Source organism: Salipiger sp. ABN3_019, assembly GCF_056158605.1.
The window spans coordinates 1,127,751-1,239,766 of record NZ_JBSWTP010000010.1; the positions used below are offsets into that span (position 1 = coordinate 1,127,751).

Consider the following 112,016-nt stretch of genomic DNA (forward strand, 5'->3'; position numbering starts at 1 on the left):
CGCGCTGCTGCAGATAGGTGATGGCCTGATCGCGGGTCTCTTCGGCCTCGTGCAGTTCCTTGCTCATCTTCTCGAGCTGATCCACATCGGCCTGCGCCACCCGCTTGAAGCGATGCACCAGCCAGTTGGCGAACCAGCCCATGCAGAATGCCACGAAGAGAATGATTGCCGTGGCAATCACGAATTCCGTCCGGTTCATTCCTCTGCCCCTTCCTGCGGTTCCTGACCGTCTTGCCCTGCCTCGTCCGGCGCCGCCTCTTGCTGAGCGGCGTCCTGATCCTGCGTTTCGTCGTCCTGCGCCTGCTCTGCGCCTTCGGCCGCTGCCTCCGTCTCCGCCTCGGTGCCCTCCTGCTCGATCTGCTCGAGCGCGGTGGCCTCTTCTTCGGTCGGTTCGGGGGGGATCAGCTTGAATTCGATCCGGCGGTTCGCCTCGCGGCCTTCTTCTGTACTGTTATCCGCAATTGGCATGGTTTCACCATAGCCTTTGACGCGATAGCTCGAGGTAAGCACGCGGCGGTTGCGCAGCGCGTCGAGCACCGATTGCGCGCGGTCGCGGCTCAGCGCCTCGTTCATCAACTCGCGGCCCTGGCTGTCGGTGTGCCCCTGAATCTCGAGCGGGATGTCGCCGCAGATCTTCAGCAGTTCGGCCAGTTCATCCATGATGTCCTTGGCCGAAGCGTCGAGGTTCGCCGAGCCCGGCTCGAAGCTGATCTTGCGGTCGCCGATGATCTCGACGATCTGCGCCTCGCATTCTTCGGGCGTGGGGATCGCCAGTTGCGGGTCGAGCTTTTCGAGATAGGTCACGTCGATCTCAAACTCGCCGCCATCGCCCAGCTTTTCGGCCAGCAGGCCCGAGATCTCGGCGTTGGCGTCGGGGTTGCCGGTGTTGCCGGAGATGCGCACGAGGTCGGGCGTGATGCGCAGCGAGCCATTGCTCAGCTCGCCCATCGCCTCGAGCCCGGCCAGAACGCGGGTCGCCCAGCCGTTCGGCAGCCCCTCGGCCACACGCGCGGCGGTATAAACTTTGTCCGAGCCAAAGAGCGCCTTCGCCAGACTGTCCGCCGTCTCGCGCGAGAGATCCGAGTTGATCCGGCCACGCAGCTGAACGGCCCCCTGCGGAGAGAGCGTGGCGGTGAACTCCGGCGGCCCCTGATCGCCCGCTTCGGGCGTTTCGGGCAGCGTCGCATGCAGCGCGAAGACCTGCGGCAGATCGGTGTCTAGCTCGCCGACGACCTTGTCGAAAAGCTGCTGCTCGGTGCCCTCGGGGGCGACCAGCGCGACGTCGGCGTTGGAGAAGGTGACCGAGCCGCCGCCCAGTTCGGCAAGCGCGCGAATGCCCATGGCGGTCGCGTCACCCCAGCGGCGCGAGGGCACACCAAGCCCCGTGCGGCAATGCGCGTCGCCCTCAAAGCCCGCGATCTTGGCGGCCTCGAGAATCTTCGTGCGCGCCTCTTCGGTGTCGACCGAGCAGGCGTCGAAGCGGATGCCGTCGCTGTCCATCACGAAGCGCAGCGTGAACGGGGTGATCACCGGGCGCGGCGCCGAAAGATCGAGGCTGAGATCGACGCCATCGGGCACGCGGCGGCGCAGGTCGCGCTCGATCTCGCGCTTCGCGGCCTCGCTGTCGGCCATCGCCTTGATGTGGACCCGGCCCGCCGACACGGAAATCTTCGAGCGCGGCAGTTCTTCCAGCACGCGGCCGGCGAAATCCACGGCGCGGCGCCAGCCCTCGGGCGGCGGGAAATCGGCATCCTCGAGCAGGTCCGAGACCTGCTGCGGCCCGCTCACCATGCCCGACATCACTTCCAGAAGACGCTCGCGGTCGGTCTCTGTCGGGACCAGCCCGATCACCGAGATACCGGCGTCGTTGCGCAGAATCTCCATCGAAAAGCGCGGCGCCTCGATCGCCTCGGCATCAGCGACCAGCATCTGGTCGATCACCCGCGCCGAATCCACAACCGAGCCAGCCACGGTCATCGCGCGGAATCGTGCCGCCTCGTCGGGCGCGGTGCCGATGAGAAAGACCTGCAAGCCGTTCACATCCACCTCGGCCCAGTCCTGCCCATCACGGCTGAGCGCATTGGCGACATCCTGCCGCGAGGCGGTCTCGATCATTTGCATCGAGAAGAAGGCGGTCCCGACGCAGAGCGCCGCAGCGGCAACAAATGCGGTCGTCGGAATGAGATAGCCGGAAAGGCGCATCAAAGCGTCCCTTTCTTGATCATTTTTTCAACTCTGATACGCCCCGCTCCCGGTCGGCGCAATCACGCCAAGAGAGCGACGGCGAAAAACAGCACGGGCAGCAGTCCGGCGTCGCGATTGGCCCGGAACAGCCTGAGCAGCACATCGTTGTCGTTCACGTCGAGTTTGCGCATCTGCCAGAGCATGTGCCAGCCCAAGGTCCAGGGCCCGGCGATCAGCAGCACCAGTTGCCCGATCTCGCCATGCGGGGCGGCCAGCACCACGGCGACCCCCATCAGCGCGACCGAGATCACCATGAACCACGCCAGCATCCTCGGCGTGCGCTCGTCCCCAAAGAGGCGCGCGGTGGATTTGACCCCGATCAGCGCGTCGTCTTCCTTGTCCTGATGGGCATAGATCGTGTCGTAGAACAGCGTCCACGCCATGCCCGAGAAATAAAGCGCCACCGCGGGCCAGCCGAGGCTGCCGCTATGCGCGGTCCATGCCAGCAGCGCGCCCCAGTTGAAGGCGATGCCAAGAAACACCTGCGGCCACCACGTAAAGCGCTTGGCAAACGGATAGATCGCCACCGGCCCGAGCGAGAGCACCCCCAGCAGGATCGCCATCGGCGGGAAGGTCAGCAGAATGGCAAAGGAGATCAGGCATTGGATCACCGCCCATGCCAGCGCCTGTTTGGCGGTGACCTGCCCCGAGGGGATGGGGCGCGAGGCCGTGCGCGCCACGCTGCCATCGAAATCGCGGTCGGTGATGTCGTTCCATGTGCAGCCCGCGCCGCGCATCAACACCGCGCCAATGCCGCAGCCCGCAAAGATCCACAGATCGAACCACGAGGCGTTGCCATCGGCGACCATCGACAGCAGCAACCCCCACCAGCACGGCAGCAGCAGCAACCATGTGCCGATGGGCCGGTCAGCGCGCGACAGGCGCAGATAGGGCCGGGTCCACGCCGGGGCGCGGTGGTCCACCCAATTGCCGCGTACCGCGTCGGAGACCTGTCCTGAGGGATCTGGCGCTGCGCCGGGATGGGTCATATGGTCCGCCTCATGAATGCAAAGGTTCGTCTGTATGTAGATCACCCGCTGGGCGCGGGACAACCGGTCGCTCTCGAGCGGGAGCAGGCCCATTATCTCTTTTCCGTGATGCGGCTGCCACAGGGCGCTTCCGTGGCGCTGTTCAACGGGCGCGATGGCGCGTGGCTGGCCGAGGTCTCCGAGACCGGAAAACGCGGCGGCACGCTGGTTTGCGCCGAGCAGATCCAGCCGCAGGGCACGCCGCCCGACCTCTGGCTGCTGTTCGCGCCGATCAAGAAAGCGCGCACCGATTTTATTGTCGAAAAGGCGGTGGAACTGGGCGTGCGGCGTATCGTGCCGGTGCAGACCGCCTTCACCAACTCCGAACGGATTCGCCAGGACCGGCTGCAGGCCCATGCGGTGGAGGCCGCCGAGCAATGCGGCGCCACCTTCGTGCCAGAGGTTGCCGAGTTGCAGAAGCTCGGGCCGCTGCTGGCCGAATGGGACGACCGGCGGCTGCTGTTCTGCGACGAGGCCGCGGTGGGCGCGGGCACCGATTACGCCGCCGCGCTGTCCGGCGCTTCGGGGCCTTGGGCGGTGCTGATCGGCCCCGAGGGCGGCTTTTCCGAGCCCGAGCGCAAAAAGCTGCACGGTATGGAACAGGCGACTTCGATCGCGCTTGGCCCGCGCATCCTGCGCGCCGATACGGCGGCGGTGGCGGCGCTGACGCTCTGGCAGGCGCATTGCGGGGACTGGCGATGATCCGTCCCGCCCGACTGCCGAGGAGTCCCGCCGCATGAGCTTCCTGCGTCCCGAAGCCAAGGCCGGACTGATGCGCTGGCGCGAGGTTCTGGCGGGTCTGGGCGTGCTGGCGCTCGGTGCCTATTGGGCGCTGTTTCCCGGCGGGCTGCTGATGTGGATCGGCTGGGTGGTCATCGTGATCGCCATCGCATTGATCTTTGCCGGGGTGCAGCGCGCGCGCTTTCGCACCGGCACCGGCGGGCCAGGCATGGTGCAGGTGATCGAGGGGCGGATCAGCTATTTCGGCCCGCTGACCGGCGGCTTTGCCGATCTCGACAGTCTGACCGCACTGACCCTCGATCCCCGCGCCCGCCCGCCGCACTGGCTGCTGCGCAGTGAAGACGGCGTGACGCTGGCAATTCCGCTGACAGCCGAGGGGGCAGATCAACTTTTTGATGTCTTCGCGCGGCTGCCGGGTCTGCAGACAGAGCGGATGCTGCAGAAAATGCAGGAGCGCGGGTCTGCGCCGGTGACCATCTGGCGGCGCGCCAGCGCACAAAAACCCGCCCTCCGTCTGCATTGACAAGGGCTTCGCTTGCCCCCATCCCTGAGCCTCGAGACCAAAGGCCAAGCAAGATCGGAGCCCAGACATGTCCATTCCCCAGTCCGGCGGCGGGCCGATCGAACACCACGCTCAGCTTGGCGAGTACCTCGAGGCGGGCATCAAGCCCAAAGAGGACTGGCGCATCGGCACCGAGCACGAGAAGTTCGGCTATCTGACCGACACACACGCCCCGCTGCCCTATGAGGGCGAGCGCTCGATCCGTGCGGTGCTGGAAGGGCTGCGCGACCGGCACGGCTGGGCCGAGGTGAACGAGGGCGGCAATCTTATCGGCCTGACCAAGGACGGCGCCAACGTCTCGCTTGAACCGGGCGGCGCGCTGGAACTGTCGGGTGCCCCGCTCGAGACCATCCACCAGACCTGCGACGAGGTGAATGAACACCTGCGCGAGGTGAAGGGCATCGCTGACGAGATCGGCGTGGGCTTCATCGGCCTTGGCGCCGCGCCCGAATGGAAGCACGAGGAAATGCCCCTCATGCCCAAGGGCCGCTACAAGCTGATGGATGCCTATATGGGCAAGGTCGGCACCACCGGCACCACCATGATGCGGCGCACCTGCACGGTGCAGGTGAACCTCGATTTCGGCTCCGAACTGGACATGATCAAGAAGATGCGCGTCGCGCTGGCTTTGCAGCCCGTCGCCACAGCGCTCTTTGCCAACTCGCCCTTCCTCGAAGGCAAGCCCAACGGCATGAAGAGCTATCGCTCTTATGTCTGGCAGAACCTCGACGACGCACGCACCGGCATGCTGCCCTTCGTCTTCGACGAGGGCTTCGGCTTTGAAAGCTACGTGGAATACGCTCTCGATGTGCCGATGTATTTCGTCTACCGCGATGGCAAATACATCGACGCGCTTGGCCAGTCCTTCCGCGACTTCATGGCGGGCCGCCTGCCCGCGTTGCCGGGCGAAAAGCCGACGCTGTCGGATTGGGCCGACCATCTGACCACGCTCTTCCCCGAGGCCCGGATGAAGAAATTCATCGAGATGCGCGGCGCCGATGGTGGCCCGTGGCGCCGCCTCTGCGCCCTGCCCGCCTTCTGGGTCGGGCTGACCTACGATCAGGGCGCACTGGATGCCGCTTGGGATCTGGTGAAGGGCTGGGACGCCGAAACGCGCCAAGCTCTGCGCGTCGCCGCTGGTGAGGACGCCCTGCAAGCCGAGGTGAATGGCATCCGCATGCATGATCTCGCCCGCGAAGTGCTGAAGATCGCCGAGGCTGGCCTTGTCGCGCGCGCGCGTCCCGGCGCGGGTGGCCTGCTGCCGGACGAGACGCATTTCCTCAACGCGCTGAAGGAAAGCGTCGAAAGCGGCACGGTTCAGGCGGATGAGATGCTTGATCTCTACCACGGCGAATGGGGCGGTGATCTGTCGAAGATCTACGGCGCCTACAGCTACTGAGGATCGTATGGCGGGCTGCCGAGCGGCCCGCCTGCCGCCGCCGGGCCCGATGGCTCCTGTTGCCAAGAAGCTCTCGCAAATGTGGAAAAGTGCCGCTGGTAGTTCCTCGGCGCCACGCACTGGGTGGGGGCTGAAACGGCGTGACGCCGAGGGAAGCCATATGCAGCTACATCTTCGGTATCGGCCTGAAATCGGGCGAGACTAAGGTGAGCTTGCGGCCATCCTGCAGCAGACCGGCGCAATCCGCAGCTTTCGGCGGAAGTTCGCCCGAGAAGCTGACGCAGCGGCACAAACCCGCCACCGCCGCGAAACGGGCGACGAGAAGGGTTTGGTGGATCAAGACAATTTTTCTGGAGAAGGTCCCCGGCCCCACGCACTGAGCGGGGGCTGATGAGCGCAGGTCCGGGGGAAGCTATATGCAGCTACCAGATCACTCTGCGTCGGCAATTTGTCGCAAATGCGCGCGATAAAAGGCCATATGGCGGCCGATCCGCCGATCTGCGCTGAGGTGGCGACGCCCCATGCGGCGTTGCTGACCCCAAGCGAGGGGCGTGCGAGGAATGCTCTGTCTGGTCTGAAAGAAGGCCTCGGCGTCGCACACTGGGTGGGGGCTGAAAACGGTGCGACGCCGAGCTATGCCGATATCGGCTTGAGTGTCTTCCTAGCCTGAGAGTTTGTCGCAAACCGGGCGCAACTAAGGCGATTTAAAGAACGGCAGTACAACTAAAAGTGAGCGACCTTGGGGGCGCGACCCTCACCCTTCATCGCAACGATACGACGATATCGAGGACATTCTCGTCCCCAAAGCGCCGGTACCGGACCTCCGAGGCAAGCTTACGGATCAGATACCAGCCAAATCCCCCTTCCGGCAAATCTCGGTCATGCCCAAGCGGCTTGAGCCTGCCCTCGGGCAAGACCAGCCCCGGCATTGCCCTGCCCCTGTCGCGCACCTGCAGCCGGGCCTGATCCTTCTCCAAACTCACGCGCAGCCCGATATCCCCCGCCATCGCTGGCGCATAGGCATGCTCGACGATGTTGTTCAGCGCTTCGGCCAGCACCAGTTCGATCGCCCCGCGTGCCTCTGGCGAGGCCTGATGTGCGGACAGCATCGCGGCCACCTCTGCCAGCGCTGCCCGCACTTCTGCGGCGCAGGCACCCAAGGTGAGGCTCTGCGACAGTTTCCTTGTGCTTTCGGGCAGGCTGGTCATGTCGCGCCGCCAAATCAGCCTCTAGCTCTCTGGTCCCGCCACCTGCGAAGACGCGGCCTCCGCCTCTGCCAGCGTGGGATAGAGAACGAAGATGGTGTCCATCCGCGTCAGGCGGAAGACCTTGTCGACCATCGGCGATAGCCCGGCCAGATCGAGCCTTTGCCCGGGGGCAAGCTCCTTCATTGCCGCGACGATGGCGCCCAATCCGCTTGAGTTGATGAACTCCACCGCGCCGAGATCAAGGATCACGCGCTTGGCGGCGGGGTTCACGCCGAGGCGCATCGCATCCTTGAACTGGATCGCCACCGCAGCGTCGATGCGCGTTTCCTCGACCCGAACCACCTGCGGATCCGTTCCATGGCTGCTGAGCTTCATGGCATCCTCCGATTATCCGGCTCCGATCATCCGGGCGCGGCCTGAGGGCTCATCCAAGCCCTGCCCAGGCACTTAACCAAGCGCCGCCCGAGGGTGATTGCCGTTGCGACCACAAGTGCCCATATCTTCAGCAAGCTAGACGGCATTCCTTACCATTCGGTATTCAGGATCCGTGTCTTTGGGAGGAGAGAGCATGAAGGACGTAGTGATCACCGGTGCGGCGCGGACCGCCATGGGCGGGTTTCAGGGGGCGCTGTCGGATGTCTCGGCTGCGGAACTCGGCGGCGCTGCGCTGCGGGCGGCGCTGGCCGAAGCGGGCCGGCCCGCGGTGGACGAGCTGCTGATGGGCTGCGTGCTGCCGGCAGGACAGGGTCAGGCACCGGCGCGGCAGGCGGGCTTCAAGGCCGGGCTGGGCGAAGAGGTGCCCGCGACCACGCTCAACAAGATGTGCGGCTCTGGCATGAAGGCGGCGATGATGGGCTGGGACCGGCTGGCGCTCGGCGATGCGCAGGTCATGGCCGTGGGCGGCATGGAGAGCATGAGCAACGCGCCCTACCTGCTGCCGCAGATGCGCGGCGGCGCGCGGCTCGGGCATGGCACTTCGGTGGATCACATGTTCCTTGATGGGCTCGAAGACGCCTATGACAAAGGCCGTCTCATGGGCACCTTCGCCGAGGATTGCGCCGAGGCTTTCCAGTTCACCCGCGAGGCGCAGGACCAATACGCGCTGGCCTCGCTGTCGAACGCACTGGATGCCGAGCGCAGCGGTGCCTTCGACAATGAGATCACCCCGGTGACGATCCACGCCCGCACCGGCGAGGAGGTGATCACCCGCGACGAGCAGCCAGCGCGTGCCCGCCCCGAGAAGATCCCGCACCTGAAACCCGCGTTCCGGCCCGGCGGCACGGTGACCGCGGCCAACTCCAGCTCGATCTCGGATGGTGCCGCCGCCCTTGTACTGAGCACGCTCGATGCGGCGGCGCAGACCGGCGTCACGCCGCGGGCGCGCATCCTCGGCCATGCCAGCCACGCGCAGGCCCCGAACCTCTTTCCCACCGCGCCGATTCCCGCCGCCCGCAAACTTCTTGAGCGCGTCGGCTGGAAGCTGTCGGACGTCGATCTTTGGGAGGTCAACGAGGCCTTTGCGGTCGTGCCCATGGCCTTCATGCACGAGATGGGTCTGCCGCGCGACGTGGTGAACGTCAACGGCGGCGCCTGCGCACTAGGACATCCGATCGGTGCCTCTGGCGCGCGGATCATGGTGACGCTGCTCAACGCGCTGGAAACCCGCGGCCTGAAGCGCGGCGTGGCGGCGATCTGCATCGGTGGCGGCGAGGGCACGGCGATTGCCATAGAGCGGCTCTGAGGCGCCCTATTGCGGCGCTGCGACGGCATGGCGCCCCGCAGGAGCCTTGCAGCGCCGCTCGGCTTTTGCCATGAGCGCTGCATGAGCTCCGATTACAATCCGCCGCAGGGAGAGATCCCGGTCCTTCACGTCGATCACGAGATCCTCGTCGTCGACAAGCCCGCAGGGCTGCTCTCCGTGCCCGGCAAGGGCCCGGAGCTTGCCGACTGCCTGATCGAGCGGCTGAAGGTCGCCTTCCCGCAGGTGCTCCTGGTGCACCGGCTCGACCGCGACACCTCGGGGGTGATGGTCTTTGCCCTCACCCCGCACGCGCAGCGCCACATCGGCCAGCAGTTCGAACACCGCCGCACCAAGAAGACCTATCTGGCGCGGGTCGCCGGGCGACTCGAGCCCAAGCACGGGCATATCGACCTGCCGCTGATCGTCGATTGGCCCAACCGGCCCAAGCAAATGGTCTGCCACGAGACCGGCAAACCGGCGCAGACCGACTGGCGGGTGATCAAGGCCACCGACGAGGAAACCCGCGTGCACCTGCTGCCCCGCACCGGGCGCAGCCACCAGTTGCGGGTGCACATGCTGTCTCAGGGGCATCCGATTCTGGGCGATCCGTTCTACGCTCCGGACACCGCCGATCAGTATCCGCGCATGATGCTGCACGCCGAAGAGCTGCGCCTGCGTCATCCCGACGGCGGCATGGGTCACACGTTTCGCGCGCCCGCGCCGTTCTGAGGAATCCTACCCTTCCTCTTGGCGGAAATATCCCCGCCGGAGGCGCAGGGAGCCAGACGTCCGAGCCGGGTTACTCCGCCGCCAGACGTTGCTCGCGATGACCGATGGCGGCCACTTCGGCAATCACACCGCGCAACAACCGCCGGAAGGCGTGGAAATCGCCGCTCGGGCGCACCTGCGCCTCGTCCATATAGAGCGCGCGGTCGATCTCGATCTGGATTGCGTGCTGGCGGCGTGAGGGCCGACCGTAATTCATCGTGGTGAACGCCCCGGCGAAGGGTGCATTGCGCGCCACTTCGAGCCCTGCGCGGCGGAAGGCCTGTTCGACCAGATCGACCACCTCGGGCGCAGCCGATGCGCCGAATTGATCCCCAAGCACGATCTCCGGCCTGCGTGCCCCCCGGCGCAGCACGCTTTCCACCGCCTCATGCGGCATCGAATGGCAATCGATCAGGATCGCCTCGCCAAACGCGCTCTTGGCCGAATTGAGCAGCGCCTGCAGGCGCGTGTGGTAGGGCTTCCAGTAGAGCCCGATGCGCCGCTCCGCCTCGGCCAGAGGCAGCTTGCCGCAGTAGATCGCCCGCCCGTTCGCCACCACGCGCGGCACGACGCCCAGCCCAGAGGCGACTCGCGGGTTATGCCCGGCGCGGCGAACCCCCTCGATCAGCGCAGGATCAAGCTCGTCAGAGGCGCGGTTGAGATCGATGAAGGCCCGCGGCGCCCCGGCGCGCAGCAAAGGCGCCCCAAACTGCGGCGCACAATCGAACAGCCGGTCGACGAAGGCATCTTCGGACGAGCGAATCTGCTTCTCGTCCAGAACCGTGCCCCGCAGAAAGCTCCACGGGTAGTCACGCCCAGAGTGCGGCGAGGCGAAAACCACCGCAGAACTATGGGTTTCAGGCAGATCGAGATGATAAGCGACTTTGGGCATCGGGGCTCCTTGCAGGAATAAGATAGCCTGAATCTTATTTCTCCCAAAAGCCCTTGATCCCCCCTCCGACTCCTTTTATAGAGCGCTCCACCGGCGCAGTTCACTGCGGCACTCGAAAGAGGGACGCGGCCAGAACAACAAGAAAAGCGCAGGCCATACGGGCGGTTAGCTCAGCGGTAGAGCACTACGTTGACATCGTAGGGGCCACTGGTTCGATCCCAGTACCGCCCACCATGGAATTCATCGTCTCGAACCATGGTTCGAGGCAAAACGCAACGCCAGGCGCTCGCGCGCCGCGAAAGAGGAGAGACTTGATATGAAAGTCGCTAACTCGCTCCGCTCGCTCAAACAGCGCCATCGCGACTGCCGCGTTGTGCGTCGCAAGGGCCGTGTTTACGTGATCAACAAGACCCAGCGTCGTTTCAAAGCTCGTCAGGGCTGATCGAAACCGCAGGATCTTGATCCGGCTAAGGGCCGCCCATCTCGGGTGGCCTTTTTGCTGTCCAGCGCAAGGGTTTGGTGCAGCACGGGTTTTACCGCAGGCCGCAGCCACGCCATACAAAAAGGCCCCATGCGTTTGCACGGGGCCTTTTGCTGTCTGTCGCTGCGCCGCGATACGTCAGAGCTGCGGCACCTCGAGCTCGGCCTCCGCTTTTCGCACGGCCTGCATGAAGTCCCGAATCAACTCCGGCGATTTTTCGCCCGGCGCGCTTTCGACACCGCTCGAAAGGTCGATCTGCCGCGCTCCGGTCATCCGCACCGCCTGCGCCACATTCTGCGCGGTCAGCCCACCTGCCAGAATCCAAGGCACCGGCCAGCGCCGACCGGCGATAAGCCGCCAATCGAAGGCCAGCCCATTGCCGCCGGGCAGCGCCGCGCCCTTCGGCGCCTTGGCATCGACGAGCAGCATGTCGGCAACCCGCCCATAGGCCTCAAGCGCAGGCAGGTCTGCCTCAGACGCCACGCCCACGGCCTTCATCACCGGCAGGCCGAAGCGCGCGCGAATCTCCGCCACGCGCTCGACGCTCTCCTTGCCATGCAACTGAAGGATATCGAGCGGCACATTGTCGGTGATCTCGTGCAGCAGAGCATCGTCTGCGTCGACCACCAGCGCCACTTTGGCCAGCCCCACAGGGGCCGCCAGCGCCAGCTCGCGCGCCTGCGCCACGGTCACCGCACGCGGGCTCTTGGGGAAGAACACAAAGCCTGCGTAGCGCGCCCCGGCCTCGGCGACGGCGGCCACGTCGGCGGGCGTGCGCAGCCCGCAGATTTTCACCTGAATATCCATCCGTTCCTTGCCTTCTGCAGCGTCCAGTTCCGTAGATACTCCCGCAGACGCCCGCCGCCAAGCAATGAGGGGAGCCAAAGCCCCCCTCTCCCTGCCCTCCGGCAGTGCTTTCAAATCGCGGCGCCCAACTCACGCTGGCCCGCCCGCTGAGGGTTCCTCAGGCGCTCTGGTCGAGGATCGCCAGAACCTCATCCTTATCCTTGTCGCGCTCGTCCTGAGTTTTTTTCAGCTGCCGCTCAAGCCGCTTCACCTCGGTCTTGCGCTGCGCCGCCACCGCACGATGCTTGTGCTCGCGCAGCCACTCCCAGACGAAGCCGATCAGCAGACCGGCGACAATCCCGCCAAAGATCACGATGAACACCGGCACAGTGACCGTGTACTGGAAGTTCAGCAGTTCGGCCATTTCGGTCGGCAGAAGGTTCAGCGTGGCCGGTCCACGGTTGGCCAGAGCCACGCAGATCAGCACAATGGCCAGAATGGCCCAGAAGGCGTAGCGAATGTATTTCATCGAGGTCACTTCCCGTTCAGTCGGTCCCGCAAGAGCTTGCCGGTCTTGAAGAACGGCACGCATTTCTCCTCGACGTCAACGGCTTCGCCCGTGCGGGGGTTCCGCCCCTGTCTAGCGTCCCGCTGCTTGACCGAAAAGGCGCCAAAGCCGCGCAGTTCCACGCGATTGCCATGCGCCATCGCGGCGGTGATTTCCTCGAAGATCGTGTTCACGATCCGCTCGACGTCTCGTTGGTAGAGATGCGGGTTCTCCTCCGCGATCTTCTGGATCAATTCCGATCTGATCATCCTCGCCCATCCCTATATCGCATTTTCCGCGCTCCCACTGTTGTACGACCTTTGCCGGGGGCTCGCCAAATGGAAACCGCGAGAATCAGAGAAAAATCCATGAAAAGCAGCGTATTGCGCGGCTTCATGCCGGTCAGACCCCGCTCCAGCCCGCGCCGGACGCAATTGCTGCACTGCGGCTATCCCAAAGAATAGTCCGCGATTCGGCCCCTACGTCAGGCCGAAGCGACGCAATCTCGGTTCAAAAAAGCGCGTCGATTTCTTCCGCGACCAGCCGTTCCAGCCGCCACAGTTGCGCGTCGTGCAGCCCTTGCGCGGCCAGAGACGTCACCGTGCGATGCAGATATTCGACGTTCGAGCCCGCGTGGCCGCAGGCGCGCGCGATGATCTGTGCGGTCTCCTCCAGCGTCAGATCGGTCCGCAGACGATTTCCACGCGGCGGCGCATAGAAGGTCAGCGCGCTCACCATGCCGCCCGCTGTTTCGACGGGCACCCAGCTGTAACTGTCCGAAAGCTCCACATAGGGCATCTCGCGGCGCACGAGCGCCTCGGTGGCGGCCAGCACCTCCGCCTCGGCCACCTCGTGCAGCAGCGCGGTGCATTCGCCGCCCGGCATCAGCGCCATCATCAGCCCCGGCGCCTCGGGCGTGCCGCGCCACGAGGTCAGCTCGATACAGAAGGCACGGTGCCAGCCCAATGCCCGCCCCTGCCGTTCGGCGACCGGGGAGAACTCCGGCTTCCACAGAAGCGAGCCATACGCAAAGACCTGCAGCGGCCCTTCCGGGCGCTGCGCGAGAATCTCCCGCGCCTTCGCAGCGATGCCCGCGTCATCAAGACGGCTCCAGCCCCAAAGCTCGGCGTCGTCGGTTTCAGGCACTTCGCGAAAGACCCGGTTCACATGGTCTTCGGTCAGGAAAAGGGCAGCGGTGGAGGGCATATCGTTTGGCATATGCGGTTATCGTCACGCCAGCGGCCCAAGCGCAAGACGGCACGGCGCTCTGCACATCCCCCTGTGCAGCCATGCGCCAAGCAACGGCCTCAGCTTTGATGCGCTGCCAAAGAAAAAGGCCCCGGTCTCCCGGGGCCTTCTTTGTCTCATTGCAAGCGCGAGGCTTACTCGTCGCGCTTCAGAGCTGCGCCGAGGATGTCGCCCAGCGATGCGCCGGAGTCGGACGAGCCGTACTGTTCCACGGCTTCTTTCTCTTCGGCGATCTCGCGTGCCTTGATCGACAGGCCCAGACGACGGGTCTTGCTGTCGATATTGGTGACGCGGACGTCGAGCTTGTCGCCAACCGAGAAGCGCTCGGGGCGCTGCTCTGCGCGGTCACGCGACAGGTCCGAACGGCGGATGAAGGACTTCATGCCTTCGTATTCCACCTCGATGCCGCCATCTTCGATCGCGGTCACTTCGACGGTCACGATCGAGCCGCGCTTCACGCCGCCAACCGCGTCAGCGAATTTGTCGCCGCCGAGTGCTTTGATCGAGAGCGAGATTCGCTCTTTGTCGGTGTCCACTTCGGTGACAACGGCCTTGACCACGTCGCCTTTGCGGTACTCCTGGATGGCTTCCTCGCCGCGCTGATCCCACGACAGGTCCGAAAGGTGAACCATGCCGTCGATCTCGCCGGGCAGGCCGATGAACAGACCGAATTCGGTGATGTTCTTGACCTCGCCCTCGACCTCGGTCCCTTCCGGGTGGGTCTCGGAGAACACTTCCCAGGGGTTGCGCATGGTCTGCTTGAGGCCGAGCGAAACGCGACGCTTCGCGGGATCGATCTCGAGCACCATGACTTCGACTTCTTGCGAGGTCGACACGATCTTGCCCGGGTGGACGTTCTTCTTGGTCCAGGACATTTCCGACACGTGAACCAGACCTTCGACGCCCGGCTCCAGCTCCACGAAGGCGCCGTAATCGGTGATGTTGGTCACGCGGCCGGTGTGCACCGTGCTCAGCGGGTACTTCACAGCCACCAGATCCCACGGATCTTCCTGCAGCTGCTTCATGCCGAGGCTGATACGGTGGGTCTCTTTGTTGATCTTGATGACCTGGACCTTGACGGTCTCGCCGATCGACAGGATCTCCGACGGGTGGTTCACACGGCGCCATGCCATGTCGGTGACGTGCAGCAGGCCGTCCACGCCGCCCAGATCAACGAACGCACCGTATTCGGTGATGTTCTTGACCACGCCGTCGACCGTCTGGCCTTCGGTGAGGTTGGCGATGACTTCCGCACGCTGCTCGGCGCGCGATTCCTCGAGGATTGCACGACGCGAGACAACGATGTTGCCGCGGCGACGGTCCATCTTGAGGATCTGGAACGGCTGCTTGAGACCCATGAGCGGGCCTGCGTCGCGCACGGGGCGGACGTCAACCTGGCTGCCGGGCAGGAAGGCAACAGCGCCGCCGAGGTCGACGGTGAAGCCACCTTTGACGCGGCCGAAGATCGCACCTTCGACGCGGGCGTCGTCGGCGTAGGCCTTCTCGAGACGGTCCCATGCCTCTTCGCGGCGGGCCATCTCGCGGCTGATCACGGCTTCGCCGCGGGCGTTTTCAGCTGCGCGCAGGTAAACCTCGACTTCGTCGCCGACCGAGATCTCGGGGGCTTCGCCGGGGTTTGCGAATTCTTTCAGCTCAACGCGGCCTTCCATCTTGTAGCCGACGTCGATGATGGCCTGGCCCGCTTCAATTGCGATGACCTTGCCTTTAACAACGGACCCCTCTTCGGGGGTGTCCATTTCGAAGCTTTCGGTAAGGAGGGCTTCGAATTCCTCCATGGTTGCGTTTGCCATGTGGCGTATATGTCCTTTACATCGGTTTTGCTGGCCGGGTGGTTGTCTCCACCGGTCTTCGGATTGGTCTTTCGGGCGATCCGCATATGACAAAGAGGGCCGGTTACCCGACCCTGCCCGTCTTTGGTCCGCGGCGTGTGGTGCCTTGCTTGACGCGCGCGATATAGCCCCTGCACCGCCGCAGATCAAGCCAAAAGCCCTTCTGGCACCGCCGCGCGCGCCCTCTCGCCGCCGCCCGCCGCTTCTTCTCTTTGCAAATACGCCGGGGGAGACCGCGCTCCGCGCGGTCGGGGGCAGCGCCCCCAAGACCCGCGCTGCGAGCAAAAGCTGCGCGACATCAAACCACTGCAAACCACTGCACGGGGCCCGCAGCCCCTCCCCCTCCGCCGCCCAGCCGTGCTACACGGCCTGCGACCAGCCGGAGAGAGCCATGCGCGCGCCCAATCTTCCCCTCACCCGCGATCTCGTCCTCATTGGCGGCGGCCATTCCCATGCGCTGCTGCTGCGGATGTGGGGCATGGATCCGCTGCCCGGCGCGCGGGTGACGCTGATCAACCCCGGCCCCACCGCGCCCTATTCGGGCATGCTGCCCGGGTTTGTCGCCGGACATTACGGGCGCGACGAGCTCGACATCGATCTGGTGAAACTGGCGCGCTTTGCTGGCGCGCGCGTGGTGTTGGGCGCCGTGACCGGCCTCGACCGTGCCGCCCGGCAGGTGCATGTGGCGGGCCGCGCGCCCATCGGGTTCGACGTGGCCTCGGTGAACATCGGCATCACCTCCGCCATGCCCGATCTACCCGGCTTCGCCGAACACGCCTTCCCGGCAAAACCGCTCGGACCTTTCGCAACCGCGTGGGAGGCCTATCGCGACGAGGAAGGCCCGGGGTCCGTCGCGGTGATCGGTGGCGGCGTGGCGGGGGCCGAACTGGCCTGCGCCATGGCCTTCGCGCTCGGGCAGCGCGGGCGCGCGGCACAGGTGCATCTGATTGAGCGCGGCACGGCGCTGACCGCGCTGCGCCCTGCCGCCGCCAGCAAGGCCCGCGCCGCGCTCGCCGCGCAGGGCGTCACGCTGCACGAGGGGGCCGAGATCACCAAGGTCACCGCCACCGGCCTGCGCCTCGCGGATGGCACCGAGATCATCGCCGATTTCATCACCGGCGCGGCTGGCGCGCGGGCGCAGGGATGGCTGCAGCAAACTGGCCTCGATCTACACCAGGGCTTCATCGAGGTCGCGCCCAGCCTGCAAAGCTCCGATCCGGCCATCTTCGCCGCCGGGGACTGCGCGCATCTTACCCAAACCCCGCGCCCCAAAGCCGGGGTGTTTGCCGTGCGCGAGGCCCCGGTGCTGCTGCACAACCTGCGCGCCTCGCTTGAAGGCCGCGGCGAGCTGCGCCCCTACCGGCCGCAGCGCGACTATCTCAAGCTGATCTCCCTTGGGCGCAAATCGGCGCTGGCCGACAAGGGCGGGCTGGCACTCTCCGGCCCGCTGATGTGGCGCTGGAAAGACCACATCGACCGCAAGTTCATGCGCAAATTCGACGAGTTGCCGAAGATGACCGTGCCCGCCATGCCCCGCCATCACGCGGACGGCATGGAAGAGGCGCTCGGCACCAAGCCCATGTGCGGCGGCTGCGGCGCAAAGGTGGGGCGCGACGCGCTGGCCTCGGCGCTGTCGACCCTGCCCGCACCAACCCGCCCCGATGTCACCGCCCTGCCCGGCGACGACGCGGCCCTACTGCTCACCGGCGGGCAGCGGCAGGTGATGACAGTCGATCACCTGCGCGCCTTCATTGAGGACCCCGAGGTCATGGCCCGCATCACCTGCGTGCACGCGCTCGGAGACATCTGGGCGATGGGCGCTGCGCCGCAGGCCGCCGTGGCAAGCCTCACGCTGCCCCGCATGTCCGAGCCGCTGGCCGAGCGCACGCTCACCGAATGCCTGCGTGCGATCACCGGGATTCTGCGCGCCGAGGGGGCCGAACTCGTCGGCGGTCACTCCGCCATGGGCGACGAGCTCAGCATCGGGCTGACGATCACCGGTCTGTGCGATGCCGCGCCGATCACCCTCGCCGGTGCCCGCCCCGGCGACACACTTATCCTGACCAAGCCGATCGGCACCGGCGTCATCATGGCCGCGGAAATGGCGGGCGCGGCAAAGGGCGCTTGGATCGCCGCCGCGCTCGCGCATATGACCAAGCCGCAAGGCAAAGCCGCCGAGATCCTGCGCGGCGCCAGCGCGATGACCGATGTCACCGGCTTCGGCCTCGCCGGGCATCTGCAGAACATCTGCAGCGCTTCCGGCGTCGGTGCGCGGCTGCACATGGACAAGGTGCCGCTGTTGCCGGGAGCCGAGGAGCTGTCGGCGGCGGGCCATGCCTCGACGCTTTATCCCAAGAACCGCGCCGCCCTGCCGTTCCAGCCGATGGGACCGAGGCCGGACCTGATGTTCGATCCGCAAACCGCCGGCGGGCTGCTCGCCGCGGTGAGCGGCGACGTCACGCAGTGCCTGCAGCAGCTTCGCGCCGCGGGCTTTCCAGCGGTGAAGATCGGCGAGATCACCGACCGCACGGATCAGATCGAGATGGTCTGAAGCCGCTCTGCCATCCGGTCCGCCAGCGCCTCAAGCGCCGCATCGTCAAGCGCCGGCGTCTCAAACCGCTCCAGCACCCTCGGCGTCATGGCTCGCATCGACTTCTCGTAGGCCGGGTCATAATGATCCGCCGCCAGCGACGCGGCGAGCGCGCGCCGATCCCCGCTGTCGATCATCGCCTCCCAGCGATCGATAAGCTCGTGCCCCCGGTGATAGCGCAGCGGCGAGAGCTTGTCCTTGAGCGCCGCCCCGTCGGACCAGATGTCGTCATAGGCGGCCCCCAGATAGGCCGCCCGCGCCTCGAGCGGCGCGGCCACCTCGATCCACGGCGCGAGCTTCATCGCCTCCCAGATCGCGGGCGGAATGAGCAGCTGTCCGATCTTGCTGCTCTCGGCCTCGACCAGCACCGGCTTTGCCGGATCGAGCCCGTCGAGCGCTTGCACCAGTTGGGTCTCGAACCATTTCTGGCTCGGTTGCCCGCCCGGCATATTCCCAAGCAGCGAGCCCCGGTGCCGCGCAAGACCCTCAAGATCGATCACCTGAACACCGCGCGCCGCAAGCTTCGGCAAGAGCGCGGTCTTTGCGGTGCCCGTATAGCCGCCAAGCTGAATCAACTTCATTGGCAGCGCCGAGTTGTAAAGCGCCTCGGTCACCAGACGCCGAAATGTGCGATAGCCGCCCTCGACATAATCGGCGCGCCAGCCGATCTGTTGCAGTAGATAGGTGAACGACCCGGACCGCTGCCCGCCGCGCCAGCAATAGACCAGCGGCTTCCACCCGCCTTCGTGATGCGCCAAGGGCCCCTCGATATGCGCGGCGGCATTGCGGAAGACCAGCGCCGCGCCAAGCTTGCGCGCCAGAAACGGCGACTGCTGCTTGTAAATCGTTCCCACGCGCGCGCGCTCTTCATTGTCGAGCACAGGAAGGTTGATCGCTCCGGGGACATGATCCTCGGCAAATTCAGCCGGGCTGCGCACGTCGATGACGGTGTCGCAGCCGTGGCGGAGAAACTCGGAGAGCTGGGTGATCTTGCGAGGCATGGCGCAGTTGGTAGCGCGCTGCGGGCAGTGAAGAAAGCGCGATTTGCGCTGCCGCAAGGGGAAGTGAATTTTTTCGACAAAACCCTCTGGACACTCCCCAACGGCTCGACTAAACCCCGGCTCACCCGAGGGGCAGCGCCCTTCACCCAGTGCCCGGGTAGCTCAGGGGTAGAGCAGTGGATTGAAAATCCTCGTGTCGGTGGTTCGATTCCGCCCCCGGGCACCATTTCTTTGGATAATACACTGGTTTCGCTTCAGCTTCTAACAGTTGCTTGGAGCATTAGACCATGTCGGACACCAATTCGCCCGCGCTCGCCTTCGTGAAGTGTGGGATTTATTACTTCAGCCGCTGTATCCAAAATAAGCCGAAGGTGCCCTCCCCTCTCTAGGCGTCGCCTTTTGCTTCTCCATGAGAGCCCCCGATTTTCTGAAGCTCGCGTGACGCGCGGCCCACCAACTGGACGATCGTTCGTTTAATTTACCGTCATAGTCGGAAAAGCCTCTCGGAAAGCCCGGGCCTGCCGTTTCAGCGCGCCGTTGGCGTGCAACCGCAACGCTCGTGATCTCGGTCGCGTAGCCTTGCCGGCGAAGGATGTTGGCGGAAATCCGCGTCGTCATTCAAATGTCACTCAGTGGTATCAGAGCCGTCACAGAGCGCGCCTACCCCGGCACGGAACAAGAACGGGGGACACCACATGTTCAAGACAACCGGACTCGCGATCGGCTCCATGCTGCTGGCCTCAACCGCTTTCGCCGCCACCGACATCACGTGGTGGCACGGCATGGGCGGCCGCAACGGCGAAGTGATCAATGAAATTTCGCAGCAGTTCAACGCGGCGCAGGACGCATGTAACCTGACGCCGATCTCACGCGGCACCTATGAAGAGGCGCTGTCGTCGGGCATCGCGGCGTTCCGTTCGGGGGAGCAGCCGAACATCCTGCAGGTGTTCGACGCGGGCGCCGCGACCATCATTGCCGCGAAGGGCGCGACGATCCCCGCCGAAGACCTGATCAAGGGCGCGGGCGAAGAGTTCAACCGCGACGACTTCATCGCCGGTGTGCGGAACTTCTACGCCGACAGCGACGGCAAGTTCATTGGCATGCCGTTCAACTCGTCGGCGCCGATCATGTATTACAACATCGAAGCCTTCGAGAAGGCGGGCGTCGAGCCGCCGAAGACTTGGGAAGAGTTCGAAACGGTCGCTCCGAAGCTCAAAAAGGCCGGCTACCTGCCGATGACCGCCTCGCAGCTGACTTGGATGATGGTCGAGAACTTCAAATCGCGGAACAACCAGCAGTTCGCCACCAACAACAATGGCTATGACGCCACCGAGGGCACCGAAATTCTCGTCAACGACGAGAACCAGGTGATGATGTTCGAAAAGCTCAAGGCATGGGCCGACGAAGGCCTCTACGGCTTCTACGGCGCTGGCTGGGCCGACAACCTCAAGCCCTTCGAAGAGGGCGAGGCCGCCATGTGGATCGGCTCGTCGGGCAGCTTCGGCGGCCTGCAGAAATCGGCGGATTTCGATTTTGACGCCGTCTACATGCCCTATTGGGACAGCATCGAAGGTGCCGGTACGCAAAGCTTCATCGGTGGCGCCGCGCTTTTCGCAATGGCCGGTAAACCCGACGCCGAGAACGCCTGTACCGCGAAGTTCTTCTCGTTCCTGACCTCGCCTGAGACTCAGGTCTACTGGCACAAGAACACCGGCTATGTGCCGATCACCGAGGCCGCCTACGAGATGGCCAAGGGCGAAGGCTACTACGACGAGCAGCCGGTGGCCGAGGTTGGCATCCAGCAGCTGATGCTGGACGGCGGCGAATGGTCCAAGGGCTACCGTCTGGGCTTCTACCCGCAGATCCGCTCGGTGATGGAGCGCGAGTTCAACAGCATCTTCTCGGGTGAGACCGACGTGCAGGCCGCGTTCGACACCATCCAGGAAGAAGGCGACGCGCTGCTGGCGCGCTTTGCCAAGACCGCCAACTAAGACCGGCCCTGCCGCGTTCAGGGGCCCCGGGCGGATGTCCGGGGCCCCGCTGCCGTTGCCGCGCCACGCAGGCGCACAGACCGATCAGGACACAGCCCGTGACCGACACTCCCATGACCTTGCCAAGGGCCGAGCGCAGCGCGCTGGATCGCCTGCGCGCGTGGTGGGGCGGCGAGACCGCCAACCCCGTCAAACGCGTGCAGTTCGACCGCCCGCTCACCCCGTGGCTCTTTCTGCTGCCGCAACTCGCGGTGGTGGTGATCTTCTTCTATTGGCCCTCCGTGCAGGCGGTGACCTCGTCGTTTTACCTCGAAGACCCCTTCGGTTTCGGCGCCACCTTTGTAGGGATGGAGAACTACACCGACGCGCTGAGCAGTTCGGGCTACCTCTCGACCGCCGCCTTCACCGCCTTTTTCTGCGTGGTGGTGACCGGGCTGGCGCTGGGGCTGGGGCTGCTGCTGGCGGTCAAGGCCGACAAGGTGATCCGCGGCGCCGAGACCTACAAAACGCTGCTGATCTCGGTCTACGCCATCGCGCCGCCGGTCGCCGGGCTGATCGGCATGATGTTCTTCGACATGCACATGGGGCCAATGAAGGATCTGGCCGCCTTTTTCGGCTATGATCTGAAGGTCGGCATCAATTATTGGGACACCGCCACTGCGCTCATCGTGATCGCCGTGTGGAAGCAGATCCCCTACAACTTCATCTTCTTCCTGTCGGGGTTGCAGTCGGTGCCGGTCTCGGTGCGCGAAGCCGCGCTGATCGACGCGCAGTCCGGCTGGCGCCGGTTCAAGGACATCACCCTGCCGCTGCTGGCACCCACCGCCTTCTTCCTGCTGGTGATCAACATCACCTACGCGATGTTCGACACTTTCCCGATCATCGATGTCATCGTGAAGGACAAGCCCGCCAACAACCCGATGACGCTGGTCTACAAGGTCTATCTCGACGGCTTCAAAGGCAATGACATCGGTGGCAGCTCGGCGCAGTCGGTGATCCTGATGATCGTCGTGGCGCTGCTGACCGTGCTGCAGTTCCGCTTCCTCGAACGCCGCGTGCATTACGGGTGACGCCATGCAGAAAATCAAACCACTCGACCACCTGATCCTGATCCTCGGCGCGCTGTTTCTCTGCACCCCGGTGGTGATGGCGCTGATGTCCTCGACCCATGCGGCGATCGACATCCATTCAAATGGCCTCTACCTCACCCCCGGCAGCCATGGCGCCGAAACCTATGGCAAGGTGCTGACACATAAGGGCGGCTTCACCGGCGACGTCACCGGCCTTTTGATGCTGGGCAACTCGATGATCATGGGCCTCGGCTTTGCCATCGGGAAGATCGTACTGTCGATGATGGCCGCCTACGCGCTGGTCTACTTCCGCTTCCGCTTCGCCACGCTGATGTTCTGGGCGATCTTCGCCACGCTGCTGCTGCCGCTCGAGGTGCGCATCGTGCCCTCCTATCAGGTGATGTCGGAACTGCATCTGCTCAACACCTACACCGGGCTGATCGTGCCGCTGCTGGCCTCGGCCACCGGCACGTTCTTCTTCCGGCAGTTCTTCCGCTCGGTGCCGGACGAGCTGCTAGAAGCGGCGCGGATCGACGGCGCGGGACCGGTGAAATTCTTCATCGACGTGCTGGTGCCGCTGAGCAAAACCATGATGGCGGCGATCTTCATCATCATGTTCATCTACGGCTGGAACCAGTACCTCTGGCCGCTGCTGATGACCACGGACGAGAGCTTTTACACGCTCATGCGCGGCATCAAGTCGATCCTGCAGGTCTGGGTCGGCAGTCAGATCCCCGATTACAACGAAGCCTTTGCCCTAGCGGTGCTGGCCATGGTCCCCCCGGTTGCCGTGGTGGTGATCTTCCAGCGCATGTTCATCAAGGGCCTGACGGAAAGTGACAAATAATGGCTGAGCTTACTCTCAAGTCGGTCGGCAAGACCTACTCCGGCGGCGTCGATGCCGTCTCGGATGTGGACATCGACATCAAGGATGGCGAGTTCATCGTGCTCGTCGGCCCATCGGGCTGTGGCAAGTCCACGCTTCTGCGCATGGTGGCGGGGCTGGAGACGGTCACGCGCGGCGACGTGCATATCGGCGGGCGGAGGGTGAATGACCTCGATCCGGCGGAGCGCGACATCGCCATGGTGTTCCAGAACTACGCGCTCTACCCGCATATGTCGGTCCGCGACAACATGGCCTACGGGCTGAAGAACCGCGGCGAAAGCAAAGCGGTGATCGAGGAACGCGTGGCCGAAGCCTCGCGCATGCTGGAGCTTGGGCCGTATCTTGACCGCAAGCCGCGCGCTCTGTCGGGCGGTCAGCGCCAGCGGGTCGCCATGGGCCGGGCCATCGTGCGCCAGCCCGCCGCCTTCCTCTTCGACGAGCCGCTGTCGAACCTCGACGCCAAGCTGCGGGTGTCCATGCGGATGGAGATCCGCAAGCTGCAGCAGCGGCTCGGGACCACCTCGCTCTACGTCACCCACGATCAGCTCGAGGCGATGACGCTCGCCGACCGGCTGGTGGTGCTGAACGGCGGGCGGGTCGAGCAGATCGGCGCGCCGCTCGAGGTCTACCGCAAGCCCGCGTCCACCTTCGTCGCCTCCTTCATCGGGGCACCGGCCATGAGCCTTCTGGACGCGCGGATCGAGGGCGGACGTCTGCTGCTCGAAGGTCATGCGCTGGCCGAGGTGGGCAATGCGCCGGGGCCGGTGACGCTGGGCATCCGGGCCGAGGATCTGCGCATCGTCGAGACCGGCGGCCTGCAGATGCGGGTGGAATACGTCGAGGAACTGGGCGCGCAGCGCATCATCCACGGCATGGTGGGCGGGCAGGTTCTGGCGGTGGCCGACACGCATGATACGCCGCTGGCGAGTGAGGTGCACGTGGCGTTCGATCCACAGAGGCTGCATCTTTTCGACACGCAGAGCGGGCGCCGCATAGACAAGCGCCTGCAGACCGTCTCCGAGCCCGCGCAATGATCCGCAGGACCTTGTTTCGCTGATCGAAAGACAAGGACGAGAAGTCCCTTTTCCCCGCCGGCTTCAGACGACGGCGTTGATCTCGGCCCTTCCGAGGGCCGAGGCGCGGGTCATGATGGCGATCAGGTTCTGGATTCGGCGGTCTGGCGGTCAGGCTCACGTGATATGATCCGTTCGCCGAAAAGCTTCAGTTGGTTCAATTGGGCTTCGACGCAAGTTTGCGCGTGGTAGCCGGCCCAATTTTCCCAGACCAGTCGGCCCAAACATCGTGTCGCCTTCAGTATCTCGTTGCGCGAGATCGCCGCGAGGCCTTCCGGCTTCCAAGCTCGGCCATTGCAGCGGATTGGGATGATCGGCTCGCCTCCTAACGAGGCCTCAATCATACGCCTGATCGGCGCGGTTCTCTTCGAGCAGAATGACGAGTGGCAGACAGCTAGCCGCTGAATGATGGTCGCGGCCTTTCGCCCAGATCAACGAGGAACTCCACGCAATTCTCAACATCATAACGACCGTCGCCTGATCATACCCTCAGGCCATCCGGGAGGCTTTGTTGCGCAAAGGGCGTGAAGCGCGGACCTCCCCTTTCCCCAGACGCACTTATCCGACGGGCTCGGTGACAGGTATGCCGAGCGCGGTGTAGCGGTTGAGCGTGGTGGCGCGGATCTGGATTTCGGCGACCTGGCGATCGAAATCGCGCGCCATGAGGCTCTGTCCCAGCAGCTTCACGCAATGCATCTTGGTCTGGACGCGGCTTCAGCGGTGGCATCCGCTCCATCGTCGCCAGAGCGCGCGGCCCAGGTATTTCGCCGCGCGCAGGGCCTCGTTTCGCGGCGAGCCTTTTTCCGCCATTGATCCGAGGACAATGGCGAGCGCTCCGGCGGTGATGGTCTTCCAAGGCTTCGCGTTCTTGCGGGGCGGGATGACGGCATGGGCGCCACGGTCGGCAACAGCGTCGTGGCATTTACGTGTGTCGTAGGCACCGTCGGCGGTGACGCTACCGATCCGCTCGTCCGCCGCGATCTGGCCGAGCAGATCGGGTAGCACCGGGGTATCACCGATGTGGCTCCCGGTGATCTCGACAGCGCGGACCTCCAGTGTTTCCGAACGGCGCGGGTAAGATCCAGAACTACGCCAACATCTATAACCGCGTGTTCAAGCCGATGCTGGTCGCCAACGGGATCGTCGACGACGCGGGCGACGCAAAGTTCGGACTTCATGCGCTGCGTCACGCTGCGGCGTCGTTGTTCATCGAGCAGGGCTGGAACCCGAAGAAGATACAGACACTCCTCGGCCACGCCTCGATCAACATGACGATGGACGTCTATGGCCATCTCTTTGAGAACGCCGAGGAGGACGTGTCGATGTTCGAGAAACTCGAGACCGACCTGATGGCGGCTTAGCACAGCGTCGGGATTTCCATTTCATTATGCGCGCCTTCCCTGAACGCTCTCAAGGGAAGGCCGCAAGCTCGCCATGGTGTCGCTGAAATTAGTCACCGCCACTAGGGTCAGGATGCATTGATTTCGCGGGAACAGCATGATTCACGGCTTTGAAAACGGAGCGGTGACATGAGCGATCTCTTCTGGCTGACCGACGAGCAGATTGCACGCCTGGCCCTACAAGATGTTCATCGCCGCGGCGATCCCCGAGATCACCCACGGAGGCTGGCCCTTCTTCGCGCTCGGCTACGCGCTGAACCGGGCGCTCACCGCATGGCTCTACTGGCGGGCGCGGCATCTCGGCGCCGAGAGCACCTCGCTGGCCTCCGAGATGGGGCGGAACTTCTTCATCCTTGCTGCGGTCTTCGCGGTCTCGGCCGTCCTCCCGCGGCCGCTGGCCTACTGGGTGTTCGGCGCTGGGATCGTGATGATCCAGCTGATGTACCTGCTGCCGGGCATCGGCACGCTGCGCTTCGAGCGCTTCCTGCCGCGGCTTGGCCACCTGTCGGAACGCTTCGGTCTGCTGATGCTGATCCTGCTCGGCGAGGGCTTCTTCAAGCTCTGCGTCACGCTCGCGGACAAGGGCATCGACGAGGCCTATCCCGGCACGTTTTTCAACATCGCCATGGGTGGGCTGTCACTCTTTGCGCTGGCGTGGATCTACTTTGACAGCGCGGGCATGGCCAAGCTGAAGACACGCAAGGTGCCGCTGATGCTGTGCTACTGGTTTGCCCATATCGTCATCCTCTGGGCGGCGGTGACCATCGGCGTGGCGCTTGCAGGCGAGGTCTATGTCGGCTTTCTCGAGCCCTATCCGCCGGGCTACGGAGCGCTTGGCACGATCGGGCTTGCCGTGTTTCTGGCGGCGCTCTGGGTGCTGCAACTGCTGGTCGAGGGCCGCGACGAGACCCGGCGCTACCATACCGGCGGCCTGCGGCTCTTCGGGGTGGCCATGGCGATCTTCATGTTCTTCATCCACTCCTACGTGCCCGCGATCATCGGCAACCTCGGCTGGGGCATCGCGCTCTTTTCGCAGATCGGCGTGCCGCTCTACCGCGCAGTCCGTGACCTGCGCGCTACCCCGGCATCGTGAGCGCCGGCAAGGAAAGCCTCCGGCGGCGGGCCTACCTGCTGCTTGAACACCCCGGGACCGGGCCGAAGCTGGCGCGGGTGCTCGACGTCGCGCTCATCCTGCTGATCATCGCCAACGTGATTGCCGTGGCGCTGGAGACCGTGCCGCGCATCTACGCCACGCATCATGCCAGCTTCCGGGCCTTCGACACGATCTCGGTCGCGATCTTCTCGGTCGAGTACATGCTGCGGGTCTGGGCCAGCGCCGAGCGTGAGCCCAAGTTGCCGCCGTGGCGCGCCCGGCTGCACTACATGCGCAGCCCGATGGCGCTGATCGATCTCGGCGCGGTGCTGCCGTTCTTCATCGGGCTCCTTTTCACTTCGAACCTGCAGATGCTGCGCATCCTGCGGCTCTTCCGCATCTACAAGCTGACGCGCTATTCCCCGGCGCTTTCGGTGCTGATCTCGGTGATCCGCGAGGAAGCGGGTGCTTTGGTGGCGGCCTTCTCGATCCTGACGATCCTGCTCGTCTTCGCAGCGACCGGCGCCTATCTCGTCGAGCACGAGGCGCAGCCTTCGGAGTTCGGCTCGATCCCCGCCGCCATGTGGTGGGCGCTGGTGACGCTGACCACGGTGGGCTACGGCGACGTGACGCCGATCACGCCTCTGGGCAAGGTCTTCGGCGGGTTCATCACCGTGCTCGGCGTCGGCATGGCGGCACTGCCCGCCGGTATCATCGCCAGCGGTCTTGCCGATCACCTGCACCGCCGCCGCGACCATCTGCGCAACGAGTTTCGGCTGGCGCTGGAGGACGGCAAGATCGATCTCGAGGAGGGCCGCCAGATCGAGCGGCTGCGACGCGAGCTCGGCATCAGCCGCGACATCGCCCATGCCATCCTTTCCGAGGTCCGTCTGCGGCAGGTGCCGCGCGGGGAGTGCTGCTGCCCCGCCTGCGGCCATGTCTTCGACAGTCGCAAGGTGGCCAGCGGCAAGTCAGGAGAGACGGCGAAGCCGAGCCTTCAACGCGTCGACGACAAGCCGGAACGCCGGTGAACTGTGCCGCCGGTTCGGGTAGTAGAGGTGATAGCCCGGCAGCGGCGGCGTCCAGTCCACCAGCACCTGGCTCAGCGCCCCCCGTGCCAGATCGTCTTCGACTTGGTCTCGCGGGAGATAGGCCAGACCTTGCCCCAGAAGAGCGCTTTTCCGGATCAGTTCGACGGTGTTGAAACTGAGCGCGCCCTCGACCCGGACCCGCTTTGCCGCGCCGTTCTTTGCCAGCCGCCAGGCGTTGATCGTCTCGGATGACGGCAGTCGCAGATTGATCGCCCGGTGCTCGACGAGGTCCTCGGGGGTTTTCGGCACGGGATGCTGCGCGAGGTAGGCGGGAGCGCCGATGATCGCCATCGGGATGTCCGGGCTGATACGCACCGAGATCATGTCCTTCGCCACCTGCTCGCCGAGCCGCACGCCAGCATCGAACCTGTCGGCCACGACATCGACGAGCCCGTAATCGACGATGACCTCGACGTTCACGTCGGGATAGTCGGGGAGCACCTCGGCCAGTGCTGGAATGAGGATGGTCTTAGCCGCATGTTCGACCGAGGTGATGCGGATATTGCCTGTCGGCGTGTCCTGGAATTCGCTCAGCTCGGCGAGATCGCTGTCGATCTCGCGCAGCAGCGGACCAAGGCGGCGGACCAGCCTGTCGCCTGCGGGCGTGGGGGCAACGCTGCGCGTCGTGCGTGCCAGCAGGCGCAGCCCGAGGCGATCCTCGAGCCGCCGCACGATCTGGCTCAGCGCGGACTGAGATATGCCCAGCCGGGTTGCGGCCTTGGTGAAGCTGCCCTCTTCGGCCACGGTCACGAAGGCTGTCAGATCGGCGATATCCTCGCGCCGCATTTATCATCTCACTTATAGGTCCATGAAGAACTTACCGTCTAATCACTGAGCCGCTCAAGCGTCATATTGGCTCCATCACCCGCGGATCGGTTCGATCCCAACCCCAAGGAGACGACCATGACCAAGATCACCTTCGCCAACACCAACAACCCGAACGTCGAGATGTCGGCCGTCATCAACCTGCCGGACGGCTTCGAAGAGGGCGCTAAATACCCGACCATCGTCGTCTCGCACCCCGGCGGCGGCGTGAAGGAACAGACCGCCGGCACCTATGCCGCGGAACTCGCCAAGCAGGGCTTCGTGACCATCGCCTATGACGCCTCCTACCAGGGCGAGTCCGGCGGCAGCCTGCGCCAGCTCGAGAACCCCTATATCCGCACCGAGGATGTCAGCGCGGTCATCGATCACCTGACCACGCTGAATTACGTCGACACCGACCGGATCGGTGCCATGGGGATCTGCGCGGGTGCCGGTTACACCGCCAACGCCGCGATCAACGATCACCGGATCAAGGCCGTCGGCACGGTCAGCGCGGTCAACATCGGCGCGATGTTCCGCAACGGCTGGGACAATGACGTGGCCGATGCCGACGCGCTGCCCTTCCTCGAAGCTGGCGCCGCCGCCCGCAGTGCCGATGCACAGGCGCTCGCCACCGGCGGTGATCTGGCGCAGATCCCGATGGCGCCGCTGAAGGAAGAAGATGCCCCCAACGAGGAGCTTCGCCAGGCCTGGGAGTATTACCACACCCAGCGCGCGCAATGCGCCACCTCTCCGGGCTACGGGCTGGCCCGCAGTCTGACCCAGCTGATCAGCTACGACGCCTACAACTTCGCCGAGGCCTTCCTGACCCAGCCCCTGCAGATCGTGGCGGGCAGCGTGGCGGGCAGCAAGTGGATGAGCGACGACCTCTACGCCCGGGCCGCAAGCGGCGACAAGACGTTCCACGTCGTCGACGGCGCCAACCACATGGACCTCTACGACGGCGCGACATTCGTCGACGAGGCGGTCAGCGTGCTGGCGCCCTTCTTCCAGGAAAAGCTCGGCGCCTGATCCGGCGCGGACGACGCGTGCCCCGCCTGGATCGCGGGCGGGGCAGCCTCTGCCAATTTGACACCCAAGGAGGTCAAACCATGGAAAGCGTGACATTTCAGAACCCCGACATGGCCTGGCACATCGCGGCGGACATTCACCTGCCGCCCGCCTTCGAGGCTGGCAAGCGCTACCCGACGATCGTCAGCATCCACCCCTTCGGAAGCTGCAAGGAGCAGACCTCGGGCAGCGTCTACGGCAAGGCGCTCGCCGCGCAGGGCTACGTCGTCATCGCCTTCGACGCGAGCTATCAGGGCGCATCCGGCGGCAGTCCCCGCTGGACCGAAAGCCCCAGCCAGCGGGTCGAGGACGTCAGCCATGTGATCGACCACGCGGTGACGCTCCCTTACGTCGATGCGGACCGGATCGGGGTCATCGGCGTCTGTGGCGGTGGCGGCTACGCGCTGAATGCCGCGTTGACCGAGAAGCGGATCAAGGCGGTGGTCGGGATCACGCCGGTGAACCTCGGTCGCCTCTTCCGAGAGGGTTTCAGCGGCTTCGATCCGGTCGGCGCGCTGACCGCCATGGCCGCGCAGCGCAGCGCCGAGGCGCGCGGCGCAGAGCTGCAGGTGAATGAACTGCTGCCTGCAAGCCTTGATGCGGCACGCGAGGCGGGGATGACTGAGCGCGACGTCTTCGAGGCGACGGACTATTACAAGACGCCGCGCGGTCAGGCCCCCGGAGGGGCGACGCGTATGGTCTTCAGCCATGCCCAGAAGACCCTGTCATGGGATGCGTTTGCCTTCGCCGAGACGCTGATGACCCAGCCGATGTTGGTGGTCATCGGCCAGAAGGTCGGCGCCTTTGGGGCCTATCGGGACGGCATGGAAATCTACGGCCGCGCAATGGCATCGGAGGACCGGCAACTGGCCGAACTGCAGGATTGGTCCCACTACGACCTCTACGACCGGGAAGAGCCGGTCGGCTTGGCGCTGGAGAAGATCATTCCGTTCTTCAAGAAGCATCTCGGCGAAGAAGACGACGCCGCTGCCGAAGCTGCCTGACGACAAGACGGCTCGGTCCTGCGCTGCGGGATCGAGCCGTTGAATGCTGAAAGCCTCAGCTAAGGTCTTTGGGTCCGCCGCTGATCTGGACCGGGGGCTGTATGGGTCCGCTTTGGGCTCGGTGCAGTCATGCGGCGATGCAGAACAAACCTCGACTTTGGTCCGCTGCGAATGTCGGCTTCCACCTTTGTATGGCGATCGGATTGTCGCCGCAGCGAAGCTCCGGAACCCGCCCTTCGAGTTGGAGCTTGGTCGGAAGCTGCGCGGGGCTCGAATGTCCTAGCAGAGCTGACCCCAGGCGCAAAGCTCGCCTCGCACGTCTATCCGGTTTTACTTGATCAGGGCCCTCGCCGCTCCGCAGACCTTCGGCCGCGTTTCTGCTTGCTGGTGGACAGCCCGCGGAGACGGTGCGCCTTGAGATATGTCGCGTCGCTCATCACAGTCCTCTCTTCGCCGTGCTCAGCGGCCATTCGTCTAGGTCATGTTGACAAATGGCGGATCCAGAGGCGGATCGACGTGATGTCAATGAAGCCGAGGAAGCTTTCCGCCGTTTTGTCGTAGCGTGTCGCGACACGCCTGGCGTTCTTGAGCTTGCTGAAGCAGCGTTCGACCAGATTACGCAAGCGATACAGCGAGCGATCAACACCAATCCGCTTCTTGCGGGACTTGCGCATCGGTATCACGGGCAGGACGTTGCGCGCCTCCATGCCCTCCCTGATCTTGTCTGCATCGTAGCCGCGATCCGCGAGCAGCACGCTCGGGCGGGGCAGATTATCCGCCATCACCTGATCGAAGCCGAGATAGTCCGGTCTGGCCAGGCGTGATCTCTGCCCTCATGGGAAGCCCGTGTGCGTTGACGAGAAGGTGGATCTTGGTCGTAAAGCCACCTCGAGAACGGCCGAAACCCTGTCGTGGAGTCCCCCTTCAGCGCCGGCTGCCTGATGGTGGGCTGCCGATCATCAGCAGGGCGCTTGGCACGGCTCCGCTCTGGTTCAGGGCATCCATGATGTCCTCCCAGAGGCCCGCCAGTGTCCAGCGCCGGAACTGTCGGTAAACGCTTGACCATTTGCCGAACTCGCCAGGTAGGTCCCGCCAAGGCGCCCCGGTTCGGGTAATCCAGAAAATCCCATCAAGGACGAGGCGGTGGTTGGTGGCTTTGCGTCCGTTCGGGGCGCGGACGGCGAGGATGAAGCGCTCAAAGAACGCCCATTCCTCGTCCGACATAAGGTCTCGTGCCAAGCTGGCCTCCATCGCAGATGCCAGCTTGAATCATGCCCTACGCCCGAGGGGAATCCCTTTTGTCAACACGACCTAGGGCGCTTAGAGAAGGCCCTGCGACGTCACCCGCCCGCATCGAGGCGGCGATCCACGAGCAACTGCGGAATGCCCATAGAGCAGCGCTCGACCCGGGCTACAACTTCGAAGACACGGCGCAGCAAGTCCGGGGTGATCACCTCACCTGTCGGCCCGCAGGCCGCCAGGCCGCCCTCCGCGATCACCAGACAGGCGTCAGTGAAACGCAGCGCGTGGCCAAGGTCGTGCTGCGCGATCATTACCAGCAGCCCCTGCTCGCGCGCGAGGCCGCGCATCAGCGTCTGCAGCCCGATCTGCCGCGAGAGGTCCAGTGCAGAGGTCGGCTCGTCCATCAGCACGATCTGCGGGCGTTGCACCAGCGCCTGCGCCACGCTCACGATCTGCCGCTGCCCGCCGCTCAGATCACCCACAGAACGTCCGCGCAGGGGCGCAATATCGAGCAGGGCGACCACTCGGTCGACCTCGGCGTGATCCTCGGTCGAGACCTGCAGCCGCCGTCCCTGCATCCGCGAGAGCAGCACCGCCTCGTAGACCGAGAGCGCCGGGCGCGTGCCATCGTCCTGCGGCATATAGGCGATAGGACGCGGCGTCTCGGCGCTCTCGATCCGAACCTCGCCCGCACCTTTGAGCAGACCGAAGATGCGCTTGAACAGCGTAGATTTACCCGCCCCGTTCGGCCCCAGCAGCGAGACCACCTGCCCGCCGTTCAGCTTTGGGGTGGTAATGCCCGCGAGCACCTCACGGCCACCGTAGCAGGCCGACAGATCGCGCAGTTCGAGGCTTACCATGCGCTGCCCCTCCGGCTGAGGATGAGGTAAAGGAAGAAAGGAATGCCGACGATCGCAGTGACGATGCCGATGGGGATCACCGTTCCCGGGATTGCCATCTTCGACAGTACGGAGCCCACCGACAGGATCAGCGCCCCGGAAAGCGCCGCGCCGGGCAGCAGGAAGCGCTGATCCTCGCCCACCAGCATCCGCGCGATATGCGGGCCGACAAGGCCAACGAAGCCGATGGTGCCAACAAAGGAGACCGAGATCGCCGCCAGCAGGCTAACGATCATCAGCACCTCCAGCCGCACCCTGCCCGGGCGCACGCCCATGCTCTCGGCCTTGGCGTCACCGAGTCGCATCGCGGTCAGTGCCCAGCCCCGCCGCGCCAGCAGCGGCAGCGAGAGCGCCAACGCGGCGCAGGCGATAGCGAGCTTAGGCCAAGTGGCCTTGGTGAGGCTGCCCATGGTCCAGAACACCACCGCGGCCACCGCCTGCTGGCTTGCGAAGAACTGGATCAGCGACATCAGCGCGTTGAAAATGAAGACTAGCGCGATGCCCAGCAGGATGATCGTCTCGCTGGTCACTCCGCGCCGCAGACTGAGCGCATAGATCGCCAGCGCCGTCAGCATCGCCATAAGGAAGGCGTTGACCGGGATGATGTAATCGACGGCAAAGGGGAAAAGCGCCACGCCGAAGGCCAGCGCCAGCGCGGCCCCGAAGCCGGCACCCGCCGAGATGCCCAGAGTGAAGGGGCTGGCGAGCGGATTGTTGAGGATGCTCTGCATCTGCGTACCAGCGATCGACAGGCTTGCCCCAACCACCAGCGCCATAAGGGCCACGGGCATACGAATGTCCCAGACGATGACCTTCATCCGCTCGTCCACGGCGCCCGGCATCACCAGCGTGCGCGCCACCTCGCTCAGCGAATAACTCGCCGGACCGAGCGCGAGATCGGCGCAGAAAGCCAGCAAAAGCGCCAGCCCAAGGCCCAGCAGGATCAGCTGCCTGCGAAGCACGAGGGCGCGATAGAAATCGCGCCCCGTGTTCGATCCGGTTGCAGATCCAATGTCAGTCATCGCTTAGCGACACCCAATAGCCGGGCTTGTAGTCCACCGGCAGGAAACGCGTGTGAAGCTCTTTCAAAGTCGCTTCGGGGTCGAGGTCGGCAAAGAGCTCGGGGTGCAGCCAGGTGGCGATCTTCTGCACCGCGACGAAGTAGTAGGGGTTGTCGTAGAACTGGTGCCAGATGGCGTGGAACTCGCCGGTATCGACCGCATTGATGCCGGTCATCGCGGTGCGCTGGGTCAGCGCCTCCAGCTTGCCGCGCGCCACGTCCATGTCCGAGCCCGGCCCCATGCCGACCCAGTTGCCGCCGGGCACATAGGCGTCCCACTGGCCACCGGTAACGATGACCTGGTCGGGGTTAGCAGCGATGATCTGCTCGGGATTTAGCGTGCCGAAAGTCGAGGGCAGGATGTCGCCTGCGATATTGATGCCACCGGCGATTTCGACGTATTCGCCGAAATTGCCAGGACCGAAGGTCATGCAGCAATCGTCCGAGTAGCCACCCGCGCGGTCGACGAAGACTTTGGGCCGGTCGAACTCGGCACCATCAAGCACATCGGTCACCCGCGCCATCTGCGCCTCGACGAAATCGATGTATTCTTCGGCCTGATCTTCCTTGCCGGTGACCTTGCCCATGATCCGCATGGACGCGACGCTGTGCGCCATCGGATCTTCGCGAAAATCGACGTAGGCAATCGAGATGCCGAGCTTGGCAAGCTTCTCGTCATAGCCCGCGTCCTCGGTCGCCGCCTTGGACTCGAGGTTCATCAGCACCAGTTCTGGTTTCAGCGCGGCGGCCTGTTCAACGTCAAAGGTGCCGTCCTTGAACCCGCCGAAGGTGGGCAGATCCTTCAGCTGCGGGAATTTCTCAGCGTAGATGTGGTAGCTGTCGGGATCCGCCTCCAGCAGGTCCTGACGCCAGCCGACGACCCGCTCGAAGGGATCCTCGCGGTCGAGAATGCCCAGCAGATACACTTGGCGCCCCTCGCCGAGGATGATCCGCTCGACCGGCGCGTCGACGGTCACCTCGCGTCCTGCGATGTCAGTGAAGGTCACAGGATCGGCCAGCGCGGCACCAGCGCAAAGCGTGACGATCAGGGCCGCGGAACCGGCAAGGCGGTGCATCATAGGATCTCCAATCAGCATTAAGGACTTTCCGCCGGCCTAATATTTTCGACTATATCAGTCAACAAATATTGCTGACAGGAATACTCAGCTTTACGCTTGGTATGGCGGCGCGCCCGCATGTGCTTATCTCTATTGCAATGTTGTGGTCGCGCTTGAATCTGCCCCTAGGCCCGACCAGCACCGGCTCGATCAGAATCCTCCCATAAGCGCTAAATTACAGACTTGTGAACAACTGTATGCGTCTGCATGCCATTGACGACGCTCTGACGCGGCGTTAGGTCGCGCCGAAGGGAGGCAAGATGAAAGGTCTCCTATGAAAGAATCCCCTCAAGATGAAGTTCGCATCCGGAGCGGCTTGACCCGCCGCAAGCTGCTCGGCACCGCGGTTGCGGCCGGCGCTGTCTCGGCGGTCACGCCGATCCGCGGCATGGCGCAGGCCACCGCCCACAAGGTCGACGCCCTGCTGATCGGTGGCGGCATCATGAGCGCGACACTGGGGGTCTTCCTCAAGGAACTGGAGCCCGGCTGGAACATCGAGATGATCGAGCGCCTGGACACCGTTGCCGAGGAAAGCTCCAACGGCTGGAACAACGCCGGCACCGGTCACTCGGCCCTCTGCGAGCTCAACTACACCCCCGAGACCGATACCGGCGAGATCGACATCACCAAGGCGCTGTCGATCAACGAGCAATGGCAGATCACGCGCCAGTTCTTCGCCCATCAGGTCCGCCGCGGCGTGCTGCAAAACCCGCGCAGCTTCATCAACTCCACCCCGCATATGTCCTTCGTCTGGGGTGACGAGAACATCGAATACCTGCGCAAGCGCCATGCCGCACTGCAGAAGAGCCCGCTCTTCGCAGGCATGAAGTTCTCGACCGATCATGACGAGATCAAGCAATGGACCCCGCTGATGATGCAGGGCCACAACATGGAAGAGAAGGTCGCAGCCACCTGGTCGCCGCTCGGCACCGACATGAACTACGGCGAGGTCACCCGCCAGTATGCCGAGCATCTGAACGAAATGGATGGCTTCACCACGACGACCGGCCGCGAGGTGACCTCGATGGAGCGCACCGCCGACGGTGGCTGGCGCGTGTTCCACGAGCCCACAGGCGGCGGCCGCGAGGAAGCAATCGAGGCCCGCTTCGTGTTCATCGGTGCCGGTGGCGGTGCGCTGCCGCTGCTTCAGGAGTTCGGGATTCCCGAGGCCGATGCCTACGGCGGCTTCCCGGTGGGCGGTGCCTTCCTCATCTGTGAGAACCCAGATGTGGTCGGTCGCCACGCGGTGAAAGCCTACGGCAAGGCCGCGACCGGCAACCCGCCGATGTCCGTGCCGCACCTCGACCGCCGCTTCCTGGACGGCAAGGAAACCCTGCTCTTCGGGCCCTTCGCGACCTTCTCGACGAAGTTCCTCAAGCAGGGCTCGCTGTGGGATCTGCCGGCGTCGGTCACGCTCGACAACATCGTGCCGATGCTCCAGGTCGGCTGGAACGAGTTCGAGCTGGTGGAATACCTCGCCGGTCAGCTGATGCAGAACAACGACGACCGCATGGAGCAGCTGCGCGCCTATGTCCCCGACGCCAAGGACGAAGACTGGCGCTTCTGGAAAGCCGGTCAGCGGGTGCAGATCATCAAGAACACCGAAGACGGTGGCCAGCTGAAGCTTGGTACCGAGATCGTCGCCTCGGAAGACAATTCCATCGCGGCCCTGCTCGGCGCGTCGCCGGGCGCCTCCACCGCGGCGCCGATCATGCTGAGCCTGATGGAAAAGGTCTTCCCGGAAAAGGTCGCGGGGGCGTGGGCCGACAAGCTGCGCACCATCGTCCCGAGCTATGGCACCAAGCTCAATGACGATCCGGACGCGCTCGAGCGTGAATGGCAGGAGACCGCCGAGGTTCTGCAACTGGCGCTGCCGATGCCCACGGTCGATCGCTCGCTGATCGGTGAGACCGGCGTTGGCGGCGACGTCGAGAAAGTCCCGGACATGGCGCTCTGAAACAGGCCGAAAGTACGAAACGTCGACAGCGCCCCGATCCGTATCGGGGCGCTGTCTTTTGCTGGGTTCGCTCGCCGCTGATCAGAAGGTCACGGCAAACGCAACAACCAACGACTCCTTGGTCCGGTTGCCGTTGAACCCGTCGTAGCGGCCATAGCTCACATTGATCATCGCCTTGCGCGAGAGCGAGATGGAAGCCCCTGCGAAGCTGTTCAAGTAGGCCGTCTCATCGACATACTCCTCATAGGAATTGGCGAACTCGACATCGACGCCCAGCCCGGCAAAAGGATGGATCTTTCCCAGCCCCACGTGCTGTAGCGCGGCCTTTGCATAGACCGACCCATACTCGTCCGAGCTCTCGCCGCGCGGCCCTTTCACCGTCGCGCCAAGCGAATTGGTTGTTTCTTCGAACCAGGTCTTCTGCCAAGCCGCGCCGATGTTGGGGCGCAGAATCCAGTTCTCTGGCAGCGCCGAGATATCTGCCTTCGAGAAGGTGCCGACGGCATCAGCCTGCAGGTAGACCCGTTGGGCATCCTGTTCGGCCTCCATGGTAGCAAAGGGCAGCGGAATGCTGGTCTGGGCGCTCTCATTGAACCAGCCGCCGCGCAGGGCGACGCCCCAGTTCTCGTTCAACACCTTCAGCAAGTCCGCGCGCAGCGCCCAGAACTCGATGTCGCTGCTGCCGTCGTTGTGGCGCATCTCGACTTCGTTGCGGTTGACCTCGAGCCCGACGCCCAGCATCAGGTCCGCGTCCGGCGCAAAGAGATACTGCACCCCAAAGCCATGCGCCTCGCTGTCGCTCTCCATCTCGGTGCCGGCGTTCTCGGTTCGCCAGGCGTCCGACCAGCGGTTGTCCGAGGAAAAGCGCAGGTACGAGGCCGTATCGCTCGGCCCCTTGTTAAGACGCACAATCATGCTGAGCGGGGTGAGAAGCTCGCTGACGCCATCGGAATAGCCGTCGTCGGGGTTGCCAGGTATGTCCGCCAGCGCCGACATTCCGCGACCAAAGGCGACCCGGGATTGCACGGCGCCGTAGCGCTCGTTCGAGGCCATGATGCCGAGCAGTCCGCTCCGACCCATGTTGCCGAGAACCCGGACCGACAGCGGCGGTGGACCGCCGGCCCCCATGGCTTGCGGCGCTTCCGCCTTGGCTGCCGTTCCTGGGCATAGGGTTACCGCGCCCAGAGCGCAGGTCGCTATGAGTTTGAGCATCTCGCTCCTCCACTGATGTCAACTGATGCGGGTCTCCTCCAACCCGTCTGGTACCACGGCGCGCAGGCGTCGCGCCGTCCTTCGGGCAAGCTCCGCCCTACGCGCCGCGCTGTTTTCAAGCATGGCGCATCACCCCGCGGACCCGCCGCCGGGACAACCGAACCGCTTAGGGCGCTCTCAGGCGCCGCGACCGCGGTGTGCTTGCAATGTCCGTCTGTCCTCCTCTGCGCGGCACTGACCTCTCCCGTCGACCGCGCGCCTCCTCTGCGACTCGGACCCTAACGAGAGGCGGGTACGGAGGAAAAATTGATTATTCTACGCTCATGTATTCAGCACATGAATGGGTAACTCTGCCCCTTCCCTGCAATCCGCCTGCTCGGCTTCGAGCACGCAGGCCTTCAGCAGGCCCCGCAACCAGATGAGCCCCGGGTCGCGGGTACGGTGGGTGTGCCAGCGGATGCTCTGCCTGAGAGGGGCGACCGGGAAAGGCGCAGCGTGAATTCGCATGCCGCCCCGCACGACTGCGAGTTGCGCCAGCCGGCGCTGGATGAGCCCGATCCGGTCGGTGCCGCGGATCAGCTCGGGGATTGAGGAAAAGAGATAGGACGACAACACCTTGCGCGGCACGATCCCGGCGTTGCGGATCGCCACGGCGGAGTAGCTCTCCTGACCCGTGAGCGGCTCCATCAGCACGTGCGGCGCGGCGGCGAAACGTTCCAGGGTCATCTCCGCCTCGGCGTGCGGGCCATTGCCGTCGACTAGCACCACCAACTCGTCCTCGAAGAGGATCTCGTGCTCCTGGTCGCTGGCGCCAAGGTAGTCGGGCACGATCAGCATGTCGGCCTCACCGCGATCGAGCAGCTTGGCCGGGTCGGCGTGCTGAGGGCGCAGGTTGAGCCGGATGTTCGGCGCCTCCTCGGCCACCCGGCGCGACAGCTGCGCGCCAAGCACGGCCAGCGAATAGTCCGAGATGACGATGTTGAATGTCCGCGCGTCGGTGAGCGGGTCGAAGACCGGCCGGATGCGCGTGGCGCTTTCCACCCGCATCATGATCTCGCGCACCGGCTCCTGCAGCGTCTCGGCAAGCGGCGAAAGCTCCATGCCCCGCCCCACCTGTACCAGCAAGGGGTCGTCGAAGAAGGTCCGAAGCCGCCCCAGCGCGTTCGACATGGCCGACTGAGTGATGAACATCTCCTCCGCCGCGCGGGTCACGCTGCGCGTCTTCAGCAGAATGTCGAGCGCCGCCAGCAGGTTCATGTCGAGCTTGTTGAAACGCATGGTCCCTCCTCAGGTCTAATTCACAGCATCAATGTCAGCCATTCATCGAAGCAATTTTCTAAATACCTCTGCCAAAGCTACACGATTAGCAAGCAGGATTCGCACCCGGTTCCGTCCGGGTGTAGGCAGACGGAGGAGCCTTGCCATGCGCATCATTGGACCCGACTATCTGGTGTTCGGGGTGGACGATCTGGAGGGATCGAAGACCTACCTTACCGATTTCGGCCTGAAGCCGGTGCAGCTCGACGACACCGGCTGGCTCTTTGAGACGCTCGACGGCACCGGTGTCATCATCCGCCCCAAAAGCGATCCAAAACTTCCCGCCCCGCTGGAAACCAAGAACATGCTGCGCCAGCAGGTCTACGGCGTCGAAGACGCCGCGACGCTCGACGCGATCGAGGCAGAGATGTCCAAGGACCGCCGCGTGACGCGGCTGGCGGACGGCGCGCTCGAGTTCAAGGACGACCTCGGCTTCGAGCTGCGCTTCCAAGTGAGCATCCGCCGACCGCTCGTCATGCCCGCCGAGAAGATCAATGCCCCCGGTGCCCCGGCGCAGCGCGCGCCGAACGAGCTGGGCGTCACCGACGACATGCCCGCCCTGCCGCGCTCGCTGAGCCACGTGGTGCTCTTCGTGCCCGACATGGACAAGATGGTCAGCTTCTTCTGCGACCGTCTCGGCTTCGTCATCACCGACGTGCTCTCCGGCGCCGGCCCTTTCCTGCGCCCCGCAGCGAACGACGATCACCACACGCTCTTCTTCATCCGCACCCCCGCCTACATGCAGGGCTGCGAGCACCTCGCCTTCCACATGGGCGGGCCGACCGAGCTGATGGTGGCGGGCGACCGCTTCGTTCGGAAGGGCTATCAGAGCTTCTGGGGTCCGGGCCGCCACAAGTTCGGCTCGAACTGGTTCTGGTACTTCAACAGCCCTCTCGGCGTGCATTTCGAATACGACGCCGACATGGACAAGCACGACGACACATGGGTCGCGCGCGAGGCGCCGAATGGCCCCGAGGCGAGCCAGATGTTCCTGCTGCAGTGGCGTGAGAAATGGGCCCCCGGCGGCGGCCCCGAAAGCGGTGCCGGCCCGAAATGAGCCCGCGCCAGCTTCGGCTGTGCCACCGGGACGAGGTTCCCGAAGGCACAGCCCGCGGCTTCCTGCCCCTGCCCGGCGCTTCGCGCAACGTCATCGTGGTGAAGCGCGGAGGGCAATTGCATGGCTATATGGACTCCTGCCCGCACTACCGCGGCGGCACGCCCATGGCCTGGCGCAGGGACGCCTACCTCAACGGCGACGGCACGCATCTGGCCTGCCACGCCCACGGGGCACTTTTTGACATCGAGACGGGGGCCTGCGTGTCCGGCCCCTGCCTGGGACGGAAACTGACCCGGGTGCCTCTGACCGAGGCGCAGGACGGGTCCATCAGCGTCCCGGCACAGGTCGCCGGACGCGCAGCACGGGAGGGCTGATCATGGGAGCGGCAAAGAAGGTACTGGTGATCGGCGGCGGCTTTTCCGGCATGTCCGCGGCGATCATGCTGGCACGCGGCGGCATCGAGACCGACCTCGTCGAGATCGACGCCGGCTGGCGCAGCTATGGCGCGGGCATCAGCCTGCATGGCGCGACACTGCGGGTGTTTGCCGAGCTTGGCATCCTTGACGCCTTCAAAGCGACCGGCGCGGCGACCGACGGGCTGGTGGTGCGCATGCCGCACAATGATCAGATGATCGTCACCATCCCGACCCCGCCGATGCCCGGCACCGGCCTGCCCGGCAACGCCGCGATCATGCGCCCGGCGCTGGCGGCGATCCTCGCTGGCGCAACCCGCGCTGCCGGGGTCTCGGTGAAGCTCGGCTGCAGCTTTGAGACCATCGCGCAGGACGAAGGGGGCGTCGACGTCAGTTTCACCGACGCCACCTCGGCGCGCTACGACGCGGTGATCGGCGCCGACGGGCTTTACTCCAAGACCCGCGGCACGCTGATGTCCGATGCGCCGCAGCCCGGATACGTCGGACAGGCGGTCTGGCGCGCCGAGATGGCCACGCCCAAGGGCGTCGAGACGCTCAACATGTGGCTCGGCAAGGGTCTCAAGGTCGGGATCAACCCGGTCTCCGAGGGCCGTTCGTACATGTTCGTCACCGAGGACCGCCCGACCAACGATTGGGTCGAGGAGTCCGAGCTTCTGCCACAGATGACAGCTCTGCTCGATCAGTTCCCATCGCCGATCCTGACCGGCGTCAAGGAGGGGCTGAGCGCCGACAGCAAGCTGATCTACCGCCCGTTGGAAAAGATGCTGCTGCCGCAGCCCTGGCACGCGGGCCGGGTGATGCTGATCGGAGATGCGGTGCACGCCACGACGCCGCATCTCGGGGCCGGCGCCTGCATCGGGATGGAGGACGGGCTGGTGATCGCCGAGGAGCTGCTGCGCGCGGACACCGTGGCAGAGGCCTTCGCCGCGCATGAGACGCGTCGATGGGACCGCTGCAGCATGGTGGTCAACAACTCCGCCCGCCTGTCGGAAATCGAGGTGACTGGCGGCGACCAGCAGGAACACAACGCGATCATGGGCCGCTCGATGATGGCCCTCGGCGCACCGGTCTGACCCGGCGCGGCCAAGGCGAGGCCGCAGGCAAAATCAGGGGAGCAAGGTCGGCGGGAGGCTGGCCCAGCAGGGAGGAAAACATATGACGGAAACACAACTTCACGCCGGGCCCGTCCCGGCGGCGGGAGAGCTGCGCAAGATCGGCGCCGCGGCGCTGATCGTCGGGCATTGCGCCGGGCTGATCGACCTCGTCGCGCTGCCGGTCTGGGTCGGCGCACTGATCGCGCGCTTCGGCTTCGGCCCGCGCGAGGCCGGGGCGCTGGTGACGCTGTTCCTGATCGGCGCGGTGATCGCCAGCGTGCTGACCGCGCGCAACTTCAACCGCCTGCCGCGGAAGGCGCTGGCCGTGGCGGGCTACGCGCTTTCGGCGCTGGCCTTCGTGCTGGCTGCCGGGCAAAGCGGTTTTGCGCCGCTGGCTGCCCTGCACCTGCTCGGCGGGATCGCAACCGGCATGGCGCTCAGCCTCGTGCACGGCAGCATGGGCCGCGCCTCCAACCCGCACCGGCTGTTTGCCTTCGCGGGCGCAGGGCTTGGCCTCTTCGGCGTGATCTACATGGGCGCGGTGCCACAACTTCTGGCGCTGCACGGCGGACAGGTACTGTTCTACAGCTTCGGCGCAATCATGGCGGTGGCGGCGCTGGCGATGCTGCTGGCCTTCCCCTCGGTGGCCGGACAGGCCGAAGACACCCCGAGCCGCGCCCCCTTTGCGGCTGGCGTGCTGGCCGTGGTGGCGGGCGTTAGCCTGATGACCTTCAATCAGGCGATGGTGTTTTCCTTCGTCGAGGTGATCGGCAACGCTCGCGACTTCGCCCCGCAGGCCATGGTCGGCACGCTGATCGCGCTCGGCATCGTCAACTTCGTCGGCCCCGCGCCGCTGGCCGCGCTGCTGGAAAATCGCCTCTCGGCGCGCCGTGTCGTGCTGGCCGGGCCGGTGGTGCAGGCCACCCTCGCGCTTGTGCTGACCTTCGCCACGGTGCTGACCGTCTGGGCCCCGGTCGCGGCGATCTTCGTGGCGGTGCAGATCTTCACCCACACCTTCGCCTTCGGCCTGCTGGCGCGCATGGACCGCACCGGCCGCGCCGTGGCCGCCACCCCGGCGATGCTGATGACCGGCTCGGCGCTCGGTCCGATCATCGGCGGCATCCTGATGGAGAGCTTCGGCATCGGCGCGCTCGGCCTGACCGCGGTGATCGTCGCGGCGCTTTCCGTCACCTGCTTTGCCCGCGGCACCCGCGCGCAAAGCTGACCAAGACCAAGAGGGCCTGCCGCCTTGGCGGGCCCGAGACTGAGGAGGAGATCCAATCATGATCAAACGTACCGCAACCGCGCTGGCCCTTGCCGCGCTGACCGCGCTGCCCGCGGCGGCCGAGACCACCTTCACCGTGCTCGGCAGCGGCGGCGGCCCGATCGCCCGTCCCGACCGCTCGCAGCCCGCCAACCTGCTGCAGGTCAATGGCCGCAACATCGTGATCGACGCCGGCGACGGCCTGTCGATCCGTCTCGCCGCGAAACGTGTGCGCATGGGCGGCGTCGACGACGTGCTGCTCAGCCACCTGCATTTCGACCATGCCGGCGGGCTGCTGGCCGTGCTCGGCCAGCGCTTCCAGACCAACCCTGCCAAGCCGGTGATGATCTACGGACCGCCGGGTACCAAGGCGCTGATCGACGGCATGATCGAGGGCATGGGCCCGGCGATGGAGGCCGCCTACGGCATGGCCGATGCGACGATCATGACTGCCGACGAACTCGTGCAGGTACAGGAGATCCGGGGCGGCGAGACCTTCACCCTTGGCGATGTCACCGTGACCACCGCCAAGAACACCCACTACAGCTTTGCCCATGGCAGCGACCTCGACGCCAAATACGAGTCCCTTTCGTTCCGCTTCGAGACGCCCGACCGCACCATCGTCTACACCGGCGACACTGGCTGGTCCGACGCGGTGATCGCGCTGGCGCAGGGCGCGGACCTATTGGTCTCGGAACTGATCGACCTGCCGTCGATCATGGACACAGTTCGTAAGACCGCGCCCGAGCACCTCGTCGGCGAGATCGAGCAGCACCTCTCTGCGCACCATGTCACCCCCGAGGAGATCGGCCGCATGGCCGTCGCGGCGGACGTAGGCAAGGTCGTGGCGACCCATATCGCCGCCGGGGCGCGCGTCACCCCCAAGATGACCCAAGGCTGGGCGGAGCAGATCTCGGCCATCTACGGCGGCGAGGTCGCCATCGCCGAGGACCTTCAGGACTACTGATACCTCCCCCAGGCATTCAGCGCATGAATGCCCGCGATCATGCCTTTCCATTTTTCGAATGGGCCAAGGCCGATTACCCCTCCGCCCCAGGGCCACGCGCCCCGGCACATCCCCCGACGATCCAAGGAGCCTTCCCATGGCGATGTTCAACTATTTCCCCAACTACGTCTGGAACCTGACGGTCTCAATCGCGCTCGCCTCGGGTGCCGAGATTGGCGAGATCATGGACATGTGCCAGCCGCTGCTGGAGAAGGCGAAGAACGGCGAGGACGCAGGCACTCGCGACTTCATGGTCGAATGGGTGCGCGTCGCCGGTAAGCTAACCGAGATCGCCACCGAGGAAGAGGCCCAGGGCAAGCTCTTCTCGGCCGGCGACAAGCTCAAGCGCGCGGCGCTCTACTACATCCTCGCCGAGCGGATGCAGGACCAGGGCGACCCCGAGCGGATGGTGACCTACCGCAAGGGACTCGCGAATTTCCTCAAGGGCACCGAGTATTCCGGCGAGACCGTGCGCCGCTTCGAGATCCCGTATGGCGACAAGGTGATCCCAGTGCTCTACACCCCGGCGCAGGGCGTGGAAGGCCCGGCCCCGGCGGTGGTCTACCTGAACGGTCTCGATAGCTGCAAGGAGCTGCTCTACTGGTCCTACCTGCCGCATGAGCTGGCCAAGCGCGGCATCGCCACGCTCTGCGTCGACCAGCCCGGCACCGGCGAGAGCCTGCGCCTGCAGGACATGCCCGCGCATTTCGACAGCGAGGCCTGGGGCACCCCGGTCTACGAATGGCTCGCCGCGCGCGAGGACGTGGACGCGGCCCGCATCGGCATCACCGGCATCTCGCTCGGCGGCTACTACGCGCCGCGCGTCTGCGCCAACGAACCGCGCTTTGCCTCGGGCGCGGTCTGGGGCGCCAACCACAACTGGGCCGAGGTGCAGCAGAAGCGCCTCAAGCGCGAAGGCGAGAACCCGGTGCCGCACTACTGGAACCACGTCATGTGGGTCTTCGGCGCGAAGGACATGGATGAGTTCCTCGCGAAAGCCGAGGGCTTCTGTCTCGACGGGCAAATGGAGAAGATCAAGGTGCCCTTCCTCGTCACCCATGGCGCGAACGACCGGCAGATCGCACTCGACTACGCGCATCAGTCCTACGACCAGCTCGTCAATTCCCCGCGCCGCGAGCTGAAGATCTTCACCGACCGCGAGGGCGGGGTGGAGCACGTGGGCGCCGACAACATGACATACGGGCGGAACTTCATCGCCGACTGGTTCGCCGAGACGCTTGGCGGCCGGCTGTGCGCGGAGGGCTGAGATGCGCTTCGCCACGCTTGCCGACGGCAGCCCCGACGGACGGCTGCACCTCGTCTCCCGCGACAACACGCGCTGCACTCCGGCCATCGCGGTGCAGAGCCTGCGCCTCCTGATGGAGGATTGGAACGCCTTCGCCCCGGCTCTCGAAAACCAATACGCCGCGCTGAACGCGGGCGGCGGCGCACCCTTCGATCCCGAGCGCGCCCTCGCCCCCCTGCCCCGCGCCTGGCAATGGCTCGACGGCTCGGCCTATGACAGTCATGGCGAGCTCATGCAGAAGGTCTTCGGGCTCGACCCAAACCCGCCGGGACGGCCGCTGATGTACCAGGGCATGTCGGACCGCTTTCTTGCCGCCACGCAAGACGTGCCGCTGCCCTCCGAGGAGGACGGCATCGACTTCGAGGGCGAGTTCGGGGTGATCTGCGACCATGTTCCCATGGGCAGCACTCCAAGCGAGGCCGCGGCGCGCATCCGGCTGGTGGTGCAAATCAACGACTGGTCGCTGCGCGCCATCGCACCGGTCGAGATGAAGACCGGCTTCGGCTGGTTGCAGGCCAAGCCCGCTTGCGCTGTCGCTCCCGTTGCGCTGACACCAGATGAGCTGGGCCGTGCCTGGCGCGACGCCCGAGTTGACCTGCCCCTGCGGGTCGAGCTCAATGCCGAGCCCTTCGGAAACGCCGAGGGCTACCCGATGAGCTATGGCTTCGATCAGCTGCTCGCCCATGCCGCGCGGTCGCGCGACCTGGCGGCGGGAACGGTTCTGGGGTCGGGTACTGTGTCGAACAAGAAATTCCGCGAGGTGGGTTCGTCCTGCCTCGCCGAACGCCGGGCGATCGAGTTGCTCGACGAGGGCGCGCCGCGCACGCCCTACATGGGCTTCGGCGATCGGGTGTTCATGGAATGCCGCGGCCGCGATCACGCACCGCTCTTCGGCGCCATCGACCAGCAGGTCATCAAGGGAGGCTGCACATGAGCCGCAGGATCATCGACCTTTCGGTCACGCTGACGGACGAGGTGCCCGCCGACCCGCCGGGCATGGGTCCCAAGATCGACTACATGGAGCACGAGGGCGGCGCGCACGAATACGAACAGATGTTCGGCATTCCCGTGGAGCACCAGCTTGACGGTGCCGGCGCAGCGGCGGAACGCCTCACTCTGACCACCCACAACGGCACGCATCTCGACGCGCCGTGGCACTATCACCCGACGATGAACAAGGGCGAGCGCGCCATCACCATCGACGAGGTGCCGCTGGAGTGGTGTATTGGGCCGGGCGTGAAGCTCGACTTCCGCGAGGTGCCTGACGGACATGTGGTCACCGCCGCCGAGATGGAGGCGGAGTTCGCCCGGATCGGCCATGATCTGAAACCGGGCGACATCGTGCTGGTCAACACCCGTGCCGGTGCGCTCTACGGGCAACCCGGCTACGTGGCGGCGGGCTGCGGCATTGGCCGCGAGGCGACACTCTGGCTGGCCGAGCGCGGCATGAAGGTCTGCGGCACTGACGCGTGGAGCTGGGACGCGCCGCTGAAGGCCGTCGCCGAGAAGGCGAAGGCGACCGGCCAATGGGAGCTCTTCTGGGAAGGCCACAAGGCCGGGGCCGAGACGGTCTACTGCCACATGGAAAAGCTCGCCAACCTCGATCAGCTGCCAGACACCGGCTTCGAGGTGATCTGCTTCCCGGTCAAGGTCGACCGCGGCTCGGCCGGCTGGTGCCGACCGGTGGCTCTACTCGCGGACTGAGGTTCGCGCCTCCCGGGAAGGCCGGCGCTTCAGGGAAGCGCCGGCCTTTTCATTTGTCGAGGTTCTTCAGCATCATCCGCATGACGCGAAGAAAGGTCTCCAGATCTTCGGGCAGAATGTCCTGCAGCATCAGCGCCTCGCAGTCGAGCGCGATAGCGAGGATCTCTGCATGAACTTCCTGCCCCGCTTCGGTCAGCCACCAACTGCGCCGCCGCGGATCGCTGTTCGAAGCTTCGTAGGCCGCAAGCCCCTGCGCCTCCAAAAGCTTCAGCGACCGACTGGCTGCGGCCTTGTCGACGCGGATCACCTCGCAGATGCGATTGGCGGTGATCTCTGGCTCGATGTTGAGCATCGCCATCACCCGCCAGTCGACGATCCCGAGGTCGAAATCGCGCCGGTAGATGGCCGAGGTCTGCCGTTGCCATGCGCTGCTGACGGCGTTGAGCAGGAAGGGCGCATAATGGTCGATGTCGAGGATGCGAATCCCGGCCCGCATGCGGGTCGGGCTCGAGATGCGGTCCGTCGGCTGATCTGTCACGGTGCGGCAGCCCTTCTTTTGCTTATGCGGCTGTCAGGTCATAATTCCTTTGCAGCAGAGTGTCACGGGCAGGCACCGCGTCGCCGCCCAGAAGAAGCCGCGCCTTCATGTGTATCTTGGCATTGTTGATCGTTTCGACCGCGGTCAGCCGGTCGCCGCGGAAGCGCAGCACAGCGCCGTCGTCGAGCGCGACGCTCTCGTCGGTCGGTGCCGCCAGCCCGGCGATCTGCAGCTTGAAATCATGTTGGTCGGACCAGAACCATGGCACGGCGACATAGGGTGCCGCTTCGCCCTTCACGATGGTCTTCGCGATGGATCGGGCGTGATCGGTCGCCGCCTGCACCGACTCCAGCCGCACCTTCAGACCGCTGGCCGCCTCGGGGAAGGCCGCGCAATCGCCAAGCGCGAAGATATGCGGATCGGAGGTACGCAGCGCGGCATCGACGACGATGCCATTGTCCACCGCGAGCCCGGCCTCCTGTGTCAGCTCAACATTCGGCCGCACCCCGGCGGCGAGCAGAACGAGATCGGCGGTCACCTCCGTGCCATCGGCAAGGAGAAGGCCACGCTCGCTGACCTCGGTGACGCCATTGCCAAGATGCAACTCGGTGCCGAGCCCCTCGTGCAGCGCGCGAAACCGCTCGGACATCTCGGGCGAGACAGCGCGGGCCATGAGCCGGGGCGCGGCCTCGGCGACGCTCACATGGTGGCCGAGCCCTGCGGCGACGGCGGCGAACTCAAGCCCGATGAAGCCGCCGCCGATCACCGCGATCCGGCGCGGTTCGTCAAGCGCGGCACGTAGAGTGCGGGCGTCCTCAAGTGTGCGCAGGTCGAGCGCGCGCTCGACGCCCGGGATAGGCGGGCGCAGGTTGCGCGTGCCGGTGGCAAGGATCAGCGTGTCGTAGTCCAGCGCCTCGGAGCCGATGCGGATCTGCTGCGCCGCGCGGTCGATGGCATCCACCCAAGTGCCCGGACGCAGCGTGATCGCCTTGCTCTCGAAGAAGCTCTCGGGGCGGAGCGCCAGCTTGTCGGCCTCGCCGGTCTTCAGATAGGCCTTCGACAGCGGCGGGCGCTGGTAGGGCAGCCCCGGCTCGCCGCCGATGAGGGTGATCGGGCCTTCGTGCCCCTCCTGCCGCAGCGACATGGCGGCCTGAAGCCCGCCCTGCCCCGCCCCGACGATGACGACGTGGCCGCTGCTCATATCTGTTCCTCCGGCAGGTGCACCACCAGCCCGTCCAGCGCCTCGGTCAGCTTGATCTGGCACGACAGGCGAGAGCGCTCGGTGACCTCGCAGGCGGCGCTTTCGAGCATGTCTTCCTCGCCATCCATGCGCGGGCCCGTCGCCTCGGCCCAGTCCTCATCGACATAGCAGTGGCAAGTGGCACACATCATCGAGCCGCCGCATTCCCCGACGATGCCGTCGATCCCCTGTGCGATGGCGAGGCTCATGACGCTGTCCCCCTGATCGCCGTCGAGTTCGGTGCGTGTGCCGTCGTGGGCGACGTAAGTTACCTTGACCATGGGAGGGTCTCCTCAGTTCGGAATAAGCGTGATGGGCAGGCGGTCGAGCGCCCGAATGGCGTTGCCCGGACGCCAGACGGCATTGCCGGCAGGCTCGATGCGGTCGACCTTCTCGATCAGCGCGCCCAGCACTGCCTCGAGCTCGCCGCGCGCGATGTTTTGGCCGACGCAGCCATGAATGCCCGCGCCGAAGGCGACATGGCCGACGGGCTTGCGGTCGATGCGGAAGACTTCGGGATCGCCCCATTTGTCAGGATCCATATTGGCCGCCCCCAGAACACAGAGCACCTTGGTGCCCTCTTCGACGGGGAAGCCCGCGATCTCGGTCGCGCCGCCAGCGGTGCGACCAAAGGTATGCACCGGCGATGTGTAGCGCAGCACCTCTTCGAAGGCCGGGCGGATCAGCGACGGATCGCGCTTCAGCGCCTGCCATTGATGGGGGTTCTGCGACAGGCACCAGAGCGCGTTGCCGATGCCGGTCACCGTGGTATCGACCCCCGCCGAAAGGAAGGAGCGCACCAGCATCCCCGCCTCGGCCTCGGTCAGCGTGCCGTCATCCGCCGAGGCGTAGACCATCGCACCGAGACCGTCTTCGGTCAGCCGGTCACGTGTGCAGGCGGCGTTGATCCAGGGCACGATCTCTCCGGCGTGGCTCATCGCCTCGCGGCGCAGCGCATTGTCGGGGCCAACGGCGTTGAACACCATGGCGCCGTAGTCGACGAGGTGGCGCGGGTTCACGTCCTTCATACCCACGGCCTTGGGGAAGACGGTGGTCGGGAAGGCCTCGGCCAGATCGGTGACCGCCTCGATGGTGCCCTTCGCGAGAAGCTGATCGACCAGCGTATCGGCCGTCTCGCGGAAGAGATCGGCAAAGCCCTTCACCACCTTGGGCGAAAGCGCGCGGGACATGACCTTGCGCGTGCGGGTGTGCTCGGGCTGGTCCACCTCAAGGATGATCGACGGCGGCCGCCAGGGATCCTCGAGCTTGAAATCGTTGAGCCCGACGCCGCGCGACGAGAGGAAGTTCTCGTGGTCGCTGAACACCTTGCGGGTGATCTCGTAGCGACCCACCGCCAGAACGCTGTAGCGCGGGATGTAGACCACCTCGCCCAGTTCGCGCAGCTTGGCGTAATAGGCCGAAGGATCGCGCAGCAGATCGACACCATAGGGATCCACGTCCCAGACCGGGATGCCGCTGGCGGAGATGATCGGTTTGTGCCCCTCGATGAGGGCCATGGTGGACGTCGTCGTGGAAGTTGTCATGGGGGTCTCCTCGGATCAGGCGCTCATCGCGACGCCGACGTGGCGGTGCAAAAGCTCCGCATCCCGTCGCAGCGCCGCGGCGGGCCCTTCGTGTACGATTGCGCCATTGGCCATCAGCACGGCACGGGTGGCGAAGGCGAGCGCCGCCTCAGCATGTTGTTCGACCAGAACCACGGCGCGGCTGCCGTCTTTCGCCAGCTCCTCGAAGACTGCCATCAGCTGCTCGCAGATCACCGGGGCAAGCCCCTCGAGCGGCTCGTCGAGCAGCAACACATCGGGGCGGGTCATCAGCGTGCGTGCGATCGAAAGCATCTGCTGCTCGCCGCCCGAAAGCTGCGTGCCGCCGTTCTTCCGGCGTTCCTTGAGGCGCGGAAACAGCGCATAGGCCTCTTCGAGCGAGGCATCGCCGCGCAGGCAGGACAGCAGATTCTCCTCGACGGTGAGCGAGGGAAAGATGTCGCGCGTCTGCGGCACCAGCCCGAGCCCGAGCGCGTTGCGCCGGTAGGGCGCGAGCCGGTCGATCTCTCGCCCGCCGTAATGAACGCTGCCGCCATGCATCCGGGTCAGCCCCATGATCGTGCTCAGCAGTGTCGTCTTGCCCGCGCCGTTTCGCCCGATCACTGCCAGCCGTTCGCCCGGCGCGACGGACAGCGTGATGTCGCGCAGCACGTGGGTGGGGCCGTAGCCCGCGGTGACCTTCCTGAGCTCCAGAACCTTGTCAGCCATGTGCCCCTCCGAGATACAGCTCGCGCACATGCGCGTTGGTGGCGATCTCCTGTGGCGTGCCCTCGGTGAGGATGCGCCCCTGCACCAGCACGACAATCGAGCGGGCGACGCGGAACACGAGATCCATGTCATGCTCGATCACCAGCACGGCAAGATCGTCGGGCAGACGCTCGATCGCCTCGATGATCAGATGCGTCTCGCTTGACGGCACGCCGGCTGCGGGCTCGTCAAGGATCAGCAGCCGCGGCTTCAGCGCGAGGCTCAGCGCCATCTCGACGAGCCGCTGTTGACCATAGGCCAGATCGAGCACCGGCCTGTCCGCCAGCGGGCCAAGGTCGAACTGGTCGATCAGCGCCGCCACCTCGGCCTCGATCTCCGCGGTGCCGCTGGCGCGACGGAACATGCGCCCTCCCAGCCCCTCGCGTTCCAGCACCGGCAGGCGCAGGTTCTCGCGCACCGTGAGGCGCGGGAAGAGCGTCGTGATCTGGAACGTCTTGGCGATGCCCCGCTTGACCCGCTGCGCCTCGTTCAGCGCCGCGATGTCCTGCCCGTCGAAGCGGATGGTGCCGCCTGTCGGCGCAAGAATGCCGGTGACGAGGTTGGCGAAGGTGCTCTTGCCCGCGCCATTGGGGCCGATGAGGGCCTTGCGCGCGCCGGGCGGCAGGTCGAAGTCGATGTCCTCGGACACCACCAGCCCGCCGAAGTGCTTGGAGAGGCCCCGAACTTCAAGGCCCGAGATATCACGATCCAGCATGGCGGCCTCCCTTGCTCAGACGTTTCAGGCTGGTCGGCAGATGCGCGATCCCGGCGGGCAGGAAGAAGACCACCGCCAGCACCAGCGCACCGATGACGAAGAGCCAGTTGAACGGATCGTTCGCGGCAGCGACATGATGCACCGCCATGAAGATCACCGTGCCCAGCACCGCGCCGTAGAGCCGCCCGGTGCCGCCGAGGATCAGCATGATCAGCGCCTCGGCCGAGAGCGAGAAGGAGAAGGTCTCGAGGCTGACAAGCTGGGTGATCTGCGCGGTTAGCGCGCCAGCGATCCCGGCAATGCCGCCACCCAGTGTGTAGGCCGCGAGCCTGCGGCGGTAGACCGAGACGCCAATGGCCTCCATCCGCGCGGGACTTTCATGGATGCCGCGCAGAGACAGGCCGAAAGGCGAGCGCCCGATGATCGCCAGCACGGCAAAGACCAGCAGCATGACGGCCAGCGCGTACCAGTAGCCGGTGATCCCGATGAAGTCGAACTCCCAGACCCCCAGCACCTTGCCGGGCCGAATGCCGCGCAGGCCATCCGCGCCACCGGTCACATCGCGTGCCCGGTTGGCGATCTCTGCGCAGATCTGCGCCACGGCGATGGTCAGCATGATCAGCGTCAGCCCCTGCGTGCGCATCAGCACCGCGCCCGAAAGCGCCGCCAGCACTGCCCCGGCGAGCGCGCCCGCCACCAGCCCCGCCACGGGGTCGGCCCAGACGTGGATCGCGAAGAGCCCTGCTGCATAGGCCCCCGCCCCGTAAATGGCGGCCTGCCCAAGCGTCGCGATGCCGGCAAAGCCGAGCACCAGGTCGAGCGACAGCACCAGCACAACCATGATCACGATGCGGGTCAGGAAGGCGAGGTTGTAGGGAAACAGGAAATAGGCCGCGACGGCTGCGAGCAGCATCAGCAGCGGTGGAAGGAAACGGACCGCCATGCTCACGCCCTCCCCATCAGGCCGCGCGGGCGCAGCGCCAGAAAGAGGATGACGATCCCGAAGAAGGTGATCGTCGCCATGTCAGGCACTAGGTAGCGGCTGGTGGTCTCGATCAGGCCAATGGCCAGCGCCGCGACAAAGGAGCCGAGGATCGAGCCCAGCCCGCCGATTGCCACGACGATCAGGAAGAGCACCATGTAGCGCAGCGGATAATAGGCATCGATGGGCAGCAGTTCCGCCCCGAGGATCCCCCCGAGCGCCGCCAGCCCCGCGCCAAGCGCGAAGGTCAGCATGTAGATGCGGCCGGTGTCGATCCCCAGCGCAGAGGCGGTGTCGCGGTTGTCGACGGCAGCGCGCAGCCGGATGCCGAAACGGGTGCGGTCGAGCAGCGCCCAGAGGCCGAGGATCACAAGCGCCCCCACCGCGATCACCGCCGCGCGGTGCGCGGTCAGCTGGCGGAAGCCAAGGTCGACCGAACGGCTCAGTGCCTCTGGCAGCGGGATCGCCAGCAGCGACGACCCCAGCAGCAGGTTCACCGAGGCGATCATCAGGAAGGTGAGCCCAATGGTGGCCAGCACCTGCTGCAGTTCGCCGAAGCCGTAGATGCGGCGGTAGACGAGCCGCTCAAGCGGCATGGCGATGACGATGGTTCCCGCGACGGCGAGCAGCAGCGCGAGGCCGAAGGGCAGCCCCAGCCCGGTGCCCAACCAATGCGCCAGCGCGCCGCCGATCAGCGCAAAGCCGCCATGGGCGAGGTTCACCACCCGCATCAGCCCCATGGTCACCGACAGGCCAACAGCGATCATGAAAAGGATCATGCCATAGGCGATGCCGTCGACCGCAATATTGAGAAGTAGGTTCATGGTGTGTCCCGTGGTTCGGTGAGACGGGCCCGCGCGTGGCGGCCCGTCCTGCCAGTCACTGGTCGGTCACTTGGTCCAGCCGAGGTCGCCGACGGTGGCGATGACGCCGGTCTCGACGTTCTCCAGCAAGCCGCTCTCGGCGTTACGGGCGACCTCGCGGATATAGACGTTCTGGATCACGGTGCGGGTCTCGGGGTCCATCTCGAGCGGGCCGCGCGGGCTCTCCCACTTGAGGCCAAGCGCCGCCTCGACCGCCGCCGGCCCGTCAGAACCCGCTGCGCCCACCATCTCGTAGATCAGGTGCACCCCGTCGTAGGCTCCGACCGAGGCCCAGTTGGCCACGGCATCGGGATGCAGCTCGGTCAGCGCGGCCAGAAAGGCGCGGTTTGCCTCGCTGTCATGCGCGGGCGAGTAATGATAGGCGGTCTGCAGGCCCACGGCCATGTCGCCGAGCCCCTGCAGGTTGGTCTCCTCGGTCTCGGCTGTGCCGAGGAAGGCAATCCCGGCCTCACGCAGCCCGTTTTCGTTGTAGGTCTTGGTGTAGGAGAAGGTCGGCGGCCCGCCCGGCAGGAAGGTGAAGACCGCATCCGGCGCCTCGTCCTTCACCCGCTGCAGGATCGGGGTGAAATCGGTGGTCGAGAGCGGCATGCGGACGCTGTCGGTGACCGTGCCGCCCTTGGCCTCGAAGGCCTGCTTGAACGAAGTCTCGGCATCGATGCCGGGACCGTAGTCACTGACCGTGGTGACCACGGAGCGGATGCCCTGATCATAGGCCCATTCCGCGGCGGGAATGGAAACCTGCGGAAGCGTGTAGCTGGTGCGCAGGTAAAAGGGGCTTTCGCGGTTGATCGCCGAGGTGGCGGCGTTGAAGATCACCGTCGGAGTTTCCGACTGGGTGATCACCGGGCCAACCGCCAGCGCGTTCGGGGTGAAGGTGAACCCCGCGAGATAGTCGACCCGGTCGCGGATCAGCAGCTCCTGCGCCAGGGCGCGGGACTGATCGGGGTTCACGCCGCCAACGTCTTTGTAAATGAAGCTGATCTCGTGCTCGCCGGCCGCGGTGCCATGCTGCGCCTGGTAGGCCTCGATCGCCTGCTGGTACTGCACGCCGTATTGCGCGAAGGGCCCGGAGAAGGGCGCGATGACCCCCACCTTGATCTCATCCGCCGAGGCGCTGGCCGCACCGAGCACGCCGACCGCCGCGATGGCGGTCAGGATATTGCGTTTGGTCATGATTTCCTCCCATTGGTGCGCCGCTTGCGGACGCGTTCCGCCCCTCCTCCGAGGCGGGTGCTGGTGCCGCTTCGCGCGGCGCTGGCCATTGATCGGGCCATAGCTTTGGCTTCGCCGACCCAGCGTGCCGGCGTCACCTTTGCAAATAGTTGTATTTTCTCCTGAGTGACGCTCTCCTCAGCGTCGCAGTTGATTCATCAACTAAAGGAAGCCTGCCCGCTTTGAGTTGATGTGTCAACAATTCATGTTTGGGAGGAACAATCTTACTCGCCGTGCTCCTCTCTGGGGTCCGCCAAAATAGGAAACGCAAGCGACCTTGCGCTCGACGTCGGCCGGGATGCTGCCGCTGCCCGATTGTTGCGCGATCATCTGCCGCAAATGCCGCTAGGATCGTTTGATGGGAATTGAGCACTGAAACCGATGGCGCGAAGCTTATATGTAGCTTCGCATGCGGCCGATCTCCGCCGCGAGCGACAGCAGGGGATGAGGGCTGAGTGTGGCCTCAGCAGTTGACCCAGACAAGCCAGCGAGGCAAGTCGGCGTCGTGCGCCACCGATGTTGGCTTCCGGGCCCTTGGTCCCATTCGTGAGAACTCAAGGGTCGTTGCGACAGGCTCCGCTATCTCAGTTTCGCCATTTCCTCTATGAAGGCTTCTGCCGGGGTTCTCCAGCCGAGGCATTTTCGCGGTGTCGCATTCAATCTCTCGCTGATCTGCTTCATCTGGGGTCTCGAAAGCGAAGCGATTGGCGTGTCGCGGGGTAGGATCCGGCGGGCGGCATCAACCGCGGCCCCGCGATGAGCTTCGGCTTCATCGCCGGGCGCGACGCCGCGGAGTGCGGCGCATGAGCCGCAAGCTGAGCGTCACACATCTGACCGCCATCGACCTAGCGCCGCCGGCGCTGATCCGCTCCGCGGGCGAGGCGGCGCTCGACGGCGTCAGGCTGTACCGCAGCGCGCGACGCACGAGAGCCCGAGCCTTCAGCCGGGACGAGCTGATAGAGACCCGCCATGAACTACGGGACACCGGCCCCGAGGTTGCCGCCATCGAGTTCCTTCGGTTGCCCCCGAATCTGATCTGGTTGAGGACCCTGCCGTTCCTCGACACCGGTACCGAGCTCGGCGCTAGGCAGGTCATCGCCGCGCCCTACAAGAACGACCCGTCGCGCTAGCCCGGATCGCTTGCGACACTTCCCGAAGCGGCGGACACCCGGGGCCTGCGTGCCGTGTTGGTGTTTCCCACCAAGACCCCGGCGCCCGTCCTCTCCACCTGCCGGCGCGAAGGCGAGCTCCCGGTGCAGCGCCTCACGCGCATCCGCGGCGCAACGCTGGAGCTGTTCGCGAAGGCGCGCGATTAGCCCCGTCTCAGCCCTGCAGTCGGTCGAGAGCCGCTTGCGCATCCGTATTGCCCAACTCCGACGCCTGCGTGTAGAGCGTGATCGCCTTGTCGAGGTCCACCTGGACGCCCGCGCCGCGCTCGTAGAGCCTGGCCATACCGACCATACCTTCCGAGGCGATGATGTCGCCGCGCTTGGCGGAGGTTTCGTACCAGGTCATCGCTGCGGCGAAATCCTGCGCCACGCCCTCGCCCCGCTCGTAGGCCCGACCGAGGTAATACTGGCTGGTGATGTCCCCCGCCTCGGCGCCCTCGCCGAACCATTGCGCCGCCGCCTCGGCCTTGCCCTGCTCGAGCGCGATCAGCCCGAGATAGCGCGCTGCCTTGCGATCTCCCGCAGCCTCGGCTTGTTGGAAGCAGCTCAGCGCCTTGTCGAGGTCGGTCTCGACACCCAGCCCTTCCATCCAGATCTTGCCGAGGTAAAGGTACCCCTGGCTTTCACCCGCATCCGCCCCCTTCTGCGCCCAGTCGAGCCCGGCAGCATAGTCCGGCACGAGCCCGTCCGTACCTTCAAGGTTCAGCCGCGCAAGCTGAACATAGGCCTGCGATTTGCCCTCTTCCGCGGCCTGGGTGTAAAGCGCCAGCGCCAGCGCCCCGTCGCTGGCATCCCCTGCCCCCTTGGCCGCGGCGAGGACCGGATCGGAGGCCGCCTGCTGCGCCGTCAGTGCAGCGGGAGCAAACGCGAGAAGCGAGGAGATCAGAAGCGCGCGGAGCATCGGCTGTCCTATCCTGCCGGGGCGGAGAAAGAGGGCCGGCATTACGCGCCGGCCCGGAAGATCCATTCGCGGATCGGTTCGATCGTATAGGCGTAGCGCCAGGTGTTTGTGTGGCCGCTGCCGCTGTCTGTCCCGTCCCCCTCGTCGAATACGCTGCCCGCATCGAAGGTCACGAAATTGACCCGGGCGCCCTCGGCGTCGAGATCGTCGAAGGCAAAGCGGAACTGGTCGGCGCTCCACTTGGCATCCCAGACGGCGCGCGCCACCTCGGTGCCATCGGCCTCCAGCGCCTCGGTGATCGCGTTCTGGCCGGGGAAGGCCTTGCTGTCGTCCTGGCTCACCACGATGAACAGCCGGTTGCCGGCAATGGGAGCGACGAGCGATGCGTCCCACTGGCACGCGACCAGGAAGGAGGCGGCGAAGAAGTCGGGATACTTGATGTTCATCGCGATCGACATCATGCCGCCCCCGGACTGGCCGGTGGTGTAGCGCCGAGCCGGGTCTATGCTGTACTGCTCAGTCAACGCCTTGATCAGGTTGATCGTGGTGTCGAGCATCGAGGAGGTCTGCGAGGCGTCATCGGCGATGATCTCGGCGAATTGCGGCGCGAGCACGAAGCAGGGGCGCTTGGCCTGATCCTCGGGGCTAGCCCAGCAGATCGCCCCGAGCCCTTGCTTCAGGGTCATCAGGACACTACTACTGGTCGCCCCGGCATCATGCATGAAGTTGACCAGCGGGTAGGATTGGGCCGGGTCGTAATCTTTCGGCACATAGAGATTGTAGGCCAGCACATCGCCGGTCTCAGGGTCGGTCCATTCGAGCTGCCGGAAATCGTCGACGACGAGGTTGATCACCTCCGAGGTCTCCACGCTTTCGGCCGCTATACTGCCGCCCTCCGGCAGCGCGATCTCGGCCTGCTCCACCGTAGCCTCGGGCTCCAGCCAGGTCTTGCCGGCCTCCTCGGGATCGCCCGCCTTGCCCGGTCCGCCGCCACCGCCCGCATCATCCCCCGGCGCCGGGGCGTCATGGGAGACCTCTTCCAGCAGCGTCGCGCCCGCGTCATCGGGCGAGAGGGCGACGATCACCACGCTCCCCGCCTCGGCCCGGTCGGCGGGATCCTCGGAAGTGGCGGGGTAGACCTCGGTGACCGTACGCCCCGCGACACTGAACGCGTCAGACGATAGAGCGTCCGCCGTAATCGGCATCGGGTAGCTCACCGCCACGGCCACGAAACGCAGCCCGTCGCCATAGACCCGGGTGATCGCCGCCGCCTTGGCCGCGGCCGCGCCCTGCGCGAAGACCGGGGCGGAAACCGAGGCCATGGCCCCGGCCACACCGAGGCCAAGGAGAAACGTGCGGCGGGTGGGCTGTCCGATGGTCATGGAAACATCCTTTCTGCGCGAGCAGGGCGACGCACTTGCCTGCCCATATTTTTGGAACTACATAGGTTCCATAAATATGAAGCGATACCCCCATGTCAACTGATCCTGCGCAGGATTCCGCCGCGGTGCCGGCCCGCGGAAGACCCAGGCTGGTCTCGGACGAGGCCGGGCGTGAGCGGATTCTGCGGGCGGCAATGAGTGCCTTCATCGAAAAGGGTTTCGCCCGATCGACCACCACCGACATCGCCCGCCGCGCCGGCATGTCGAAGCGCGACCTCTACCGGCTCTTCGACGACAAGTCCGATTTGCTGTGCGAAGCCTTGGTCTCGCGTCGTCACCTAATCCTCGCGCTTCCCCGACCCGATGGCGAGGCGCTTGCGCCGCTGGACGCGCTGCGCCGCATCTTCCGGCTCGACCTCGAGGCCCGCGAAGCGGACGAGCGTGACGCGCTGATGAATTTCGTCGTCCGCGAGAGCCTGCTGTTTCCCGAGCTGAATGCCCTGCTCTACGACAGCGGCATCATCCGTTCGCGCGAGCTGCTGGTGGACTGGATCGAGGCACAGGTCGCGCAGGGCGTGCTGCCGCCGTTGCCGAGCCGGATGCTCGCCGGCCTGCTGATGGACGTGGTCTTCGGCGCCATGCTGCCGCGCCGGCAGCGCAAGGATCCGGTGGATCGGCAGCGGCAGGCGGACGACATCATGGTGCGGCTCGGGATCGTCCTGCGCGGACTTTGCCGATCCGCGGCAGCCGGAGGCGCCCAAGAATGAAGAACCCGACGACTTTCCGACGGAAAGCGCAGGCCTCTGCGTAGGACCCCTCATGTCACACAGCTCCCCTCCCACACCCGAGCCCCCCTCATCCGCGGCGCCAAGCCCCGTGGCCGCGCCTGGAAAACGGCGGCCGCGCGAGTTCAAGATCATCTTCGCCGGGCTGATCCTGGCTCTGGTGCTCGCCGCGCTCGATCAGAGCATCGTCAATACCGCCCTGCCCCGTATGGCCAGCGATCTCGGCGGGCTTGCCCACCTGTCGTGGGTGGTCACCGCCTTCATGCTCAGCTCGACCATCGCCACGCCCATCTTCGGCAAGCTCAGCGACATGTACGGGCGGCGCGGCTTCCTGCTGGGGTGCATTGCGCTGTTCATCTCGGCCTCGGCACTCTGCGGGCTGGCGCAATCCATGGGCCAGCTCATCGCTTTTCGCCTGCTACAGGGGGTCGGCGCGGGCGGGTTGATGACGCTGACGCAGACGGTGATCGCCGACGTGGTGCCTCCCCGCGAGCGAATGCGCTACCAGGGGTTCTTCACCGGGGCCTTCGCCTTTGCCAGCGTCTCGGGGCCGCTCATTGGCGGCGGCCTGACCACGGCGCTCTCGTGGCGCTGGGTGTTCTACGTCAACGTGCCAATCGGGCTGATCTCGCTCGGGCTGATCCTTGCCGGGCTGAAAGCGCAGCCGCGCACCCGCCGCCGCAACATCGACTACCTTGGCGCGCTGCTGCTGGCGTCAACCGCGACCTCGACGCTGCTGCTGTCCAGCTGGGCCGGCTCGGTCTTTCCTTGGGTCTCGGTCACGGCGCTCGGCCTTGCACTGACGGCCATAGTACTGCTCGCGCTGTTCCTCTGGCGCCAGCGCCGCGCCGCCGAGCCGATCATGAACCTTGCGCTGTTCCGCATCCCCAGTTTCACCATCGGCGCGGTCACCACTGGCTGCATGTCCTTCGCGATGATGAGCGCCATGGTCTTCTTGCCGCTCTACTTCCAGCTGGTGCTCGGACTCGACCCGGCGCAGGCCGGGCTGATGCTGCTACCGCAGATCACCGCCATGCTGCTGAGCTCTGTCCTCGGCGGACGCGCATCTTCGAGGATGGGCCGGCCCAAGCTGTTCATGACCGCCGGCATCGCGCTCGAGGCCGCCGGTCTCTGCTGCCTCGCGCTGCTGGCTCTTGAACAAGCGAGCATTCCCTATTTCCTCGGCGCGCTGGCGGTGCTCGGCCTTGGCATGGGGGTGGCCATGCCCAATGCTGTCGCCATCGTGCAGAACGCCGTGCCGCGCGGCACCATGGGCACCGCGACCTCGGGCATGTCCTTCATCCGCTCGCTCGGCGGGGCGCTCGGCGTCGCGGTGTCGGGCGGGGTGATGTCCGGACTGCTGGGCAGCAAGCTCGCCAACATAGGAGACCGGATCGACGTGCGCGCGGTGATCGACGGCGGCATGATGGAGATCGCCAAGCTGGCGCCCGGGGTGCAGGCCGAGGTGGCCGACGCCTTCCGCCAGGCGATCTCGGCCAGCTTCCTGATCGGCGGCATCGTGATGCTCTGCGCGCTGACCCTCGCCTCGCGGCTGCGCGGCACTGAGATGACCGACCCGCCCGCGGCGGCGCCAGATGCCGAGGATGCCGCCGCCTGACAAGGCTCCGAAGACAGAGACCCCAAGAAGGAAAGACCCTGACATGATACATCCCCGAGTTCCGCTGCCGGCCCTGCTCGCCGCGCTTTGCCTCACGCTTCCGGCGCAGCGCGCCGCGGCGCAATCCGAACTGGCCGAGCTGGACGTGGTCGCCCCGGTGCAGGGCTGCGCCGACCTTGCGAGCCTCGATCTCACCGGCATCGGCGGCGCGGGCAGCGCAATCACGTCAACCGCCGAGACCACCTCGGACGGCATCTCGGTCTGCTCGGTCGAGGGCACGCTCGCGCCCGAGATCAATTTCCAGCTGCTGCTGCCCACCGAGACCTGGACCCAGCGCTATTTGCAGGTCGGCTGTGGCGGGCTCTGCGGGCAGATCACGCTGCGGTCGGGCGCCTCGAACGGCTGTCAGGTGCTGAACGACGGCGGTTTCGTCATGGCCGCCACCGACATGGGACATACCGGCGGCAGGGGCGACGATGGCAGCTGGGGGCTCAATGCGCAGAAACGCGTCGATTTCGCCTATCGCGCCCAGCATCTGACTGCCGAGACCGCAAAGACGCTGATCGCCGCCTTCTACGGCCAGCCCGAGGCCTACGCCTATTTCAACGGCTGCTCGGACGGGGGGCGCGAGGCACTGATGGAGGCGCAGCGCTTCCCCGAGGATTTCGACGGGGTGATCGCCGGAGCGCCGGCACAGCTATTCCAGGTGCAGAACACGCTCTTCCACGGTTGGCAGGCCGCCTCGAACACCGATGCCGAAGGCAATGTGATCCTACTGGCGGACCGGCTGCCGGTGCTGCATGACGCGGTGCTCGCCGCCTGCGACGGCAACGACGGCGCGAGCGACGGACTCGTCGCGGAACCTGCCACTTGCAGCATCGACCTCGCCGCGCTCACCTGCGCCGAGGGGACCGACGACACTTCCGCCTGCCTCACCCCCGACGAGACCGAGGTCGCCCGGCGCTTCTATCAGGGCCCTACCGACCCCGAGACCGGCGCCCGCCTCACCGGTGGCCAGCCGCTCTACGGCTCTGAACTGGAGTGGGCCGGGGTCTATGTAGCCGAACAGGCCGATGGCAACCTGATGAGCTTAAGCGCCGCTGAGCCAGCGATCCGCTACCTGTCCTTCGACAGCCCCCGCCCCGACGCCACGATCGCCGATTTCGCCTTCACCGAGCAGACGCTGGACGCGCTGCGCCCCCGGCATCCGCTCTATGACGCGACCAACACCGATCTCTCGAGCTTCGAGGCCGCGGGCGGCAAGCTGATCCTCTGGCACGGGCTCGCCGATCCGCATATTTCGCCAGCCAATACCCTCGCCTACCATCAGGGCCTGATCACGCAGATGGGGTCCGAGGCCGTGGACGGCTTCGAACGGCTCTACCTACTGCCAGGCGTCGCCCATTGCGGCAATGGCGCGGGTCCGAGTAACCTCGATCTGCTGAGCGCCGCGATGGCCTGGGTCGAGCAGGGTTCGGCGCCCGACGCGATTATGACTAGCAGCGCGAGCGACAGCTCCAGCTTCGGCCAACCAGATTTCGCCGGGGACAGTGCCACCCCCACGCATGGCGCGTCCGAAGTCGCGCTGAAGGTGCCCATGACCCGCCCGGTCTATCCCTACCCTGCGGTTGCGGTCTACGACGGAACCGGCGATGTGAGCGACGCCGGCAGCTGGTCGAAGGGCGGGCCCGCCGAGGTGGTGGCGCTGCACGACTGGCCCGGGGCGGACCTCTTCGGAGCCTACCCGTTCATCGACGAGTAAACTGCAGAACGGCGCGGGCGGGCGGCGCGCCCTCCGCAGCTTCGGCGCAAACTCCAGCACAGCCGCAGCCGGAGAGGATATTGATACGTTCCTGCTGATCGGCAGGGGTTTTGCCGACGGCGGCCTCGATGGAAATGCGCCCATTCCCGACCACGCGGCGAAAAGAACGCAATTGTTGTGCCGTCTCGGTCTCGGCCAAACACTGCGAAAATCCGTGCGCCTCAACCCCGGTCGTGGCGCACAATGATCGCATCGGGGGCTGCGCGGGAGCGCGCTTTCTCCATGCATGTTATCTTAGCGAATTTCCGGGGCTCCAAGACCGCAGCGGGAGTACAAAAGCACTCCATCGACAATTCAATCCAAGACATGGCAGTTCCTTTACTCGTGCTGGGCAGGCGCCCGGAAAAAGCCGCAATGCGCCACGCACTGACCGCGGCAGATGTGGTGCCCATCGGTTGTTCTTGGAGCTTGCGGAGAAACGATCTGGGGTAAAACTTAGCGCATGCGTCCTAGCCACCTTGGCTGGCCTCGTGGCAAGTCGTGCGCAGGTGCTGCACAGAGAGACTTGCCACAGAATTGGAGCGCGACCTCATTGGCCGCGCTCCACGGCGATTGCATCAAAGATGCGCCCTCGCTCATACCATTCGACGGAGCAACCCGGTACGCCACCACAGCTGGTGCACCAAGACCCCACCCAAGTGAAGGCCAACAACCCAGAGAAGCACCGTCGTGGCGATTTCGTGCCACGCCGCAGCCTCCGGGACCCCGAGAAACCACGCAGTAAGCCCTAATACCGGAAGAGCAAACAGCAGAGCATACATAAGCCAGTGCGCCGTGCGGGCGAGCATACTCGCCCAATCAGGCTCGGCTGCTGGGAGCTTTGGCGATCCGCGCGAAAGCCGCAAAGTCAAACGCCACACCATGAGCAACAGCACTAGCGTGCCCACCGCGATGTGCGCTACGGAGGTCAGCGTATAGGCGCCTGCCTCGTCGCGCGAGATCGCGTTGAATGCTCCTCCCATTCTATCAAAGACAAGATACTGAAGTGCCAGAAGAAGAACGACGCTCCAGTGCAGCAGTTTTTGGATGCGCGAATATGAGTTGGCAGTCTCGGAGTTGCTCAGGTGCATGTGTGGTCTCCTGCGTGTCAGGTCAGATGGGTCTTGAACCAGTCAATGGTGCGCGACCACGCAAGCTCCGCCGCCTCTGCGTCGTAGCGCGGCGTCGAGTCGTTGTGGAACCCGTGGTTCGCCCCCTCGTAGATATGCGCCTTGTAAGTCTTGCCGTTCGCTTTCAGCGCCTCTTCATAGGCTGGCCAGCCAGCATTTACGCGCTCGTCAAGGCCACCGTAGTGCAGTAGAAGCGGCGCTTGAATCTTCGGCACGTCAGCGGCATCCGGCTGACGACCGTAGAAGGGCACCGCGGCCCCAAGCTCGGGATAGGCCACCGCCGCCGCGTTTGACACGCCGCCTCCGTAGCAGAATCCGGTGATGCCGACTTTTCCGGTCACGTCGTCATGCGCCATAAGGAATTCGACCGCTGCGAAGAAGTCGTTCATCAGCTTTTCGGGGTCCACCTGCTGCTGCAGGGCGCGACCCTCCTCGTCGTTGCCGGGATAGCCGCCGACCGGGCTCAGGCCGTCCGGGGCCATGGCGACAAACCCTGCCTTGGCCAGCCGACGGGCCACATCCTGAATGTAGGGGTTGAGTTCGCGGTTCTCATGCACCACCACGACACCCGGCGCGGTCTGCGCCCCGGTGGGGCGGACGAGATAAGCACGCATCTCTCCATGGCCATTTGGCGATGGATAGGTGATCCATTCGGCAAGGATGTCCGGATCGTTGAAGCTGACCTGCTCGGCCAGCGCGTAGTTCGGGCTCATCATTGACAGGATCGCCGCAGCGGTCAGCCCGCCGATGGCGAACTTGCCCGCACGGTCCAAAAATTCTCGCTTGGTGATCATGCCGTGGGCATAGAAATCGTAGAGCTCCAGCAACTCAGGGCTGAAGTCTCTTGCGGTCATCCGAGTCTGTTCGTTCATGGGTCTTCTCTCCTCTCCATGTGAGACCAATCTATCATTCAGCGGGAAGCGCTACTTCATCTTCCGAAGCGCGTCTGGGCCACGCACCCTCGACCAGCAGGTAGATCACCGGGGTCACGAACAGCGTCAGGACAAAGGCAAAGCTCAGCCCTCCGGTGATCACCATGCCGATGGCGGTGCGGCTTTCCGCGCCCGCCCCGGTCGCCAGCGCCAACGGCACCGCCCCGAGGACGGTGGCGATGGTGGTCATGGTCACCGGACGCAGACGGGTCACCGCGCCCTCGATCGCCGCCTCGCGCAGACCCCGGCCCTCTTCGCGCAGCTGGTTCGAAAACTCGACCATCAGGATGCCGTTCTTGGCCATCAGCCCGACCAGCAGCACCAACCCGACCTGGCTGAAGATATTGAGGCTCTGCCCCGAGAGCCAGAGCGCAAGCACCGCCCCCGCCAGCCCCAAGGGCACGGTCAGCAGGATCACCAGCGGCGTGCGAAAGCTCTCGAACTGCGCCGCCAGCACCAGAAAGACAATGGCCAGCGCCATGACGAAGACCGTGGTCATGCCGCCCGAGCTGCGCTGGAAATCCGCCGCCTGCCCGTCCCAGGCCAGCACCGCCCCGGCGGGCAGCGCCGCGACCGCCACCTCGACCCGCGCCATCACCTGCGCCAGATCGGCGCCCTCGACCATATCCGCCTCGATCTCGACCGAATGCACGCGGTTGTAGCGGTTGATCGCCGGCACCGAGGCCGAGGTCTCGATCTCGGCCACGGCCGAGAGCGGGATGAGATCGCCGCGCGCGTTGCGCATCAGGATCGGCAGCAGGTCCGCCGGGCTGTCGCGGTCTTCGGGCGCGGCCTGCAGGATCACCGGGTACTGACGGCCGGCGTCGCTGAATTCGCCCACGGTGCGCGAGGCAACCAGCGTGCGCAGCGTCTCGCCGATGGTTTCGGCATCCAGCCCCAGATCCTGCGCGCGCAGCCTATCGATGGTCAGCGTCGCGCCGGGCTGGTTCGCATCGTAGCCGGTCTCGACCCCGCTCAGCGCCGGATCGGCCTCGAGCGCCACCGCCAGTTCTTCGGCCCAAACGGCGGCCTCTTCGATGCTTGGCCCGCCCAGCATCAGCTCCAGCCCGCCGCGCCCCCCGCCTATGCCCAGCCCGCCGACCGGACGCACGAAGGTCTGCACCTCGGTAATGCCCGATAGCGGCCCGCGCAGCCCGGCAATGACCTCCTGCACGCTTTGCGCGCGCGCCTCCCATGGCGCGAGGCTGACCAGCAACATGGCGCGGCGCAGCTCGCCCCAGCTGCCGACGATGGTGGTCACGTTGGTGACCGTGCCCGTATCGCGCAGCGGCTGCAGCAGCGCCTCGACCCGGCGCGTCGCGGCGTCGGTATAGGCAAGGCTCGAGCCTTGCGGCGCGGTGATAAGGATCTGCAGGCGGCCGCGGTCTTCCTCGGGGGTCACCTCCTGCGGCAGCGCGAGATAGAGCGCGGCGGCGGCGGCCACCGCAAAGGCGGTCAGCCCCAGCAAAAGCTCGGGCAGGCGCAGCACCGCTGCGAGCCCGGCGCGATAGCCGCGCTCCAGACCCGCGACCACCGCATCGACACCACGGGTCAGCAGGTTCGGACGGTCGTCGCGCGGCATCAGCCGCGCCGCCAGCACCGGCGACAGGCTGAGCGCGACAAAGCCCGAGACCGAGACCGCCACCGCCAGCACGATGCCGAACTCGGCAAAGATCTGGCCGACCTCGCCCTCCATGAAGCTGACCGGCAGGTACACCGCGACCAGCACGGCGGTGGTGGCGATCACCGCGAAGTTCACCTGATTGGCGCCGCGCCGGGCGGCCTCGGCGCGCGAGGCACCGGCGGCGCGGTGGCGCTGGATGTTCTCGAGCACGACGATGGCATCGTCGACCACCAGCCCGATCGCGAGGATCATGGCAAAGAGCGTCAGGATGTTCAGCGTGAATCCAAGCAGCGACATGGCCAGCGCCGCGCCAAGGATCGACACCGGGATGGTGACCACCGGCACCAGCGACAGCCGCGCCGATCCGAGGAACAGGAAGATCACCGCGGTCACCAGCACCACCGCCTCGAAAAAGACATGCGCAACCTCGCTGAGCGTGGTCTCGATGAACAGCGCCTCATCGGTGGTGATCTCGAGCGCCATGCCCTCGGGCAGGCTCGCGCGGATCGCCGCGACCTCGGCCTTGACCGCCTGCGAGATGGCGACCGTGTTGGCCTGCGCCTGCGGCTGGATACCGAGCCCCAGCCCGGTCACCCTGTCCGAGCGGAACATGCTGTCGGAGTTCGAGGGCGCCTGCTCGATCCGCGCCACATCGCCAAGCCGCAGCGGCCGGCTGCCCGTGTCCGAGATCACCAGCGCGGCAAAATCCGACACCGAGCTCAGCCGGGTGCGCGCCAGCAGCTGCAGCTGCCGCGCGCCGGTCTCGATCTCGCCGGCGGGCAGCTCGATATTGTTGGCCTGCAGTGCCGAGGCGATGTCATCGGGGGTGATGCCATGCGCCGCCATCAGCCCGGCATCGAGCCACACCCGCATCGCCGGGGCGCGCTCGCCGTAGATGGCCGCATTGGCGACCCCGGGCAGACGCCCAAGCCGGTCCGTGATGAAGCGTTCGGCGTAATCCGAAAGCTCGAGCGCGCTCAACCGGTCGGACGAGAGGCTGAGCCGGACCACCGGATCGCCCTCGCTGTCGTTCTTTTCCACCTCGGGCGCATCGGCACCATCTGGCAGATCCTCGACGACGCGGTCGATGGCGGTGCGCACGTCGTTGGTGGCGCCGTCGATATCGCGCGAGGGGTCGAAGATCAGCACCGTGCGCGAACCGCCGCGCTCGCTCTCGGTGGTCATGCTCTGCAGCCCAGAGATGCCCGCCAGCGCGCCCTCGATCACCGCGGCGACCTGGCTGTCAACCACATCCGGGGCCGCGCCGGTGTAATCGACGCTGACGGTAACCTCGGCGGTATCGACCTGCGGCAGCTCGCGCACGGGCAGGCGGCTCAGCGCCACGGCACCGATCAGCACGATCAGCAGGTTGAGCACCGTCGCCAGCACCGGGCGGCGGATCGAGAGGTCGGGCAGGCTCATCCCTGCACCTCGTCCGGCAGTGCCGAGGCGGCGCTCTGCCCGATCTCGACCTCGGCGCCATCCGATAGGCCATGCAGGTTGCTGAGGATGACCTCGGCACCATTGGGCAACCCTCCAGCAACCTCGATCAGCCCGCCCTGCTGCGCCCCGGTCCGCACCTCGAGACGGCGGGCACGGCCCGCTTCGACGATGTGGATGTAGCTCTGCGCCCCCGAGACGGTCAGCGCCGCCTCGGGCACCATCGGCGCGCGGCGCTCCTCAAGCACCAGCGACACCCTCAGGAACATGCCCGGCGCGAGGCGGCGATCCTCGTTCGGCACCTCGGCGCGCAGCGCGATCGACCGCGAACTGGCGTCGATCCGGGTGTCGATGGCACTGAGCCGCCCGGTGAAGGTCTCGCCGGGGTAGGCCGGCGAGCTGAGCGACACCGCCTGCCCCCGCGCGAGCTGCGCGAGAAAGCGTTCGGGCACGCTGAACGCCACCTCGACCAGCGTCAGGTCGTCCAGCGTCGTCACCTCGGTGGTGCTGTCGACAAGCTGGCCATGCGACAGCTCGGTGAAGCCCACAACGCCGCCGAACGGAGCCCGCAGTTCACGGTCGTCCAGCGCGATCTGCGCCATGTCGCGATCCGCCTCGGCGCGCAGCAGCGCGGCGCGCGCGGCCTGCAGCGTGGCCTCGGCGGCGCTACCGCTCTGCTCGAGGCGCAGCTGGCGGTCATAGGCGGCCTGCGTCTCAGCCCGGGTTGCCTCTGCCGAGGCAAGGCCGGCACGCGCGGCACTATCTTCCAGCCGCAGCAAGACTTCCCCCTCGCGCACCTCGTCACCGGGGCCAAAGGCGATCTCGGCTATGCGGCCGCTGGCCGCCGGATGCAGGGTAACAGACTGCCGCGCCCGTGTGGTGCCCACCGCGTCGACGGTCTCTGCCAGCTGCATGGTCGTGACCCGGCTCACCTTGACCACCGTCGCGCCGTCGCGTTGTCTGGACTGCGCCGCCGCGGCGGCCTCGGGCGCGGTGGCCGCGAGCATGTCGCCGGTGAAGACGAAGCCGCCGACACCGGCAGCCCCCAGCAGGACGAGGCCGAACATGACCCTGGCTATGCGCATCCGTTCAACTCCCCGGGTTTGCGTCACGCGAGGCAGGCCGAGGCCTGCCGCCAAGCGGCGAGGCGCACATGCCTGCCGCAGATTACTAGCTGTGAAACTGCGCCGCTCGCGGCAGTGCAGCAACCAAACTTAAAGTGTCGCAGGCGTGGCCCCCACTTCAGGAAAACCTCAGGGAGCAGGCCTAATCTGTGTGGTTGCGAGGCGCCCGGCCCGCGGACCCTGATGAAAGACCACCTCGGCATGGAGCCCTCCCAAATCGACAGCGCGGCTGAGCCGCACATCGGCGGGAATGCGCGCCGCGACCGAGGCGACAATCGACAGGCCAAGACCCGCCCCTGCGGATGTCGAGCCTGCCCCGCGCCGAAACCGCTGAAAGAGCGCGGCGCGCTCGGTCTCGGGGATGCCCGGCCCGGCATCCTCGACGCACAGCCACGCCCCCCCATCCCCAGCCACGCCTGGCGGGCCGCAGCTGATACGGATCGGCCCCGCGCCGTGGTGGATCGCATTTTCCACGAGGTTGCCGACCAGCATCTCAAGATCGGCGGGGAAGGCGCGTACCTTCGCCGGAGTGCAATCCGTCTCGATCTCGCGATCCAGCCGTACCGCGAGGGGAAAAAGCTCCGAGACGATCTTTGTCACCTCCGCCGCGAGGTCCAGTTCGGGCGTATCGCCGGAGCCCGACGCATCGGCGCGCGCCAGCCGCAAGAGTTGCTGCTCGAGCCGTGTCGAGCGCTCCACACCGCGCATCACCTGCTCAAGGGCGGCCCGATCCTCGGCATCGAGCCGGCTGTGGTCAATTGTTTCGACCTGCGCCCGTATCGCGGCGAGCGGGGTGCGCAGCTCATGGCTGGCGTCGGCGACGAACCGCCGCTCGGCCTCGAACGCCTGACCCAGCCGCCCCAGAAGATGGTTGAGCGCTCGAACCAAGGGTACCAGCTCGGCGGGGAGCCTTTCCGAGCCGACCGGGTCGAGCGCGTCGGGATGCCGGACCTCGAGGGCCTCGCGCAGCGCCTCGAGAGGACGCAGTGCCCGGGAGATCGCCAGCACCAGCACCGCGATCATCCCAGCCAGACCCAAGGCCAGCGGCAGCGCGGCACCGCCCACGATGGCGGTGATCAGCTGACGCACCTCGACACGGCGGATGCCGGTGATGACCCGGATGGTACCGTCGTGCGCATCAGCCTGCGCAAGGTAGAACTCGGCGGTGCCGTCGCCCTCGGCCGGGACATCCACCAGCCCGGGAGGGGCCGTCGCCGATCGCAAGATCGGTGCACCCTCACGCTCTACGATGACAAAGATGTTCCGATCACGCCGCGCATGCATGCTTTCGATCACAGCCTCGGGGCTGATCGCGCGCGCATCCAGAACCTCAGCCGTGGTATGGGCAAGCTGCTCAATCTGGTCGAGATAGGACTCCTCGATCTCGTCCCAGCTTCGCATCAGAATGAAGGCGCTGGCGACGAACCAGACCAGAATCAATGACGGTACGGCTACTCGGATCAGGCGGCGGCGCAGGCTCGCAGGGGCGTCGAGCATGGTGGCTAGGGAACCATGTAGCCGACACCACGCAGAGTGCGGATCGTCTTGGCCCCGACTTTGCGGCGCAGCGAGGAGACATACACCTCAACGGTGTTGCTTTCGGCGCCGTCCTCCCAACCGTAGAGCATCTGCTCGATCTGGGTTTTGGGAACCACTTTGCCGCGCCGCTCAGCCAAGTAGGCGAGCAAGCGGTATTCCTTTTGCGGAAGATGCAGCCTTTGGCCATCGCAGGTCACAGAATGCGCCCCGAGATCGAGGCTCAGATGCCCCAGTTCGATGCGATCGTCACCGCGCCCCTGCGCTCGCCGAAGCAGCGCTCGGCAGCGCGCCAGCAATTCGCCGGTATCGAAGGGTTTCAGCAGGTAGTCGTCGGCCCCGAAGTCAAGTCCGCGAATGCGGTCCTCAATGCCATCGCGGGCGGTCAGGATCAGGACTGGAGTGCTGTCGCGGCGGTCGCGCAGGTCACGCAGCACCGAAAGCCCGTCACGGCCCGCCAGACCGAGGTCGAGCATGACCAGATCGAAGCCCCCGCCGCGCAAGATGTCGTCGGCCTCGGCACCATTTCGAACCCATGTGATATCGAAGCGGGCACGGCCGAGGCTCTTGGTCAGCGCGTCGCCCACGATCGGATCATCTTCGACCAGCAAGATGCGCATTGCCACTCCATTGCTCGAAAACCATGCCCTGTAGACCTCAAAGCTGAAGCCAAGCTGAAGCCGCGATGTAGTGGCTCTCTGCTATTTCGAAAACCCAAAGACTTGAAATCGTCTATTTTGGTACGTATACCGTACCTCAATGAGACAAGGAGTCCACACCCAAGGATGACGACAGATCCCGACAGCGCTGCGCAGAATAAGGCACGCCGCGGCCGCCCCAGAACTGTGAGCGATGCCGATCTACGGCAACGCCTGCTCGCAGCGGCCATGCAGGTGTTTGTCGCACGCGGCTTTGCTCGGGCAACCACCGAAGACATTGCACGAGAAGCCAAGGTCTCGAAACGCGATCTCTACCGCGTCTACGACGACAAGACTGCGCTCTTCGCCGAGACGATCCGGGCGCGAAAGCACCTTATCCTCGGGCTGCCACGCCCGTCCGGCGACGTGTTGCGCGGGCGCGGAGCGATGCGCGCGGTGTTTCGGCTCGATCTGTCCGAGAACGACGCGAACGAGCGCGACGCGATGCTCGGCCTAATCGCGCGCGAGAGTCTCTTGCTGCCGGAATTGAACGCCCTTCTCTACGACAGCCGCATCCTGGAATTGCGTGAGCTGCTGATTGACTGGCTGCATGGCGAAATCCGCGCCGGGCGCTGGCCCGTCTGCGCGGTTCCTAACGTCGCCGGGATGATGATGGATGTTGTCTTCGGCGCACTGCTACCTCGACGCAGGCCAAAAGCTGGGGTCGACCGTCAGCGCCAGGCCGAAGAAATCCTCGACCGGTTGGAAATCCTGCGCTTGGGCCTAGAGGCCCAGGCGCGAGGAGATTCACCATGAATCCCCCAGATACCCGTATTGCGGCGGTGATGGCCCGGCTCGAAGCGCGGCGCGACGCCGAACGCTCGAACGGCCGCGTGCGGATCACCGACGATGCTGGTCGCGACCTGCGCATGCGGTCGATCGGCCCCGAGGCAGGGCAGCTTCTGAACGTGCTGCTGCGCAGTCTCGAACGACCCCGCGCACTCGAACTGGGGTCTTCATTCGGGTATTCCGGGCTCTGGCTGGCCGAGGCTGCGCGGGCGAGCGGCGGCCATGTGCTGTCGCTGGAATGCGATCTGCACAAGTCCGAACACGCCCGGGAAATGGCGGCAGAGGCCGGGCTGACGCCCCATATCGAGTATCGGAGCGGCGACGCCCTGGAGATCCTCCAGTCTCTCGAAGGTCCGATAGATTTCGTTTTCCTCGACCTTTGGAAAGACCTTTACCTGCCCTGCCTCGAGCTCTTCGCACCCAAGCTTGCGCCAGGGGCAATTATCGTTGCCGACAATATCTCGCGGCCCAGCTCGGACGCGATCCGCGCATATGTCGACCGCGTGCGCAGCATACCGCAGATGCAAAGCCTCCAGCTGCCGGTGGGCAGTGGGAAGGAAGTCTCCCGCTTTCAGCCAGATGCCTAACATCCAGCGAGCCATCCCCCGGGCCCGGCCCGATTACACGTTCAGAGGGTATCATGACACGTACACTTCTCTCGCTCGCCGCCACGTTGCTGGCAACACCCATCCTCGCCCAGGACATCCCCGCCGACATTGCGGCGCTCGCCGATACCATCGGGCTCGAAGAGGCCCGCTGGCACCCCGGGCGCGAGCAGGCAGATCTTGACGGGATGCTGGGCGGTATTCGGGTCGAGCTCGACTTTCACCGTGGAGGGGCACTCGAAGAAATCGAAGCGCATCACGATGGCCTCTTCGATGCGGCACTTATCGAGCCGGTCCTGCCGCAGGCGCTAGTCCAAAGCCCCGATTACCCCAAAGGCGCGCGACTGAATAAGGTCGAGTTGAAAGAGGATGAATTCGAACTCGAGGGACGCGCCGCCGAAGGCACCTGGTTTGAAGCAAAGTTTCGCCGTGATGGCACCCTCGAAAAATGGGACCACAAATGAGCGTGCAGAGCATGATCGGATCCGGAGCCGCCATGGTCACCGTCGGGGCCCTCACTGTCTGCATCGTCGGCGCTGTCACGACCAGCGCCACACTGGCGCAACGACGCAGCCTGCAAACCCCGCCCGTTGACATCGCGCTAAAACAGAACTTTGAGACCCCCACCGCCGATGCCCAGACCCGTGCCCTTGTCGGCGCCGCGCGGGGCTTTCTCGCAACGCTCAGCGATGTCCAGAAGAGCAACGCAATCTTTCCCCTCGACGACAACACCCAGCGCGCCAACTGGTCGAACTTTCCCGATGGGGCGGTGGAGCGCGGCGGCGTCATGCTGGGAGACCTGAACCCACAGCAGGAGGCCGCGCTCGACTCGCTGCTCGCGACGTTGCTCAGCGAGGAGGGCGTACAGAACATTCGCTGGCAGTTGATTGCCGAAGATCAGCTCGGCACCGGCGGGCGGGTCAATTTCGGCAGTGCTTATTATTACATCTCTTTTCTGGGCATGCCGTCTGAAGAGGCGCCATGGATGCTCCAGTTCGGTGGTCACCATTTGGCGATCAATGCCACGGTGAACGGCCCCGATGTGAGCTTTTCGCCCATGCTCACCGGTGGCGAGCCCCTAAACATTGAGGTGGATGGCAGACCTGTCTACATCACTGCGCGCGAGACCGAAGCGGCGCTTGCCCTAGTGCAGAGCCTGACTGACACCCAGCGGGCCGAGGCGATCCGCGGGGACCAGCCGATCAACCTGCTGCTCGGCCCCGGAGAATTCGGAACCACCGTTGCGCCCGAAGGCATCGCGGCCAGTGACCTGGATGCCACCCAGAGGCAGCTGCTTTTGGAGGTCATCACCGCCCGGCTCGGTTTCATCAACGCCGACGATTTCGCCGCCAAGATGGAACTTGTTGCCACCGATCTTGACCAGACATGGTTCGGATGGTGGGGCCCGGTCGGGGCTCCCGGATCGGCGTATTTCCGCGTGACGGGCCCTTCGCTAGTGCTGGAATACTCTCCGCAAGGACGCGACGGCGAAGCCACGGATCACGCGCACAACATGTACCGCGACCCGCAAAATGACTACGGCGTCCGTTGGGTCGCGCAATGAGACCGCTCAGCCCCTTCGCCTTGCTTGCGGGGCTCGCCATTCCGGCACCGCTGCAAGCGCACCCGCACAGCACCATCGACCAGCAGGTTCTCTTCTCGGTCGGGACGAGCGGCGCGACACTGCGGGTGGTGATTATGCCCTCCTCTACCGAAGGCGCCGCGATCTTTGCCCATATCGACAGCGACGGGGACGGCATCGCCTCTGACCGGGAAGTGGCCACCTTCGCCGCGCGGCTCGCAAGCCAGCTGCAGCTGTCGCTCGATGGGGCGTCCGTGCCTCTTGGGCTGCCCAAAGGCGATGTGCCCGGCGCGGCCGACGTCGCTGCGGGAAGCGGCATGATCATCGTCACGACTGCAGCGAGCTATGCGCCTCTCGATCAAGGGCCGCACGAAATGACCCTACGGGTCTCTTATGAAGATCTGTCGCACGACTGGTTCATTCAGCCCTTCTTGCAGGAGGCCCTGCTTGATCGGGGTGCGCCACCTGGCATTTCGCGCAGCGACGGTGGCAGGCTTCTGACACTGCGCTTAGGTGCCAACTGAAACGACCTACCCACTGCCGCCGGGCTGAGCCGGCGGTTCGCACTCTTCGCTCGCCAGACACGGTCCAGCCAGCCCGACCTACCGAAGGACACCGTTAATGGCAATTTCCCGTCGCGCTGCGCTGACCGGCCTGACCGCTGCCGGCCTATCTTTGCCCGCACTGCGGGGCCTTGCGGCTCCGGGTCACCGGCCACCCCTGCCCCGCCCCCCCACCCTTGCGCCCGGAGAGACCCTGACCGCGACCCGCGCCCGCCTGCCCTTCACCACGCCGGAAAGCGGCGGATACGGCTACAACCACACCAGCCCCGGCCCGCTGATCCGCGTCCGCAGGGGGGAAGAGTTCCGCATCCGCACCGGCAATGCGCTGGACACCGAGACCACCTTTCACTGGCACGGGCTGATCTGCCCCACCGAGGCCGATGGCCAGCCGCAAAACCCGCTGCTGCCCGGTGACACCTGCGAGATCGCCTTTCCGATCCGCCAGCGCGCCGGGCTCAGCTGGTACCACCCGCATCCGCATGGCGCGACCGCAACTCAAGCTTGGCACGGGCTGGGCGGATTCTTCGTGATCGAGGACGACGAGGAAGACGTGTTGAACCTTCCCTCCGGCCAAGATGAGCTTCTGCTGGTGCTGCGCGACATGCAGCTCGATACGCTGGGCCGCATCTTTTACCCGGGCAATACCGATGGCTCCGAGGGCACGCTGCCCATGGTCAACGGCGTGGTGAACCCGCGCACCACGGCCCTTGACCGGCAGATCCGCTTGCGTCTGCTGAACGGGGCGAACGCCCGGGTCTTCCGGCTGACCGCAGACGCGCCGATGATGCTGATCGGCAATGACGGCGGGTTGCTCGAGGCCCCGGTGCCAGTCGAGGAAATCCAGATGGGCCCGGCCGAGCGCATCGACCTGATCCTCGATCTGCGCGGCCTCGCGCCCGGCAGCGTGGTCGGCCTGCGCGACGCCGATTTCACCGCCGCGTTGCTGGAAATAGAAGTGCAGCCTGGCCAGCCAGATCCCTTCGAGCTGCCCGAACGCCTGTCGCATATCGACGCCCTCGTACATGACGGCTCCGAGCCCGACCGCATCTTCACTTTCCAGGGCGACAACATGATAAACGATCAGCCTTTCGAACCACGACGGATTGATTTTGCCGCGCAGTTCGGGAAAGTGGAGCGCTGGCGCTTCCAATCGGCTCAGGGCGCGCCGCATCCGATCCATGTGCATGGCACGCATTTCCAGATTATCGAGCGCAGCGGCCGGGGCCGCACCGAGATCGAGCCCTGGGAACGGGGGTGGAAGGATACAGTGCTGAAATGGGCCCCCGAGCAGGTCGATGTGCTGGTGCGCTTCGACGCCTATGAAGGGCGATACCTGCTGCACTGCCACAAACTCGAACACGAGGATGGCGGCATGATGCTCAATTTCGTGGTAGGCAAGGACCCCAAGTCGGCGCTCGAAAAGGCCCGGCTGGAGGCGCTTTACGGGCCCATCTGCACAACGCTTTGACGGAGTAAGGGCGGCGGCGCGCCGTCCGCAGCCGCCGCCGCCCGGTCCTCAGCTATAGGCACCGGCAGAGTAGGTCAGCTCATAGCTGTGCGAATAAAGCTCGAAGACGATGCCGAACGGGTCTTCGACATAGACCATCCGATAGGGTTTCTCGCCCGGGAAATACTCGCGGACCGGCATCCGCTGCCGCCCCCCCGCCGCGACGATGCGCGCCAGCAGCCCTTCGAGATCCGGGTCCTGGATCGCAAAGTGGAACAGTCCCACCTGCCGGTGAGGCAGGTTGTCCTCGGGCGGATAGCTGCGCGGAAATTCAAAGAGCTCGAAGCCGATACGATCCGCGGTGGACATATGCGCGATGCGGAACGTTCCCCAGCCCGGGCCGAAGACGTCGTTGCACATGATGCCGATGTCGCTGTCGTCCTCGGCGATCTCGGTCGGCTCCATGATCAGGTAAAAGCCCATCACGTCGCGGTAGAATGCGACCGCCTTGTCAAGATCGGGCACCGAAAGCCCGATGTGGGAGAATGTTCTGGGAGTGGTCTGGGTCATGGCGCGCTCTTTGCTTTGCCTGTGTTGCTGGTGCTCCTCATATGGGCCTTGCGGGCCGCACAGAGAAATTATCATATATATTGAAAATCATAACAAACTGGAATGATTGTGCTCAACTCGGTATGGCTGCACAGCTTCGTCACCCTTTGCGAGACAGGCCATTTCACCCGCGCGGCGGCGCGCCTCAATATGACGCAGCCCGGGATTTCGCAGCATCTGCGCAAACTCGAAGAGCAGGTTGGCGCGCCGTTGATTTCCCGCGACGGCAAGAGCTTTACCCCGACCCCGGCCGGAGAGGCGGTGCTGGCAATCGGTCAGCGCAGGCGCATCGAAGAGGCGCGGCTGCGTGACGAGCTCCTTCAGGACGCGCCGGAAACGGGCGAGGTCAAGGTGGGCTGCTCAGGCTCCATAGCCTTGCTTCTTCTGCCGCCGCTCATGGCATTGATGCGGCGCGCGCCGCAGCTTCTGATCCGCCTGGAGGCGGCCCCCCAGCCACGGCTCATCGAAGGCGCGACACAGGGGAGTTTTGATCTTTGTGTCATCAACAGCGCGCCCGGAAACCTGCGGCTCGAGGGCGCTCAGGTCGGCACTGACAGGCTCTGCCTCGCGCTGCCTCCCGGCAGTACCGAGCAACCCACGTTCGACGCACTCCAGGAACTCGGCTTCATCGGCCATCCCGATGGTGCAGCCTATGCCGACGAAGTGCTGTCGCTGAATTTTCCCGGCGACTACCCGGGGCCGGAGCGGCTGCGCCTGCGGAGCTTCGTCAATCAGATCGGCCAGATTGCGGACCCTGTGGCGCAGGGCATCGGCTATACGGTGCTGCCACAAAGCGGGCTTGATGCCTACGCGGGACGCCGCCGCCTGACGCTGGCGCGGTTCGACGCCGAGGTGCGCCACCCGCTCTGGCTGGTCCACCGCCGGTCGCGCGTGTTGCCCGCCCGCGCCGAAACCGTGGCGCAGGTGATACGCAGTGCCCTGAAAAACCTGTGACAGTGTGCGCCGCCGACAGCTTGCCGGCGGCCGGGCGGGACGAAGGTCCCGCTCTGAACCGTGGCAGTCAGGACCCTATTGGGCGGCGGTGATGCGGCTCAGCCGGTCGCCGGTCGGGTCGTCCTCGCCGCGCGACTTGTTGACCACGTAGACATGGCCGGTGCCATCGTGGGTCAGGTGGTTCGGGGTGCTGCCCACATCGAGATTGGCGAGGATCTCGCCCTCGGGCGACACCACCACCACCGCATGCGCGCCGCGCAGCGCAACGAAGACATTGCCGCTCTGCGGTTCGACCGTGACGTTGAGCGGGTTGGCTCCGACATTGACCGCGCCGAGCTGCTCGCCGCTCTCGGCATCGAGGATGGTGAGCATGTCGTTGCCCTGCCCCACGGTGTAGACGCGGCTGCCGTCGGCACTGGCTGCGAGCCCGATGGTCGACACCGAGCCATCCACCGCGAAGCCGCCGCTCTGGCTGCCACTGGCCAGATCGATCACCGCCACTTCCTCGCTGCGCAGGCTCGACACGAAGAGCTTACCCGTATCTTCCGCCAGCGCGAGGCTGGCGCTGGCGAAGGTCTGGCCGCGGCGGCTCGACGCCAGTTCGATCTGCGCCACCTCTTCGAGGGTTTCAGTGTCGAAGACATGCACATAGGGCTCGAAGGTCGCGCTGACGTAGACCTTGTCGCCATGCGCCACCGCGTCGCGCGGATGGCCCACCGCCTCGGGCGGGAACTGCTTGATCAGCGACAGGTCTTCGGCGTCGTAAACGGCGACAGTGTTCTGCCGGGTGTTGGTCACCCAGACTTGCCCGGCGTCTTCTGCAACGCCGACGCCATAGACCGCGAACAGCCCGCCGTCGCTGCCGTCGGCGCGCGCCGGGGCGGCCTCGGGCGACACTTCGGCCAGCACCTCGAGCGTTGCCGGGTCGAGCTTGGCGAGCGCGCTCTGCTTCACCGGCGGGCGGCCCACCGCGCCGGTGACATAGAGCGCCTGATCGGTCACCGCCACCTGGTAGGGGTTGCGCACCGCGGGGGCCGAGGTCACCTCGAACAGCTCGGTGCCGAGCGGTTCCAGCGCGCGCGACACCTTGAGATCGAAGGTCAGCGCATAGGGTGCCGCGCCGCCAAGCTCGGCGACCACCGGGTAGAGCCCAGGGGCCGCGCCCTCGGGGATGGTGATCTCGGCGCTGAAGCCGCCCTCGGCATCGGCCTCATAGGCGGTGCCCCCGTTCAGCGCCTCGCCGTTCTGGCGCAGCATCACCGGCTGGTTCGGCGCGAAGCCGTTGCCGTTGATCCGCGCGGTGCCGCCCGCGAGGATCGGGCCGCGATCCGGCCCCGAGGCCCCGAGCCGCCCATCGAAACCGCCAAGCGCAGTGAAGGGGTCAGCCGCGGCGCCGCCGGCCAGCAGCGCTGCCAGGGCGGCCCCACCCAGTGCGCGCTTCAGCGCGCCGGTTGCAGAATTCCGTGTCATTGTATCGCCTCTTATGTGCATGAATTTATGTCCACGTCCCACCCGCGGTTCGTGAGGGTGGGACCATCTCGTGCATAGCAATCGCCTCACCTCAGAATGTCTTGGTCAGGCCAAAATAGTAGGAGCGCCCCGGCTCGTTATAGGTCTCAGCTCCGTCGCCCGAGCGCAGAATTGAGGTATCGAAGACGTTGTTGATCCCCGCCTTCAGATCGAAGCCGTTGTCGAAGCGGTAGGTCATGCCAAGGTTGACCAGCGTGTAGGGATCGCGGTCCTCGGTGTCGTCCTCGGCATATCCGGTGTAAGCACTGTACTCCGCCGCCTCGATCGGCCCGTAATGGGTCAGCGAAGGGATCAGCGCAAACTGGTCGTTGATGTTCCAGGTCAGCGAGGCGTTGATCGTGTAGTCCGGCACCAGCGACAGCGGAACGTCTACCTCGACGTCGGGATTGTCGGCGTCACCCTCGATCTCGACCTTCTGGCTCGAGTTGATCATGTAGGTGCCGTTCACCGCCAGCGAGACGCGCTCGCCTATCGGCATGGCGAAGCTGCCCTCAAGCCCTTCGACCATCAACTCGGGGATGTTCTCCCACTGGTAGAGCCGCACATCGCTGCCATCGACCGTGGCGGTGCCGATCTGCTCGGTCCCGGCCTGGATCTTGTTACGATAGTCGTTGTGGAAATAGGTCAGCGTCGCATTGATGCCGCCGAGGCTGTTGTAGGACACACCGATTTCCGAGTTGATCGAGGTCTCGGGATCGAGGTCGTCATTGCCCAGCACGTAGCACGGGCCGTTTCGGTAGTAAGGATACGGACAGCCGTTCCCTCGAGTTGAATACACGTAGGTGTCCGACAGCTGGTAAAGCGTCGGCGCCTTGAAGGCCTTGGCGACCCCGCCCTTCACGGTCCACTCCGAGTTGACGGCGTAGGACGCGTTGATCCCGCCCGACCAGCTATAGCCATAGGTATCAGCACCATCCACCCGCAGCGAGGGCGTCAAGGTCAGGCGATCTGTCCACTCGATATTGTCCTCTAGGTAGAGGCCGACATTGAGCTGTTCGGTGATGTCATCGCCCGAGGTCGAGTTGATGCTGCCGTCGTCGCTGGTGATGGTCGAGAACGAGCTATAGTCGCTGAGGTCGAGCCTCTCGTAGCGCACCTCGGCGCCCAGTGTCAGCGAGGACGGCCTGCCAAGGAAATCATTGTAGATATATGCCTCGGACTTGCCAGCGATCGCCTGCAAGATCGCGGTATCCCAATCACCCGAGTTGATCCGCCCCTCGCCGCCGCCGGCGGTGCCTTCCTGCAAACGGCTGTTGTCGGTATGCTCATACTGCAGGTAGCTCATCGTCTCACCCCAGCCGTAGCTGCCGTTGTGGGTGATCGCGAAGGTTCCCCGCTCCATTACATTGGTTTCCTCGCCGTCCTCGGCGAGCTGGTTCACCAGGTCGTCGCCACCGCTGCCGAGGCTACCACCCAACTGGGTGTCGCCAGCGTAGACGTTGCCCTGGCGCGACCAGCCAAGGTCGAAATCGAACCGGTTGTTGTCACTTGGACGCCAGCTCAGCATCAGCGAGGCATCTTTGTTGATCACGCCCTCGCTGCCGGCGGAATAGCTGCAGTCTTCGTCGCTGTCGCAGTCCACCGCTTCGGCGTTGATGTCAGGATCATCCGCATCGGTCTTGTTGTAGCTGCCCGAGAACCGCAGCGAGAAATCCTCGTTCAGGCGCTTGGCCCAAAGCAGGTTGTAGCGCTGCGTCACGCCTTCCTTGTCGCTTTCCGGCACATCGAAATACGTGCCGATCTGCAGCAGATCCTCGTCGGGGGCCTTGGTGATGATGTTCACCACGCCGCCCGCTGCGCCCGAGCCGTAGCGCGCCGCAGCCGGGCCGCGGATGACCTCGATGCTCTCGACCAGCTCGGCAGGCACCCAGTTGGTATCGCCGCGGGTGTCACGCTCGCCCGAGCGGCCCATCTTCACCGAGGTGCGCGACAACACCGGCTTGCCGTCGATCAGGATCAGCACGTTTTCCGGGCCCATGCCGCGGATATCGACCTGCCGCTGATTGCCGCGCTGGCCCGAAGCCGAGGTGCCCGAAAGGTTCACACCGGGCATCTTGCGGATGATCTCAGACAGGTCGTTGGCGACCGGCTGGCGTTCGAGATCGTCTTCGGTGATGGTCGAGGTGCCAAGCGCTTGCTTGATCTGTTCCTCGGCGGTCAGCACGATCGTGCCAAGCTCGTACCCCTCGTCTGCCAGCGTCAGGTCCTGCGCGGTTGCGGGAGCGAGAGGTGTGAAAGAGAGAAGTAGGACGGCCGTGCCAGAGCTCAGCCGCGCGCGTGCGGAGGCCATGCGCGTTCCTTTCTGTTTTACAGTGAGGGAAGTGCGCTGGCGGTGGCTGGCTTTTGTCCCTCGAACCACTCGCTCCGGACAAAGTCAACTAGTTTAGTCGGAATTTAATAAATAAAAATAAATAGTTAGAAATTCAGGTGGACTTCAGGTTCCGATGCGACACAGAAGAATTGACGTCTGCGTCAAGCGCAGGGGCGGAGCCACCCATGCCGCTTCTGACGCATGAAACTTCGCGAATTGGTGCAACCCGAAACCCGAAACTCGAATTCGCCACGCATTTTGACCGGGGTTTCGGGCCTCACTCCCTTTTTCTCCAGGAACAGAGAGGGGTATGGAGGCCTTGGACGAAGCCGCGGTCACCACACCGAGCTTCACTGCCAGAACATCAACAGCAAAGCATTGTATCAATAGGCTCGTGGTGGGAAGCGGTCGAGGCGAGGGCTATGCCCTCGCCTACACTCAATTGAACATCGAGTTCGGAATTGCCGTTGCGATTGGCGGGAAGACGATGATCAGCAGTAGCCCGACGATCATCGCCACGAGGAAGGGGAAGACACCACGGAACACCGTAGTCAACTGCACTCCTTGCGCCACACCCCGCACAACGAAGACGTTGAGGCCCACCGGCGGGGTGATCATGCCCATCTCGATGACGATCACCGCCACCACGCCGAACCAGATCGGATCGAAACCAAGCGCCGTGATCACCGGGAAGACGATCGGAATCGTGATCACCAACATCGACAGCCCGTCCATAAACATCCCGAGCACCACGTAGGCCAGCAAGATCACGATCAGCGTGCCATAGGCCCCAAGACCCAGCGTCTCGAGCCCGGCCCCGAGCGTCGCGGGGATATGCGTCACAGCAAAGAACGGGTTCAGCACGTTGGCGCCAATGACGATCATGTAGAGCATGGCACTTGTCTGCAACGTGTCCAATAGCGCCACCTTCAGAGAGGCAAAGTTCAGACGCCGCTGCGCGAGCGCGAGGATCAGCACAAGGCCGGCGCCGATTCCGGAGGCTTCGACCGGGGTGAAGACACCGAGGTAGATGCCGCCGATCGATAGCACGATCACCCCGATGAGCGGCGCGGCCTCGGCCAGCATGCGGAAGCGCTGCGCCATCGGCATCCGCTCGCCGCGCGGGCCGGCCTCGGGGTTGAGCGTGGCGATCAGCCAGATGGTTCCCATGAAGAGCGCCATCAGAAGCACGCCCGGCAGGATGCCCGCCATGAACAGCCGGCCGATCAATTCCTCGGTGAGGATCGCGTAGAGCACGAAGCCGGTGGAGGGCGGGATCAGAAAGCCCAGCGTACCGCCCGCGGCAATGGCGCCAGTTGCCAGACTGTCGGCATATCCGAGGCGCCGCATCTCCGGAAGCGCAACCTTACCCAGCGTCACCGCGGTGGCGACAGACGAGCCCGAGACCGCCGAAAATGCCGCGCAACCCAGCACCGATGCCGAGGCCAGGCCACCCTTGAAACGGCCGACCCATGCATAGGCAGCATCGTAGAGCCCGCGCGAGTAGCCGGCGGCGGAGGAAATGTTGCCCAGAAGAATAAACATCGGGACGACGATCAGCGAATAGGAAGCGACCGCGGAATAGCTCTCGGTCAGCAGCACGGCGCCGGCGCTGCGGAAACCTTCGAGACCCCAATAGCCAAAGAAGCCCACAAGCAGCATGGCAAAAGCGACAGGGGTGCGCAGGATCATCAGAACGAACAAGCAGGCAATGCCCACCACGCCCGCGGCAACAGGTGTCATCACTTGGACCCTTTCCCGGTCAACAGCAGGACCAGCTCGGCGGCAAAGACCAGAACGCAAAGCCCGGTGCCAGCAGCGAGGATCCCGTAAAAGGGAGCAATGGGCAGACCAAGCATGTTGGTCGCGTCGCCCCATTCAAACGCGTCCAGCGCTTTGAGCGCAGCGCGCCAGCACAGCACCGACAGAACATAGCCGGAGACGAGCCGGCTCAGCACGTCGCCTAGCAGCCGACCCCAGCGCCCGAGCACGCGATCGAAAATGTCGACGGACACATGCGCGCCCTGCGCCGTGCAATAAGGTAGCGAGGACATCACGACGGCGACGGCCGCAAGCTGGATGATCTCGTTGAGGCCGAGGATGGGCTGGTTTAGAGCATAGCGCATTAGCACGCCGCTGAAGATCAGCACCATCATCATCAGCAGGCAGAGCGCACCGATCCACGCCAGCCCTCGCGTGGCCCGGGCAAAGGGTTTTGCCCAGGACGCCTGTTCGAGAAGTGCCATCAGTCCGCCAGCGCTTCGACGATGGCCTGCGCCTCGCCGCCGGTCTCTGCAACAACCTCTTCGGTCACCTTGAGAGCGGCCTCGTTGAAAGCGGCGGCCTGCTCGTCGGTCAGCTCGATGACCTCCTTGCCGTCCATGCCGCGGAAGGCCTCGATACCATCTGCGGCGACGGTCAGCTGCACCTGATTGCCGAGCACGGACGCCTCGCGGCCAGCCTCTTCGACAGCGGCCTGCTCGTCGTCCGACAAGCTCTGCCACGCGTCGCGGTTCATCAGGATGAAGAACGGCGAGTTGGTGGTTTCCATGCCGAGCGTCAGGTAGTTGGCCACCTCGCCCAGCTTGAAGGCACGGGTGGCGGTCGCGTCGATCATCGCGCCGTCGATCACGCCGGTCTGCATGGCATTGTAGATCTCGGTCACCGGCATCGAAACCGGGGTCGCGCCCCAAGCCTCGACCAGCTTGCCGGTGTTGCGCGAGGGCACGCGGATCTTCTTGCCAGCAAGGTCATCCGGCGAGTCCACGGCGGTATCGCGCATGTAGAGCACATTCTCGGCGCTCGACCACAGAGAGACCAGCTTCACCCGACGATACTCGGGCTGGAACAGCTCAATGTTCTGCCAGATCTTCTCCGTGCCAGTGCCCTCTTCGACCACGTCGGGCAACTCGGCGACTAGAGTCAGCGGGAAACTCGAAGCGGTGTAGCCGGGCAGCGAGATAGCAAACTCGGCGACGCCATCCACGACACGGCTGTACTGCTCGACCGGGCCCGGCCCGAGCTCGCCGCCGTTGTAAAGCGTGACGGTCATCTCGCCGTTCGACTTCTCGGCCACCATGTCGGCGAAGGGCTGGAAGGCGCCCGCGACATAGGGGTGGGTCGGCGGCATGAAGTTCGCGAACTTCATGTCCTCGGCGACAGCGGCGCCGGCCACGCAGGCAAGCACGGACGCGGCAGTGAAAGTGGTGAAACGCATGATTGTCCTCCCCGACAAAGAGGGGCCGGACAACGCGCCGGCCCATGTCAACACATGCCCTTTTCGGAAGGACTGGGCCAATTCAAAATAGGTCATCAGGATAAGTTTAGGCTATCGCATTGGTATGCTAGCTGCTGCCTCGCGGAGCTGATTCAGCAGCAGGCTTTGAGCTTGGGTCGGGACCCAGTCGCCCCGCAAGGTCAGGCCGATCGGCCGGTTCGCCCAGCCTCCGGCGACATCAAGCCTCTGCAGGGTTCCATTGGCAATTTCCGCTACTGCCTGGGCCTCGGAGATGCAACCGATGAAGTCCCCCCGCGCCAGAAGTTCGCGCATGAAGAGGATCGAGCCGGCCTCGATCACACTTGAAGGCCCACCCCCGGGGCTTCCCGTGAAAAAGGCATCGAACCGGGCGCGGGACGGCGTGCCTTCTCGTGGAACCACCCAGCTCTGCCGGGCCAAGTGTTCTGCGTCCAGTGCTCCCGCTTCAGCCAATGGATGCCCAGGCCGGACCACACAAACGAGTTGGTCATCAAAGAGCGGCTCCTGCACGACGTCCCCAATCGGCGCGGGGTCACGCAGCGCACCTAGAATGAAGTCGATTGCACCTCGCCGCAGCCCAACGAGTAAGTCATCATAGACCCCGTCGACGATGCGCAGGGGCTGATGCGGACGCTGAATGCGGAATGCTGCGACGGCCTGAGGCAAAAGCACTGAGCGCGCCATCGGCAACGCGCCGACGACGATCTGCCCGACCTCACGCCCGTCGATCTCGGCGAGATCCGCCTCAGCCTGTTCCAACTCTGCAAAAGCAAGACGCGACGCCTGCGCGAGCTTCACCGAAGCGCGGCTCGCGATTAGCCCATTGCGGCGCCGCTCGAACAGTTCCTGCCCGGCTTCGGTCTCCAACTGGCTGATCGCCCGATGCACGGTCGGTTGCGCATGGCCGAGACTGCGCGCCGCGAGCGTGAAATTCTCTGTGTCCACCACCGCGATGAGCGCTGAAAGCTGTGAGCTGGAAGCGGTGAGGCAAAGCCGCGGCGACAGCGCGGCCAGCACCGGGTCGAGCCGCCCGAACGCCCGTGCGACCCTCACACCGAGAACCTCTCCGCGTTCGGTGGCAAACACCCCCTGACGCGTTCGGTCAAAAAGCGGCCCTCGCGCTTGGTCCTCAAGCTTGGCAAGAGCCTGCGTTACCGCCGGTTGCGAGATGCGGGTGCGCGCCGATGCGAGCGTCAGCGAGCGCAACTCGAGCACTGCAAGGAACACCCTTAGGTGGCGCAGATTTCGCGAGATCATAGTTTGGCCAAAAGCCTGTCGAGGCGCGGCATCAACTCCACCTCGCCGGGATCGACGCCAAGCTCGGCGATGCGGTCTTGCCAGAGTGCCGTGGCCCTCGCCATTTCGCCCCCCAGTCCGAGCGCCTCCACCGTCAGCGCAACCTCCCGCATCTCGGCGGCGCGCCGACCACCATGAACCATCATGCGCTCGAGGTTGTAAGCCCCCCGCGTCCGCCACGGGACATTGCCGTCGGAGACCTCTAGCGATCCGATCACCGCCTCTTCCACTCCGGCCCGTCGCGCTGCGAGAAAGCATTCTGCGTGGAGCGCCTCCATTCCCTTGATCATCACCGAGCGCAGCATCTTGATCGACGAGGCCTGTCCGACTTCATCCCCGGCAAAACGGGGCTGCATTCCAAGTGCCTCGAGTTCGGCAATCCCTGCCGCGGCGTGGGGTCCCGAGACCAGCAGCGGCACGAGATGACGCTTTGGATGGACTGGAGCCATCACCGCCACGTCGACGTAACGTCCACCTGCTGCCTCGATCTTCGACGCAGCGGCGCGCTTCGTCTGCGGAGCGCAGGAATTGCAGTCGAGCCAGAGCGCGCCCTCGGCCAGCCCCGCGGCCGCCACTTCGGCCGCCACAAGGGCTTGGTCCGCGGTCACCGTGCTGAACACCACCCCGGCTCCGCGCAGCGCGTCCTCGCTGCAGGCCTCTCCAGATACACCCGCCCGCGCGTAGCGGTCTGCCATCTCGGCGGCACCTTCTTCTGTCTCGCTCTTAATATCATAGGCGGATGTGCGGCCCTGCGCCTCGACGGGCCAGCCAGAAAGAAAGGCCTGCGCCGCCTCGCCAAATCCTATGAAGGCCAGCTTTTTCGGATTACCAATGTTCTGCATGCTCGCGCTCCTCCTATGCATTGCCATCATGCTTCTCATACCTTCTCGCAGATCTCTATATGGTATAGCCATTTCTTATGCTGTCGGACGCGTTTCGAAATTGCCCGCGGCGGACCTCCCGTGACATGCCCATTGCAAGACATCCGGAGGAGACATCACATGTCCGACAAGAAAACCGCGCTCATCATTTCCGCTCACGCAGCCGATTTCGTCTGGCGCTGCGGCGGCGCCATCGCGCTGCACGCAGAACTTGGCTATGAGGTCACCGTGGCCTGTCTCTCCTTCGGCGAACGCGGCGAGAGCGCGCGTCTGTGGAAAGAAGGCAAGTCGCTGCAGGAAGTGAAAGACATCCGCCGCGGCGAGGCCGAGAATGCCGCCGAGGCGCTCGGCGTCCACGAGCTGGTGTGCTTCGACAAGGGCGACTACCCGCTGCATCTCGACCAGTCCGACAAATACGAGCTCGTGGACCTCATCCGCAAGGTTCAGCCGAAGTTCATGATGAGCCATTCTCAGTACGATCCTTACAACACCGACCACATGTACATGTCGCAGGTGTCGCTAGAGTGCCGGATGATCGCCCAAGCCTGGGGCCACAACCCCGGAGAAAAGGTCCTCGGCGCGCCGCAGCTCTATCTCTTCGAGCCACATCAGACCGAACAGATGGGCTGGAAGCCCGACACTTTCCTCGACATCACCCCGGTCTGGGAAAAGAAGCGCAAGGCAATGGAGTGCAACGAGGGCCAGCTGCACCTGTGGGATTATTACACCCGCGTCGCGCAGCAGCGCGCCAACCACTTCAAGCGCAACTCCGGCGGCATGTCGGGCGGACGCGATTGCAAGTACGCTGAAGGCTTCCAGTCGATCTTCCCGCGCACCGTGGACGAACTCTAATCACTCCACCGGCGCGTCACGGGAGTGCGCGCCGGGTATCCTGCAGCAGACGACCAGCTCAGCGCGAACGGCCGGTCCCTATAGCGGAAATCCCGCCCCTTTCGGAGGAGAAACATGAGCCAGCCGACCAATCCCAGCTTCGACATCGCCCATCTCGGCCATGTGGAGATGCTCACCGACAAATTCGAAGAAAGCCTCGATTTTTTCACCCGCGTCTACGGGCTGAAGCTCTCGGGGCAGGACGAAACCAGCGCCTACCTGCGCGCCTGGGACGACTATGAGTATTGCACGCTGAAACTGACCCGTTCGGACACCACCGGCGTTGCCCACATCGGCTACCGTGCCGCATCGCCCGATGCGTTGGAGCGCCGCGTCGCGATCATCGAAGCCTCGGACTTCAAGGTACACGGCTGGACCGAGGGCGACCTGAGCCATGGCCGGGCCTTTCGTTTCGAGGACCCTTTCGGCCATGTCTTCGAGATTTACTACGAGACGCGCTGGTACGAACCGCAGGAGGATGCCGAGCGCGCCGCGCTGAAGAATACCGCAAGTGCCTTCGAAGGCGCCGCGCCGCGTCGGCTCGATCACCTGAACCTGCTCAGCTCGGACGTCACCGAGTTCAAGCGGTTCATGGAAACCTGCCTAGGCAGCCGGGTGACCGAGTACATCCAGCTCGACAACGGCCGTCTCGGCGGCTGCTGGTTCACCGTCAACAACAAGACCTACGATCTGGCCTGCACCGAGGAACACGGCGGCGGCAACGCCCGGCTGCACCACGTGACCTATGCCACGGACCAGCGCGAGGACATCCTGCGCGCAGCGGACATCTTCCTGCAGAACGGCGTGCACATCGAGACCGGCCCGCACAAGCACGCGGTGCAGGGCACTTTCTTCCTCTACGTCTGGGAGCCCGCGGGCAACCGCGTCGAGCTGGCCAATGCCGGCGCGCGACTGATCCTCGCCCCTGACTGGGAGCCGGTGTGCTGGACGCAGGCTGACCGTATGAAGGGTCAAGCCTGGGGGCTGAAGACCATCGAGAGTTTCCACACCCACGGCACCCCGCCGGTGAACAAGGGCTGACGCCCCTACCCAGCGGTGCCGCCTCGGGCGCCGCCGGGATTTGCGTATCTGAAAAGAAAAGAATCTGGAGGAGCCATCATGGCAGTGGTCGTTCAAAACGTGGCACGGGCCGACAAGGACGTCATCGACGCGCTGGGACGCGCGGGCGTCGCCACCGTGCACGAAGCGCAGGGCCGCAAGGGCTGCCTGCAGAGCTACATGCGCCCGATCTATCCCGGCGCGCAGATCTCCGGCTCGGCGGTGACGATATCGGCAGCGCCTGGGGACAACTGGATGGTGCACGTCGCCATCGAGCAGCTGCAGGAGGGCGACATCCTGGTGCTCGCACCAACCTCGCCCTGCGACAACGGCTATTTCGGCGACCTGCTAGCCACCTCGGCGCAGGCGCGCGGCTGCCGCGGGCTGATCATCGACGCGGGCTGCCGCGACGTGAAGGATCTCAAGGAAATGAACTTCCCGGTTTGGTCCAAGGCCATTTCTGCACAGGGCACCGTCAAGGAGACGCTGGGCTCGGTCAACGTGCCGATCGTCTGCGCCGGCCAAGCGATCGAGGCGGGCGACATCATCGTGGCCGATGACGACGGCGTTGTAGTCGTCAAGCGAGCGGAAGCTGAAGCGGTGCTCGAGAAGGCCGAGGCGCGCCTTGCGGCGGAAGAGGCCAAACGTCAGCGCCTGGCAGCAGGCGAGCTTGGGCTGGATATTTACGACATGCGCCCGCGGCTCGCCGAGAAGGGCCTGAAGTACGTCTGATCAATGTGCCCGGGGGCTGATCCCCGGGCACGCCATGCTGTCCGGGAGAGCAAAGGGAGCGAGATGGGACAGATCGAGAATTACGAGACCGCAGGCCTGCCCTGCCTCTGGATGCGCGGCGGCACGTCCAAGGGGGCGTATTTCCTCGCCTCCGACCTCCCTGCCGACGCCGCAGAGCGTGACAATCTTCTGCTGCGGATCATGGGCTCGCCTGATCCGGCGCAAATCGACGGCATCGGCGGGGCGGACCCTCTGACCTCGAAGGTCGCGGTCCTGGCACCGCCCTCGCGACCGGATGCCGACGTGGACTATCTTTTCTTGCAGGTCTTCGTGGACCAGGCACTCGTCTCGGACGCGCAGGGCTGCGGCAATATCCTCGCCGGGGTCGGCCCCGCCGCCATCGAGCGCGGACTGGTCCCGGCCTCGGAGGACGAAACCTCGGTGCGCATCCACATGCGCAACACCGGCGAGATCGCCGTCGCCCGCGTGCAGACTCCGGAGGGTCGCGTCAGCTACCACGGCGAGGCGCGCATCGACGGGGTGCCCGGCCATCACGCGCCGGTGCCGCTGATGTTCGAGGGGCTAGCCGGCTCCATGTGCGGCGCGCTGCTGCCGAGCGGCAATCCGGTGAACGTGATCGACGGCGTGGAATGCACGCTGATCGACAACGGCATGCCATGCGTGATCCTGCGCGCCTCGGACATGGGGATCACTGGTAGCGAGAGCCGCGAGGCACTCGATGGCGACGCAGGGCTGAAGGCGAAACTGGAGTCGATCCGCCTGCAGGCCGGGCCCCTGATGAACCTAGGGGATGTGACCGAGAAGTCGGTGCCAAAGATGACACTGGTCTCGCCGCCGCAGGCGGGCGGCGTGGTCAGCACCCGCAGCTTCATCCCGCACCGCTGCCACGCCACCATCGGCGTCTTTGCCGCGGTCAGTGTCGCGACCGCCTGCACCCTCCCCGGCACGCCCGCCGCCGAAGTAGCAGAGCTACCAGAGGGTGGTACCTTCGCCATCGAGCATCCGACCGGCGCGGCAGAAGTGCTTCTGGAGCGGGAAGCGGAGGGCGTGGTACGGCGCGCCGGCTCCCTGCGCACGGCGCGCAAGCTCTTCGATGGGCGGGTCTTCCCCCGGGCCTGAGCGAGCATACCGGACAACGACAAAGGGCTCCGGACAAAATCCGGAGCCCTTCTTCATGTCTGCCCTGCCCGTGCGGGCGAGAGGCCTCAGCCGAGGTGCTTTGCGAAGAACTCTTCGGTGCGCGCATGCGCCAGGTCCGCAGCCTCGGCGACGTAGCTGGGGCGCGCGTCGTTGGCAAAGGCGTGGCCAGCATCGTAGAGGTGCACCTCCATCTGCGGCAGGTAGGCCTGCGCCTCGGCCAGCATCTCGGGCGGCACGTGGTCGTCGCTGCGACCGAAGTGGCCGAGCATCGGCGCCCGCAGCGGGCTGTCGAGATATTGCGGCAGGCGCGTGCCGTAGAAGGCGACCGCGGCATCCGCGTCGGTTTTCTGCGCGGCGCGCAGCGCCAGGCCGCCGCCCCAGCAGAAGCCGATGACCCCAACCTTGCCGCCCTTTGCCCGCAGCGCGTCGATGGTGGCGGAGATATCGGCCATGGTCTCGTCGAGCTTGGCGGCCAGCATCAGGTCACGCCCGATCGGGCCCTTGTCGAAGGGCACTACGGTGGCGCGCTGCTGGCGGTCGAAAAGCGCCGGGATCGCCACATTGTAGCCGAGCGCAGCGTAGCGGTCCGCCACGCCCTTCAGCTGGTCGGTGATCCCGAAGATCTCCTGCAGGATCACGATGCCGCCGCGGGCCTCGCCCTGCGCCTGCGCCATCCAGCACTCGAAGCTGTGGCCGTCCGCGGCCGTGAGGGTTGTCATCATTTATTGTAGTCTCCTCGAAAAGCACCGGGGCCGCACGTGCGGCCCCGGCTCCAGATTGTCACTCGCCAACGGTGATGCCAGCTTCCTCGTAGTAACGCAGTGCACCCTCGTGGTAGGGCGTCTTGTTCACCGGCGCCATTTTGGAGAAGTCCGCCCGCTTGAAGGCACCAAAGGCCTCGCCGAGCGCGTCCTTGTTCTCGGCGATCGCCTTGACCATGTCGTAGATCAGGTCCTCCGAGAACTCCGGCGTTGGTCAGCAGCACCCAGGGGATGCTCATGAGGTTGGCCCCCGAGTTGGCCAGGCCGTTGACGTTCTCGTTCTGCGGCATCTCGACGATGGAGCCGGCCGAGAGAAACTCCTTGAAGGCGCTTACGCCCCCTTCGGAGTTGTCGAGCGAGATGTAGCACAGCCCACCTCGGTCCTTGAGCTGCACCGCCGCCTGCTGGCCCGCACCGGCGTTGAGGCTGACCAGCGAGATGTCGACCAGCCCGTCGCCGAGCGCGTTGATCCCGTCAACGAAGCTTGACACCGGCACGTTCGTGAAATCGTCGTAGCTCAGCCCGCCGGAGGCCAGCGCGCCCATGATGTAGAAGGGAATAATCGTCGACGATGTGTATTCCGACGCGATGCGCAGGTCCGGTCGGTCCTTTAGATCGGCAACCGTCTCGAGCCCCAGGTCACAGGGCGCCATTATGCCCGTGGTCAGGTTGAACATGGTGCCGACAAGGCGCACATCGGGGTGCGCGCGGTCGAAGTTTCCGTTGCCTTCGTAGGCGAACTCGGCCTCGACACCGTTGGAGAAGCCAAAGTCGACCTCACCCACCTGCAGCAGCGGCATGTAGCCCACCAGCGGCTGGGTGCGCACGGTGATGCCGTTGTCATTGGCGATCCGAGCCACCGCCTGGCCCGAGTTGTAGGCCAGCGAGCCTTGAGCCCCGGTCGCCATCGAGACGACCTGCGCCTCGGCCGCAGTACCGAGCGTGAGACTTGTGAGCCCCGCGATCGCAACGTTTTTGAAGATGATCATATAGGTTCCTCCCGAATTAAACCTTGGTGTTCGCAGCCTGCCCGTTGCCGGCTTTTGCCGGCTTGGTCAGGATCAGACCGGCCGCGAGTACAACCGCTCCCGCCGCAGCGAGCATATGAGCAATCATCGGCAGCCCGATGAAGCCGAGCGGTATGGCAAACGCCCCGAGGATCACGAAGAGGACCCTCAGCACGATGTTGAGCGAGCGCCCCCAGTAGCCCGAGATGCCGATAGTCACGGCGGCGACGCCAAGCGTCGTAAGCACCGCTGCGATCAGCGTCTGCTGCGTGGTGCCCTCGAAAAGCAGCTCGGGGGTGGCGACGAAGGCGAAGGGCAGGATGAAGGCCGCCCATCCGATGCGCATCGCTGCACCGCCGGTGGCGATGGCCCCCGCGCCCGAGATCGCCGAGGCGGCAAACGCGGCCAGCGCGACGGGCGGGGTGATCATCGACATCATCCCGAAGTAGAGGATGAAGAGATGCGCCGCGATTGGCGTCACACCTGCTTCGACCAACGAGGGAGCGACCAGTGCCGCCAGCAGCACGTAGACTCCCGAGGTCGGCATCCCCATGCCGAGGATGATACAGACCACCGCCGAGATCAGCAGGAGCAGCGTGATGCTCGAACCCACCGAGTCCACCAGCAGCAGAGTCAGCGCAAAACCGAGTCCGGTGATGTTGAGCACGCCGATAACGAAGCCCGCCGCGGCGACCACGAGGATCAGGTCGACCATCGAAGTGCCGGTCTGCACAAAGACGTCAAACAATGTCTTCGGCGAAAGCCGGGTACCGCGGTAGCCGCGCAGGAAGCCGACGACAACGATGGCGAGCGACGCCAGCAGCGCCGAGTCTTCAGGATCGAGGTGCATCCAGAAGAGGCCATAGAGCAAGATCGCGAAAGGAAGCAGGAAGTGCCAGCCGTCCTTCATCACCTGACGCACAGTGAGCGTACCCTCTTCGGGTGCCTTGATCCCGTCGCGCGCGGCGATGAGATCGACCTGCAGAAAGACGGCGAGGTAGTAGATCACCGCCGGCACCAGCGCCGCGCCTGCGACCATGGTGTAGGGAATGTCGAGGAATTCAGCCATGAGAAAGGCCGCCGCGCCCATGATCGGCGGGGTCAGCTGCCCGCCGGTCGAGGCCACAGCTTCGATCGCGCCGGCGTCTTCCTTGGAGTAGCCGCCGCGCTGCATCAGCGGGATGGTGATCACCCCCGTGGTGGCCACGTTCGACACCGCGCTGCCAGAGATCGAGCCGAAGAGCGCCGATCCGACGACCGCGATCTTAGCACTTCCGCCGCGCGAGCGGCCGGTGGCCGCCATGGCGAGGTCGGTGAAGAAGCCGCCGCCACCCGCCGCAAAAAGCAGCTGGCCGAAGAAGACGAAGAGCAGCACGGTGATCGTGCCCACCGCCAGCGGCGCCGAGAAGACGGCAGAGCTGTCGAAGCCTACGTAGTCCACCAGCCGCTGCGGCGACAGCTCGCGCCCGATCAGCCGGCCGGGCACCTTGTCGGCAACCAGCGCGTAGAGCAGGAACACCCCGACGATCCCAAAGAGCATGAGCCCAGCACGGCGCCGGATGCCCTCCATCACGCCAATCACCACCACCGCGCCGATCAAGGTGATCTGCCAAGGGCGATAGAACTGCTCCTTGAGCAACCAGACGAAATCATAGGCGGCATAAAGCAGCGTACCGAGGCAGATCACCGCGATGCCAAGGTCCAGCAGGCTCGGGCTTTCGACTCTGTCGCCGCTGGGGCCGTAGCGCAGGAAGGCGATGGTTAGCGCGAGGCCGAGCTGCAGCGCCATGTACTGCTGCTTGAGAAGCGCAAAGCCGAGGCGTGTGTGCGCCTCGAGGTTCCACAGGATGCAGGCCACGCACATCAACGTGGCAAGCCCCGCAATGGTCCAGCGCACCCAGGGCGCTTGGTTGGCAGTCATCAGATTGCCTCCTCGGGCCAGTAGAGCCGCATCGGGTTGGCGACGAGCAGCTTGTGCTGCAGGTCCGCCGTCGGAGCGATGCGCGGGATCATGTCCACCAGCTTGCCGTCATCGGGCATGTGCGAGCGCATATTCGGATGCGGCCAGTCGGTGCCCCAAAGTACCCGGTCGGGATAAGCTTCGACCAGAACGCGGGCAAAGGGCACCACGTCGTCGTACATCGGGCCGGTCGCGGTCAGGCGCTCGGGACAGGACACCTTGATCCAGAACCGCGGGTCTTCCATCAGCGCGCGGACCCGTGCAAATCCCTCGCTGTCGAGGCCTTGGGTCACATCTGGACGGCCCATGTGGTCGATTACGATGGTCCCGGGAAGCGAGCGGATGAAGGGCTCCAGCTCTTCCAGCTCATTGGACTCGAAGTAGATGACGATGTGCCAGCCGAGCCGGGCAATCCGCTCCGCGACCTTCACGTAGCGGTCTTTGGGCGCGTCGCCCACCAACCGCTTGAGGAAGTTGAAGCGCACGCCGCGGATGCCTGCCGCATGCAAGCTCTCCAGCTCGTCGTCGGTGATCGACTCGTCCAGCACCGCGACGCCGCGCGCCCGTCCCTCAGACTTCTCGATCGCGTCGAGCATCGCCGCGTTGTTCGTCCCGTGACAGGTCGCCTGCACGATCACATTGCGGGCAAAGCCGAGGTGGTCGCGCAATTCGAAGAGGGTTTCGGCTGCAGCGTCCACCGGGGTGTACTTCCGCTCTGGCGCGAAAGGGAAACTCGCCGCGGGTCCGAAGACGTGGCAATGCGCATCGACCGCCCCCACCGGAGGCACGAAGGCCGGTTTCGCCGGCGCGGGGTGAAAGGGAATATAGTCCTGGCTCGGCCCGCTCACGCGCACCGAGTCCGACCCTTTGGTGTCTACCATGGGGATCTCCTCCATCTTTGCCCGGAAACCTGCCGGAAGAATTTTTATTTGTTAAATTGATTCTCATGTTAAACTTTATTCACCGCGATGATGGAGGCACGTAATTGCTTAATAATTTCGACCTTAACCTGCTCACCGTTTTCCATGTTCTGGTGGAAGAACGCAGCGTCACGCGCGCAGGTGAGCGGCTGGGCCGGACTCAATCGGCAGTGTCGAACGCACTCAAACGGTTGCGCGACCGCTTCGAGGACCCGCTCTTCGTGCGCACGCCCGAGGGGCTCAGCCCGACGCCCCGGGCCGCGGACCTGGCGCCGGTGGTGGCGCGCATTCTGCGCGACGCCGAAGCCGTGGCCTCCCGTCCCGACGACTTCGACCCCTCTGCAGCAGAGGCACGCTTCACTATCGGCGCCCCCGATCGCTTCAGTCTTCCGGTCTTCGTTCCACTCTTCGAACGGCTACGACGGATTGCCCCGAAGATCGGAATCCACCTGCGCACCACCGACCGCGACTACGCGATCCGGCTAATCGATTCCGGTGATATCCAGATCGCCATGGGCTGGTTCGACATCACGCCGCCGCACATCCGCAGGCTCTTCGCCTTCGAGGACCGCTTCGTTTGTCTGTGCCGCGCTGACCACCCGCTGATCGCCAAGGGGATACACCTCGAGCTTGAAGACATCCTCGCCTATTCCCACCTTGTAGTCAGCTCGACCGGCGACTCCCGCGCTGCGTTTGACGCGGTGCTCGAGCGCCATAGCTGCCACCGCACCATTGCAATGACAGTGATGAGCTTCACCATCGTACCCGAACTGCTGATGCGCTCCGATCTGGTCGGCGTTTTCACCAACCGAACGGCGGAATACCTTGCCCGCCGCAATCCGTTGGCCATCGCGGAGATCCCGCTTGAGATGGCGCCGATCGCCAACCACCTAATCTGGCATAACCGTATGACCGCGGATAAAGCGCACAGCTGGCTGCGGCAGGAACTGCACCGTGCCTGGTCGACGCCCGCCTGATCGCACAGGAAAGGCCTACGCCAAATCTAGCTGGCAACCTGTCGGCATCGCGCTGAAGAATTTGCCTACGGCGCAAAACCCCGTGCTGATTGCATTGAAACCCGCCCAGCCACGCCTAGAGAAAAGCTCATCGCTCAACTCAGCCTTGCAACTCAGTCGGGAAGTCCGAACTCCGGCGGCCAGACCGGGGCTGCTTTGAATCGGGAAAAGTCCGGCAGTTCTCATCGGGACCCAAGCAGCCGAGGCAAGACCAAGCATGCATTGTCAGATTTTTTCTTCGTCTCTGACCAGTTTGGCCAATGTCACTCATCGAAGAGGCGTTCAGAATTTCAGACCATCATCAAGAGGCCCATATGTCACCCGATCAGATGAAATCTTTCCTCGACGAGCTCGCGATCCTTACCGCCAAACACAAAATTGAAATCATCGTTGCGTGCGCTCGCCTCGGCTTCGTGCCACAAAGCGAATGGTTTGCGGGCTATGAGGCCTTCGACACCAAGCCTTTTGGCGGCGCCGATTATTGGGCGGAGGGCCGCTGCAGCGGGACGGACTGCGTTGTAAGCGTCGATCCTGCCAAGCTCTCAAATCATGAGAAGCTAAAAATAATGCATTCAAAGACATGATTTCACCACTCTCTCGATTGAGGGCAAAAAAATCCCTCCGAGAAACCACCAAATAAAAGGTCAAGCTTTCGGTAATTGAGAAATATGACCCACTGCCCGGATGGCGCTTGACTGCCGAGACTCTTCCCGAGATGCTTCATGCCAAATCATGAACAAATCCGACACAGGCAATTCAAAAAAACAGACACCCCCAATAAATCCCTTTCACCTCCAAGAAACACCTTCACAAATCTAGCATCACTTTGATGGTGAGAGGAAAATATGGCTGGCCAGACGTGTCACGCGCCCAATGCAAAACGAGAATTACGCCCGAAACATAGAGTGGATATCTAAATTATATCGCGCATAAATTTTAAGAATTTCCTTCGCCAATCTCGGATACAGCTAATATCCTTTATATAACGGCATCAATGGTAGCCAGCATAGGAAAACCAGAAAGCAAGAGGACCGACTAGACTCACTACAAGTCTTTCCTCATTCCCTCACCTCCTGTCCGCGCATTTGGCCGCACACAGACCGGAGGTAGCGGAACCGAGGCAACAAAAACTAGGAGCAGCAGGCGGGCTTGACGCTGTCACGAATGACAGCGCGACCAAGAAAGGAGATGCATTTGCATACCTCACGATCGAAGACCCTCACCGCCGACCCGCAACTGGCCGCCGTGCGACATCATTTCGACGAACACGGCTCGGCCATGGTGAATGCTGCCGCCCTCATTGGCGGTCCCGCCGCAGCACGCAATGTGGTCCGGCTGCTTGGCGATCTGCGCGAGGCCACCCACCTTGATCGCACAATCAAGCGGAAGCTTGTCGCCCTGCACCGGCTTCTTTCTCTCGATCCCTTTGGGGAGGGAGAAGAGCCAGATCTCGACCTGTCCAGCCTTCTGGACCCGGCAAGCCGTGAAGTTGAAGAGCTTTGCCTCTTGGCAGATCACTTCTTCGAACTGCTCGAGGACGTCGGGGCCCTGGCGGACGCGCGTGACGCCATGGCGGAAGCACTCTCCCAACACTGGGCCGCCTGAGCCTTTCCCGTCGGCCGCAATGCGGCCGGCGGCTTGACCGTCGCGCACTCCCGCGCGGCGCACATCTGGGAGATTCCAAATGTTTAAGCAGCACCAAGACTTTTCAGTTGTGGAGTTATGGGCCGAGTTCCTGTTGGGGCTCCAGTTCTTGTCGGACGACTTGGACCAGAGTTCTGAGGCATGGCCCGCGGAAGAATTCTCCGAAGTCGAGAAGATGCTCTCCGACCTTCGCACAGGCGGCCCATTCTGTGACATCGCGGGCGGGACCATTGCGCTTCTCCAGAGCGCTTTCGAAGAAGCGCTCGATACCCAGACTCTTGGGTACCACAGTAGGTTCGATGGCATCCACGACCCGGATGTTGGCGACGTTGGCAGGATAGTGGAGGAGCGTATCCTCACTCCACACGGTGCAAAAGTGCAGTCGAACCTTGATCGGTTCCAAGCGCTTCTCAGGATGCGCAGCCTTCTTGCAGCTCGCCTTGATGCTGACCAGCAACTGGCGGCCCTCACATCACGCTAGGGACGCGCCCGAACAGACTTCTAAATCGCATCACTGGATTTGGCGACAAATAGGAAAGAGAGCGGACGAGCTTCCATCGGCATTAAACAGACGCCACCCCGTCAGAACAGAAGGTAAGCCGTGGACAGTCGAGCCCGTTCGGTCAATGCAATTGAGCCCCCGTTTGAACAACGGGGGCCGCCTCCTTCGCCCCCATGATCGTAGCGTGAACTGAATGGGTTGAGGCGTGTTCAGCGGGCCTGCGCTGGCGGGATGCTCCGGGAAGATCACCAGAGCCAGGCCACATCCCAGAACCACCTTCGAAGGCATGCCCCGAGACAAAAAATTGCGCCTCCAGTAGATTTCTCTTGGTCATCTCGGTGAACGACCAATGTTCTTGTCACCAGCACCCCAAACCAGCCTCCGCACCGGACCGAAAGGAAATTGCCGAAACTCAAGCATCCACCAGCGACGAAACATGACGCTGTTGAACCCAGCACAGCAACGCCGTTTCCGCCACGGCGCGAAGGGAGAGCGAAGTACTCAATACCGCCGCGCTCGACCCTGCCCCGGCGCGTCTGACCCCTCCTTCGATGCCGACAAGCACCTACGCCGTCATAGCGCAAGTCTCCGCGAGTTGCTCGACGCGCTCGATGAGCCGAGCGGGCTTGCGGCTCCATGCAACCTTCAGCCAGCCGATCCCGGAAGGCAATATCATCGAGACTGCCCTGCGCAACCTCAAAGGCATTCCTTGCCGACTGGAAACGCTCGTCGCTCGGCCGATTGGCCATGAGCGGGGTCTGCCGGCGTCAGACATGTCCCGGTAACCCGGCGCGCAGCGAGCGTCAGCGCGTGACTGGCGCGACGCCGTCGTACCAAGTGAAAGCCGGGACGCGCTCACCCTTTTTGTGGTGACTACGTGCCGACCAAGGGTTCTCGGCAGAGCAAGCTTCTGACCTCTAGCCCGAGCTCGCACCCATTTTCGAGGCCCTGATGCAGGCTCGACGCGACATCCGGGCCAGGATCGCCGATCGCGATCGCCGGATCCGCGTGACTGCCAGACACCATCAGACGGTCCGCTTGCTGATGACCACACCGGGCGTCGGACCGACCACTGCGATGTCAGTCGTCGTGGCTTTCGATGATGCTGGACAGTTCCGTCACTCGTTGAGTGTCTAAGCCAAACTTGGCCTGACGCAGCGCCCAAGCGCCCAGAGGTAGCCGGTCTTGGTCCGGCCACGGCCCGGGTCGAGCACCGGGGCGGTGGTCTCGTCCATGAAGAGCTTGGTCGATCCCTTCAGGTGCTCGGTCAGTCGATCGACCACGGGGCCGAGGTGGAAGGCCGCAGTGCCGGCCCAGTCCGCCAGGGTGCTGCGATCGACTTGGATGTCGGAGCGGGCAAGGATCTGGCTTTGGCGGTAAAACGGAAGGTGGTCCGCGAACTTGGACACCAGCACGTGGGCGATGGCACCCTCAGTTGGAAGACCGCCTTCAATCAGCCAGGGCGCGGCAGGTGCCTGAGTGACGCCATCCGAACAGATGCGGCAGGCATACTTCGGCCGGATGTCGACCAGCACGCGAAGCTGCGCCGGGATGATGTCGAGGCGCTCGGTGCGGTCCTCGCCAATCCGATGCATGCGGCCGCAGCCGCAAGGGCAATCGAGGCTGGCTGGCTCAATCACACGCTCGATGCGTGGCAAGCCCGCAGGCAGATGGCCGAGGTTGCGCTGCCGTGACCGGCGCGGCGTCGTGGTGGACGGCGCGGCCTGCTCCTTGCGGGTCTCGACCTCGGCGACGGCGGTTTCCAGGTCCTCAAAGGCCAGCTGCCGGTCATCATCGCTCAGCTTCTCGGACCGCTTGCCATGCACGACATGGTTCAGCTCGGCAATGAGATGCTCCAGCCGCCGGTTGGCGTCCTTCAGCGCGTCGTTCTCCTGCAACAGAGCCAGCACAGCGGCGCGCTGGCTCTCGGGGATCGCGGAAAGGTCGATAGGCGGGGCGCTGGACATGGGCGGATTATACCGCGCCCGGGGTGCCGATGTCCGGCTATTCAGCGCGGTGAGTCACTCTGCCACAGCCGGCCGGCGGACCTCCAGTGACCGCACGCGGCGCCAGTCCAGGCCGGCGAACAGGGCCTCGAACTGTGCCCTATTCAACGTCATCGCCCCGTCGCGGACCGCCGGCCAGGTGAAGCTGCTTTCCTCCAACCGCTTGTAAGCCATGACCAAACCGCTGCCGTCCCAGAACAGGATCTTCAACCTGTCGGCGCGCTTCGAGCGGAACACGAAGACCGTTCCGGTGAATGGATCCTCGGCCAATGTCGACTGGACCAGGGCTGCGAGACCGTCATGGCCTTTCCGGAAGTCCACCGGCTTCGTGGCCACCAGGATCCGAACACCCTGCGAGGGCATCAACATGGATGGGCCTCGAGCGCGTGGACGATCTCGGCGATCCGGGACACAGGCGCATCCTGCGCGAGCTCGATGACGACCGAACCCCGTACAATCCTGATCGGTGCCTCGGCGCAGGGCAGTTCGGGCTCAGAGGCAGCCGCGATCTCATCGCGGATGACAAGAGGCGCGAAAACTGGTTCGTCGATCTCGAGCGCAGGCAACACGAGCTTGCCTTCCTTTGCGAGCCGTCGCCACGCCGTCAGCTGGCTCGGCATGATCTCATAGCGCGCAGCGACACCCGACACCGTCGCCCCGGGCTCCAGCGTCTCGGCTACCGCCTGCGCCTTCACGTGTTCCGGCCAGCGCCTCTGACCGGAGGCGAAGACTTCAACACCAAGCGCTGTGAGAAACGAATTCTTTGCGAACATTGCGAAACGCACTCCTTCTCTTCGGATGCGTATGAACTCGCAACGATGCCTATCGTCGGCAATGTGGGGCGCAGACAGCGCTTACTTTCAAATTCTTGTCTTCATCTTTTCACGCTCATTCGTGCACTTTGAAATATTCTTACCCATCTGCAGGAATGGGGATCCTGACCCAGACTGGGATGTGATCTGTAAATTTTTGCGTGTATAGATCGAAATTTGGCTCACCGTTTGTCGCCCTCACAGGCCCCACGTCACTGAAGACTTGTACGAAATAAAACATACCATAGTCGTATTGGTCAGGTCCGAGTGACCCCGCCTGATCGTTGTGGCGACCTCTGGGCAGGCGGGTATCAGTCGTGATCTAGGCGATGTGATCAAAGGTTTCGGTGCGTCGTGCATTGGTGAGTATACCTCCGTCGAGGAAAGGGAAGTTGATCTTGGCTCGAAGGCCCTTCTCTTCGTTAATGGAGGTAAGATAAGCAGCCATCGCTTTCCGTCGTTTGTCCACGCTGGACTCAAAATCCAGGTTGATATCAGCCATCAAAAGGAAGCTCTTGCCTTCGTCGATCACGGTTCTGCGGCTGTCGAGCAAAAGCCATTCCAGAAGCGCGAAAAACTCCAGTTGGCGCTCGGCCTTGCTTTTTCCGGAAACCAAATACGCGTTCACGATGTAGAGCTCATAGGCACCGGCTGGACCCTCAATCACAAACTCAATGATGTGAGATGTACGAATGAACTGTACGAACCTCTTCAGCTTTGCTCCCATTAGCTTCTGTTGACCGCTGAGCCATTCGGAGATTTTCGCCAAGACCCTCTCCTCACCCGCGATTTCGATTTCCTTGCTGACCAGTGCGCGCAGTGCATCATTGCTGTTCTCAATCACCGCAGAGCGATCAAAGGAAAGATCCGAGGCAAGATCTCCGCGTGTGACCCTGTCGGAGCGGTAAAGAAAAGCGTGGCGTTCGGCCATGCCTTCGTATCCCGGTGCCATGCCCGTGACATCGCTAACGACGACGTCCCAAGGCGCCCCATCTCGGCGCAGGCGGTCACGCAACTCATACAAGCTGCCCGTGTCGCGCTGCACTTCCTGTATCGCGATGATATCGGCTTGCGCACACGCCCGTTCGATCAACGCAAATGCACCAGGCGACCTCTTTGGCACGCCACGCTCTTCGAAAGCACCAAACTTTCGATTGTTCCAACTCAGAAGCACAACCGAAGTGTTGCGTCGCACCGGAAATCCGTAAGCAAATCCGTTTTGATCCAGATGCGCGCCAATCTGAGCCCATTCTTCTTCAGAAAACCTTTCACTCATGCACTTTTGCCCTTTTGGGTCAGGACAGGAACTGGAGCATATCGGAAAACGTTTCGACACCACGCTCGCTAAGATCGCCGAACTGCTTGATCATGACCTGTGCCCCAAGTCGTGTGTCTGCAAGAGCGTCATGCAGTGCATCCGCGTCAAACTCGATGCCGTAAAACTCCCCGCATGCGGCAAGCGTCTTGCTCTCGAGATCGGGGTGCAGGCGACGCATCAGTTTCAAAGTGTCGATGAAGTAGTCAGATTGAACCTCGACCCCGGTGCGGACCTCCGCACGTCTGATAAACCCCAAATCAAATCGAGCGACGTTGTGACCCGCCACAATACGGGTGCCGACGAAGCTATCAAACATCTCCATCATCGATTTCAGGTTTGGCGCGCCGTCGAGTTGATCATCTTGGATACCCGTGAAGTCTTGGATGAAATCCGGTATTGGGCGGTGGTCTGCTCCAGCGTCAACGAATGTCATCCAATCGTCGCCCAGTTCGGATTGGTCGACTTTGATCGCAGCAACTTGAATGATCGCATGTTTGGATGCGTGCAGGCCGGTTGTTTCAAGATCGAACACTGCGATGTCCATCTCGGACAGTTTGGCATCATAAATCGGGTGGGCCTCGCTCATGTCGAAAACCTCCTAGTAGCTGATTTCAATAAAGACCGGGCAATGATCCGACAGGCGCTGGTTCTGACGGATGTCCCTGTCAGGATCGTTCGGGTCGGGGATAGTGGCATATCGAGGGTCGTCTTCGTGGCCCATGCTGACCTTTTGAATTTCGCCGGGTGAGGCAAAGCTGGAGAGCATCTGGTCATAGACCACGAAGTCTATGTGGTCCTCGAAGCGATCGTCATGGTTCGGCCAACACACTTCATCAATCCCAAGTGGGCCCTTTGCGAGTTCCAGACCATCCGGTGTGCCGTCATTTAGCTCGCGCCAGAACCGATCTATAGGATTACCATCATCGTTCATCGCGTTCATGTCTCGGTTGAAATCGCCAAGTACAATTGTCGGAAAACCTTGCGCCGACTGTTGCTCTATCCAACTCTCAAGGATGTTCAGCTGTGCATCTAACGTCCGGCAGTCAAACCGTGAATCAAATATGCGGCCCTCATTCGACTGATCCTGGATTGGATCAAGTGACCAGCGATGGAAGAACGATTTCAGGTGCACACCCAGCACCCTCACCGTTTGACCGCCAATTTCGAGGTCTACCATCACCCCTGCCCTCGTCGGACGGCTACTTGGCGTCCCGTCGCGATCGAACCCGATGTGCATAATGCTGAGTTCAGTCATCGTCGTCACGTTCGGTGTTTCCGGAAAGCGGTCTTTAGCAAAGACCATGGCTGTATAGATGCCACGCTCGTCTGCGGGACGCTCTTCAGCGCCAGTTACATACCTGTTTGATATGATCGCCTGATATTCTTCAGGAGGAAAAATCCGCGCGATCGCCGCCGGTGACCCAACCTCTTGCAGGGCGATCACATCGAGATCGAGACGAGCTGCGACCTCGGCAAGACGCTCGTAGTCGATGTCATCCCGCGGAAGTGCTGAGCCGCGTAGACCCACGCCACTTTCGTGATGCAAGTTTGCGATATTCCAGGTTCCTATTCGAAGGGGTTTGCTGGATTGTGCCCAAGATGATGTGGCGATCAGTCCTAAAAGGCAGGTCGCAAATGCGCGACAAGTCAGGTTCTGAAGAAACAAACGAACTCCTTTCCAAAAATTGCTGTCAGCCGAAATACTGGCCATAACTCCACCCTAAATGCGAAAAGAAAAATTCCAAAACACAATCTTGACGAGCAACGCAAATGCGCTCTTTTCTAAAGGGACCTTTCATTTCTCTTTCTAAAGCAAGAGATCTCGAGCGAGCTTCGCAGCAGTGGTGCATGGGTTCACTTCCAATGCGTCTTTGACTCAAACACCTCTGAGTTGAAGACGTGGCACGGCGGCGCACATGCAATGAATGGCCGGTCTGACGGGCCGCAACGCAGCGACGGCTGTGCATGGCCAAGGTCCGCAAAGGGCCGATCCCACTTGAGCGGTGGCGCGACTTGAAGACTGCTAAAGAGCATCAATGAACAGGCATAGGTCGCAGCATATCATCGGAGTCCAGGTGGAGTGCGCTGCGCCAGAGCGGCGTTTTGAACACATGACAGGCCTGTTTGCCGAGTGCATCTTCGCGGGTCTCTATCAGAAATCCCGCCCATTCGAGCGGTCGTAGCACGCAGGATGAGAACGCCGCCATTTCTCGCGACCCTGCAGTGTGCCAATCTTCGGGCTCGCCGTAGAAGATTTTGAACAAGGCAGCCTCGGTCGTGCCAAAATCTGCCTCGACGTTAATCACATTAATCCAGACATCCCATGTTCCGAACGGACGGTCCTCAAAGCGCGCATAGGATGAGTGATCCATCCGGAGCAGAAAGTATGGGATCAGCTCAGAAAACAGTAGAGCCGGGGCTTGTGCCAGCTCTGTACCGCGCTTGGTCAGCCGAAACTCACCCTTAAAGTGACGGCCTAGGCGCAGAGAAATCAGTAAGAAATGCAAAATCTCAAGCGGCGGAAACTCGTATTCATTGATCACCTTGTTGTAGCGAAACATCTCTTCGGCAGTTTTGCCTGGCCAGTCGAAATTCTCGACGGCCCAGTGGACGAAGACGCGCTTGAAGGCCATGTTCTTGGTGAGGCCGATTGCCCCATGCGTGCGCGTATAATGTAGCGTCAGGAGAGCGCCACGGAGCAGTGGCGAATGCGCGAGATCGGGATGCCCGTCAGCAAGAGTGCGGAAATTGATCATGCCAGGATGCTGCCACAGAATGCTCTTGAACTCCATGATCCCACGCGTGCGCATTCTCTGCTTGGACAAGTTCGCGACGGCAGTGAATGGCCGGTTAGCTGGGCCCAGCCCTAGCATGCCAACTTTTCGGGGAACGACAGCTTAGGCCCGTCGCGTCCGGCACCGCGGGAGCGGAAGGCCTGGGAGGTAGTGCCCGCCCCTATCGAATAAGAAAGCGGTGCGACCGTCCAGAGTCTGGATAGGCACCCCGCCCACCCTCATAGGGTGGCGTCGCCGGTCATGAGCGGGACGTCACGTGCAACCCCACAAAGAAAAACGGCGGAGCAAGAGCTCCGCCGCTTCTATAAATCGACCTGTGTCAGAAGTCAGCCCGAGTGAGCGCGATTTCCCCTTGACACCCTTTGCGCACGCTTATGCTTCGTTTTGCGCACTCATATGCTTGCTCTGACTACAGCGAAACCGCCCACCTCACCCGCACTTGGAGTGCCCGCAGCTGGAGCACGTCATGCAGCCCTCGACCATCATCATTGAGAACTGGCCGCAGGAGGGGCAGGCTTTGCCGCGGGGCGCGTCGAGGCCGACGACCTTGGCCGTGGGATCCGCCTTCAGGCCCTTGCCCTCGCCCTCGAGGAAGCCCGTGGCGATCAGGTGCTTTTCGATCACCCCGCCAATCGCCGCAAGGATCGAGGGGATGTATTTGCCCTGAACCCAGGCACCGCCGCGCGGATCGAACACCGCTTTCAGCTCCTCGACCACGAAGGAGACGTCGCCGCCGCGCCGGAACACCGCCGAGATCATCCGCGTCAGCGCCACGGTCCAGGCATAGTGCTCCATGTTCTTGGAGTTGATGAAGACCTCGAACGGGCGGCGGTGGCCGCCGACGATGATGTCGTTGATCGTCAGGTAAATGGCATGCTCGCTGTCGGGCCATTTGAGCTTGTAGGTGTGCCCTTCGAGCGATTGCGGACGGTCCAGCGGCTCGGACATATAGACCACCTCGGCCCCGGCCTCATCGGTTTCCGTGGCCACCGAGGGGCTCTCGGCGGGGGTCTTGTCGGCGCTTTCCGACACCGACAGCACCGAGCCGGTCACATCGTTCGGACGGTAGGTGGTGCAGCCCTTACAGCCGGTCTCATAGGCCTCCATATAGACGTCCTTGAAGCCTTCGAAGGAGATATCCTCGGGGCAGTTGATCGTCTTGGAAATCGAGCTGTCGATCCATTTCTGCGCCGCCGCCTGCATACGCACATGCTCGAGCGGCGCCAGGGTCTGGGCGTTGACGAAATAGTCGGGCAGCTCGGCGTCGCCAAACTTGTCGCGCCACATCTGCACGGCGTAATCGACCACCTCTTCCTCGGTGCGGGTGCCGTCCTTCTGCAGCACCTTGCGGGTGTAGGCATAGGCGAACACCGGCTCGATGCCCGACGACACGTTGCCCGCATAAAGCGAGATGGTGCCGGTGGGCGCGATGGAGGTCAGCAGCGCGTTGCGGATGCCATGGGTGCGGATCGCCTCGCGCACGTCGTCATCCATCTGCTCCATATTGCCCGAAGCGAGGAACTTCTCGGCATCGAAGAGCGGGAAAGCGCCCTTCTCCTTGGCCAGCTCGACCGAGGCCAGATAGGACGCCCGCGCGATGCGCTTGAGCCATTTCTCAGTTTGCGCCGCCGCCTCTTCCGAGCCGTAGCGCAGGCCCATCATCAGCAGCGCGTCGGCAAGGCCGGTGACGCCAAGGCCGATGCGGCGTTTGTTCTGCGCTTCCTCGGCCTGCTGCGGCAGCGGGAAGTTCGACGCATCCACGACGTTGTCCATCATGCGCACCGCGAGGGCCACCAGCTCGTCGAGCTTTGCCTCGGGGATCTCCGCGCCTGTCTCGAACGGCGTGTCGACCAGCCGCGCGAGGTTGATCGAGCCCAGAAGGCACGCACCATAGGGCGGCAGCGGCTGCTCGCCGCAGGGGTTGGTTGCGGCGATCTGCTCGATGTAGCTGAGGTTGTTGGCCTTGTTGATCCGGTCGATGAAGATCACGCCCGGCTCGGCGTAATCATAGGTCGCCTTCATGATCTTGTTCCACAGGTCGCGCGCCTTGACCGTGTGGTAGACCTTGCCGTCGAACTGCAGGTCCCACGAGCCATCCGCCTTCACCGCTTCCATGAAGGGATCGGTGACCAGCACCGACAGGTTGAACATGCGCAGCCGCGCGCTGTCGGCCTTGGCCGAGATGAACTGCTCCACATCCGGATGGTCGCAGCGCATGGTGGCCATCATCGCGCCCCGGCGCGAGCCCGCCGACATGATGGTGCGGCACATGGCGTCCCAGACATCCATGAACGACAGCGGTCCCGAGGCGTCGGCGGCGACGCCCGCCACATGCGCGCCCTTGGGGCGGATGGTCGAGAAGTCATAGCCGATGCCACCGCCCTGCTGCATGGTCAGCGCGGCCTCTTTCAGCATGTCGAAAATGCCCGACATGCTGTCGGGGATGGTGCCCATGACGAAGCAGTTGAACAGCGTCACCGAGCGCGCGGTGCCAGCGCCAGCGGTGATCCGGCCCGCGGGCAGATACTGGAAGTCCTCGAGCGCGCCGTAGAATTTCGCTTCCCATGCGTCCGCATCGGTCTCGACCGAGGCGAGCGCGCGCGCGATGCGGCGCCAGCTGTCCTCGACGCTTTGGTCGATCGGGGTCCCGTCCGCTTCCTTGAAGCGGTATTTCATGTCCCAGATCTGTTCGGCGATGGGGGCGGCAAAGCGAGTCATGGCAGCAGACTTCCTTGTTGGCTCGTCGGATGGTGAGGCGCGGCGGCAGAGTCGCGCAGCAGGTGGCAGGCCGGAGGGACTATCGCCAGCGCCCAGCCGATGCAAGAACGCATGATACGTAAGGATACACGTTTTTTCACGGCAGTCCTACCACTGCTTGAAGCTCCTCTCGCAAAGGCTACAATATATATCCATCTTTTTCACGACTCCGTGGGGCACTGCGTGGCTCAGCATATCCATCTCATCAAGCTCAGCGTCGGCACTGAAAGCGTCAAGACATTGGCGGCCTGGCAATCGGGCCGCGCGGCGCAGACCGCCGACGGCCTGCCCTGCCATGTCACCCGCATGTGGCCCAAGCGCGAGGCCGAGCTGCTGAACGGTGGCTCGATCTACTGGGTTTTCAAGCGGATGATCCAATGCCGCCAGCGCGTTCTGCGGCTCGACGAGGTGACCGGCAGCGACGGCACCCGCCATTGCGCGCTGGTGCTCGACCCGCAGATCCACCGCGTCGCCGCGGCGCCGCGCCGGCCGTTTCAGGGCTGGCGCTACCTCTCGCCCGAGGATGCGCCGCCCGATCTGACCGAGTCGCGCCCCGATGACGACGAGCTGCCCCCCGAACTGGCTGGCGCGCTGGCCGAGATCGGGATTCTCTGAGGCTCACCCCCGCAGCGTCAGCGCGTACCACAGATAGGCGGGCACTTCGCGCAGACCGGCACGGATCCGCCGCCCCGACAGCGCCACCTTCGGCGAGGCGCTGCGCAGCCCTGCGACCTGCCGCGCCAGACCCAGCCGCCGCGCCGCCAGCCGCGCGCGCGGCGCGTGAAACCCATCGGTGACAAGCACCACCTCCCCTGCCCCCATTTGCCGCAGCAGCGGCAGCGAGAAACGCAGGTTCTCCTCGGTGCTGGTTGACCGCGCCTCAAGGCAGATCGCCGCCTCCGGCACCCCCGCTTCCCGGCAGAGCCTTGCGATCACCTCCGCCTCCGAGGGGCCATGCCGCCCAAGCCCGCCCGAGGCGAGCACCAGCGAAACCTCCCCTGCCCGCCACAGCCGCGCGGCATGCAGCGCCCGCCGCTCCAGCGTCGGCGAGGGCCGCCCCCCGGCCCAGACCGCCGCCCCCAGCACCAGCGCCACGCGCGGTGCGCCTTGCTGCGCCGCCATCTCAGGTCCCTTCTTCTCTTTCCAAATACGCCCGCCGGAGGCAGCCGACAGCGCCGCGCCAGGTAAACGTCGGGGCGTATTTGAGGAACAATGAAGCATCCAGCCCGCAGGCGCCCAAAGAAAACGCCGCCGGGAGGAGCTCCCGGCGGCGCAATGCTCACGTCGCGGTGGCGATCAGTTCGGGATCTCGCCGGTCAGACCTTCGACGTAGAAATCCATGCCCGCGAGCACACCGTCGTCGGCCACTTCGCCTTCGGCCAGCCACACCGAGCCATCCTGCTTGTTGATCGGGCCGGTGAACGGGTGGTAGTCGCCCGCCGCGATATCGGCCTTCATCTTCTCCGCGGTGGCTTTCACGTCCTCCGGCACCGGGCCGGTGATCTCGCCGATGCCGACCATGCCGTCACCAATGCCCTGCCAGACGTTGTGGCTCTCCCAGGTGCCATCGACGATCGCCTGCACGCGGTCGATGTAGTAGGGCGCCCAATCGTCGATGATCGACGACAGCCGCGGCTCGGGGGCGTAGTCATACATGTCCGCCGCCTGACCGAAGCCGTAGCCGCCAGCCTTCTCCAGCACCGACAGCGGCGCAGTGGAGTCGGTGTGCGCCAGAACCACGTCGACGCCCTGATCGAGCAGCGCCTGCGTCGCATCCGCCTCTTTCGCCGGGTCGAACCAGGTCGACAGCCAGACCACCGACATCTCGACGTCCGGGTTGGCCTTCTTGGCGTGCAGGAACGACGAGTTGATGCCGCGGATCACTTCGGGGATCGGGAAGGAGCCGATGTAGCCGATCTTGTTCGACTTGGTCATCGCGCCAGCAAGATAGCCGGTCACCGCGCGGCCTTCATAGAAGCGCGCCGAATAGGCCGAGACGTTGTCTGCGGTCTTATAGCCGGTGGCATGCTCGAACTTCACGTCCGGGAATTTCGCCGCGACGTTGATCGTCGGGTCCATGTAGCCGAACGAGGTGGTGAAGATCAGGTCCGCGCCCGACAGCGCCATCTGGGTCAGCACGCGCTCGGCGTCGGCCCCCTCGGGCACGCTCTCCTGCTCGATCAGTTCGATCTGGTCGCCGAAGTGCTCTTTCATCTTCATCGCGGATTCATGGTGGTGCTGCGACCAGCCGCCGTCGTTCACCGGACCGACGTAGACAAAGCCGATCTTCGGCACGTCCTGCGCAAAGGCCGGGGCGGCAGCAAGAGCAAGGCCGACGGCGGCCGAGGCAAGAAGCGTTCTGCGTTTCATTCTGTTCAGTCTCCCTGAGTTCAAACTGTATTCAATACCGTCCGGTTTCCCCGGATCAGGCCTGTGCCCCGCTCACGCGGAGGCGTGGAAAGAGCGCCCCAGCGATCCGGGCGCGCCATGCACCCCGCGGGCTGAGATGACGACCAGCACGATGATGGTGATCAGATAGGGCGACATCGACAGCAGCTCGACCGGCACATTGGTGCCCGCCGCCTGAAGGTTCAGCTGCAGCACGGTGACCCCGCCAAAGAGATAGGCGCCGATCAGCACCCCCAGCGGGCGCCAGCTGGCAAAGACGACGATGGCCAGCGCGATCCAGCCCGCGCCCGCGGTCATGCCTTCGGTCCATTGCGGCACGCGCACGAGGCTGACATAGGCGCCACCAAGCCCCGCGCAGGCGCCGCCGAAGAAGATCGCCGCCATGCGCACCCGCACCACCTTGTAGCCAAGCGCATGGGCGCTCTCGTGGTCCTCGCCCACCGCGCGCAAGATCAGCCCGGCGCGGGTGTATTTCAGGAACGCCCAGACTCCCGCCACCAGCAGCAGGCTCACATAGACCATGAAGTCATGGCGAAAGAGCATCGGCCCCAGCACCGGGATCTCGGCCAGTCCGGGGATCCACAGTTTGCCCGGCCCCGGCGCGCGCACCCCCTCGAAGGAGGCGCCAACGAGGGCCGACAGCCCCAGCCCCACCAGCGTCAGCCCAAGGCCCGTCGCCACTTGATTGGACAGAAGATATTGGGTCAGAAACCCGAAACTCAGCGACAGCACCGCCGCGCCCAAAGCCGCGCCGGCAAAGCCCAGCACCGGCGAGCCGGTGCTCACCGCCACGGCAAAGCCGATCACCGCGCCGGTGATCATCATGCCCTCGACCCCGAGGTTCAGAACCCCGGCCTTTTCGACCACCATCTCGCCGATCGCCGCCAGCAGGATGGGCGTCGCCGAGACCATGATCGAGGCCACAAGAAGTACGGGATCCATCAGGCCAGCTCCCTCTTGGCAAAGCGGATGCGGTAATTGGTGAAGACATCGGTGGCCAGCAGGAAGAACAGCAGCATGCCCTGGAACAGTTGGATCGACGCGCCGGGCAGGCCGAGCATCAGCTGCGCCAGCTCACCGCCGATATAGGTCAGCGCCATCAACAGCCCCGCGAGCAGGATGCCCACCGGATGCAGCCGCCCGAGGAAGGCGACGATGATCGCGGTGAACCCGTAGCCCGAGTT

At 64.6% G+C, this 112,016-nt stretch carries 105 protein-coding genes, 2 tRNA genes and 6 pseudogenes (2 of these 113 cut by a window edge); 49 read left to right on the plus strand and 64 right to left on the minus strand.

The genetic code is table 11. The features are described from left to right. The 3 genes from ACXAD2_RS27305 to ubiA all read right to left on the minus strand — a co-directional run. Positions 1–199 carry the 5' portion of a hypothetical protein gene (locus tag ACXAD2_RS27305; protein ID WP_066107686.1) on the minus strand. 131 nt of this gene lie to the left of the window's left edge, so the window shows 199 of its 330 coding nt (coding positions 1–199); it begins with the start codon at positions 197–199; its stop codon lies off the left edge, out of view. Then, positions 196–2,202 (minus strand): OmpA family protein, encoded by a 2,007-nt coding sequence (locus tag ACXAD2_RS27310; protein WP_475177731.1) that lies wholly within the window; start codon positions 2,200–2,202, stop codon positions 196–198. Before ACXAD2_RS27310 ends, ACXAD2_RS27305 begins: the two co-directional genes overlap by 4 nt. 62 nt (positions 2,203–2,264) lie before the next feature. Beyond that, complete coding sequence (gene ubiA / locus ACXAD2_RS27315; RefSeq protein WP_475177735.1) at positions 2,265–3,233, minus strand: 4-hydroxybenzoate octaprenyltransferase; 969 nt, start codon at positions 3,231–3,233, stop codon at positions 2,265–2,267. A gap of 12 nt (positions 3,234–3,245) precedes the next feature. On the opposite strand from ubiA, the gene ACXAD2_RS27320 reads away from it, so the two are divergent. The 3 genes from ACXAD2_RS27320 to ACXAD2_RS27330 all read left to right on the plus strand — a co-directional run bounded on the left by ACXAD2_RS27320 (position 3,246) and on the right by ACXAD2_RS27330 (position 5,974). After that, on the plus strand, positions 3,246–3,974 hold the full coding sequence (locus tag ACXAD2_RS27320; RefSeq protein WP_164184029.1) for a 16S rRNA (uracil(1498)-N(3))-methyltransferase: 729 nt from the start codon (positions 3,246–3,248) through the stop codon (positions 3,972–3,974). A gap of 34 nt (positions 3,975–4,008) precedes the next feature. After that, positions 4,009–4,536, plus strand: coding sequence for a hypothetical protein (locus ACXAD2_RS27325; RefSeq protein WP_475177740.1), 528 nt, complete (start codon positions 4,009–4,011; stop codon positions 4,534–4,536). Between the two features lie 67 nt (positions 4,537–4,603). Next, entirely contained in the window at positions 4,604–5,974 is a 1,371-nt protein-coding gene (locus ACXAD2_RS27330; RefSeq protein WP_475177744.1) for a glutamate--cysteine ligase, read from the plus strand. A 761-nt stretch (positions 5,975–6,735) separates the two neighbouring features. Here the strand turns inward: ACXAD2_RS27330 and ACXAD2_RS27335 are convergent. Then, a complete protein-coding gene (locus ACXAD2_RS27335; protein ID WP_475177748.1) occupies positions 6,736–7,182 on the minus strand; it encodes an ATP-binding protein in 447 nt (148 codons plus the stop codon). A gap of 21 nt (positions 7,183–7,203) precedes the next feature. Further along, positions 7,204–7,557: an STAS domain-containing protein gene (locus ACXAD2_RS27340; RefSeq protein ID WP_475177751.1), complete on the minus strand. Its 354-nt coding sequence runs from the start codon at positions 7,555–7,557 to the stop codon at positions 7,204–7,206. A 193-nt stretch (positions 7,558–7,750) separates the two neighbouring features. Between ACXAD2_RS27340 and ACXAD2_RS27345 the strand changes: the two genes are divergently transcribed. Together ACXAD2_RS27345 and ACXAD2_RS27350 are read left to right on the plus strand one after the other, a co-directional pair. Then, positions 7,751–8,923 carry a thiolase family protein gene (locus ACXAD2_RS27345; RefSeq protein WP_475177755.1) on the plus strand — a complete coding sequence of 391 codons (1,173 nt, stop codon included), beginning with the start codon at positions 7,751–7,753 and terminating at the stop codon, positions 8,921–8,923. Between the two features lie 81 nt (positions 8,924–9,004). Continuing rightward, complete coding sequence (locus tag ACXAD2_RS27350) at positions 9,005–9,652, plus strand: pseudouridine synthase (protein ID WP_475177756.1); 648 nt, start codon at positions 9,005–9,007, stop codon at positions 9,650–9,652. Positions 9,653–9,722: 70 nt separating this feature from the next. Here ACXAD2_RS27350 and ACXAD2_RS27355 read toward each other — a convergent pair whose 3' ends face one another. Next, the gene (locus ACXAD2_RS27355; RefSeq protein ID WP_475177759.1) at positions 9,723–10,583 is read right to left on the minus strand and encodes an N-formylglutamate amidohydrolase; all 861 of its coding nucleotides are present in this window, start codon (positions 10,581–10,583) and stop codon (positions 9,723–9,725) included. Between the two features lie 159 nt (positions 10,584–10,742). Between ACXAD2_RS27355 and ACXAD2_RS27360 the strand changes: the two genes are divergently transcribed. Beyond that, positions 10,743–10,817 (plus strand) — tRNA-Val (locus tag ACXAD2_RS27360). Between the two features lie 82 nt (positions 10,818–10,899). After that, complete coding sequence (gene ykgO / locus ACXAD2_RS27365) at positions 10,900–11,025, plus strand: type B 50S ribosomal protein L36 (protein WP_008884645.1); 126 nt, start codon at positions 10,900–10,902, stop codon at positions 11,023–11,025. 177 nt (positions 11,026–11,202) lie between these two features. Here the strand turns inward: ykgO and ACXAD2_RS27370 are convergent, their stop codons facing one another. The 5 genes from ACXAD2_RS27370 to rpsA all read right to left on the minus strand — a co-directional run bounded on the left by ACXAD2_RS27370 (position 11,203) and on the right by rpsA (position 15,456). Next, on the minus strand, positions 11,203–11,871 hold the full coding sequence (locus tag ACXAD2_RS27370) for a phosphoribosylanthranilate isomerase (RefSeq protein WP_475177762.1): 669 nt from the start codon (positions 11,869–11,871) through the stop codon (positions 11,203–11,205). A gap of 157 nt (positions 11,872–12,028) precedes the next feature. Continuing rightward, positions 12,029–12,379: a lipopolysaccharide assembly protein LapA domain-containing protein gene (locus ACXAD2_RS27375; RefSeq protein WP_066110351.1), complete on the minus strand. Its 351-nt coding sequence runs from the start codon at positions 12,377–12,379 to the stop codon at positions 12,029–12,031. A 5-nt stretch (positions 12,380–12,384) separates the two neighbouring features. Beyond that, positions 12,385–12,666 carry an integration host factor subunit beta gene (ihfB, locus tag ACXAD2_RS27380; protein WP_066107709.1) on the minus strand — a complete coding sequence of 94 codons (282 nt, stop codon included), beginning with the start codon at positions 12,664–12,666 and terminating at the stop codon, positions 12,385–12,387. Between the two features lie 241 nt (positions 12,667–12,907). Beyond that, positions 12,908–13,615, minus strand: coding sequence for a gamma-glutamylcyclotransferase (locus ACXAD2_RS27385; protein WP_475177769.1), 708 nt, complete (start codon positions 13,613–13,615; stop codon positions 12,908–12,910). A gap of 164 nt (positions 13,616–13,779) precedes the next feature. Then, positions 13,780–15,456: a 30S ribosomal protein S1 gene (rpsA, locus tag ACXAD2_RS27390; RefSeq protein WP_066107712.1), complete on the minus strand. Its 1,677-nt coding sequence runs from the start codon at positions 15,454–15,456 to the stop codon at positions 13,780–13,782. Between the two features lie 430 nt (positions 15,457–15,886). Between rpsA and selD the strand changes: the two genes are divergently transcribed. Then, on the plus strand, positions 15,887–18,046 hold the full coding sequence (gene selD / locus ACXAD2_RS27395; RefSeq protein WP_475177775.1) for a selenide, water dikinase SelD: 2,160 nt from the start codon (positions 15,887–15,889) through the stop codon (positions 18,044–18,046). On the opposite strand, the gene mnmH is transcribed toward selD, so the two are convergent. Then, positions 18,028–19,086, minus strand: coding sequence for a tRNA 2-selenouridine(34) synthase MnmH (mnmH, locus tag ACXAD2_RS27400; protein ID WP_475177780.1), 1,059 nt, complete (start codon positions 19,084–19,086; stop codon positions 18,028–18,030). The genes selD and mnmH overlap by 19 nt on opposite strands. A gap of 151 nt (positions 19,087–19,237) precedes the next feature. On the opposite strand from mnmH, the gene ACXAD2_RS27405 reads away from it, so the two are divergent. The 5 genes from ACXAD2_RS27405 to ACXAD2_RS27425 all read left to right on the plus strand — a co-directional run bounded on the left by ACXAD2_RS27405 (position 19,238) and on the right by ACXAD2_RS27425 (position 24,067). After that, positions 19,238–19,312, plus strand: a tRNA-Phe gene (locus tag ACXAD2_RS27405). A 469-nt stretch (positions 19,313–19,781) separates the two neighbouring features. Then, positions 19,782–21,077, plus strand: coding sequence for an extracellular solute-binding protein (locus ACXAD2_RS27410; RefSeq protein WP_475177784.1), 1,296 nt, complete (start codon positions 19,782–19,784; stop codon positions 21,075–21,077). A gap of 98 nt (positions 21,078–21,175) precedes the next feature. Continuing rightward, entirely contained in the window at positions 21,176–22,147 is a 972-nt protein-coding gene (locus ACXAD2_RS27415) for an ABC transporter permease subunit (RefSeq protein WP_164184007.1), read from the plus strand. A 4-nt stretch (positions 22,148–22,151) separates the two neighbouring features. Then, positions 22,152–22,994, plus strand: a complete 843-nt coding sequence (gene ugpE / locus ACXAD2_RS27420; RefSeq protein ID WP_164184005.1) for a sn-glycerol-3-phosphate ABC transporter permease UgpE — start codon at positions 22,152–22,154, stop codon at positions 22,992–22,994. Continuing rightward, entirely contained in the window at positions 22,994–24,067 is a 1,074-nt protein-coding gene (locus ACXAD2_RS27425; RefSeq protein ID WP_475177791.1) for a sn-glycerol-3-phosphate import ATP-binding protein UgpC, read from the plus strand. Before ugpE ends, ACXAD2_RS27425 begins: the two co-directional genes overlap by 1 nt. A 63-nt stretch (positions 24,068–24,130) precedes the next feature. On the opposite strand, the pseudogene ACXAD2_RS27430 reads toward ACXAD2_RS27425, so the two are convergent. Then, positions 24,131–24,432: pseudogene (locus tag ACXAD2_RS27430) on the minus strand (IS5/IS1182 family transposase); the annotation flags it as partial. On the opposite strand from ACXAD2_RS27430, the pseudogene ACXAD2_RS27435 reads away from it, so the two are divergent. After that, positions 24,422–24,587 (plus strand): annotated as a pseudogene (locus tag ACXAD2_RS27435) (IS256 family transposase); the annotation flags it as partial. The pseudogenes ACXAD2_RS27430 and ACXAD2_RS27435 sit on opposite strands and share 11 nt — an antisense overlap. A 77-nt stretch (positions 24,588–24,664) precedes the next feature. Here the strand turns inward: ACXAD2_RS27435 and ACXAD2_RS27440 are convergent. Beyond that, a pseudogene (locus tag ACXAD2_RS27440) lies at positions 24,665–25,168 on the minus strand (IS5 family transposase); the annotation flags it as partial. Positions 25,169–25,215: 47 nt separating this feature from the next. On the opposite strand from ACXAD2_RS27440, the gene ACXAD2_RS27445 reads away from it, so the two are divergent. From ACXAD2_RS27445 to ACXAD2_RS27455, 3 genes are all read left to right on the plus strand, one after another. After that, complete coding sequence (locus ACXAD2_RS27445; protein WP_475178427.1) at positions 25,216–25,467, plus strand: tyrosine-type recombinase/integrase; 252 nt, start codon at positions 25,216–25,218, stop codon at positions 25,465–25,467. A gap of 202 nt (positions 25,468–25,669) precedes the next feature. Continuing rightward, positions 25,670–26,599, plus strand: coding sequence for a low temperature requirement protein A (locus tag ACXAD2_RS27450; protein WP_475177794.1), 930 nt, complete (start codon positions 25,670–25,672; stop codon positions 26,597–26,599). Then, entirely contained in the window at positions 26,596–27,630 is a 1,035-nt protein-coding gene (locus tag ACXAD2_RS27455) for an ion transporter (protein ID WP_475168336.1), read from the plus strand. The genes ACXAD2_RS27450 and ACXAD2_RS27455 overlap by 4 nt, the downstream gene beginning before the upstream one ends. Here the strand turns inward: ACXAD2_RS27455 and ACXAD2_RS27460 are convergent. After that, on the minus strand, positions 27,571–28,476 hold the full coding sequence (locus ACXAD2_RS27460) for a LysR family transcriptional regulator (protein WP_475168333.1): 906 nt from the start codon (positions 28,474–28,476) through the stop codon (positions 27,571–27,573). The genes ACXAD2_RS27455 and ACXAD2_RS27460 overlap by 60 nt on opposite strands. Before the next feature lie 117 nt (positions 28,477–28,593). Here ACXAD2_RS27460 and ACXAD2_RS27465 point away from each other — a divergent pair, with 117 nt between their 5' ends. Together ACXAD2_RS27465 and ACXAD2_RS27470 are read left to right on the plus strand one after the other, a co-directional pair. Next, positions 28,594–29,526, plus strand: coding sequence for an alpha/beta hydrolase (locus ACXAD2_RS27465; protein WP_475177797.1), 933 nt, complete (start codon positions 28,594–28,596; stop codon positions 29,524–29,526). A gap of 80 nt (positions 29,527–29,606) precedes the next feature. Continuing rightward, complete coding sequence (locus tag ACXAD2_RS27470) at positions 29,607–30,569, plus strand: alpha/beta hydrolase (RefSeq protein ID WP_475177801.1); 963 nt, start codon at positions 29,607–29,609, stop codon at positions 30,567–30,569. Positions 30,570–31,048: 479 nt separating this feature from the next. On the opposite strand, the pseudogene ACXAD2_RS27475 reads toward ACXAD2_RS27470, so the two are convergent. The 4 genes and pseudogenes from ACXAD2_RS27475 to ACXAD2_RS27490 all read right to left on the minus strand — a co-directional run bounded on the left by ACXAD2_RS27475 (position 31,049) and on the right by ACXAD2_RS27490 (position 34,849). After that, positions 31,049–31,820: pseudogene (locus ACXAD2_RS27475) on the minus strand (IS5 family transposase). Between the two features lie 89 nt (positions 31,821–31,909). Next, positions 31,910–32,671 (minus strand): ABC transporter ATP-binding protein, encoded by a 762-nt coding sequence (locus tag ACXAD2_RS27480; RefSeq protein ID WP_475177804.1) that lies wholly within the window; start codon positions 32,669–32,671, stop codon positions 31,910–31,912. Then, positions 32,665–33,732, minus strand: coding sequence for a FecCD family ABC transporter permease (locus ACXAD2_RS27485; RefSeq protein WP_475177807.1), 1,068 nt, complete (start codon positions 33,730–33,732; stop codon positions 32,665–32,667). Before ACXAD2_RS27485 ends, ACXAD2_RS27480 begins: the two co-directional genes overlap by 7 nt. After that, a complete protein-coding gene (locus ACXAD2_RS27490; protein WP_475177811.1) occupies positions 33,725–34,849 on the minus strand; it encodes an ABC transporter substrate-binding protein in 1,125 nt (374 codons plus the stop codon). The genes ACXAD2_RS27485 and ACXAD2_RS27490 overlap by 8 nt, the downstream gene beginning before the upstream one ends. A 355-nt stretch (positions 34,850–35,204) precedes the next feature. Between ACXAD2_RS27490 and mqo the strand changes: the two genes are divergently transcribed. Further along, on the plus strand, positions 35,205–36,845 hold the full coding sequence (mqo, locus tag ACXAD2_RS27495) for a malate dehydrogenase (quinone) (RefSeq protein ID WP_475177814.1): 1,641 nt from the start codon (positions 35,205–35,207) through the stop codon (positions 36,843–36,845). An 81-nt stretch (positions 36,846–36,926) separates the two neighbouring features. Here mqo and ACXAD2_RS27500 read toward each other — a convergent pair whose 3' ends face one another. Both ACXAD2_RS27500 and ACXAD2_RS27505 read right to left on the minus strand, forming a co-directional pair. Next, complete coding sequence (locus tag ACXAD2_RS27500; protein WP_475177818.1) at positions 36,927–38,057, minus strand: autotransporter domain-containing protein; 1,131 nt, start codon at positions 38,055–38,057, stop codon at positions 36,927–36,929. A 321-nt stretch (positions 38,058–38,378) separates the two neighbouring features. After that, positions 38,379–39,335 (minus strand): LysR family transcriptional regulator, encoded by a 957-nt coding sequence (locus tag ACXAD2_RS27505; RefSeq protein WP_475177821.1) that lies wholly within the window; start codon positions 39,333–39,335, stop codon positions 38,379–38,381. A gap of 145 nt (positions 39,336–39,480) precedes the next feature. Here ACXAD2_RS27505 and ACXAD2_RS27510 point away from each other — a divergent pair, with 145 nt between their 5' ends. The 8 genes from ACXAD2_RS27510 to ACXAD2_RS27545 all read left to right on the plus strand — a co-directional run bounded on the left by ACXAD2_RS27510 (position 39,481) and on the right by ACXAD2_RS27545 (position 47,239). Further along, the gene (locus tag ACXAD2_RS27510; RefSeq protein ID WP_475177823.1) at positions 39,481–40,431 is read left to right on the plus strand and encodes a VOC family protein; all 951 of its coding nucleotides are present in this window, start codon (positions 39,481–39,483) and stop codon (positions 40,429–40,431) included. Then, positions 40,428–40,805, plus strand: coding sequence for a Rieske (2Fe-2S) protein (locus tag ACXAD2_RS27515; protein WP_475177827.1), 378 nt, complete (start codon positions 40,428–40,430; stop codon positions 40,803–40,805). Before ACXAD2_RS27510 ends, ACXAD2_RS27515 begins: the two co-directional genes overlap by 4 nt. Before the next feature lie 2 nt (positions 40,806–40,807). Beyond that, positions 40,808–41,938, plus strand: a complete 1,131-nt coding sequence (locus tag ACXAD2_RS27520; protein WP_475177830.1) for an FAD-dependent oxidoreductase — start codon at positions 40,808–40,810, stop codon at positions 41,936–41,938. 82 nt (positions 41,939–42,020) lie between these two features. After that, positions 42,021–43,184, plus strand: coding sequence for an MFS transporter (locus tag ACXAD2_RS27525; RefSeq protein WP_475177834.1), 1,164 nt, complete (start codon positions 42,021–42,023; stop codon positions 43,182–43,184). Between the two features lie 58 nt (positions 43,185–43,242). Beyond that, positions 43,243–44,190: an MBL fold metallo-hydrolase gene (locus tag ACXAD2_RS27530; protein ID WP_475177837.1), complete on the plus strand. Its 948-nt coding sequence runs from the start codon at positions 43,243–43,245 to the stop codon at positions 44,188–44,190. A gap of 136 nt (positions 44,191–44,326) precedes the next feature. Further along, the gene (locus ACXAD2_RS27535) at positions 44,327–45,496 is read left to right on the plus strand and encodes an alpha/beta hydrolase family protein (protein ID WP_475177839.1); all 1,170 of its coding nucleotides are present in this window, start codon (positions 44,327–44,329) and stop codon (positions 45,494–45,496) included. Position 45,497: 1 nt separating this feature from the next. Further along, positions 45,498–46,469, plus strand: a complete 972-nt coding sequence (locus ACXAD2_RS27540) for a fumarylacetoacetate hydrolase family protein (protein ID WP_475177843.1) — start codon at positions 45,498–45,500, stop codon at positions 46,467–46,469. Further along, complete coding sequence (locus ACXAD2_RS27545; protein WP_475177847.1) at positions 46,466–47,239, plus strand: cyclase family protein; 774 nt, start codon at positions 46,466–46,468, stop codon at positions 47,237–47,239. The genes ACXAD2_RS27540 and ACXAD2_RS27545 overlap by 4 nt, the downstream gene beginning before the upstream one ends. 49 nt (positions 47,240–47,288) lie before the next feature. Here the strand turns inward: ACXAD2_RS27545 and ACXAD2_RS27550 are convergent, their stop codons facing one another. The 10 genes and pseudogenes from ACXAD2_RS27550 to ACXAD2_RS27595 all read right to left on the minus strand — a co-directional run. Further along, positions 47,289–47,777, minus strand: coding sequence for a MarR family winged helix-turn-helix transcriptional regulator (locus ACXAD2_RS27550; protein WP_475177852.1), 489 nt, complete (start codon positions 47,775–47,777; stop codon positions 47,289–47,291). A gap of 22 nt (positions 47,778–47,799) precedes the next feature. After that, entirely contained in the window at positions 47,800–48,978 is a 1,179-nt protein-coding gene (locus tag ACXAD2_RS27555; RefSeq protein ID WP_475177857.1) for an NAD(P)/FAD-dependent oxidoreductase, read from the minus strand. Next, on the minus strand, positions 48,975–49,298 hold the full coding sequence (locus ACXAD2_RS27560) for a 2Fe-2S iron-sulfur cluster-binding protein (RefSeq protein ID WP_475177860.1): 324 nt from the start codon (positions 49,296–49,298) through the stop codon (positions 48,975–48,977). The genes ACXAD2_RS27555 and ACXAD2_RS27560 overlap by 4 nt, the downstream gene beginning before the upstream one ends. Before the next feature lie 12 nt (positions 49,299–49,310). After that, positions 49,311–50,561 carry a cytochrome P450 gene (locus ACXAD2_RS27565; RefSeq protein WP_475177863.1) on the minus strand — a complete coding sequence of 417 codons (1,251 nt, stop codon included), beginning with the start codon at positions 50,559–50,561 and terminating at the stop codon, positions 49,311–49,313. 15 nt (positions 50,562–50,576) lie between these two features. Continuing rightward, on the minus strand, positions 50,577–51,287 hold the full coding sequence (locus ACXAD2_RS27570) for an ABC transporter ATP-binding protein (RefSeq protein WP_475177868.1): 711 nt from the start codon (positions 51,285–51,287) through the stop codon (positions 50,577–50,579). Continuing rightward, positions 51,280–52,041, minus strand: coding sequence for an ABC transporter ATP-binding protein (locus ACXAD2_RS27575; protein WP_475177872.1), 762 nt, complete (start codon positions 52,039–52,041; stop codon positions 51,280–51,282). Before ACXAD2_RS27575 ends, ACXAD2_RS27570 begins: the two co-directional genes overlap by 8 nt. Continuing rightward, entirely contained in the window at positions 52,028–52,984 is a 957-nt protein-coding gene (locus ACXAD2_RS27580; protein WP_475177874.1) for a branched-chain amino acid ABC transporter permease, read from the minus strand. Before ACXAD2_RS27580 ends, ACXAD2_RS27575 begins: the two co-directional genes overlap by 14 nt. A gap of 2 nt (positions 52,985–52,986) precedes the next feature. Beyond that, complete coding sequence (locus tag ACXAD2_RS27585) at positions 52,987–53,847, minus strand: branched-chain amino acid ABC transporter permease (RefSeq protein ID WP_475177877.1); 861 nt, start codon at positions 53,845–53,847, stop codon at positions 52,987–52,989. 66 nt (positions 53,848–53,913) lie between these two features. After that, a complete protein-coding gene (locus ACXAD2_RS27590) occupies positions 53,914–55,080 on the minus strand; it encodes an ABC transporter substrate-binding protein (protein ID WP_475177879.1) in 1,167 nt (388 codons plus the stop codon). Between the two features lie 618 nt (positions 55,081–55,698). Continuing rightward, positions 55,699–55,854 (minus strand): annotated as a pseudogene (locus ACXAD2_RS27595) (IS30 family transposase); the annotation flags it as partial. A gap of 68 nt (positions 55,855–55,922) precedes the next feature. On the opposite strand from ACXAD2_RS27595, the gene ACXAD2_RS27600 reads away from it, so the two are divergent. After that, the gene (locus tag ACXAD2_RS27600) at positions 55,923–56,249 is read left to right on the plus strand and encodes a hypothetical protein (protein ID WP_475177882.1); all 327 of its coding nucleotides are present in this window, start codon (positions 55,923–55,925) and stop codon (positions 56,247–56,249) included. Positions 56,250–56,442: 193 nt separating this feature from the next. Here ACXAD2_RS27600 and ACXAD2_RS27605 read toward each other — a convergent pair whose 3' ends face one another. Together ACXAD2_RS27605 and ACXAD2_RS27610 are read right to left on the minus strand one after the other, a co-directional pair. Then, the gene (locus ACXAD2_RS27605) at positions 56,443–57,189 is read right to left on the minus strand and encodes a tetratricopeptide repeat protein (protein ID WP_475177886.1); all 747 of its coding nucleotides are present in this window, start codon (positions 57,187–57,189) and stop codon (positions 56,443–56,445) included. A gap of 41 nt (positions 57,190–57,230) precedes the next feature. Continuing rightward, entirely contained in the window at positions 57,231–58,571 is a 1,341-nt protein-coding gene (locus ACXAD2_RS27610; RefSeq protein ID WP_475177892.1) for a hypothetical protein, read from the minus strand. 92 nt (positions 58,572–58,663) lie between these two features. Between ACXAD2_RS27610 and ACXAD2_RS27615 the strand changes: the two genes are divergently transcribed. From ACXAD2_RS27615 to ACXAD2_RS27625, 3 genes are all read left to right on the plus strand, one after another. Continuing rightward, entirely contained in the window at positions 58,664–59,338 is a 675-nt protein-coding gene (locus ACXAD2_RS27615; protein ID WP_475177893.1) for a TetR/AcrR family transcriptional regulator, read from the plus strand. Between the two features lie 109 nt (positions 59,339–59,447). Beyond that, complete coding sequence (locus tag ACXAD2_RS27620; protein ID WP_475177895.1) at positions 59,448–60,974, plus strand: MDR family MFS transporter; 1,527 nt, start codon at positions 59,448–59,450, stop codon at positions 60,972–60,974. A 43-nt stretch (positions 60,975–61,017) separates the two neighbouring features. Then, the gene (locus ACXAD2_RS27625; RefSeq protein ID WP_475177901.1) at positions 61,018–62,736 is read left to right on the plus strand and encodes a tannase/feruloyl esterase family alpha/beta hydrolase; all 1,719 of its coding nucleotides are present in this window, start codon (positions 61,018–61,020) and stop codon (positions 62,734–62,736) included. Here ACXAD2_RS27625 and ACXAD2_RS27630 read toward each other — a convergent pair. The 7 genes from ACXAD2_RS27630 to ACXAD2_RS27660 form a co-directional block, all read right to left on the minus strand. Then, complete coding sequence (locus ACXAD2_RS27630; RefSeq protein WP_475177903.1) at positions 62,723–62,935, minus strand: hypothetical protein; 213 nt, start codon at positions 62,933–62,935, stop codon at positions 62,723–62,725. The genes ACXAD2_RS27625 and ACXAD2_RS27630 overlap by 14 nt on opposite strands. A 436-nt stretch (positions 62,936–63,371) precedes the next feature. After that, the gene (locus ACXAD2_RS27635; protein ID WP_475177905.1) at positions 63,372–63,866 is read right to left on the minus strand and encodes a cytochrome b; all 495 of its coding nucleotides are present in this window, start codon (positions 63,864–63,866) and stop codon (positions 63,372–63,374) included. Between the two features lie 17 nt (positions 63,867–63,883). Further along, a complete protein-coding gene (yghX, locus tag ACXAD2_RS27640) occupies positions 63,884–64,777 on the minus strand; it encodes a YghX family hydrolase (protein WP_475177907.1) in 894 nt (297 codons plus the stop codon). A 34-nt stretch (positions 64,778–64,811) separates the two neighbouring features. Further along, positions 64,812–67,883, minus strand: a complete 3,072-nt coding sequence (locus ACXAD2_RS27645; protein ID WP_475177908.1) for an efflux RND transporter permease subunit — start codon at positions 67,881–67,883, stop codon at positions 64,812–64,814. Continuing rightward, a complete protein-coding gene (locus tag ACXAD2_RS27650; protein ID WP_475177912.1) occupies positions 67,880–68,986 on the minus strand; it encodes an efflux RND transporter periplasmic adaptor subunit in 1,107 nt (368 codons plus the stop codon). Before ACXAD2_RS27650 ends, ACXAD2_RS27645 begins: the two co-directional genes overlap by 4 nt. A gap of 168 nt (positions 68,987–69,154) precedes the next feature. After that, the gene (locus tag ACXAD2_RS27655; RefSeq protein WP_475177916.1) at positions 69,155–70,522 is read right to left on the minus strand and encodes an ATP-binding protein; all 1,368 of its coding nucleotides are present in this window, start codon (positions 70,520–70,522) and stop codon (positions 69,155–69,157) included. A 5-nt stretch (positions 70,523–70,527) separates the two neighbouring features. Further along, a complete protein-coding gene (locus ACXAD2_RS27660; protein ID WP_475177921.1) occupies positions 70,528–71,181 on the minus strand; it encodes a response regulator in 654 nt (217 codons plus the stop codon). A 165-nt stretch (positions 71,182–71,346) separates the two neighbouring features. Between ACXAD2_RS27660 and ACXAD2_RS27665 the strand changes: the two genes are divergently transcribed. The 6 genes from ACXAD2_RS27665 to ACXAD2_RS27690 all read left to right on the plus strand — a co-directional run bounded on the left by ACXAD2_RS27665 (position 71,347) and on the right by ACXAD2_RS27690 (position 76,266). Continuing rightward, entirely contained in the window at positions 71,347–72,015 is a 669-nt protein-coding gene (locus tag ACXAD2_RS27665; protein ID WP_475177925.1) for a TetR/AcrR family transcriptional regulator, read from the plus strand. Next, positions 72,012–72,635, plus strand: coding sequence for an O-methyltransferase (locus tag ACXAD2_RS27670; protein WP_475177929.1), 624 nt, complete (start codon positions 72,012–72,014; stop codon positions 72,633–72,635). Before ACXAD2_RS27665 ends, ACXAD2_RS27670 begins: the two co-directional genes overlap by 4 nt. Before the next feature lie 53 nt (positions 72,636–72,688). After that, positions 72,689–73,117, plus strand: a complete 429-nt coding sequence (locus ACXAD2_RS27675; protein WP_475177933.1) for a hypothetical protein — start codon at positions 72,689–72,691, stop codon at positions 73,115–73,117. Continuing rightward, the gene (locus tag ACXAD2_RS27680) at positions 73,114–74,217 is read left to right on the plus strand and encodes a DUF3500 domain-containing protein (RefSeq protein WP_475177936.1); all 1,104 of its coding nucleotides are present in this window, start codon (positions 73,114–73,116) and stop codon (positions 74,215–74,217) included. The genes ACXAD2_RS27675 and ACXAD2_RS27680 overlap by 4 nt, the downstream gene beginning before the upstream one ends. Beyond that, positions 74,214–74,759, plus strand: a complete 546-nt coding sequence (locus ACXAD2_RS27685; protein WP_475177941.1) for a hypothetical protein — start codon at positions 74,214–74,216, stop codon at positions 74,757–74,759. Before ACXAD2_RS27680 ends, ACXAD2_RS27685 begins: the two co-directional genes overlap by 4 nt. Positions 74,760–74,856: 97 nt before the next feature. Continuing rightward, the gene (locus ACXAD2_RS27690) at positions 74,857–76,266 is read left to right on the plus strand and encodes a multicopper oxidase family protein (RefSeq protein WP_475177943.1); all 1,410 of its coding nucleotides are present in this window, start codon (positions 74,857–74,859) and stop codon (positions 76,264–76,266) included. Between the two features lie 48 nt (positions 76,267–76,314). Here the strand turns inward: ACXAD2_RS27690 and ACXAD2_RS27695 are convergent, their stop codons facing one another. After that, positions 76,315–76,815 (minus strand): lactoylglutathione lyase family protein, encoded by a 501-nt coding sequence (locus ACXAD2_RS27695; protein ID WP_475177947.1) that lies wholly within the window; start codon positions 76,813–76,815, stop codon positions 76,315–76,317. A 102-nt stretch (positions 76,816–76,917) separates the two neighbouring features. Between ACXAD2_RS27695 and ACXAD2_RS27700 the strand changes: the two genes are divergently transcribed. Further along, the gene (locus tag ACXAD2_RS27700; protein ID WP_475177951.1) at positions 76,918–77,808 is read left to right on the plus strand and encodes a LysR family transcriptional regulator; all 891 of its coding nucleotides are present in this window, start codon (positions 76,918–76,920) and stop codon (positions 77,806–77,808) included. Between the two features lie 75 nt (positions 77,809–77,883). Here the strand turns inward: ACXAD2_RS27700 and ACXAD2_RS27705 are convergent, their stop codons facing one another. The 7 genes from ACXAD2_RS27705 to ACXAD2_RS27735 all read right to left on the minus strand — a co-directional run bounded on the left by ACXAD2_RS27705 (position 77,884) and on the right by ACXAD2_RS27735 (position 87,043). Continuing rightward, positions 77,884–79,278 carry a YncE family protein gene (locus ACXAD2_RS27705; protein ID WP_475177955.1) on the minus strand — a complete coding sequence of 465 codons (1,395 nt, stop codon included), beginning with the start codon at positions 79,276–79,278 and terminating at the stop codon, positions 77,884–77,886. A 91-nt stretch (positions 79,279–79,369) separates the two neighbouring features. Then, complete coding sequence (locus ACXAD2_RS27710) at positions 79,370–81,628, minus strand: FepA family TonB-dependent siderophore receptor (protein ID WP_475177959.1); 2,259 nt, start codon at positions 81,626–81,628, stop codon at positions 79,370–79,372. 459 nt (positions 81,629–82,087) lie between these two features. After that, positions 82,088–83,392: a TRAP transporter large permease gene (locus ACXAD2_RS27715; protein WP_475177963.1), complete on the minus strand. Its 1,305-nt coding sequence runs from the start codon at positions 83,390–83,392 to the stop codon at positions 82,088–82,090. Beyond that, positions 83,392–83,895, minus strand: coding sequence for a TRAP transporter small permease (locus ACXAD2_RS27720; RefSeq protein ID WP_475177965.1), 504 nt, complete (start codon positions 83,893–83,895; stop codon positions 83,392–83,394). The genes ACXAD2_RS27715 and ACXAD2_RS27720 overlap by 1 nt, the downstream gene beginning before the upstream one ends. After that, entirely contained in the window at positions 83,895–84,866 is a 972-nt protein-coding gene (locus ACXAD2_RS27725) for a TRAP transporter substrate-binding protein (RefSeq protein WP_475177969.1), read from the minus strand. The genes ACXAD2_RS27720 and ACXAD2_RS27725 overlap by 1 nt, the downstream gene beginning before the upstream one ends. Positions 84,867–84,977: 111 nt before the next feature. Next, positions 84,978–86,162, minus strand: coding sequence for a LysR family transcriptional regulator (locus ACXAD2_RS27730; protein ID WP_475177973.1), 1,185 nt, complete (start codon positions 86,160–86,162; stop codon positions 84,978–84,980). Continuing rightward, positions 86,159–87,043, minus strand: coding sequence for a DUF1932 domain-containing protein (locus tag ACXAD2_RS27735; protein ID WP_475177975.1), 885 nt, complete (start codon positions 87,041–87,043; stop codon positions 86,159–86,161). Before ACXAD2_RS27735 ends, ACXAD2_RS27730 begins: the two co-directional genes overlap by 4 nt. A gap of 159 nt (positions 87,044–87,202) precedes the next feature. Here ACXAD2_RS27735 and ACXAD2_RS27740 point away from each other — a divergent pair, with 159 nt between their 5' ends. From ACXAD2_RS27740 to ACXAD2_RS27755, 4 genes are all read left to right on the plus strand, one after another. Further along, positions 87,203–87,934, plus strand: a complete 732-nt coding sequence (locus ACXAD2_RS27740) for a PIG-L deacetylase family protein (protein ID WP_475177980.1) — start codon at positions 87,203–87,205, stop codon at positions 87,932–87,934. Between the two features lie 114 nt (positions 87,935–88,048). Continuing rightward, positions 88,049–89,014, plus strand: a complete 966-nt coding sequence (locus ACXAD2_RS27745) for a VOC family protein (protein ID WP_475177984.1) — start codon at positions 88,049–88,051, stop codon at positions 89,012–89,014. 78 nt (positions 89,015–89,092) lie between these two features. After that, positions 89,093–89,764 (plus strand): 4-carboxy-4-hydroxy-2-oxoadipate aldolase/oxaloacetate decarboxylase, encoded by a 672-nt coding sequence (locus tag ACXAD2_RS27750; RefSeq protein ID WP_475177988.1) that lies wholly within the window; start codon positions 89,093–89,095, stop codon positions 89,762–89,764. A gap of 63 nt (positions 89,765–89,827) precedes the next feature. After that, positions 89,828–90,904 carry a 4-oxalomesaconate tautomerase gene (locus ACXAD2_RS27755; RefSeq protein ID WP_475177990.1) on the plus strand — a complete coding sequence of 359 codons (1,077 nt, stop codon included), beginning with the start codon at positions 89,828–89,830 and terminating at the stop codon, positions 90,902–90,904. An 86-nt stretch (positions 90,905–90,990) separates the two neighbouring features. Here the strand turns inward: ACXAD2_RS27755 and ACXAD2_RS27760 are convergent, their stop codons facing one another. The 4 genes from ACXAD2_RS27760 to ACXAD2_RS27775 are packed head-to-tail and all read right to left on the minus strand — an operon-like array spanning position 90,991 to position 95,534. After that, positions 90,991–91,647 (minus strand): dienelactone hydrolase family protein, encoded by a 657-nt coding sequence (locus tag ACXAD2_RS27760; protein WP_475177991.1) that lies wholly within the window; start codon positions 91,645–91,647, stop codon positions 90,991–90,993. Continuing rightward, positions 91,644–92,675, minus strand: coding sequence for a TAXI family TRAP transporter solute-binding subunit (locus ACXAD2_RS27765; protein WP_475177994.1), 1,032 nt, complete (start codon positions 92,673–92,675; stop codon positions 91,644–91,646). The genes ACXAD2_RS27760 and ACXAD2_RS27765 overlap by 4 nt, the downstream gene beginning before the upstream one ends. 16 nt (positions 92,676–92,691) lie before the next feature. Next, entirely contained in the window at positions 92,692–94,614 is a 1,923-nt protein-coding gene (locus ACXAD2_RS27770; RefSeq protein ID WP_475177996.1) for a TRAP transporter permease, read from the minus strand. Further along, complete coding sequence (locus tag ACXAD2_RS27775) at positions 94,614–95,534, minus strand: amidohydrolase family protein (RefSeq protein ID WP_475178000.1); 921 nt, start codon at positions 95,532–95,534, stop codon at positions 94,614–94,616. Before ACXAD2_RS27775 ends, ACXAD2_RS27770 begins: the two co-directional genes overlap by 1 nt. 104 nt (positions 95,535–95,638) lie before the next feature. Between ACXAD2_RS27775 and ACXAD2_RS27780 the strand changes: the two genes are divergently transcribed. The 5 genes from ACXAD2_RS27780 (at position 95,639) to ACXAD2_RS27800 (ending at position 99,872) form a co-directional block, all read left to right on the plus strand. Beyond that, positions 95,639–96,550 carry a LysR family transcriptional regulator gene (locus tag ACXAD2_RS27780; RefSeq protein WP_475178004.1) on the plus strand — a complete coding sequence of 304 codons (912 nt, stop codon included), beginning with the start codon at positions 95,639–95,641 and terminating at the stop codon, positions 96,548–96,550. A gap of 299 nt (positions 96,551–96,849) precedes the next feature. Beyond that, complete coding sequence (locus ACXAD2_RS27785; protein ID WP_475178007.1) at positions 96,850–97,173, plus strand: hypothetical protein; 324 nt, start codon at positions 96,850–96,852, stop codon at positions 97,171–97,173. A gap of 604 nt (positions 97,174–97,777) precedes the next feature. Then, positions 97,778–98,194, plus strand: coding sequence for a hypothetical protein (locus ACXAD2_RS27790; RefSeq protein WP_475178011.1), 417 nt, complete (start codon positions 97,778–97,780; stop codon positions 98,192–98,194). A gap of 79 nt (positions 98,195–98,273) precedes the next feature. Then, positions 98,274–98,714 carry a hypothetical protein gene (locus tag ACXAD2_RS27795; RefSeq protein ID WP_475178013.1) on the plus strand — a complete coding sequence of 147 codons (441 nt, stop codon included), beginning with the start codon at positions 98,274–98,276 and terminating at the stop codon, positions 98,712–98,714. Between the two features lie 1,065 nt (positions 98,715–99,779). Continuing rightward, positions 99,780–99,872, plus strand: a complete 93-nt coding sequence (locus tag ACXAD2_RS27800) for a hypothetical protein (RefSeq protein WP_475178429.1) — start codon at positions 99,780–99,782, stop codon at positions 99,870–99,872. A gap of 8 nt (positions 99,873–99,880) precedes the next feature. Here the strand turns inward: ACXAD2_RS27800 and ACXAD2_RS27805 are convergent. The 8 genes and pseudogenes from ACXAD2_RS27805 to ACXAD2_RS27840 all read right to left on the minus strand — a co-directional run. Continuing rightward, positions 99,881–100,702: pseudogene (locus ACXAD2_RS27805) on the minus strand (transposase); the annotation flags it as partial. 54 nt (positions 100,703–100,756) lie between these two features. Beyond that, a complete protein-coding gene (tnpB, locus tag ACXAD2_RS27810; RefSeq protein WP_068242687.1) occupies positions 100,757–101,110 on the minus strand; it encodes an IS66 family insertion sequence element accessory protein TnpB in 354 nt (117 codons plus the stop codon). Beyond that, on the minus strand, positions 101,104–101,514 hold the full coding sequence (locus ACXAD2_RS27815; RefSeq protein WP_475178020.1) for a transposase: 411 nt from the start codon (positions 101,512–101,514) through the stop codon (positions 101,104–101,106). Before ACXAD2_RS27815 ends, tnpB begins: the two co-directional genes overlap by 7 nt. 361 nt (positions 101,515–101,875) lie before the next feature. Further along, the gene (locus ACXAD2_RS27820; protein WP_475178023.1) at positions 101,876–102,829 is read right to left on the minus strand and encodes an exonuclease/endonuclease/phosphatase family protein; all 954 of its coding nucleotides are present in this window, start codon (positions 102,827–102,829) and stop codon (positions 101,876–101,878) included. 19 nt (positions 102,830–102,848) lie between these two features. Beyond that, positions 102,849–103,457: a 3'-5' exonuclease gene (locus ACXAD2_RS27825; RefSeq protein ID WP_475178026.1), complete on the minus strand. Its 609-nt coding sequence runs from the start codon at positions 103,455–103,457 to the stop codon at positions 102,849–102,851. Between the two features lie 12 nt (positions 103,458–103,469). Beyond that, entirely contained in the window at positions 103,470–104,582 is a 1,113-nt protein-coding gene (locus ACXAD2_RS27830; protein WP_475178032.1) for an endonuclease/exonuclease/phosphatase family protein, read from the minus strand. A 322-nt stretch (positions 104,583–104,904) separates the two neighbouring features. Further along, positions 104,905–105,663, minus strand: coding sequence for a hypothetical protein (locus tag ACXAD2_RS27835; RefSeq protein WP_475178037.1), 759 nt, complete (start codon positions 105,661–105,663; stop codon positions 104,905–104,907). A 432-nt stretch (positions 105,664–106,095) separates the two neighbouring features. Further along, positions 106,096–108,384: an adenosylcobalamin-dependent ribonucleoside-diphosphate reductase gene (locus ACXAD2_RS27840; protein WP_475178040.1), complete on the minus strand. Its 2,289-nt coding sequence runs from the start codon at positions 108,382–108,384 to the stop codon at positions 106,096–106,098. A gap of 222 nt (positions 108,385–108,606) precedes the next feature. Here ACXAD2_RS27840 and ACXAD2_RS27845 point away from each other — a divergent pair, with 222 nt between their 5' ends. After that, a complete protein-coding gene (locus tag ACXAD2_RS27845) occupies positions 108,607–109,038 on the plus strand; it encodes a DUF1489 family protein (RefSeq protein WP_066110429.1) in 432 nt (143 codons plus the stop codon). 3 nt (positions 109,039–109,041) lie between these two features. Here ACXAD2_RS27845 and ACXAD2_RS27850 read toward each other — a convergent pair whose 3' ends face one another. From ACXAD2_RS27850 to ACXAD2_RS27865, 4 genes are all read right to left on the minus strand, one after another. After that, entirely contained in the window at positions 109,042–109,545 is a 504-nt protein-coding gene (locus ACXAD2_RS27850; RefSeq protein ID WP_475178050.1) for a YdcF family protein, read from the minus strand. Between the two features lie 174 nt (positions 109,546–109,719). Further along, positions 109,720–110,793, minus strand: a complete 1,074-nt coding sequence (locus ACXAD2_RS27855; protein WP_475178055.1) for a BMP family ABC transporter substrate-binding protein — start codon at positions 110,791–110,793, stop codon at positions 109,720–109,722. A gap of 72 nt (positions 110,794–110,865) precedes the next feature. Continuing rightward, a complete protein-coding gene (locus ACXAD2_RS27860) occupies positions 110,866–111,774 on the minus strand; it encodes an ABC transporter permease (RefSeq protein WP_066108872.1) in 909 nt (302 codons plus the stop codon). Next, a protein-coding gene (locus ACXAD2_RS27865; protein WP_475178062.1) for an ABC transporter permease crosses the window boundary here: on the minus strand, positions 111,774–112,016 show its 3' portion. The gene runs 843 nt beyond the window's last position; 243 of the gene's 1,086 nt are visible here — the last part of the coding sequence; its start codon lies off the right edge, out of view — the gene reads right to left on this strand; its stop codon occupies positions 111,774–111,776. The genes ACXAD2_RS27860 and ACXAD2_RS27865 overlap by 1 nt, the downstream gene beginning before the upstream one ends.

Bases quoted from the DNA above. Each gene is read 5' to 3' on its own strand.
- ACXAD2_RS27685 (WP_475177941.1), top strand. From the start codon at position 74,214: ATGAGACCGCTCAGCCCCTTCGCCTTGCTTGCGGGGCTCGCCATTCCG.
- ACXAD2_RS27740 (WP_475177980.1), top strand. From the start codon at position 87,203: ATGTCCGACAAGAAAACCGCGCTCATCATTTCCGCTCACGCAGCCGAT.
- ACXAD2_RS27510 (WP_475177823.1), top strand. From the start codon at position 39,481: ATGCGCATCATTGGACCCGACTATCTGGTGTTCGGGGTGGACGATCTG.
- ACXAD2_RS27355 (WP_475177759.1), bottom strand. From the start codon at position 10,583: ATGCCCAAAGTCGCTTATCATCTCGATCTGCCTGAAACCCATAGTTCT.
- ACXAD2_RS27835 (WP_475178037.1), bottom strand. From the start codon at position 105,663: ATGGAGTTCAAGAGCATTCTGTGGCAGCATCCTGGCATGATCAATTTC.
- ACXAD2_RS27850 (WP_475178050.1), bottom strand. From the start codon at position 109,545: ATGGCGGCGCAGCAAGGCGCACCGCGCGTGGCGCTGGTGCTGGGGGCG.
- ACXAD2_RS27650 (WP_475177912.1), bottom strand. From the start codon at position 68,986: ATGCGCATAGCCAGGGTCATGTTCGGCCTCGTCCTGCTGGGGGCTGCC.
- ACXAD2_RS27490 (WP_475177811.1), bottom strand. From the start codon at position 34,849: ATGATGCACCGCCTTGCCGGTTCCGCGGCCCTGATCGTCACGCTTTGC.
- ACXAD2_RS27680 (WP_475177936.1), top strand. From the start codon at position 73,114: ATGAGCGTGCAGAGCATGATCGGATCCGGAGCCGCCATGGTCACCGTC.
- ubiA (WP_475177735.1), bottom strand. From the start codon at position 3,233: ATGACCCATCCCGGCGCAGCGCCAGATCCCTCAGGACAGGTCTCCGAC.
- selD (WP_475177775.1), top strand. From the start codon at position 15,887: ATGCGCGCGCCCAATCTTCCCCTCACCCGCGATCTCGTCCTCATTGGC.
- ACXAD2_RS27320 (WP_164184029.1), top strand. From the start codon at position 3,246: ATGAATGCAAAGGTTCGTCTGTATGTAGATCACCCGCTGGGCGCGGGA.
- ACXAD2_RS27350 (WP_475177756.1), top strand. From the start codon at position 9,005: ATGAGCTCCGATTACAATCCGCCGCAGGGAGAGATCCCGGTCCTTCAC.
- yghX (WP_475177907.1), bottom strand. From the start codon at position 64,777: ATGAACGAACAGACTCGGATGACCGCAAGAGACTTCAGCCCTGAGTTG.
- ACXAD2_RS27345 (WP_475177755.1), top strand. From the start codon at position 7,751: ATGAAGGACGTAGTGATCACCGGTGCGGCGCGGACCGCCATGGGCGGG.
- ACXAD2_RS27695 (WP_475177947.1), bottom strand. From the start codon at position 76,815: ATGACCCAGACCACTCCCAGAACATTCTCCCACATCGGGCTTTCGGTG.
- ACXAD2_RS27670 (WP_475177929.1), top strand. From the start codon at position 72,012: ATGAATCCCCCAGATACCCGTATTGCGGCGGTGATGGCCCGGCTCGAA.
- ACXAD2_RS27370 (WP_475177762.1), bottom strand. From the start codon at position 11,871: ATGGATATTCAGGTGAAAATCTGCGGGCTGCGCACGCCCGCCGACGTG.
- ACXAD2_RS27520 (WP_475177830.1), top strand. From the start codon at position 40,808: ATGGGAGCGGCAAAGAAGGTACTGGTGATCGGCGGCGGCTTTTCCGGC.
- ACXAD2_RS27505 (WP_475177821.1), bottom strand. From the start codon at position 39,335: ATGCGTTTCAACAAGCTCGACATGAACCTGCTGGCGGCGCTCGACATT.
- ugpE (WP_164184005.1), top strand. From the start codon at position 22,152: ATGCAGAAAATCAAACCACTCGACCACCTGATCCTGATCCTCGGCGCG.
- ACXAD2_RS27590 (WP_475177879.1), bottom strand. From the start codon at position 55,080: ATGACCAAACGCAATATCCTGACCGCCATCGCGGCGGTCGGCGTGCTC.
- ACXAD2_RS27625 (WP_475177901.1), top strand. From the start codon at position 61,018: ATGATACATCCCCGAGTTCCGCTGCCGGCCCTGCTCGCCGCGCTTTGC.
- ACXAD2_RS27535 (WP_475177839.1), top strand. From the start codon at position 44,327: ATGGCGATGTTCAACTATTTCCCCAACTACGTCTGGAACCTGACGGTC.
- ACXAD2_RS27665 (WP_475177925.1), top strand. From the start codon at position 71,347: ATGACGACAGATCCCGACAGCGCTGCGCAGAATAAGGCACGCCGCGGC.
- ACXAD2_RS27525 (WP_475177834.1), top strand. From the start codon at position 42,021: ATGACGGAAACACAACTTCACGCCGGGCCCGTCCCGGCGGCGGGAGAG.
- ACXAD2_RS27775 (WP_475178000.1), bottom strand. From the start codon at position 95,534: ATGGTAGACACCAAAGGGTCGGACTCGGTGCGCGTGAGCGGGCCGAGC.
- ACXAD2_RS27565 (WP_475177863.1), bottom strand. From the start codon at position 50,561: ATGACAACTTCCACGACGACGTCCACCATGGCCCTCATCGAGGGGCAC.
- ACXAD2_RS27825 (WP_475178026.1), bottom strand. From the start codon at position 103,457: ATGAGCGAGGCCCACCCGATTTATGATGCCAAACTGTCCGAGATGGAC.
- ACXAD2_RS27790 (WP_475178011.1), top strand. From the start codon at position 97,778: ATGCATTTGCATACCTCACGATCGAAGACCCTCACCGCCGACCCGCAA.
- ACXAD2_RS27635 (WP_475177905.1), bottom strand. From the start codon at position 63,866: ATGCACCTGAGCAACTCCGAGACTGCCAACTCATATTCGCGCATCCAA.
- ACXAD2_RS27340 (WP_475177751.1), bottom strand. From the start codon at position 7,557: ATGAAGCTCAGCAGCCATGGAACGGATCCGCAGGTGGTTCGGGTCGAG.
- ACXAD2_RS27705 (WP_475177955.1), bottom strand. From the start codon at position 79,278: ATGACACGGAATTCTGCAACCGGCGCGCTGAAGCGCGCACTGGGTGGG.
- ACXAD2_RS27720 (WP_475177965.1), bottom strand. From the start codon at position 83,895: ATGGCACTTCTCGAACAGGCGTCCTGGGCAAAACCCTTTGCCCGGGCC.
- ACXAD2_RS27855 (WP_475178055.1), bottom strand. From the start codon at position 110,793: ATGAAACGCAGAACGCTTCTTGCCTCGGCCGCCGTCGGCCTTGCTCTT.
- ACXAD2_RS27555 (WP_475177857.1), bottom strand. From the start codon at position 48,978: ATGAGCAGCGGCCACGTCGTCATCGTCGGGGCGGGGCAGGGCGGGCTT.
- ACXAD2_RS27645 (WP_475177908.1), bottom strand. From the start codon at position 67,883: ATGAGCCTGCCCGACCTCTCGATCCGCCGCCCGGTGCTGGCGACGGTG.
- ACXAD2_RS27760 (WP_475177991.1), bottom strand. From the start codon at position 91,647: ATGATGACAACCCTCACGGCCGCGGACGGCCACAGCTTCGAGTGCTGG.
- ACXAD2_RS27460 (WP_475168333.1), bottom strand. From the start codon at position 28,476: ATGCGGCGCGAGGATATCGCCGATCTGACAGCCTTCGTGACCGTGGCC.
- ACXAD2_RS27675 (WP_475177933.1), top strand. From the start codon at position 72,689: ATGACACGTACACTTCTCTCGCTCGCCGCCACGTTGCTGGCAACACCC.
- ACXAD2_RS27860 (WP_066108872.1), bottom strand. From the start codon at position 111,774: ATGGATCCCGTACTTCTTGTGGCCTCGATCATGGTCTCGGCGACGCCC.
- ACXAD2_RS27515 (WP_475177827.1), top strand. From the start codon at position 40,428: ATGAGCCCGCGCCAGCTTCGGCTGTGCCACCGGGACGAGGTTCCCGAA.
- ACXAD2_RS27375 (WP_066110351.1), bottom strand. From the start codon at position 12,379: ATGAAATACATTCGCTACGCCTTCTGGGCCATTCTGGCCATTGTGCTG.
- ACXAD2_RS27815 (WP_475178020.1), bottom strand. From the start codon at position 101,514: ATGTTCGCAAAGAATTCGTTTCTCACAGCGCTTGGTGTTGAAGTCTTC.
- ACXAD2_RS27575 (WP_475177872.1), bottom strand. From the start codon at position 52,041: ATGCTGGATCGTGATATCTCGGGCCTTGAAGTTCGGGGCCTCTCCAAG.
- ACXAD2_RS27500 (WP_475177818.1), bottom strand. From the start codon at position 38,057: ATGCTCAAACTCATAGCGACCTGCGCTCTGGGCGCGGTAACCCTATGC.
- ACXAD2_RS27690 (WP_475177943.1), top strand. From the start codon at position 74,857: ATGGCAATTTCCCGTCGCGCTGCGCTGACCGGCCTGACCGCTGCCGGC.
- ykgO (WP_008884645.1), top strand. From the start codon at position 10,900: ATGAAAGTCGCTAACTCGCTCCGCTCGCTCAAACAGCGCCATCGCGAC.
- mnmH (WP_475177780.1), bottom strand. From the start codon at position 19,086: ATGCCTCGCAAGATCACCCAGCTCTCCGAGTTTCTCCGCCACGGCTGC.
- ACXAD2_RS27570 (WP_475177868.1), bottom strand. From the start codon at position 51,287: ATGGCTGACAAGGTTCTGGAGCTCAGGAAGGTCACCGCGGGCTACGGC.
- ACXAD2_RS27545 (WP_475177847.1), top strand. From the start codon at position 46,466: ATGAGCCGCAGGATCATCGACCTTTCGGTCACGCTGACGGACGAGGTG.
- ihfB (WP_066107709.1), bottom strand. From the start codon at position 12,666: ATGATCAGATCGGAATTGATCCAGAAGATCGCGGAGGAGAACCCGCAT.
- ACXAD2_RS27410 (WP_475177784.1), top strand. From the start codon at position 19,782: ATGTTCAAGACAACCGGACTCGCGATCGGCTCCATGCTGCTGGCCTCA.
- ACXAD2_RS27655 (WP_475177916.1), bottom strand. From the start codon at position 70,522: ATGCTCGACGCCCCTGCGAGCCTGCGCCGCCGCCTGATCCGAGTAGCC.
- ACXAD2_RS27540 (WP_475177843.1), top strand. From the start codon at position 45,498: ATGCGCTTCGCCACGCTTGCCGACGGCAGCCCCGACGGACGGCTGCAC.
- ACXAD2_RS27755 (WP_475177990.1), top strand. From the start codon at position 89,828: ATGGGACAGATCGAGAATTACGAGACCGCAGGCCTGCCCTGCCTCTGG.
- ACXAD2_RS27580 (WP_475177874.1), bottom strand. From the start codon at position 52,984: ATGGCGGTCCGTTTCCTTCCACCGCTGCTGATGCTGCTCGCAGCCGTC.
- ACXAD2_RS27465 (WP_475177797.1), top strand. From the start codon at position 28,594: ATGACCAAGATCACCTTCGCCAACACCAACAACCCGAACGTCGAGATG.
- ACXAD2_RS27480 (WP_475177804.1), bottom strand. From the start codon at position 32,671: ATGGTAAGCCTCGAACTGCGCGATCTGTCGGCCTGCTACGGTGGCCGT.
- ACXAD2_RS27385 (WP_475177769.1), bottom strand. From the start codon at position 13,615: ATGCCAAACGATATGCCCTCCACCGCTGCCCTTTTCCTGACCGAAGAC.
- ACXAD2_RS27765 (WP_475177994.1), bottom strand. From the start codon at position 92,675: ATGATCATCTTCAAAAACGTTGCGATCGCGGGGCTCACAAGTCTCACG.
- ACXAD2_RS27795 (WP_475178013.1), top strand. From the start codon at position 98,274: ATGTTTAAGCAGCACCAAGACTTTTCAGTTGTGGAGTTATGGGCCGAG.
- ACXAD2_RS27335 (WP_475177748.1), bottom strand. From the start codon at position 7,182: ATGACCAGCCTGCCCGAAAGCACAAGGAAACTGTCGCAGAGCCTCACC.
- ACXAD2_RS27470 (WP_475177801.1), top strand. From the start codon at position 29,607: ATGGAAAGCGTGACATTTCAGAACCCCGACATGGCCTGGCACATCGCG.
- ACXAD2_RS27730 (WP_475177973.1), bottom strand. From the start codon at position 86,162: ATGATCTCGCGAAATCTGCGCCACCTAAGGGTGTTCCTTGCAGTGCTC.
- ACXAD2_RS27605 (WP_475177886.1), bottom strand. From the start codon at position 57,189: ATGCTCCGCGCGCTTCTGATCTCCTCGCTTCTCGCGTTTGCTCCCGCT.
- ACXAD2_RS27715 (WP_475177963.1), bottom strand. From the start codon at position 83,392: ATGACACCTGTTGCCGCGGGCGTGGTGGGCATTGCCTGCTTGTTCGTT.
- ACXAD2_RS27325 (WP_475177740.1), top strand. From the start codon at position 4,009: ATGAGCTTCCTGCGTCCCGAAGCCAAGGCCGGACTGATGCGCTGGCGC.
- ACXAD2_RS27310 (WP_475177731.1), bottom strand. From the start codon at position 2,202: ATGCGCCTTTCCGGCTATCTCATTCCGACGACCGCATTTGTTGCCGCT.
- ACXAD2_RS27725 (WP_475177969.1), bottom strand. From the start codon at position 84,866: ATGCGTTTCACCACTTTCACTGCCGCGTCCGTGCTTGCCTGCGTGGCC.
- ACXAD2_RS27785 (WP_475178007.1), top strand. From the start codon at position 96,850: ATGTCACTCATCGAAGAGGCGTTCAGAATTTCAGACCATCATCAAGAG.
- ACXAD2_RS27330 (WP_475177744.1), top strand. From the start codon at position 4,604: ATGTCCATTCCCCAGTCCGGCGGCGGGCCGATCGAACACCACGCTCAG.
- ACXAD2_RS27660 (WP_475177921.1), bottom strand. From the start codon at position 71,181: ATGCGCATCTTGCTGGTCGAAGATGATCCGATCGTGGGCGACGCGCTG.
- rpsA (WP_066107712.1), bottom strand. From the start codon at position 15,456: ATGGCAAACGCAACCATGGAGGAATTCGAAGCCCTCCTTACCGAAAGC.
- ACXAD2_RS27735 (WP_475177975.1), bottom strand. From the start codon at position 87,043: ATGCAGAACATTGGTAATCCGAAAAAGCTGGCCTTCATAGGATTTGGC.
- ACXAD2_RS27840 (WP_475178040.1), bottom strand. From the start codon at position 108,384: ATGACTCGCTTTGCCGCCCCCATCGCCGAACAGATCTGGGACATGAAA.
- ACXAD2_RS27560 (WP_475177860.1), bottom strand. From the start codon at position 49,298: ATGGTCAAGGTAACTTACGTCGCCCACGACGGCACACGCACCGAACTC.
- ACXAD2_RS27745 (WP_475177984.1), top strand. From the start codon at position 88,049: ATGAGCCAGCCGACCAATCCCAGCTTCGACATCGCCCATCTCGGCCAT.
- ACXAD2_RS27830 (WP_475178032.1), bottom strand. From the start codon at position 104,582: ATGGCCAGTATTTCGGCTGACAGCAATTTTTGGAAAGGAGTTCGTTTG.
- ACXAD2_RS27710 (WP_475177959.1), bottom strand. From the start codon at position 81,628: ATGGCCTCCGCACGCGCGCGGCTGAGCTCTGGCACGGCCGTCCTACTT.
- ACXAD2_RS27770 (WP_475177996.1), bottom strand. From the start codon at position 94,614: ATGACTGCCAACCAAGCGCCCTGGGTGCGCTGGACCATTGCGGGGCTT.
- ACXAD2_RS27820 (WP_475178023.1), bottom strand. From the start codon at position 102,829: ATGAGTGAAAGGTTTTCTGAAGAAGAATGGGCTCAGATTGGCGCGCAT.
- ACXAD2_RS27530 (WP_475177837.1), top strand. From the start codon at position 43,243: ATGATCAAACGTACCGCAACCGCGCTGGCCCTTGCCGCGCTGACCGCG.
- ACXAD2_RS27585 (WP_475177877.1), bottom strand. From the start codon at position 53,847: ATGAACCTACTTCTCAATATTGCGGTCGACGGCATCGCCTATGGCATG.
- tnpB (WP_068242687.1), bottom strand. From the start codon at position 101,110: ATGTTGATGCCCTCGCAGGGTGTTCGGATCCTGGTGGCCACGAAGCCG.
- ACXAD2_RS27600 (WP_475177882.1), top strand. From the start codon at position 55,923: ATGAGCCGCAAGCTGAGCGTCACACATCTGACCGCCATCGACCTAGCG.
- ACXAD2_RS27700 (WP_475177951.1), top strand. From the start codon at position 76,918: ATGATTGTGCTCAACTCGGTATGGCTGCACAGCTTCGTCACCCTTTGC.
- ACXAD2_RS27800 (WP_475178429.1), top strand. From the start codon at position 99,780: ATGACCACACCGGGCGTCGGACCGACCACTGCGATGTCAGTCGTCGTG.
- ACXAD2_RS27750 (WP_475177988.1), top strand. From the start codon at position 89,093: ATGGCAGTGGTCGTTCAAAACGTGGCACGGGCCGACAAGGACGTCATC.
- ACXAD2_RS27615 (WP_475177893.1), top strand. From the start codon at position 58,664: ATGTCAACTGATCCTGCGCAGGATTCCGCCGCGGTGCCGGCCCGCGGA.
- ACXAD2_RS27485 (WP_475177807.1), bottom strand. From the start codon at position 33,732: ATGACTGACATTGGATCTGCAACCGGATCGAACACGGGGCGCGATTTC.
- ACXAD2_RS27425 (WP_475177791.1), top strand. From the start codon at position 22,994: ATGGCTGAGCTTACTCTCAAGTCGGTCGGCAAGACCTACTCCGGCGGC.
- ACXAD2_RS27610 (WP_475177892.1), bottom strand. From the start codon at position 58,571: ATGACCATCGGACAGCCCACCCGCCGCACGTTTCTCCTTGGCCTCGGT.